Source organism: Luteococcus sp. Sow4_B9, assembly GCF_052116585.1.
Taxonomy (GTDB): Bacteria; Actinomycetota; Actinomycetes; order Propionibacteriales; family Propionibacteriaceae; genus Luteococcus.
Genome location: NZ_JBQKKT010000005.1, coordinates 57672 through 173014, shown reverse-complemented (window position 1 = coordinate 173014; position 115343 = coordinate 57672). Strand labels below are relative to the sequence as shown.

The 115343-nt window shown below is 68.2% G+C and carries 83 protein-coding genes, 4 pseudogenes and 2 riboswitches (1 of these 89 only partly in view); of the genes and pseudogenes, 42 read left to right on the top strand and 45 right to left on the bottom strand.

What is annotated here, in order from left to right:
• The first annotated feature begins 177 nt into the window (after positions 1 to 177).
• Complete coding sequence (locus ACTQ49_RS05480; protein ID WP_441826839.1) at positions 178 to 741, top strand: DUF4334 domain-containing protein; 564 nt, start codon at positions 178 to 180, stop codon at positions 739 to 741.
• A 272-nt stretch (positions 742 to 1013) separates the two neighbouring features.
• On the opposite strand, the gene ACTQ49_RS05475 is transcribed toward ACTQ49_RS05480, so the two are convergent.
• The 4 genes from ACTQ49_RS05475 to ACTQ49_RS05460 all read right to left on the bottom strand — a co-directional run bounded on the left by ACTQ49_RS05475 (position 1014) and on the right by ACTQ49_RS05460 (position 6462).
• Entirely contained in the window at positions 1014 to 1622 is a 609-nt protein-coding gene (locus tag ACTQ49_RS05475) for a CGNR zinc finger domain-containing protein (protein ID WP_441826838.1), read from the bottom strand.
• A gap of 1080 nt (positions 1623 to 2702) precedes the next feature.
• Positions 2703 to 4643 carry a BCCT family transporter gene (locus ACTQ49_RS05470; protein WP_441826837.1) on the bottom strand — a complete coding sequence of 647 codons (1941 nt, stop codon included), beginning with the start codon at positions 4641 to 4643 and terminating at the stop codon, positions 2703 to 2705.
• 225 nt (positions 4644 to 4868) lie between these two features.
• Positions 4869 to 5366, bottom strand: coding sequence for a cupin domain-containing protein (locus tag ACTQ49_RS05465; RefSeq protein ID WP_441826836.1), 498 nt, complete (start codon positions 5364 to 5366; stop codon positions 4869 to 4871).
• Positions 5367 to 5532: 166 nt separating this feature from the next.
• Positions 5533 to 6462 carry a ribokinase gene (locus ACTQ49_RS05460; protein WP_441826835.1) on the bottom strand — a complete coding sequence of 310 codons (930 nt, stop codon included), beginning with the start codon at positions 6460 to 6462 and terminating at the stop codon, positions 5533 to 5535.
• 42 nt (positions 6463 to 6504) lie between these two features.
• On the opposite strand from ACTQ49_RS05460, the gene ACTQ49_RS05455 reads away from it, so the two are divergent.
• From ACTQ49_RS05455 to ACTQ49_RS05445, 3 genes are all read left to right on the top strand, one after another.
• Positions 6505 to 7128 (top strand): HAD-IA family hydrolase, encoded by a 624-nt coding sequence (locus tag ACTQ49_RS05455; RefSeq protein WP_441826834.1) that lies wholly within the window; start codon positions 6505 to 6507, stop codon positions 7126 to 7128.
• Between the two features lie 164 nt (positions 7129 to 7292).
• The gene (locus tag ACTQ49_RS05450) at positions 7293 to 7916 is read left to right on the top strand and encodes a hypothetical protein (protein WP_441826833.1); all 624 of its coding nucleotides are present in this window, start codon (positions 7293 to 7295) and stop codon (positions 7914 to 7916) included.
• An 83-nt stretch (positions 7917 to 7999) separates the two neighbouring features.
• Positions 8000 to 8893 carry a hypothetical protein gene (locus ACTQ49_RS05445; RefSeq protein ID WP_441826832.1) on the top strand — a complete coding sequence of 298 codons (894 nt, stop codon included), beginning with the start codon at positions 8000 to 8002 and terminating at the stop codon, positions 8891 to 8893.
• A gap of 119 nt (positions 8894 to 9012) precedes the next feature.
• Here the strand turns inward: ACTQ49_RS05445 and ACTQ49_RS05440 are convergent, their stop codons facing one another.
• From ACTQ49_RS05440 to ACTQ49_RS05430, 3 genes are all read right to left on the bottom strand, one after another.
• Positions 9013 to 12222, bottom strand: coding sequence for a DEAD/DEAH box helicase (locus ACTQ49_RS05440; RefSeq protein WP_441826831.1), 3210 nt, complete (start codon positions 12220 to 12222; stop codon positions 9013 to 9015).
• A 248-nt stretch (positions 12223 to 12470) separates the two neighbouring features.
• Positions 12471 to 12815, bottom strand: a complete 345-nt coding sequence (locus tag ACTQ49_RS05435) for a hypothetical protein (RefSeq protein WP_441826830.1) — start codon at positions 12813 to 12815, stop codon at positions 12471 to 12473.
• Complete coding sequence (locus tag ACTQ49_RS05430; protein WP_441826829.1) at positions 12808 to 13896, bottom strand: hypothetical protein; 1089 nt, start codon at positions 13894 to 13896, stop codon at positions 12808 to 12810. Before ACTQ49_RS05430 ends, ACTQ49_RS05435 begins: the two co-directional genes overlap by 8 nt.
• Positions 13897 to 14069: 173 nt before the next feature.
• On the opposite strand from ACTQ49_RS05430, the gene ACTQ49_RS05425 reads away from it, so the two are divergent.
• A complete protein-coding gene (locus ACTQ49_RS05425) occupies positions 14070 to 14567 on the top strand; it encodes a hypothetical protein (RefSeq protein ID WP_441826828.1) in 498 nt (165 codons plus the stop codon).
• Between the two features lie 9 nt (positions 14568 to 14576).
• On the opposite strand, the gene ACTQ49_RS05420 is transcribed toward ACTQ49_RS05425, so the two are convergent.
• Positions 14577 to 15419 (bottom strand): phosphatidylinositol-specific phospholipase C/glycerophosphodiester phosphodiesterase family protein, encoded by an 843-nt coding sequence (locus ACTQ49_RS05420; protein ID WP_441826827.1) that lies wholly within the window; start codon positions 15417 to 15419, stop codon positions 14577 to 14579.
• Positions 15420 to 15617: 198 nt separating this feature from the next.
• Between ACTQ49_RS05420 and ACTQ49_RS05415 the strand changes: the two genes are divergently transcribed.
• Positions 15618 to 16049 carry a helix-turn-helix domain-containing protein gene (locus tag ACTQ49_RS05415; protein WP_441826826.1) on the top strand — a complete coding sequence of 144 codons (432 nt, stop codon included), beginning with the start codon at positions 15618 to 15620 and terminating at the stop codon, positions 16047 to 16049.
• 197 nt (positions 16050 to 16246) lie between these two features.
• Positions 16247 to 17284, top strand: a complete 1038-nt coding sequence (locus ACTQ49_RS05410; RefSeq protein ID WP_441826825.1) for a GNAT family N-acetyltransferase — start codon at positions 16247 to 16249, stop codon at positions 17282 to 17284.
• Positions 17285 to 17288: 4 nt separating this feature from the next.
• Here the strand turns inward: ACTQ49_RS05410 and ACTQ49_RS05405 are convergent, their stop codons facing one another.
• The 3 genes from ACTQ49_RS05405 to ACTQ49_RS05395 are packed head-to-tail and all read right to left on the bottom strand — an operon-like array spanning position 17289 to position 19104.
• Positions 17289 to 17741 (bottom strand): hypothetical protein, encoded by a 453-nt coding sequence (locus ACTQ49_RS05405; RefSeq protein ID WP_441826824.1) that lies wholly within the window; start codon positions 17739 to 17741, stop codon positions 17289 to 17291.
• Between the two features lie 42 nt (positions 17742 to 17783).
• Positions 17784 to 18413 (bottom strand): hypothetical protein, encoded by a 630-nt coding sequence (locus ACTQ49_RS05400; protein WP_441826823.1) that lies wholly within the window; start codon positions 18411 to 18413, stop codon positions 17784 to 17786.
• Positions 18414 to 18444: 31 nt separating this feature from the next.
• Positions 18445 to 19104, bottom strand: a complete 660-nt coding sequence (locus tag ACTQ49_RS05395) for a DUF6308 family protein (protein WP_441826822.1) — start codon at positions 19102 to 19104, stop codon at positions 18445 to 18447.
• 217 nt (positions 19105 to 19321) lie between these two features.
• Here ACTQ49_RS05395 and ACTQ49_RS05390 point away from each other — a divergent pair, with 217 nt between their 5' ends.
• From ACTQ49_RS05390 to ACTQ49_RS05345, 10 genes are all read left to right on the top strand, one after another.
• Positions 19322 to 22180, top strand: a complete 2859-nt coding sequence (locus ACTQ49_RS05390) for a helicase-related protein (protein WP_441826821.1) — start codon at positions 19322 to 19324, stop codon at positions 22178 to 22180.
• A gap of 2 nt (positions 22181 to 22182) precedes the next feature.
• On the top strand, positions 22183 to 27048 hold the full coding sequence (locus ACTQ49_RS05385; RefSeq protein ID WP_441826820.1) for a class I SAM-dependent DNA methyltransferase: 4866 nt from the start codon (positions 22183 to 22185) through the stop codon (positions 27046 to 27048).
• The gene (locus ACTQ49_RS05380; RefSeq protein ID WP_441826819.1) at positions 27045 to 27998 is read left to right on the top strand and encodes a 5'-nucleotidase; all 954 of its coding nucleotides are present in this window, start codon (positions 27045 to 27047) and stop codon (positions 27996 to 27998) included. Before ACTQ49_RS05385 ends, ACTQ49_RS05380 begins: the two co-directional genes overlap by 4 nt.
• A 1-nt stretch (position 27999) precedes the next feature.
• Entirely contained in the window at positions 28000 to 30063 is a 2064-nt protein-coding gene (locus ACTQ49_RS05375; RefSeq protein ID WP_441826818.1) for a DUF262 domain-containing protein, read from the top strand.
• Positions 30064 to 30093: 30 nt separating this feature from the next.
• Positions 30094 to 30738, top strand: coding sequence for a type II toxin-antitoxin system toxin DNA ADP-ribosyl transferase DarT (darT, locus tag ACTQ49_RS05370; protein ID WP_441826817.1), 645 nt, complete (start codon positions 30094 to 30096; stop codon positions 30736 to 30738).
• Between the two features lie 9 nt (positions 30739 to 30747).
• Positions 30748 to 31809 (top strand): type II toxin-antitoxin system antitoxin DNA ADP-ribosyl glycohydrolase DarG, encoded by a 1062-nt coding sequence (gene darG / locus ACTQ49_RS05365; protein WP_441826816.1) that lies wholly within the window; start codon positions 30748 to 30750, stop codon positions 31807 to 31809.
• 13 nt (positions 31810 to 31822) lie between these two features.
• A complete protein-coding gene (locus tag ACTQ49_RS05360) occupies positions 31823 to 38308 on the top strand; it encodes a DEAD/DEAH box helicase (RefSeq protein WP_441826815.1) in 6486 nt (2161 codons plus the stop codon).
• Positions 38305 to 40554 carry a 3'-5' exonuclease gene (locus ACTQ49_RS05355; RefSeq protein WP_441826814.1) on the top strand — a complete coding sequence of 750 codons (2250 nt, stop codon included), beginning with the start codon at positions 38305 to 38307 and terminating at the stop codon, positions 40552 to 40554. Before ACTQ49_RS05360 ends, ACTQ49_RS05355 begins: the two co-directional genes overlap by 4 nt.
• 32 nt (positions 40555 to 40586) lie before the next feature.
• Positions 40587 to 42032 carry a hypothetical protein gene (locus tag ACTQ49_RS05350; RefSeq protein ID WP_441826813.1) on the top strand — a complete coding sequence of 482 codons (1446 nt, stop codon included), beginning with the start codon at positions 40587 to 40589 and terminating at the stop codon, positions 42030 to 42032.
• Between the two features lie 377 nt (positions 42033 to 42409).
• Positions 42410 to 43569, top strand: a protein-coding gene (locus ACTQ49_RS05345; RefSeq protein WP_441826812.1) for an IS3 family transposase whose coding sequence is annotated in 2 segments (ribosomal slippage) — positions 42410 to 42683 and positions 42683 to 43569 — 1161 coding nt in all. Because the reading frame shifts where the segments join, the coding sequence is not laid out codon by codon here.
• 137 nt (positions 43570 to 43706) lie between these two features.
• On the opposite strand, the gene ACTQ49_RS05340 is transcribed toward ACTQ49_RS05345, so the two are convergent.
• The 4 genes from ACTQ49_RS05340 to ACTQ49_RS05325 form a co-directional block, all read right to left on the bottom strand.
• A complete protein-coding gene (locus tag ACTQ49_RS05340; RefSeq protein ID WP_441826811.1) occupies positions 43707 to 44642 on the bottom strand; it encodes a hypothetical protein in 936 nt (311 codons plus the stop codon).
• On the bottom strand, positions 44630 to 45493 hold the full coding sequence (locus ACTQ49_RS05335; protein WP_441826810.1) for a hypothetical protein: 864 nt from the start codon (positions 45491 to 45493) through the stop codon (positions 44630 to 44632). Before ACTQ49_RS05335 ends, ACTQ49_RS05340 begins: the two co-directional genes overlap by 13 nt.
• 1 nt (position 45494) lies before the next feature.
• Positions 45495 to 46400: a hypothetical protein gene (locus tag ACTQ49_RS05330; protein ID WP_441826809.1), complete on the bottom strand. Its 906-nt coding sequence runs from the start codon at positions 46398 to 46400 to the stop codon at positions 45495 to 45497.
• Between the two features lie 94 nt (positions 46401 to 46494).
• A complete protein-coding gene (locus ACTQ49_RS05325; RefSeq protein ID WP_441826808.1) occupies positions 46495 to 47277 on the bottom strand; it encodes an enoyl-CoA hydratase/isomerase family protein in 783 nt (260 codons plus the stop codon).
• Positions 47278 to 47468: 191 nt separating this feature from the next.
• Here ACTQ49_RS05325 and ACTQ49_RS05320 point away from each other — a divergent pair, with 191 nt between their 5' ends.
• Positions 47469 to 48728 carry an Ig-like domain-containing protein gene (locus ACTQ49_RS05320; RefSeq protein ID WP_441826807.1) on the top strand — a complete coding sequence of 420 codons (1260 nt, stop codon included), beginning with the start codon at positions 47469 to 47471 and terminating at the stop codon, positions 48726 to 48728.
• A gap of 375 nt (positions 48729 to 49103) precedes the next feature.
• The gene (locus tag ACTQ49_RS05315) at positions 49104 to 49592 is read left to right on the top strand and encodes an SRPBCC family protein (protein WP_441826806.1); all 489 of its coding nucleotides are present in this window, start codon (positions 49104 to 49106) and stop codon (positions 49590 to 49592) included.
• A 45-nt stretch (positions 49593 to 49637) separates the two neighbouring features.
• Here ACTQ49_RS05315 and ACTQ49_RS05310 read toward each other — a convergent pair whose 3' ends face one another.
• Positions 49638 to 50780: an MFS transporter gene (locus ACTQ49_RS05310; protein WP_441826805.1), complete on the bottom strand. Its 1143-nt coding sequence runs from the start codon at positions 50778 to 50780 to the stop codon at positions 49638 to 49640.
• Positions 50781 to 50887: 107 nt separating this feature from the next.
• Between ACTQ49_RS05310 and ACTQ49_RS05305 the strand changes: the two genes are divergently transcribed.
• Positions 50888 to 51688 carry a protein phosphatase 2C domain-containing protein gene (locus ACTQ49_RS05305; RefSeq protein WP_441826804.1) on the top strand — a complete coding sequence of 267 codons (801 nt, stop codon included), beginning with the start codon at positions 50888 to 50890 and terminating at the stop codon, positions 51686 to 51688.
• Between the two features lie 354 nt (positions 51689 to 52042).
• The gene (locus ACTQ49_RS05300; protein ID WP_441826803.1) at positions 52043 to 52702 is read left to right on the top strand and encodes a DUF2461 domain-containing protein; all 660 of its coding nucleotides are present in this window, start codon (positions 52043 to 52045) and stop codon (positions 52700 to 52702) included.
• Between the two features lie 46 nt (positions 52703 to 52748).
• On the opposite strand, the gene ACTQ49_RS05295 is transcribed toward ACTQ49_RS05300, so the two are convergent.
• From ACTQ49_RS05295 to ACTQ49_RS05265, 7 genes and pseudogenes are all read right to left on the bottom strand, one after another.
• Positions 52749 to 54017: an MFS transporter gene (locus tag ACTQ49_RS05295; RefSeq protein ID WP_441826802.1), complete on the bottom strand. Its 1269-nt coding sequence runs from the start codon at positions 54015 to 54017 to the stop codon at positions 52749 to 52751.
• A 133-nt stretch (positions 54018 to 54150) separates the two neighbouring features.
• Positions 54151 to 54474, bottom strand: a complete 324-nt coding sequence (locus ACTQ49_RS05290) for a DMT family transporter (RefSeq protein WP_441826801.1) — start codon at positions 54472 to 54474, stop codon at positions 54151 to 54153.
• A gap of 62 nt (positions 54475 to 54536) precedes the next feature.
• A complete protein-coding gene (locus ACTQ49_RS05285; protein WP_441826800.1) occupies positions 54537 to 55901 on the bottom strand; it encodes an LssY C-terminal domain-containing protein in 1365 nt (454 codons plus the stop codon).
• 141 nt (positions 55902 to 56042) lie between these two features.
• Positions 56043 to 56813, bottom strand: a pseudogene (locus ACTQ49_RS05280) (glycine betaine ABC transporter substrate-binding protein); the annotation flags it as partial.
• A 159-nt stretch (positions 56814 to 56972) separates the two neighbouring features.
• A pseudogene (locus tag ACTQ49_RS05275) lies at positions 56973 to 57818 on the bottom strand (ABC transporter permease); the annotation flags it as partial.
• Positions 57815 to 59095: a quaternary amine ABC transporter ATP-binding protein gene (locus ACTQ49_RS05270; RefSeq protein ID WP_441826799.1), complete on the bottom strand. Its 1281-nt coding sequence runs from the start codon at positions 59093 to 59095 to the stop codon at positions 57815 to 57817. The gene ACTQ49_RS05270 and the pseudogene ACTQ49_RS05275, both read right to left, overlap by 4 nt.
• A 405-nt stretch (positions 59096 to 59500) precedes the next feature.
• Positions 59501 to 60151 (bottom strand): SDR family oxidoreductase, encoded by a 651-nt coding sequence (locus tag ACTQ49_RS05265; protein WP_441826798.1) that lies wholly within the window; start codon positions 60149 to 60151, stop codon positions 59501 to 59503.
• 133 nt (positions 60152 to 60284) lie between these two features.
• On the opposite strand from ACTQ49_RS05265, the gene ACTQ49_RS05260 reads away from it, so the two are divergent.
• Positions 60285 to 60875, top strand: coding sequence for a LysE/ArgO family amino acid transporter (locus tag ACTQ49_RS05260; protein ID WP_441826797.1), 591 nt, complete (start codon positions 60285 to 60287; stop codon positions 60873 to 60875).
• A gap of 258 nt (positions 60876 to 61133) precedes the next feature.
• Here ACTQ49_RS05260 and ACTQ49_RS05255 read toward each other — a convergent pair whose 3' ends face one another.
• Entirely contained in the window at positions 61134 to 61913 is a 780-nt protein-coding gene (locus ACTQ49_RS05255) for an HAD-IIB family hydrolase (protein ID WP_441826844.1), read from the bottom strand.
• Positions 61914 to 62092: 179 nt separating this feature from the next.
• Positions 62093 to 62971: a DUF559 domain-containing protein gene (locus ACTQ49_RS05250; protein WP_441826796.1), complete on the bottom strand. Its 879-nt coding sequence runs from the start codon at positions 62969 to 62971 to the stop codon at positions 62093 to 62095.
• Between the two features lie 288 nt (positions 62972 to 63259).
• Between ACTQ49_RS05250 and ACTQ49_RS05245 the strand changes: the two genes are divergently transcribed.
• Entirely contained in the window at positions 63260 to 63667 is a 408-nt protein-coding gene (locus ACTQ49_RS05245) for a VOC family protein (protein WP_441826795.1), read from the top strand.
• 97 nt (positions 63668 to 63764) lie between these two features.
• On the opposite strand, the gene ACTQ49_RS05240 is transcribed toward ACTQ49_RS05245, so the two are convergent.
• Complete coding sequence (locus ACTQ49_RS05240; protein WP_441826794.1) at positions 63765 to 63986, bottom strand: hypothetical protein; 222 nt, start codon at positions 63984 to 63986, stop codon at positions 63765 to 63767.
• Between the two features lie 51 nt (positions 63987 to 64037).
• Positions 64038 to 64979, bottom strand: coding sequence for a glycosyltransferase (locus ACTQ49_RS05235; protein ID WP_441826793.1), 942 nt, complete (start codon positions 64977 to 64979; stop codon positions 64038 to 64040).
• 75 nt (positions 64980 to 65054) lie between these two features.
• Between ACTQ49_RS05235 and ACTQ49_RS05230 the strand changes: the two genes are divergently transcribed.
• The gene (locus tag ACTQ49_RS05230; protein WP_441826792.1) at positions 65055 to 65471 is read left to right on the top strand and encodes a rhodanese-like domain-containing protein; all 417 of its coding nucleotides are present in this window, start codon (positions 65055 to 65057) and stop codon (positions 65469 to 65471) included.
• 212 nt (positions 65472 to 65683) lie between these two features.
• On the opposite strand, the gene ACTQ49_RS05225 is transcribed toward ACTQ49_RS05230, so the two are convergent.
• A complete protein-coding gene (locus tag ACTQ49_RS05225) occupies positions 65684 to 66532 on the bottom strand; it encodes an undecaprenyl-diphosphate phosphatase (RefSeq protein WP_441826791.1) in 849 nt (282 codons plus the stop codon).
• Between the two features lie 455 nt (positions 66533 to 66987).
• The gene (locus tag ACTQ49_RS05220; protein ID WP_441826790.1) at positions 66988 to 67557 is read right to left on the bottom strand and encodes a histidine phosphatase family protein; all 570 of its coding nucleotides are present in this window, start codon (positions 67555 to 67557) and stop codon (positions 66988 to 66990) included.
• 149 nt (positions 67558 to 67706) lie between these two features.
• Between ACTQ49_RS05220 and ACTQ49_RS05215 the strand changes: the two are divergent.
• From ACTQ49_RS05215 to ACTQ49_RS05190, 6 genes and pseudogenes are all read left to right on the top strand, one after another.
• Positions 67707 to 68681: pseudogene (locus ACTQ49_RS05215) on the top strand (cobalamin biosynthesis protein); the annotation flags it as partial.
• Positions 68682 to 69169: 488 nt separating this feature from the next.
• A complete protein-coding gene (locus tag ACTQ49_RS05210; RefSeq protein ID WP_441826789.1) occupies positions 69170 to 70861 on the top strand; it encodes a cobyric acid synthase in 1692 nt (563 codons plus the stop codon).
• Between the two features lies 1 nt (position 70862).
• Entirely contained in the window at positions 70863 to 71468 is a 606-nt protein-coding gene (gene cobO / locus ACTQ49_RS05205; protein ID WP_441826788.1) for a cob(I)yrinic acid a,c-diamide adenosyltransferase, read from the top strand.
• Between the two features lie 85 nt (positions 71469 to 71553).
• Positions 71554 to 71672: riboswitch (cobalamin riboswitch) on the top strand.
• Between the two features lie 40 nt (positions 71673 to 71712).
• On the top strand, positions 71713 to 75519 hold the full coding sequence (cobN, locus tag ACTQ49_RS05200) for a cobaltochelatase subunit CobN (protein WP_441826787.1): 3807 nt from the start codon (positions 71713 to 71715) through the stop codon (positions 75517 to 75519).
• The gene (cobF, locus tag ACTQ49_RS05195; RefSeq protein WP_441826786.1) at positions 75516 to 76289 is read left to right on the top strand and encodes a precorrin-6A synthase (deacetylating); all 774 of its coding nucleotides are present in this window, start codon (positions 75516 to 75518) and stop codon (positions 76287 to 76289) included. The genes cobN and cobF overlap by 4 nt, the downstream gene beginning before the upstream one ends.
• The gene (locus ACTQ49_RS05190) at positions 76286 to 77050 is read left to right on the top strand and encodes a cobalt-precorrin-6A reductase (RefSeq protein WP_441826785.1); all 765 of its coding nucleotides are present in this window, start codon (positions 76286 to 76288) and stop codon (positions 77048 to 77050) included. The genes cobF and ACTQ49_RS05190 overlap by 4 nt, the downstream gene beginning before the upstream one ends.
• 37 nt (positions 77051 to 77087) lie before the next feature.
• Here ACTQ49_RS05190 and ACTQ49_RS05185 read toward each other — a convergent pair whose 3' ends face one another.
• From ACTQ49_RS05185 to ACTQ49_RS05175, 3 genes and pseudogenes are all read right to left on the bottom strand, one after another.
• The gene (locus tag ACTQ49_RS05185; RefSeq protein WP_441826784.1) at positions 77088 to 77690 is read right to left on the bottom strand and encodes a precorrin-2 dehydrogenase/sirohydrochlorin ferrochelatase family protein; all 603 of its coding nucleotides are present in this window, start codon (positions 77688 to 77690) and stop codon (positions 77088 to 77090) included.
• 146 nt (positions 77691 to 77836) lie between these two features.
• The gene (locus ACTQ49_RS05180; RefSeq protein ID WP_441826783.1) at positions 77837 to 78748 is read right to left on the bottom strand and encodes a vWA domain-containing protein; all 912 of its coding nucleotides are present in this window, start codon (positions 78746 to 78748) and stop codon (positions 77837 to 77839) included.
• A 305-nt stretch (positions 78749 to 79053) separates the two neighbouring features.
• Positions 79054 to 80031: pseudogene (locus ACTQ49_RS05175) on the bottom strand (ATP-binding protein); the annotation flags it as partial.
• A 47-nt stretch (positions 80032 to 80078) separates the two neighbouring features.
• A riboswitch (cobalamin riboswitch) is annotated at positions 80079 to 80223 on the bottom strand.
• 82 nt (positions 80224 to 80305) lie between these two features.
• On the opposite strand from ACTQ49_RS05175, the gene cbiE reads away from it, so the two are divergent.
• Complete coding sequence (gene cbiE, locus ACTQ49_RS05170) at positions 80306 to 81565, top strand: precorrin-6y C5,15-methyltransferase (decarboxylating) subunit CbiE (protein ID WP_441826782.1); 1260 nt, start codon at positions 80306 to 80308, stop codon at positions 81563 to 81565.
• Between the two features lie 63 nt (positions 81566 to 81628).
• Here cbiE and cobM read toward each other — a convergent pair whose 3' ends face one another.
• Genes cobM through ACTQ49_RS05150 form a run of 4 tightly spaced genes read right to left on the bottom strand, consistent with a single transcriptional unit; the run spans position 81629 to position 85486 of the window.
• The gene (gene cobM, locus ACTQ49_RS05165; RefSeq protein WP_441826781.1) at positions 81629 to 82381 is read right to left on the bottom strand and encodes a precorrin-4 C(11)-methyltransferase; all 753 of its coding nucleotides are present in this window, start codon (positions 82379 to 82381) and stop codon (positions 81629 to 81631) included.
• A complete protein-coding gene (locus tag ACTQ49_RS05160) occupies positions 82378 to 83985 on the bottom strand; it encodes a precorrin-2 C(20)-methyltransferase (RefSeq protein WP_441826780.1) in 1608 nt (535 codons plus the stop codon). The genes cobM and ACTQ49_RS05160 overlap by 4 nt, the downstream gene beginning before the upstream one ends.
• Positions 83985 to 84674, bottom strand: a complete 690-nt coding sequence (locus tag ACTQ49_RS05155) for a precorrin-8X methylmutase (RefSeq protein WP_441826843.1) — start codon at positions 84672 to 84674, stop codon at positions 83985 to 83987. Before ACTQ49_RS05155 ends, ACTQ49_RS05160 begins: the two co-directional genes overlap by 1 nt.
• Positions 84675 to 84700: 26 nt before the next feature.
• The gene (locus tag ACTQ49_RS05150) at positions 84701 to 85486 is read right to left on the bottom strand and encodes a nitrite reductase (protein WP_441826842.1); all 786 of its coding nucleotides are present in this window, start codon (positions 85484 to 85486) and stop codon (positions 84701 to 84703) included.
• A gap of 659 nt (positions 85487 to 86145) precedes the next feature.
• On the opposite strand from ACTQ49_RS05150, the gene ACTQ49_RS05145 reads away from it, so the two are divergent.
• The 7 genes from ACTQ49_RS05145 (at position 86146) to ACTQ49_RS05115 (ending at position 94186) form a co-directional block, all read left to right on the top strand.
• A complete protein-coding gene (locus ACTQ49_RS05145) occupies positions 86146 to 88806 on the top strand; it encodes a cobyrinate a,c-diamide synthase (RefSeq protein ID WP_441826779.1) in 2661 nt (886 codons plus the stop codon).
• Positions 88803 to 89870 (top strand): nicotinate-nucleotide--dimethylbenzimidazole phosphoribosyltransferase, encoded by a 1068-nt coding sequence (gene cobT, locus ACTQ49_RS05140; RefSeq protein WP_441826778.1) that lies wholly within the window; start codon positions 88803 to 88805, stop codon positions 89868 to 89870. Before ACTQ49_RS05145 ends, cobT begins: the two co-directional genes overlap by 4 nt.
• On the top strand, positions 89867 to 90451 hold the full coding sequence (gene cobU / locus ACTQ49_RS05135) for a bifunctional adenosylcobinamide kinase/adenosylcobinamide-phosphate guanylyltransferase (protein WP_441826777.1): 585 nt from the start codon (positions 89867 to 89869) through the stop codon (positions 90449 to 90451). The genes cobT and cobU overlap by 4 nt, the downstream gene beginning before the upstream one ends.
• Entirely contained in the window at positions 90448 to 91275 is an 828-nt protein-coding gene (locus ACTQ49_RS05130; protein WP_441826776.1) for an adenosylcobinamide-GDP ribazoletransferase, read from the top strand. The genes cobU and ACTQ49_RS05130 overlap by 4 nt, the downstream gene beginning before the upstream one ends.
• Before the next feature lie 124 nt (positions 91276 to 91399).
• Entirely contained in the window at positions 91400 to 92476 is a 1077-nt protein-coding gene (locus ACTQ49_RS05125; RefSeq protein ID WP_441826775.1) for a hypothetical protein, read from the top strand.
• A 141-nt stretch (positions 92477 to 92617) separates the two neighbouring features.
• Positions 92618 to 93739, top strand: coding sequence for a phosphoserine transaminase (gene serC / locus ACTQ49_RS05120; protein WP_441826774.1), 1122 nt, complete (start codon positions 92618 to 92620; stop codon positions 93737 to 93739).
• 291 nt (positions 93740 to 94030) lie between these two features.
• Positions 94031 to 94186, top strand: coding sequence for a hypothetical protein (locus ACTQ49_RS05115; RefSeq protein WP_441826773.1), 156 nt, complete (start codon positions 94031 to 94033; stop codon positions 94184 to 94186).
• Positions 94187 to 94384: 198 nt separating this feature from the next.
• On the opposite strand, the gene hrpB is transcribed toward ACTQ49_RS05115, so the two are convergent.
• Positions 94385 to 97003 carry an ATP-dependent helicase HrpB gene (hrpB, locus tag ACTQ49_RS05110; protein ID WP_441826772.1) on the bottom strand — a complete coding sequence of 873 codons (2619 nt, stop codon included), beginning with the start codon at positions 97001 to 97003 and terminating at the stop codon, positions 94385 to 94387.
• Positions 97004 to 97332: 329 nt separating this feature from the next.
• On the opposite strand from hrpB, the gene ACTQ49_RS05105 reads away from it, so the two are divergent.
• The 3 genes from ACTQ49_RS05105 to ACTQ49_RS05095 all read left to right on the top strand — a co-directional run bounded on the left by ACTQ49_RS05105 (position 97333) and on the right by ACTQ49_RS05095 (position 100420).
• Positions 97333 to 98022: a DinB family protein gene (locus tag ACTQ49_RS05105; protein WP_441826771.1), complete on the top strand. Its 690-nt coding sequence runs from the start codon at positions 97333 to 97335 to the stop codon at positions 98020 to 98022.
• Positions 98023 to 98097: 75 nt separating this feature from the next.
• A complete protein-coding gene (locus tag ACTQ49_RS05100) occupies positions 98098 to 98922 on the top strand; it encodes an HAD-IIB family hydrolase (protein WP_441826770.1) in 825 nt (274 codons plus the stop codon).
• 82 nt (positions 98923 to 99004) lie between these two features.
• Complete coding sequence (locus tag ACTQ49_RS05095; protein ID WP_441826769.1) at positions 99005 to 100420, top strand: HAMP domain-containing sensor histidine kinase; 1416 nt, start codon at positions 99005 to 99007, stop codon at positions 100418 to 100420.
• On the opposite strand, the gene ACTQ49_RS05090 is transcribed toward ACTQ49_RS05095, so the two are convergent.
• Positions 100399 to 101070 carry a response regulator transcription factor gene (locus ACTQ49_RS05090; RefSeq protein ID WP_441826768.1) on the bottom strand — a complete coding sequence of 224 codons (672 nt, stop codon included), beginning with the start codon at positions 101068 to 101070 and terminating at the stop codon, positions 100399 to 100401. The genes ACTQ49_RS05095 and ACTQ49_RS05090 overlap by 22 nt on opposite strands.
• Positions 101071 to 101198: 128 nt before the next feature.
• Positions 101199 to 103049: a trypsin-like peptidase domain-containing protein gene (locus ACTQ49_RS05085; RefSeq protein ID WP_441826767.1), complete on the bottom strand. Its 1851-nt coding sequence runs from the start codon at positions 103047 to 103049 to the stop codon at positions 101199 to 101201.
• Between the two features lie 119 nt (positions 103050 to 103168).
• Here ACTQ49_RS05085 and ACTQ49_RS05080 point away from each other — a divergent pair, with 119 nt between their 5' ends.
• Entirely contained in the window at positions 103169 to 104089 is a 921-nt protein-coding gene (locus ACTQ49_RS05080) for a phosphatase PAP2 family protein (protein WP_441826766.1), read from the top strand.
• 410 nt (positions 104090 to 104499) lie between these two features.
• Here the strand turns inward: ACTQ49_RS05080 and ACTQ49_RS05075 are convergent, their stop codons facing one another.
• From ACTQ49_RS05075 to ACTQ49_RS05050, 6 genes are all read right to left on the bottom strand, one after another.
• Positions 104500 to 105525 carry a nitronate monooxygenase gene (locus ACTQ49_RS05075; RefSeq protein ID WP_441826765.1) on the bottom strand — a complete coding sequence of 342 codons (1026 nt, stop codon included), beginning with the start codon at positions 105523 to 105525 and terminating at the stop codon, positions 104500 to 104502.
• Positions 105526 to 105808: 283 nt separating this feature from the next.
• Entirely contained in the window at positions 105809 to 107722 is a 1914-nt protein-coding gene (locus ACTQ49_RS05070) for a BCCT family transporter (RefSeq protein ID WP_441826764.1), read from the bottom strand.
• 324 nt (positions 107723 to 108046) lie between these two features.
• Positions 108047 to 112018, bottom strand: coding sequence for a VaFE repeat-containing surface-anchored protein (locus ACTQ49_RS05065; protein ID WP_441826763.1), 3972 nt, complete (start codon positions 112016 to 112018; stop codon positions 108047 to 108049).
• Positions 112019 to 113054: 1036 nt separating this feature from the next.
• A complete protein-coding gene (locus tag ACTQ49_RS05060; protein ID WP_441826762.1) occupies positions 113055 to 114113 on the bottom strand; it encodes a hypothetical protein in 1059 nt (352 codons plus the stop codon).
• A gap of 207 nt (positions 114114 to 114320) precedes the next feature.
• Positions 114321 to 114977 (bottom strand): LutC/YkgG family protein, encoded by a 657-nt coding sequence (locus ACTQ49_RS05055; protein WP_441826761.1) that lies wholly within the window; start codon positions 114975 to 114977, stop codon positions 114321 to 114323.
• Positions 114974 to 115343, bottom strand: partial view of a LutB/LldF family L-lactate oxidation iron-sulfur protein gene (locus ACTQ49_RS05050; protein WP_441826760.1) — the 3' portion only. 1412 nt of this gene lie beyond the right edge of the window; 370 of the gene's 1782 nt are visible here — the last part of the coding sequence; the start codon falls outside the window, past its right edge; the stop codon is at positions 114974 to 114976. The genes ACTQ49_RS05055 and ACTQ49_RS05050 overlap by 4 nt, the downstream gene beginning before the upstream one ends.

Here is a 115343-nt window from a genome sequence, read left to right as displayed (position 1 = left end):
ATTAGTTCATCGTGTCGCCGGATGCAAATCGAGCCAAGGGCCCGCCTCCTGTGGGACACTCCACGAGCGCCTAAATCCCTTGTGACTACGCATTTTCGTCGTCGGCGGCCATGACATGCATCGTGATGCCCTGACGGCGATCTCGCGCCCAGCAGCCAGCTGAGTAGCGTCACAGCCATGAACAGTCACGAGGCACGTTGGCCTGCACACCTTGCCGAGGGCGCTGACCGTACGAAACTTCTTGCCCTCTTCGAGTCGGCTCGCCCGGCGCGAGTGGAGGAGTTGAGCGGAACCTGGCGGGGGTTGGGTGTTCCCTCCGGACATCCACTGGACGGACTCCTCGAGCTCGCCGGGTGGTACGGCAAGCGGTTCGACTGTCAGGAGGAGGTCCATCCTCTTCTGTTCGCCGATCGCCGTGGCGTGTTCTGCGTCTCTCCCTCGGCTGTGCCATGGTCACTGATGCCAGCGCTGGTTACGCCCCTTCGCCGACGATCCGTGCGAACGGTGGTGCGCCACATGGTTGAGCGGGGACTGCTCCGGTGCGCGTCCACCCGTCGGCCTGGGGCACGGCTGCGCATGATGGACTTCCGTGGCACGGTCGGGGCGGCCATGGTCTACGACGCCCTTCCCATCGAGGATCATTTCCGCTGGATTGAGCCGTGCGTTCTTCTGGGGTTGATGGACGCCCGCGGGTTCGAGCCCTTCTTCTTCATGCTGAAACGAGAGAGCCCAGCTCAGTGACGAGAGAGCCCGGCTCAGTGATCCGTCTGTGGGGACGCACCCCTGGAGTCAGCCGGCGAGGTCCAGCGGTGATGGCTGCCCAGACCCCGCGACTGCCCCTGACTCGCCGGGCTCCCTTGAGCCAGGATGCCGCCTGACAGCGGACGCCGCTTCGCTCAGATCGGCTCTGACAGAACTTTCAACATCAAGACACCCGTTGTGGGGCCTGAGGGATTCCCCAGGAGGGCCGTGGAGCCGTTCCGACGCATGGCCACGGCCTCCAGGCGGCATGATCAGCGCTGTTCAAGCGCTTTGCGTCGGGAGTAGTAGGCGCGCGACCGGTTGCGGTCGCCGCACTCCTTGGCGACACACCAGCGTCGGTTGCGACGGGGAGAGAAGTCCAGGAAGACGCGTCCACACCGCTCGTCCTCGCACTGGTAGAGATGATCGAGATCGTCGCGTTGGGTGAAGGCGACGACTCCGCGCACGATCCGATGCCTCAGGACCTCAATGGAGAGGTCCTCATCCACCCATCCCCACCGCCAGTCAGAGAAATTGAGGATTGCTCCGGACAGCGCCTCCCGATAGAGCCTGGAAATCATTCTCGCGGAATACTCGCCGTTGCCGAAGAGCAGGTGGTAGAAGGATTCCCTCACCTGGACAATTCGAAGCCTTTCGACGTCGGCAACTTCCGGCCTTTCCCGCGCAAACACCAAGAATTGCTGCGCCTCGTCGGGCGCCACCAGGCCAGCACCCTGCGCCCACTGGACTGCATCTTCGAAGCTCGTGAGCGCGTCGATGGAGGCCCCGGGATCCAAACGCCACTGCAGGGTGTTGATCAGATCCAGCACCGGATCTCCCGACACCCGGCTGTACTCCGTCGTTCTGGCGACTTCACTCATGTTGGCATTTTCTCATATGTGAGCGATGCCGTTCATCATGGTCACAGGATCAGTTGCATGGCAGTTCTGGGTCGCACGGGGATGGCTGTCCAGTTGCCATCGCCCACCCGGATGAGCATGGTGTCGTCGGTGATTCTCATGGGTTATCGACGCGCAGTGGGTGGGACGGTCAAGCCACAGTGCGACGCCCACCGGAGCGCTCGGCAGCTCTCGGCGCACCGCTACAGCCCAACCGAGAATGGCTCGGGCCCCAACCATGCCCGGACATGCAGGACCCCAAGGGCGCCATGTCGACTCACATCAGGACTCATGCAGCGGCGGTTCCACCAATTCGGATTGAGCGTTTCCACCGAAATGAATGGGGTGCCGCATAGACCGCGAAGGAGTTCATGCATGAACCCAGGAGAAGTTGGGTCAACGAAGAATTGTGAGCGAAGGGCCACCCAGAAATGAATGCAATGAGTTCTGGATTCCAAGAATTCATGACCGCGAATGCAAAATTGCAATATCATTAGCCATTCTTGCGAATTTCGGAATTCGGAGGAATGTGGATGCCTCGAAGTTGCGAAGCGGCCACCACCAACGTGCGGCACTGACGAGCATCGCCAACGCCCCTGGCGCCATGGCTGCAGCCCCGCCCATCGACCAGGCCCCGGTGGCCCAGCCCATCGAGCCAGCCGATCGGCCCAGCCCGTCGCCCCAGGCGGGAGACGCCACAGAGGTGGACCGACCGTGCCGCGACCATGGCCATCAGGGCTCGTGGGGTGGTGAGGCGCACATGCAAGGCGTCGGGCACCTCACTGTCGAACCAGACCCCCCGCCAGCATTGAGGCAGTGCACGAGCAGCATGAAGACGCCCATGCTGGGATCGTGCCCAGCGGGATCATGGGATCGTGCCCAGCGGGATCATGCGATCGTGTCCAGCGGATCGACGAGGCTGATGATCGCCGCGAACGGACCCGCACCGATGAGGCGCTCCACGAAGCAGGGCCATAGCCACCGTCAACAGTGTCCTTCGACCAACAGTGTCCTTCGACCCGCCTCCCGCGGCAGCCCTGCCCAGCCTCAGAGGCCGAACAGTCACCGGATCGGAGAGTTGCCCGTCACGTCGTCCGAGGTCGGCTCGTCGTCGATGTACTCACCCTTCTCGTAGTCGTATTCCACCGGGTTGCCGTCCTCATCGGTGCGGGCGTACCACTCGGTGACCTCCGGGGCCGTCGAGTCGAAGTCACTGCCCGTCGCACGCTCGTCGGTGGCAGCCGTCGGCTCCACGGCGAGGGCGAAGTTGTCGCCATACTCGTGGACGCCGTGCTTGACCGCCTTCTGGATGGCCTGCTCCTGGTAGTGCTCGCGGATGGCCTGCGGATCATTGCGCAGCAGCTTCACCAGCGCCACGGCCATCAGCACCAGGATCACGGCGAAGGGCAGCGCCGTCACGACGACCAGGTTCTGCAGTCCCGCCAAGGCGTTCTGGCCGCCGAAGAGCAGGATGACCACGGCAATGCCCGCCATGCAAAGCGCAAAGAAGGTGGTGACCAGCTTGTTGGGCGACGGATTGCCACGCTGGGCCAGCTGTGAGTTGACCAGGGAGGCGGAGTCCGACGTCGTGACGAAGAAGACCCCCAGCATCACGATCACCAGTGCGGAGACGATGCCGCCACCGGGCATCTGCTCCACCACCTTGTAGAAGATCTCGGCGGGCAGCGGCAGCGAGGCGGCTGTCCCGTCGGGGGCGATCATGTTGGCCGTGTCGCCGGCAGCCTCTGCCTTGCGCTGCAGCCAGATCGCGGTTCCGCCGAGGATTCCGAAGGCCAGCACGATGATCGACGAAGGGATCAGCAGCACCCCGAGCACGAACTGCTTGATGGTGCGGCCACGGGAGATCTTGGCGGTGAAGACGCCGACGAAGGGCGCCCAGCTCACCCACCAGGCCCAGTAGAAGGTGGTCCAGGAGGAGAGGAAGGCCTCCATCTCCGGCCCCTCGGCCATGTTGGCACTGAGCATGTCGGGCATGTGCCCGAAGTAGTCGACGATGGCCGACGGCACCATGTTCATCAGAAAAGCCGTGGGGCCGACGATGAAGAAGAAGAGCGCCAGGCCCAGAGCCATCAGCATGTTGATGTTGCTCAGCCAGCGAATCCCCTTGGCCACGCCAGACACGGCGGAGGCGATGGTCGCGATGGTCAGCACGCCGATGATTCCCAGCGCCAGGGTGTTGCCCGTCGGGCCGAGGCCACCGACGATCTCGACGCCACGGGCAATCTGGAGCGCACCGATGCCCAGGGTGGCGGCGGTGCCGAAGAGCGTCGCGATGATGGCCAGGGCGTCGATGATGCGAGCGCCGATGCTGTCGGTGCGTCCACTCCACAGCGAGGTCACCACCGAACTCATCAGCGGCACCTTGCCGCGGCGGTAGGAGACGTAGGCGACGGCCAGGCCGACGATGGCGTAGATGGCCCAGGCGTTCAGCCCCCAGTGCAGGGCCGCCTGCGCCATCGCCCCCTTGACCGCGGCCGCCGTGTTCGCGTCGTAGTGGGCGCCGGGCCGCGGACTCAAGTAGTAGGTGAGCGGCTCGTAGGGGCCGAAGAAGATGATGCCGATGCCGATGCCCGCGCCAAAGAGCATGGCCGCCCAGGAGGCTGTTGAATATTCAGGTTCCTCGCCATCGAGACCGAGCGTGATCTTGCCGAACCTGGAGAAGGCGATCACCAGCAGGAAGAGCACCATGCCGATGGCCAGGACGTTGAAGGTCCACCCCAGATTGTGCATCACCCAGCCCAGGGCGGCACTCGAGACGTCGAAGACCTGCTGTGGGGCGGCCAGTCCCCACGCGACGAAGGCGACGATCAGGAAACCCACGACTCCGAGAATTCCCTTGTCAACGCCGTAACGGATCTTCTGGTCCTCAACGGAGACGCCGGGCACCAGCGCGGGGTGGATCTGGTGTGGGTAGTTCACCTCCCGTAAGAAGGTGCGGGTGGCCGAGGCTGGCGATGCTGCTCGTGGGTCAGGGTGGCTCATGGAGGGTTCCTGGATTCCTGGACAACGGTGGCACAGTTCGTCGTCCACCGTAGACCCGGACTGGTGAATTCAGGAGTTCATTTGCCCGCGTCGCGCCCGCGAAGACCCACTTCCCGCCTCGTCCACGCCAAGGCCCGGGCTCCCCGTCGGGGATCCCGGGCCCCAGCAGCGATGGCCTCGCACGCATCAGGAATGCGTGCCGATCATGGCCTTGCTCAGTGGTGGTCATCCTCCGACGTGACGTGGATGGTGCCGGTGGGGCGCTGCTGCGGGCCGTACAGGGAGTACAGCTTCAGCTCCTCCTTGGGGGGAGTTGTTGACGATGTTGTGCCAGGTTCCGGAGGGAACCAGGATCGCGTCGCCGGAGCCGGCCTGCTTCACATAGCTGAAGAGCTTCTCGTCGCCCATCATCACCAGTGCGGTGCCGGACTCGATGCGGAGGAACTGGTCGACGTCGTCGTGCATCTCCAGGCCGACCTCACCACCAACCGGGATGTTCATCAGGGTGAGCTGGAGCTGGTCGCAGCTCCAGGCAGCGGTGCGGAAGTTCTTGTTCTTGAGGGTGAGCTTCTCGACATTGATGACGGCCGGCTTGCAGCCCAGATCGGTGAAAGTGCGGCCGTAGGCGGTCTGGCTGGCGGCTGCGGCTGGCATCAGGTTGGCCGTCCCGAGGGCGACGGCGGAAGCAGCGGAGGCGGTGAGAAGCTGACGTCGATTCAACATACTGACGCCTTGATTCTGTTGTGTGGCGAGGGATCCAACGCCTCCACCAGCTCATGGAAATGGTTTGAGGTATCGGCACGCGTCTCGCACTACGGGCCGTCGGATTCTTCCGGGCGGTTGGGACTCGTAGTCATCCGCGATGGCCCACAAGGTGCTGTGATGAAATTCACTGGGGATTGGCAGTCAATTCCTCGCGCGTCGGGTAGGACGGCTGGGCACCCTGACCGGTGGCGGCGACGGCACCCACCCGGACCGCCAGCCGGATGGATTCCTCCAGACAATCCCCGTCGGCCAGACCTGCGAGCAGGGCGCCGGTGAAGGCGTCACCGCAGCCCGTCGTGTCGACGGCCTCCACCGTGGGCGCGGGAATGCCGGTGGTGGACCAGCCGTCGGGGCCATCCATCAGCAGCGCCGCTCCCCTGGCGCCAAGCGTGACCACGACGTCACCCCGGAATCCCTGCAGCAACTCACTTTCCGGTGAGTGGATGGAGGCCCCCGGAAAAACCTGGGCAAACTCGTGCTCGTTGACCACCAGCACGTCGGTGCACTGCAGGAGCGCCGCCGAGAGCTCGGTGAAGGGCGACGGATTGAGCACCACCGTCGCGCCGGACCGGTGCGCCACTGCGGCGGCGGACTCGACGGTCTCCATCGGAATCTCGAAACAGAGTCCCAGGACGTCGGCGGAACGGATGGCATCAGCATGCTCCGCGAGGCGCTGCGGACTCAGCGTGCCGTTGGCGCCCGGCGAGACGACAATCACGTTCTCCGCCGCGTCATCGATCAGGATCATGGCGGTGCCCGTGGGCGTTGGATCGTCGTGGACATGGGTGACGTCGACGCCGCTGCGGGCCAGGCTCTCCAGAAGGAGGGTGCCGTGATCGTCGTCGCCCACCCTGCCGACGAAGGTGACGTCGGCACCCAGGCGTGCCGCCGCCACGGACTGATTGGCAGACTTGCCGCCCGGCAGGGTTGCCAGCGGACCTCCGGGCACCGTCTCACCCGGGCTGGGAATCCGAGCCGTGTGCACCACCAGGTCCACATTGGCCGAGCCGACCACACAGACCTTGCCCATGCGCACCTCCTTGTTGTCACCCATTGTCCCTGTTCGCCGACACGATGCGCCCCTAGTCTGGATGACATGTTCCGGCACCTCTTCTGGGATATGGGTGGCACGCTCGTCGACACCTACCCGCAACTCGACGCAACCTTTGCCGACGTGGTGCGCCGCCATGGCCACGACGTGGAGATCCCGGACGTAGCGCGTCTCACGCGCCGCTCCACCGGTGAGGCGATCGCAACGCTCAGCACGCGATTTGGCATTGAGCCGACGGAGTTCGAGCAGGCCAATGCCGAGCTCAAGGCCCTGTGGAAGAAGGAACCCGCCCCGCCCGTGCCGGGAGCGCGGGACCTGCTGCGCGACGTGGCTGCTGCCGGCGGGATGAACCTGGTGGTGACGCACCGCGAGCGCGGATCCGCCATGGGCCTGCTGGACGGCCTGGGGCTGACGGTGGACGACCTGATCTCCACCGCCGACGGGCATCCGCGCAAGCCGGACCCGCAGATGTACCGAGTCATGCTGGAGCGGCACGGGCTGGATCCGGCCGAGTGCCTGGGTGTGGGCGACCGCCCCATTGACGCGACCGCCGCCCATGCCGCGGGGATCAACGCCGCAGTGCTCGAATCACCCGAGGCGCCCGTGGACGACGACGCCGAGTACAGCGTGGCCCACCTGGATGAGCTGAGGCCACTGCTGGGGCTGTGATCCGCGAGGGCTCGTGGAATTCACGTGGAATTTGGTTGGCCCGCATTCCCTCAGCAAGCAAGGGATGGCGGCGGATTGGGCGGGGCCGCGGCCGGTTATGACTCTTGGCACATTTGACGACGGCTGGCACATTGACCGCATTGCCCATCCCCCAGGAGCCGGACATGCGCAAACCAGTCAGCCTGATCGTCCTCGGGTGCGTTGTTGCCGCCTGCAGCCCCGACGCCCCCGCGGCGACCACCAGCCCCGACGCGACCCCCAGCGCCGTGGTGACGTCCGATGGGGCGACCCCCGGCGGGAGTGCGAGCACCCCCGGAGCGACCGGTTCTGCAGGTTCCGGGGCGAGCGTGGATCCGAGTCAGGACCCGCTGTATCTGGAGGCGGTGGAGGTGTACCGGGCCTACCACGCGGAGATGGCGAAGTTGGAGTCGCATTCCTACGAACCGGCGACCTTGCCCGCCACGATGGATACCTACATCACTGGGACGATGAAGGAAGCGATTCAGAACTCCATCACCAATTCCCTCAGCGAGGGGCTCGCGCCAGCTCGTGGCTCCTCATCTCGACTCACTGCCATTGCGCCGAATCCCGGGGTCAGCCGGGGAGGCAGTCTCGTTTCCATTCGCGTGTGCGTGGACTCGACGGAAGGAGAAGTGATCGACACTGGGACCGGCAAGGTAGTGGGAAACGGTGGCCTTGCCTATAAGGAGATCTACTTCCAGCGATTCGATGGCAAGCTCAAGGGGTTCACGAGCGACTCAAAGGCCGTTGAAACATGCCCGCTCTGACTCGATTCGTTCTGATCGCCTTGGGGAGCGCAGGCTTGCTGCTCATCAGCCCCACTTCCGCATGGGCCAATTGCAGTGCGGACATGAGTGCGTGTTCGAGTACCGAGACCGGTTTCACCCGTGTCGCCGGAAACTCTGGAGCGCGCGTCACCGCCACCCGCACCACCACCCGGAGGGTCGCCCGGCCCGCGGCCCGACCGGCCACCCGATCCGGCGGCTCCCACGCCAACCGCACCTACCTGGGCCCCACCTCACTGCGCTCAGGCGGGCAGCCTGCCGTGCGCCATTCGTCGGGCGGGCCGGGGCTCCCAGCAGTCCCACCGCCGTCGGCGCGCAATGGCAACCGGCACTACGTCGACACGACGTGCATCGCGTCGGTTGGTACGCCCTGCGCCTTCGAGGACTATGTGGTCACGGCCCCACCAGCCCAGCCGGCCCCGCCGGCCGCCGATCCTGCGGTACCGGCACAGCCTGGCCAGCCTGCAGCGGCCGCGCCGCCGCCAGCCCCGGTGATCGACGTCATCAGCGTCGCCACCACCGCGGCCAGCCAGATCAACCTGCCCCTGCCCGCTCCCCACCTGGGCCCGGAACCCAGCGTCAACGAGTGGAACATGCTCGCGGTCGGGCTCCCCGTGTGGATCTGGACCGATGACACCGACACCATCAACGCGTCGGTCACCGAACAGGGGATCCCGGTCACACTCGTCGCCCATCGTGTCCGGACCACCGTGGACACCGGCGACGGCACCACGCTCACGTGCACCAGTGCCAGTCCCCGCCCCACCGACGCCGACCCGATGGCCGAATCACCCGACTGCGGACACACCTGGCGCAGCCCCGGCAATCCCACCATCACCGCCACCAGCGTCTGGGCAGTCGAGTGGAGCGCCCTGGGCCAAGCGGGCCTGATCACCATGCAGCGCAGCGCCGATCGCACCGTGGAGGTGGGCGAACTGGTCTCAGTCGTCACCCGGTGACCACCATCGGCCAGACACGGCACCACCCCGATCGGTGCCGTCACGGTCCACCCGCGTCCACCTGAGCGGATCGTGCACCGGCTCCGGTGCACAACCCGCACCGTTCGGCGGGCTTCGCCTCAAAACTCCAACAGACCGCGAATGTCGTCGGCGCTCAGGGCAGCACCCACCGCCCCGTCGCCGGAATCCACCACCTGGTTGAACAACTCCCGCTTGCGCTCCTGCAGCGCCAAGACCTTGGCCTCGATGGTGCCCGTCGCCACCAGCCGGTAGACCATCACCGGCTTGTCCTGGCCGATGCGATGAGCACGATCAACCGCCTGCGCCTCCGCGGCCGGATTCCACCACGGGTCGAGCATGAAGACATAGTCGGCCTCGGTCAAGGTCAGGCCGAAACCGCCCGCCTTCAGGGAGATCAGGAAGGCCGGCGCGGTGCCGTCGCGGAACTCGTCGACGCGGGCCTGGCGATTGCGGGTGCGGCCATCCAGATAGACGGTCTCGATCCCCTCGGCATTCAACCGGTCGCGCACCATCCCCAGGAAGCCCGTGAACTGGCTGAAGACCAGCGCCCGGTGACCTCCGGCCACCACATCGGCCATCAGCTCCACCAGCACCTCGATCTTGCTGGACTCGATCGCGGCGTTCTCCTTGTCCACCAACCCGGGCGCCAGACTCAGCTGCCGCAGCCGGGTCAGCGAGCGCAGGATGGTCATGCGGTTCTTCTGCATGTCCCCCACCAGCCCCATCACGCGCTGGCGTTCCCGATTCAACTGCCGGTCGTAGACCCGACGATGCTCCTGGTTCAGCTCCACCGGAACCACCTGCTCCTGGCGCGGCGGCAGCTCCGGGGCGACGAGTTCCTTGGTGCGGCGCATCAGCACCGGCTTCAGACGTCGCAACAACTGTGCCAGCTGCGCGGCGCCCACCTCGCCACCCTCCTCAATGGGCTTGCGGTAGTCGTCGGTGAAGGCCTTGGAATCCGGGAAGACACCCGGTGCGGTGAGTGAGAGCAGCGTCCACAGATCCATCAGGTTGTTCTCCAGCGGCGTGCCGCTGAGCGCAAACCGCGAGCGGGCAGGGATTCGTCGCATCGCCAGATAGGTGCGCGACTGGCGGTTCTTCACGAACTGCGCCTCGTCCAGCAAGACCAGCTGCCAACTGACCTGTTCGAACTCCTCCACATCCAGCCGGGCGACGGCATAGCTGGTGAGCACCACGTCGGCGCCCTCGATGGCCTGCGCCACAGGGATTCCACGCTTGCGGGAGGTCTCGGCCAGGTTCGCCACCCGCAGCGTCGGGGCGAACCGCTCCGCCTGCTCGGCCCACGCCCCCACCACGCTCGACGGCGCCACCACCAGCACCGGCCCGTCGAGCAGCTCACGCTCCTGCAACGAACAGACCAGCGCGAGCGCCTGCAACGTCTTGCCCAGACCCATGTCATCGGCCAAGATTCCGCCCAGCCCGACGCTGCGCAGGAAATCCATCCAGCGCAGGCCCGTCAGCTGGTAACCACGCAGCTCGGCGCGCAGATTGCCGGGCGCGGCGAGCTCGGGAGCGCCGTCGGCTGACAGGAGCCGGGAGGAGATCTGCGTCCACGCCTGGTTCTCGCGGGCCACGACGCCCAGCTCCACCAACTCCTCCCACCAGCCGGCATTCTCCGGGCGCAGGCGCAGGACGGACCCGTCGCTGTCCGGGTCGGTCAGCAGGCGAGCCTCCGAGAGCAGCTCCCGCAACCGGTCAAGCTCCGGGTGATCCAGGGCAAACCACTCACCGGAGTCCAGCACCAAGTGGTCATCGCCGGCGCTCAAGGCGCGCAGCAGATCAGGCAGCGGGATGCGGTTCTCCCCCACCGAGACCTGCACCTCCAGGTCGAACCAGTCCCGGCCCGGATTCTCACCCACCTCCAGACGGATCTCCGGAGCCTCGTCGAGCTCCAGATAGCGGGGCGCATCCTCCCAGACCTCCACGATGACGTCATCGCGATCCCGCAGGGCGTCGAGCCGCTGCCACAACTCCAGCAGGGGCTTGCCCACCAACTCCTTCGTGGCGGGCAACTGCTCCGAGATCTTGCTGGGGGCGCCGAGCAGCTCGTCCACCAGCGGCCGGAAGGCCTGCTCCGCAATGGCGTCGCGGGAGGCGAAACTGCGTCCGGAACTGGCGGTGACGTCCACCGAACTGGCCGCACCGGTGAAGGAATAGCGAAAGCCCAGAGACAGCGTCGCGGCGACCTCCTGCTCGGAAGGCGACTGGCTGAGCTGCACCAACAGCTGCGGCGGCCGGGCCACGGGAAGTTCCAGATCCGGGGCCTGCGCCACCGTGGTCACCCGACGAAGACGGGGCAGGTAGTCCAGCGCGAACTGCCCGACATCCTGCGCGGGGATCTCCACCTGGGTGAGGTGCACCAGCGCCTGACCGTGCTCGTCGAGCGGCTCGGTGAAACCCACCGCGATCCGGTTGCCATTCTCCCCGGGCAGCAGCGCGCCGTGCGGGGGGACGCCCAACATGTTCACCGGGCGCACGGATTCCCCATCGAGCAGCAGGGTGCGCTCCAGACGCAGGCCCTCGTCGTCGGAGGTGAGCCGGGTGCCCAGGGTGAGCTCCGGACCGCGGAAGGTGACGGCCTTGGACTCCTTGGCAGGCACCAGTTCCACACCGGCGTGGACGGCCTCCTGGATCAGGCGCCAGCCGTCGTGGCCCAGCTCGGAGAGCAGCAGGTGGCTCGCGCGGGCGGCGGCGTAACCCCAGCGGGTGCGGCGGGCCTCCGTGGCGGCCCGCTGGATGCGGCCCAGGGCGCGCATGTGGGCGGGGTCGTGCACCGGGCCCCGCGGGATCACCGGTGGGATGTCGATCCGGTCCCAGGTGAGCTGGCCGCGGGCCCAGGTGTTGCGGGCACCCCAGTAGACGGGGCGCAGTTCCACGTCGTGCAGCAGCAGCGTGTACTGGATGCCGAGCGGTGTCCCGCCCTGGTCCTGCTGGGAGGTGCCCAGGATGCGGGTCATCTCCCGCTGCCAGCGCGGGATCTCCAGACGGTCACTGGAGGTGCGCAGGTGCTGCACCAATGCCACGCCGTGCTTGCAGTCCTGGCGGACCGGGCAGGTGCAGGTATTGCTGGCGCGAGTGCCATTCCAGGTCACCAGCACGTAGTAGGGCGAGTGGCCGGTGCCGGTTACCTGGGCGGAGACGGCCTTCTCGCTGGCGATGGTGACCTTGTCCACCCGACCCTGCTTGGCGTAGTCCGACCCACGGAAGAAGGTGGGGGCCCCGAAGCTGGCGACGAGTTGCTCGTCGGTCACTTCCCGAACCCAGGAGGGGTACTGCTGCGCGGCCATGGGATCGACTCTGCGCCCTGCGAGCCCGGGACGCAAACCGGGGGCTCTGTCAGGGGACTCCGCAGGGGACTCCGCAAACCGACCGTACGTTGACGCCCGGAGCGCCTGGCCGAGCCTGCGCCGCCCGCCGGAGCGACATTCGGAGGTCGGTTTGCGGAGTTCGACCCGATTGACCGCGGGGCCGGGTGGTGTTGGCCGGCTCGGTCAGGGCACTGCCGCGGCGAACGGGCCTGTGCAGATCCGCCCGGTCAACGCCCCCAGCGGGGCCCGACGAGAGCCCCTGCCTGGCGCAGGTGCTCCGGCATCGGGCAGCTGCACCGAGCGAGCTCCACCTCTTGCAGGCGGGCCAGGGTCACGGCCCAGTGGCGGGCGCAGTAGTACTCCGGCTGGGCAGCGGGCTGGCCGTCGGGGACGGCGCGGGTGACGAAGTGGGTCGGGGTCTGTGTGCACAGCGAGTCGGTCCACTGACAGTGGTCGCGGTCCCCGTCGCCCCACTCCATCGGGGTCGGCTCGACGGGCTGTCGTTCGGGCTGGTTGGCCTGGCGGGAGCGCTCCAGCAGTGCAGCGCGCCAGCGAGCGGTGCGTTCACCCATGACGGCCTCCGAATTCCTTGTCCAGCATGGCTTCGACGCTCTTCAGCCCGGCGGCGAGTTCCTCGTCGTCCAGCACGACGGCGGCGTCGAGCCAGCGACCCCAGCGGCGCTGGAAGTGGTCCTGCAGCCGGTTCTCGCGTTCGCTGACCTGGGTGGGGCGGATGCCGATGGTGGCCTCCTGACCGTCCTGGTCATAGCCGGCGCTGATGTTCATGGGCCAGTCGCGCTCGTCGGTGCCGCGGGGGATGACCAGACAGACGTCGACGCCGTCGAGCAGGATGGCCCACCAGGACTCGCCGTCGGCCGTGGTGCGGGTCTCCACACCGAAGTGCGCCAGCTCGGAGGTGGGGACGAAGGAGACGGCGTGCACCCAGCTGGGTGTGCTGCCGTCGAAGCCGACGCGCGTCATGGAGCGGAATCTGTCGCCCAGCTCTCCGCGGACGAAACCGACGCTCTCGGCGGTGCCGAATGGCATGGGCAGGTAGCGCAGGCCGGCCTCGGGGGTGAGCGGGCCGGTGGGGTTCTCGCGGACCGGGCCGAGCAGATCGCACAGGAGGGCGGGCTCCTTGCCGATGGCCTCGAACGCCACGACGCGGGTGCGCAGCGGGGTGGGGGCCAGGGCTTCGTCGAGCCAGCCCTGCAGCTCTGGGAGCGTGGTGAAGTCGGTGAGGCAGCGTTCCTGGCTGTCGTGACGGACCAGGTGGTGCTCGGCGCGGAAGAGCTGGGCGGCGACGGTCTCGCCGCCGTAGTCATCGGCGGCGAGCAGGAGGCGCCCCGCGGCGTCGGTGGCCAGGATCCAGTCGAACCAGGCGAGCAGGCTGCTTTCGAGGCCGCCGGTCTGGTGGGAGTAGATGTTGCGGTAGCGGGTGGGTTCGCCGTTGACGCGGCACATGGCGCGGCCGGGGGCGGTGACGGTGAGCTCGTAGCGGGCGGGGCTGCCCCGGGCGTCGAGTCCGTCGGCCGCCCACGTGTCGCTGCCCTGCTGGGCGAAGGAGTCCACGGTGAGGCGCGTCCCGTACGGAGGCAGGTAGCCGGCGGGCAGGGAGACCGGCGGAGCGTTGCCATGCGATTCGGGGACCATGACAGTGGTTATATCGGTCATCATGGGCCAGTTCTGGTCAAGTTGCCAAGACTTCCTGCTGTCGTGTGACTGAAGGGGATGCGACGGAAGTAGCGGGTGGACCTGAACACTTGGTCAACGAGCAGCGCGGCCAGCGGCTGACCTAGTCTGGGCACAGACCCAAAGGAGCGACGATGGCGAAGAAGATCCCGGCCAAGGTTCCCGCAGAGATCGCCGCGTGGCTGGTGGCCGCGGCCATGCCCACCATCAAGGACCCCAAGACCTGGGAGCACGTGGTCCAGAACGAGACCGTGCAGAAATACGTCGCCAAGGCCAAGGAGAAGTTCACCCCCTCCGAGCAGGGGCCCGTGAAGGACCAGGTGGAGCACCAACTGGAACTGGTGGAACAGGCGATGGCCGGCTATGCCGACTTCCCCGAGCTGCAACCGCCGGTTGAGGACTGGCGACGCCGCATGGCGCAACTGCGGATGCGGGCGCCGCTGGTGGACGGACTGGCCGGCAAGCAACGCCCCAAGGAGGTCAAGCGGCTGCTGCGCGACAGCAACCAGCTGATCCTGGACGTGACGAACTTTGGCCTGGGCGGGGAAGAGCCGGCGCGGAGGAGGGTCCGGGTGCCGGGGTTGCGGGGGAAGACGAAGCGCCCCGACTCCAACGGAGACGGGGCGCCCTGATCCGACAAGTCAGGCGGTGAGGAAGGCCTCCAGGCCGGCCAGGTCATCGGTGTTGATGTAGCCGACGCCAGCGGCCGCCAGCTCGGTCCACAAGGCCTCACGGGCGGGGCCGGGCATGTCGTTGGTGGCCCAGAAGCGCACGGTGTAGCCAGCCTCGTGGGCGGTGGTGACGTAGTCGACGAGCTTGGCGCGCTCGGCAGCCGGCATCTCGCCGACGCCCTGCCAGGTGAACAGCTTGGTCCAGTTCTCGCTGACCAGCGGCATCAGATCGGGGCTCATGCCAGAACGCAGATCGGTGCTGCGACCGTCGTAGAAGCCGCGACGCACCGTGGCGTCGGTCATGGTCTGCACCGGGCGATTGCCGGAGATGACGGCGGTGACGGGGCCCTGCTTGACCTTGCCGTGGCTGTAGCGGGTGAAGACCTGCGGGTAGCCAGCCAGCGCTTCCTCGATGGCGGCGTAGGTGCTCTCACCCTCGGTCTTGATGTCGATCAGCAGCTGCAGCGAGCCGTCCCAGCCGGGGTAGACGCTGCGGCCCTTGCCCTTGACGATCTGGCGCAGCGGCTCCAGGTAGAGGCCCTCGAGAGTGCGGGCAGGGTCGAGGTCTTCCTTGTCGTGGGCGATCAGCAGCTCGCCGTCGACCAGCCAGACGTCAGCCTCGACGGAGACGAAGCCGTGGGAGAGGGCGTCGTACAGCGGGCGGGTGTGCTCGTAGTCGTTGTGGGCGTGGGTCTGCGGGACCGGGGTGCCCAGGTCGACGGGGTTCTTGGCGGCGTGAGCCGGGGTAATACCGGTGGCCAGCAGGAGCGCGGCCAGCAGCGAGGTGACCAGCGCGAGGATCTTGCGGGGCATGGGTTCTCCTTGGGGGTGTTTGTTGCCCTGCAAGGAAATCGCGGGCCGGTGACGGGTTGGGGAACGACAGCTGTCGCGCGGGGAAAGTCCTACGCCGCGCCCTTCCCCCGCCAAGACCACGACACAAAGGCGTTTCACTTGTATCTGAAAGCGAGCTATCCTCGAGTCAAGAGGTTGTGAGCCAAAGGAGCAACACCCATGACCACCCTGACCACCGAGCGCATCCACATCAGCAGCAAGACCGTCCACCAGGTCCGGTCCACCCAGCCCAGCAGAGGCACCAGGATCATTCTGCGCACCGCGGATGGCACCGACGTCGAGCTGCCAGACGAGGTGCAGGCGGTCCTCCACCAGACGCTGGCCGCCCTCGCGGAGCGTGGGCGGGTGAGCATCGGCACCACCCCAGAGCAGCTCACCAGCACCGTGGCAGCTGATCTGTTGGGCGTCTCGCGCCCCACGTTGATGAAGTTGGCCCGGGAGGGTGCCATCCCGTCCTTCAAGGTCGGCAGTCACACCCGATTCCACCGTGATGACGTGATCGCTCTCAGGGATTCCCGCGAGCGTGAGCGGATCGCTGCTTTCGAAGCACTCCGGGCCTTCGACGAGGAGCACCCGGAGCTGTCTGACTGATCGGACCAGGCATGCAGGCGCCACCGCCCACTACCGATGTCGCCTGCGTGCTTGTGAAACGGTGTCGCGCCCCGATTGCCGACAGCTCGACGAGTCATTGCTCAAGGCTGGTTGCCCCATGTTCGCCGCTGTTGTCCGGCAGGCTCTCCGCACGATCGCTCTGAAGTCCGCAGCCCGCCAGTCCTACGGCTTGATGAATGACTGAGCACACGCCCGACGGGACGGTGCGCCTCCGCCCCACAACCCTGTCTGACGCTGAACAGGTCAGCTGCTGGGTCTCCAGCGCCGAGGAGCTGTTGCTCTTCGCCGGCCCCAGACTGGCCTTTCCTCTTGAGCCGCAGGCCCTGCTGGACACCGAGTCCGAAGGGTGGCAGGTGCGCTCGCTGTGGGTGTACGGGGAGCTGGTGGGCACCGGCTCCTTCATCCTGCGGGATGACGCGGTGCACCTTGGGCGTCTGCTGGTGGATCCCCGGCGCCGCGGCGAAGGACTTGGGCGAGTCCTGGTCACCGAGCTGCTCGAGCATGCCCGGCTGCACAGCCCAGAACTGGCGAGGTCTCTGCGGGCGACGTTGAACGTCTTCGCCGACAATGCGCCCGCGCGGAGACTGTACGGATCGCTGGGCTTTGCTGTTGTCGAGGAGTCGGTGCAGGCCGGGCGCACGACGCTTGCGATGGAAATGCCGCTCCGGCCGGACATCGAGCACGTGGCGGTGATGGCCCCGCAGGTGCTGGCGCGGCACCCCGAGGTGCAGTGGTTGGTGGAACCGGGCGACGACGACCAAGCGCTCCGGCTGCACCTGCGTGTTCCCGGCAACCCGCGTCGCGTGGCGCTGCTGGAGGTCCTCCCGACGGCATCGGTCTTCTTGGGGCATGTGGCCGGGGCAGGAACTGGGCCGGACTTCGCCGACATGGGCCCCGAGGAAGTGGAGGAGGTCTTCACGGAGTACGTCGACCGACTGTGCGCGGTCCTGTTGGGACCCACCACCGTCAACCACGTGTGGCGCGGCAACCGGCTGCACAACACGCGCGTCACCGGCAGTCGCGAGGGAGCGGGCGACTCCATCTCAGGCGAGTTCTTCGGGCTCCGCCGACGCGTGCTGAGGCGTTTCGAGGTGGACTTCGACGAGACGACGCTGCACTTCCCGGACGACGTCGTGCCGACGACCTGGCGCCCGGGTGATCCGGTGGAGCCTTATCCAGTGGATGCGCCGGACAACTGGTGGAGAACCCCGTGACGGATCAGGGTCGCGCTGCCCGGATCCGCTTGCGGGCCTGGCTTCGGGAGATGTGTCTGGCGTCGAGGCGGGGTTCGAGGAGCTGCTCGATCCGCTGCCACGGGATCACGCGACGAATGGCCGCGCACTGGGTGGCTGGCCGACCCTGACCTCCCGCAGCGTCTGCGGCGGCCTGGACCACAGCCGGATCCTCGCCCAGTGCCTCAGCCAACCACAACAGACCGGGCGCGCACTGGAATCGGTTGTAGCCGAGCCGTGCTGGCGTTCCGCGCGACTGCCGCCCAAAGGCTCTGGGGCCGGACAGCTCATTGAACCAGGCCGATAGGTGCTGGCGCTGGCTGCTCCACCAACGGTCCCCCGGCAAGTGGGCTGCCTCATAGGCATCCGAGATGGGGCAGTGTTCCGGCAAGTCCCGGATGAGGCGCGCAAGCTGCCTCCCGCTCATTTCCCCCGACATGCGCGTGAGGGTAGTGGCTGCAGTCCGGGAGCGGGTTCCTTCTCACTTGATTTCGTCACTCGCGCAAAGCCCCTCGAGCGTTCGCCAAAGAGCCTCGTCCACGAGGGTGGCTTCACTCGATCCCACCCGAGGTGGCTTGATGGGCGGCCGCTCGCCCAGCCGAAGCCTGTCCAGCACAGCGTGCGCCGGGAGCTCTGGGTGGGGCAGGGATTCCAGCGCGTTGAGGACATCGTCCTCTGTTGCCTCAGCCTCCCATGCGGCGAGCACACGGAAGGATTCCAGCACGTCCTCGACGGGGTACCAGCCGCGGATCAGGTGGATGACGACGGGCACCAACGCACTGGTTTCTGCGACGGGAATCTGGCCGGGGAGGCCGTCGCGGACGAGCTCCTGGTAGGCGCAGGCATCGGCATGCAGCGCCTCCAGAAAGTAGGCGTGCTCCTCGGGGTCCAGCAGCGGCTCATCGCTGGCAATGTGCCGGAGAGCGTGGCCGCTGGCGGTGTCGGTCAGCCAGTGGCCCAAGAAGACGAACTCCCGGGGATAGCCGCACGATAAGAGCGGCGTCTCCCAGAAAGGCCGATCCTGATCCCGCTCGAACCGGTGCCACGCCCAGGCAAGGTCCCCTTCGACCTCATCCGGGCGCAGCATGTTGAACCGCAGGGGTTGCTCCATGGGCCCAGCATTGCGGGCGGGTCTGACAGTTTCAGGCTGTGCGTCCCTCCCGGAGGCCGGCCATCCAGAGCACCACGTCCAGATGGCGCAGCATCGGGGTTTCCTCCCCCAGATCCACACCGGGACGCTGGGCTCCCGCGACGGCCTGAGCAAGCGCGTCGAGAGTCTCCTTGTCCCGCATGATTGCCGCGAAGGCCGGCCAGTCCTCATTGGCCTGCATGGTCAGCCCCAGGTACTGACTGACGACCGTGTCCCGCACGGGGAAGAGCTTGGGCCTCTTGCGGGCACAGATCTTGGATGCCGTCACCCACTTGTTGCCTTCGAGCCGCTCCTTCACAAAGGAGTACAGGGCACCCATTGACTCCGCATGAGCTTCAGCGTCCTCATCGCCAAGGTCCCACTGTTCGTCAAGGTTCCGCAGGAAGTCTGCCCCGTCATTGCTCTCGAAGCGACGGATTCCCCGTGGCGAGACACTCACCGACAACGTGGTGATGGCAAGCAGGTCTGCCGGCGTGATCCGGTGCGGGTCATTGCCCTCCAGGGTGGTGAACGTTGCCCCGGCGTAGTTCCCGTCAACGGCGTAGTAGCGCGCCAAGTCTTCCGGCGCGTCGGGTGAGGAGACGGCCCGGCGGGCGCGCACCACTGCGCGCGCGTTCACGGCATCGTTGGGTGTCCACCATTCGCTGTTCATCACTGTGATTCCTGTCTTGCACGGTGTGGGCAGCAGTGCCCACACCTTCCGGGGTGATGGCGGAAGCATCTCGGAACGAACCGAGGGGTGCCCAAGAACACGACCCCAATTAAGGTGCTCATCAGAATCAGGGACCCATCAGGTGGTCCAGCTGGGCGCCCAGGTCCTCCCCCGCTAGCCTGAGCCCAGACCACACAAGGAAAGTGACTGCTCCGCGATGACTGCGACTCTTGCTCCCGGCTCCATCGTCGTCGTCCGCGACGAGGAGTGGCTTGTCACCCAGGTGCGTCAGACCAGCGACGGCCAGCTGATCACGGTCCAGGGTCTCGGCGAGCTGGTCCGCGGAACGTCAGCGACGTTCTACGAGTCGCTGGACACCATCGAGGTGCTCGACCCTCGCGATGCGACCCTCGTCGCCGACGGTTCGCCCCGCTATCAGAACGCGCGCCTGTGGTTGGAGTCCACCATTCGCAAGACGCCGCTGCCGCTGACGGACCAGCGTCTGACGGTCAGCAAGGAAGCTCTCGCGGACCCGCTGGAGTACCAGCACAATGCCGTGCGCAAGGCGCTGAGCCCGGAGGCATTGCGGCCCCGCATTCTGCTGGCCGACGCTGTGGGTCTGGGAAAGACGCTGGAAATCGGCATGATCCTGTCGGAGTTGATCCGCCGGGGCCGGGGCGAACGCATCCTCACCGTGTGTCCCCGCCATGTCCTGGAGCAGATGCAGAACGAGATGTGGAGCCGCTTCGCCATTCCGTTCGTGCGTCTGGACTCGGTGGGCGTGCAGCGGGTGAAGCAGAAGCTGCCGGCCACGCGCAATCCGTTCACCTTCTTCAACCGTGTGATCATCTCCATGGACACGTTGAAGCAGGAGCGTTTTGCCAGCGACCTGCGTCGGCATCGCTGGGATGCGGTGGTAATTGACGAGTCTCACAACGTCACCAATTCCTCCACGCAGAACAATCGGTTGGCGCGCGTTCTGGCCCCCAATACCGATGCCCTGATCCTTGCCTCGGCCACGCCGCACAATGGGCGCAAGGAGTCCTTCGCGGAGCTGGTCCGGCTGCTGGAACCGACGGCTGTCACACCTGACGGCGAATTGATCGACGACGAGGTCAAGCGGCTGGTGGTGCGCCGCCACCGCAACAGTGACGACGTGGCCCGGGTGGTGGGGGCCGACTGGGCGGAGCGCAAGCCCCCGCAGCACATTGCGGTCACGGCATCACCGGCCGAGGATGCCGTCGCCCAGGAGCTGGCCGACGTGTGGCTGCACCCTAAGGACGGCCCGTCGCCCTATTCCGGGCAGGTGAGCACGCTGTTTCCGTGGACTCTGGCCAAGGCCTACCTGTCCTCCCCCGCCGCGCTGCGCGAATCCTTGAAGGAACGCCTGCGCAAGGTGGAGAACGGGGCCACGGACAAGGAACAGACTGAAGCACGGGCGCTGCGTCGTCTGCAGGAACTCAACGACGCCACGTGGCATGAGTCCGGCAAGTTCGACGAGCTGGCGAAGTACCTCAAGTCCATCAAGGTGACGCGCACCGGCACCAATCGGGCCGTCGTGTTTGCCGAGCGCGTCCCCACCTTGCACTACGTGCAGCAGCGGCTGATTGACGAGCAGGGCTTCAGGGAAGAGCAGGTTGCGATCCTGCACGGTGGCCTGTCCGACGTGGAGCAGCAGGAGATCGTCGACAGCTTCAAGCAGACCACCTCTCCGATTCGGGTGCTGGTCACGGGTGACGTCGCCTCCGAGGGCGTGAACCTGCACAAGCAGTGCCATGAGCTGATCCACTACGACATTCCGTGGAGCCTGATCCGCATTGAACAGCGCAATGGCCGTATTGATCGCTACGGCCAGCGGGAGAATCCCCAGATCACGTCGCTGCTCCTGATTCCGTCCGCCGAGGACTTTTCCGGTGACGTGCGTATCCTGCACCGCTTGTTGGAGAAGGAGGACGAAGCGCACGCCGCGCTCGGCGATGCCGCCTCTCTGATGGGTGAGTACTCCGCCGAACGTGAGGAGGAGGCCATCAAGCGGGTCCTCGCAGGCAAGCAGGATCTGGACAGCGTGGTGCGCAGTGTCTCGTCGGTGCAGCAGCCGGAGGTGGATTCCATCACGGCGCTGTTCGCCCAGCTCGCGCAGGCGGCCCCGTCAAGCCCGCCGCAGGCCGAGCCGGACGCGTCCACTCACCTGTACGCCTCCAGCGTCGACTTCCTGCGCGAGGCTCTCGTGGCCGCCTACCAGACGCCCGAGGCGACGGAACCGGCTGGCGGTGTTTCCTGGCAGGAGATGCCCGACGAGGACCTGGTGGCCTTCCAACCACCCAAGGACCTCCAGCAACGCCTCGAAGTCCTCCCCCAGAGCTATCTGGAAGAACGCAAGGTCCGGGATCGGCTGCTCCTGGCCACCAGCAAGCGCAAGGGCAAGGAGCTGTTGGAAGCCGCCCTGAGCGATGCGTCGGACTCGTCATGGCCCGAAGCGCTCTACCTGAGCCCGCAGCACCCGGTGCTGGACTGGGCCGCGGACAAGGCCTTGGCCAATCTGGCTCGCAACCAGGTCTTCGTGGTGCGGGGCGACGTGACCAGCCCCACCTTGCTGCTGGTGGGCACCCTGACCAATCGGCACGGGCAGACCGTGGCCGCATCGTGGGTGAATGTCACCTTCCCCAATCCGGTCAATCCGGCGTTCGCCATGGCCGAGGTGGTGGAATCTCCGGCGGATCTCTTCCGGACTGTGGGTTTTGCCAGCACCATGGTGAACCCCGGTGCCTGCGCCAACGTCGAGCAGTTGCAGCCACTGGTGCGGCACGGCGTTGACCAGGCCGAAAGCCAGATGAACCTGCAGATGGAGGCCGCTGAGCAGGAGGCTCGGGCCCGGATCCATGCGTGGAGCGAACGCACGTCGCAGTGGCAGCAGCAGGCCAATGAGCTGGCCCAGCGTCTGGACTTGAAGGAGCGTCGCCTGTCGGTGCTCCAGGAGGAGGAGTTGATCCGGGACATGGCCCCCACGCAGCGCCTGGTGCGCCCGTTGCTGTTGGTGCTTCCGCAGGATCATGCCGTCAGTGAGGGGAGCCGGTAGTCATGCCGATCAGCGATGCCTTTGTGGTGGGCGAGGACTTCCTCAGCGAGCACTACTTCAACAGCGACGCCAACAACGAGTCCTTCCGCAAGCTGGTGTTGGAGCGCCGCAAGGAGTGGGAGCAGGCCAAGCAGGATGGTCTGGAGACCTCCCGCAGCCGTTTCACCGCGGCCCGGGGCGAGCTGGCGGTGCAGATTGCCGCGCTCTACACCGATGCCGATGACCAGGGGAACGTTCGCCCGGCACAGAGTGTCCCGGCCGTGACGGAGGTGTACGAGCGGCTGCTTGCCGTCCTCGGCTACCGCGGCGCCGGGTTGACCACCCACGTCGAGGGCCCGGTGACGTGGTTCAACACGCCCGGCGTGACCGAAGCTGCACCCCTGGCGGTGGTCATGGCCATGCCTGCCGCGACGGTGGATGATGTCTTCGCCAAGGCCGATGAGCACCCCCTGCACCTGACCGAGCCGTGGCAGGTGGACGAGCGCACGACGGAGACCCTGGCTACCAGGGCGATCTCCCGGATCTTCCTGGCCGATGATGCGCCCAGCTTCGTGCTGTTGCTGGCCGGCCGCTTCGCGCTGGTCACCGAGCAGGCCCGCTGGGCCGAGGGCCGCTACCTGGCGGTGGACCTGCAGGCGGTGTGCGACCGCAATGACGGCAAGCAGGCCGGCGAGATCGAGCGGATGCTGACCTGTCTTGAGGCCAACTCTCTGGCGCCCGACGCGGACGGCCAGGTCTGGTGGACCGGCACCCTTGAGGACTCCGTGAAGCACACCGTCGGTGTGAGCAAGGACCTGCGTGAGGGGGTGCGGCGCAGCATCGAGATCATCGCCAACGAGGTGGTGGCTCGGCGCCGTGCCCAGGGCTTGCCGCCGCTGCCGGCCAGCCAGGCCCAGCCGCTGGCGCGCCAGTCGCTCCGCTTCCTGTACCGGATCCTCTTCCTGCTCTACGCCGAGGCCTCCCCCGAGCTGGGGGTGCTGCCCACTGGCGCCCCGGAGTACGACGCTGGTTACAGCCTGGATCGTCTGCGCGAGCTGACGCTCACCACCTTGTCCTCGCAGAAGTCCAAGCAGGGCACGCATTTCTACGACTCGCTCGAGGTCCTCTTCCGCCTCGTGGACCAGGGCCACACCACCACCCCGACGGCCGAGCCCACCGTGACGGCGGCCGAGCCCGTCGAGGCCCCCGACGACCAGACCCTCACCTTCCACCCCCTGCGCGCTGATCTCTTCCTTCCGCAGTCCATTGCCCTGATCTCGGAGACGAAGCTGGGCAACGAGGCCCTGCAGCAGGTGCTGCAGAAGTTGCTGCTGAGCGCGGAGACCAGGGGCAGGGACCGCGGCTTCATCAGCTATGTGGATCTGGGCATCAACCAGTTGGGCGCCGTCTACGAGGGCCTGATGAGTTACACGGGTTTCTTCGCCGAAACCGACCTCTATGAGGTGGCGCGCGACGGAAATCCGGAGAAGGGGTCGTGGGTGGTTCCGGTGGAGCGGGCCCAGGGCATCGACGCCAAGGACTTCGTGAAGCGGAAGGATGTGGCCACTGGCGAGGAGCAGCCGGTGATCCACAAGCAGGGCCAGTTCGTCTACCGACTGTCGGGGCGTGCGAGGCAGCAGTCTGCGTCGTATTACACGCCCGAGGTGCTCACGAAGTTCACGGTGGGTCAGGCTCTGGAGGAGCTGTTGGACCAGGACGGCGTCACTACGCCCGCCGAGGACATTCTGGGCATGAGCATCTGCGAGCCGGCGCTGGGTTCGGGGGCCTTTGCCATTGAGGCGACGCGGCAGTTGGCGGAGCAGTACCTGAAGCGACGTCAGGACGAGTTGGGTGAGCGCATTGCCCCGGAGGACTATCCCCGCGAGCTGCAGCGGGTGAAGGCCTATATTGCGCTGCACAATGTCCACGGCGTGGACTTGAATGCGACGGCGGTGGAGTTCGCGGAGATCACGCTGTGGCTGGACACCATGGCCGAAGGCTTGCAGGCGCCGTGGTTCGGCCTGCACCTGCGCCGCGGCAATTCGCTGATCGGCGCCCGACGCGAGCTGTACTCCGCCGATGATGTGAAGACCAAGGCCTGGCTGGGCAAGCAGGGAAAGTCCCTGCCGCTGACGGACCTGGCCGAGCGCATTACCACCGACGCCACCGGCCCGACGGCCGCCTACGGCAAGATCCACCACTTCCTGCTGCCCGCCGAGGGCTGGGGTGCGACGGCGGACTCCAAGGAGGCGAAGGCGCTGGCCCCGGAGCGGGTCGTCGCGGTGAAGGACTGGCGCAAGAAGCTGAAGACCAAGCCGACCCCCGCCCAGATCAAGACCCTGCAGGCCATCGCCGTCCAGGTGGAAGAGCTGTGGACGATGGCTCTGCGCCGCCTGACCGTTGCGGAGCAGCAGTCCCGCCGCGACATCCCCGTCTGGGGCATGGACCGCGGTTCCCTGAGCTCGTCGAAGGGGATCGAGGGCACAATCCCCAAGCCGGTCCAAAGCACGATCCCTGAGCCTGTCGAAGGGTCGCCCGCGCACCCCACCGCGACCCCCGAGCACCCCACCCCGATCCCCGAGCCTGTCGAGGGGCACGTCTCCCGTGAGCAGATCGAGGAATCCCTCGCCGACCCGAACGGCGCCTTCCAGCGCCTCAAGCGCATCATGGATGCTTGGTGCGCCCTATGGTTCTGGCCACTGACCGGTGACGAGATCACCCCGCCCACGTTGGCCGGGTGGCTCAGTGCCTGCCAGATGATCCTGGGCGCCGCGGTCACCGAGAAGTCCAGCAGGAAGCACTTCCAGGATGATCAGGTGCTCAGCCCCGCCGACGAGTGGGCGCACTTGGCCGAGCAGGAACGTTTTGTACTGGCCGGCGCCAATGCGAAGTCTGTTGAGGCAGCACTGGAGCTGCACCCGTGGCTGCGGGTCTGTCAGCGAATCGCCGATGAGCAGGGCTTCTTCCACTGGCCGTTGCACTTCGCCCCGGTCTTCGGTCGCGGCGGCTTCGACCTGCAGGTGGGAAACCCGCCGTGGGTACGCCCCGACAGTGACGTGGACGCCCTTCTGGCCGAGGGTGACCCGTGGTGGCAGCTCAGTGACAAGCCGCCGGAGACTGCCAAGAAGGCTCGGAAAGAGGCAACACTCGCCATCGAGGGCATGCCCGGCCTCGTCGCCTCCAGCGATAGCGAAACCGTTGCCCTCCGCGCATATGTCGGTGCTCGAACGAACTATCCAGAGTTGGACGGTCTACGTCCAGATCTGTACCGCTGCTTCATGGCCGCAACATGGGCACACAACAGCCCGCACGGAATGATTGGGTTGCTGCATCCGGACAGCCACTTTACAGAAGAGAAGGCAGGCACCCTCAGGACTGCAACGTACAGCCGATTGCGACGCCATTGGCAGTTCGGCAATGACTTGAAGCTCTTCGACGACATTGACAACCACGTGGCCTATGGCACCAACGTCTATGGCGGTAACAGACGGGAGCCCTGCTTCCTGCAGGCGAGCAATCTCTACCATCCCGACACCGTCACCGGATCCCGACGTCACAATGGGGAAGGCGAAGCACCAGGCTTCAAGTTCGAGGGCCATTGGGACCAACGCCCTCACAAGGAGCGTATCGAAGAGGTCACCGACAAAGTCCTGTCCGGCTGGCGAGACATCCTCGACCCTGGCCTCAGGGACCCTCGTCGGACCCGCATGTTGTACACGGTCAACCGAGAAGTTGCCGAAGCACTGCAGCAGCTATCCAATGGACCTCGATTGGCGACTCTCGGACTCGCGTTCTCCGCAGGATGGAACGAGACCACCGACCGACAAAAGGGTTACTTCACCCAGCAGTGGGGCGAGCCAGCCTCGTGGGATGAAGTGATTCTCCAGGGCCCACATCTCTTCGTCGGAACCCCGATGTACAAGACCCCCCGCGCCTCCATGAAGTCCAACAAGGACTGGGCCGAGACCGACTTCGAGACCTTGGCCCCGGACGCGATCCCTGTCACGGCCTACAAGCCAGCCGGCGACCCCGCCAAGTACGACCGCGACTACACCCACTGGCCCAGCCCCGAGCCCGACGGCGCCCCCATCCCCGCCCGCAGCCAGTACCGCCTCGCATGGCGGAAGATGGCCGCCAACACGGGTGAGAGGACACTCATTTCAGCGATCATCCCGCCCAGCGCAGCACATATCGACGGCGTGGTAACAGCCTCCGCGTCTACTCTGAAAGATCTCGTGCGTGCGAGTGCTGCGTGCTCGTCCCTGTTGGCCGACTTCAACGTTCGGGCAGCACCAATGGCTAACTTGCGCACGTCCGTGTTGGAGCGGATGCCGCTGATCGGCGGACCCCTACTTGCAGCGACCCTCCTTCGGTGCCTTCGCCTCAACTGTATGACCCATGCATACGCTGACCTGTGGCGCGAGGTCTATGACCCGGCCTTCGCCACCGATTCGTGGACATCGTCGGAGCATGTCTTCTGTGAGCTGGGTGCCGTCGGCCCCGAGTGGACACCCGACACTGCACTGCGTCGGGCGGCTGACCGTCGTCAGGCCTTGGTGGAGATCGATGCCCTGGTGGCGCTGATGCTGGGCGTCACGGCCGACCAGCTCTGTACGGTCTACCGCACCCAGTTCGCGGTGCTCTACGGCTATGACCATGACAAGTACACCTTCGACGCGAATGGCCGCATCGTCCCCAACCCGGTGCTGGTGACCTGGCGCAAGAAGGGCGACCGGACCACCGAGGAAGAGCGCACCCACACCAATGAGGCCGGCAACACCTACGTCTACGAGTTGCCCTTCCAGCCCTACGACCGAGAGCATGACATGCGCGTCGCCTACACCGAGTTTGAACGCCGCCTGGTCGGAATGTCAGGAGAGTCACGGTGAGCACCCCCGATCTCACTCAGGCGCTGGTTGTTGGCGTTGCCTCCAGCGCACTGTTCGACTTGACGGAGTCGGACGCCATCTTCATGGCCCGCGGCAGTGAGGCGTACGAGCAGTATCAACAGGACCACCTGCAGAACCCGCTCCAACCCGGTCCAGCCTTTCCCTTCGTCAAGCGGCTCTTGAGTCTCAATGACCTGCACGACGGTCTCGTCGAAGTCATCGTCATGTCACGCAACAGCCCCACATCTGGACTACGTGTCATGGAGTCCATTGCCCATCATGAGCTCCCCATCTCCCGGGCCATCTTCAGGCGCGGCACTGGGTCGGAGGACTTCATGGAAGCCTTCAACATGTCTCTCTTCCTGTCGGCAAATGGCGACGACGTGCGCAGAGCGGTGGAAAGCGGTCAGCCTGCAGGTCAAGTACTGAAGAGCAGCCCGCGCTTGGAGACGGATGGGAACCAGCTCCGCATCGCCTTCGACTTCGATGGTGTCCTGTCGAGCGACGAATCGGAACGTATCTACGCCGAACAAGGGATCGATGCGTACCAACAGAGCGAAGCCGACCAGGCAGATCTGCCATTGCCAGCCGGCCCGATGCAACGCTTCTTGGCTGCCATCAACAAGATCCAGCGACTCGAGGATGAGCTCGTGGACAAAGACTCCACTTACCAGCGCCGAGTGAGAGTCAGCTTGGTTACGGCGCGGAATGCCCCAGCCCACAAGCGCGCTATCCAGAGCATCAAGAGCTGGGGTCTCCAAGTGGACGATGCGTTCTTCTTGGGTGGCATCCCCAAGACGAAGGTTCTCAACGTGCTGCGTCCGCACATCTTCTTCGACGACCAGCGACGACATCTCACCGATGCCGACCTCGAAGCACCGGCCGTGCACATCCCCTTCGGAATTAGGAACGTCACCACCGATACCTCAGCCCCAGATCAGGAGCAGTGACATGCAAGGTTCACTCCAACCGCTCGTCGGCATGTTCAGCGGGGACGACACGTGCCTGGTGATCCCCGTCTACCAGCGCAACTATGACTGGCGGCGAGCCAACTGCGAGCGTCTGTTCCAGGATTTGGTGGAGACAGTCAAGAACGGCAAGGCGAGCCACTTCTTCGGCTCGATTGTCTACAAGGTGGAGGGAGGTGTCGGAGAGTCCACGATCATCGATGGCCAGCAACGCCTGACCACCGTCAACCTGCTCTTCCTTGCGCTCCACAAGGCGCTGACCAGCGGGTTGGTGCCGCCGGATGACCGGCTCACCAAGCGTATTGAGGACGGTTACCTACGGTCCGAGTACTCCTCGACCGGCTACAAGCTGAAGCTAAAGCCGGTCAAGGCGGACGCCTCGGCCTACACCAAGCTGTTCAATGAGCACCAGGAGAAGGATGATTCCTCCACGGTGACGGCAAACTACCGCTACTTCCTGGATCGGATCACTCAACTTGAAGTATCTCCGCAAGAGCTCTTCGACGCGATCCGCAAACTCCAGGTGATGCGGCTTCAGCTCGACGACGCGGATGACGCCCAGCTCATCTTCGAAAGCCTCAACTCCACCGGCCTCGACCTGTCGAAGGCAGACATGGTGCGCAACTGGGTACTGATGGGCCACGACCCGAAGACCCAAAAGCGGCTGTACGAGGAGTACTGGAACCGCATCGAAGAGGACGTCGACTACGACACCTCGGAATTCCTGCGCCAATTCCTCACCACCCGCTTGGGCCGCACCCCACGCATCGATGATCTCTACGACGAGTTCAAGGACTGGGTGAAGGCCGATGGCCGCCCGATGGAGCAGGTTCTGACGGAACTCCGCACCTTCGCACGGCACTACCGGCAGCTGCGCACTGCCAGCACAGGGCAGCCCGACCTTGATCGGCTGCTGTCCCGGTATAACCTGATTGATCGCAGCGTGACGCATCCCTTCCTGATGCTGATGATGGAGGGGGCCCGCCGTGGCGACCTCACCATGGGTGAGCTCTTCTCCACCATCCAGGTGACCGACACCTACCTGACGCGACGGTGGGCCCAGGGACTTCCGACGAACACCCTGAACAAGACCTTTGCCCTGCTGCACCGTGAAGCGAACAAGCTGGTGGGCAAGGGAGCCACTTGGCCCGAAGCCGTCGCCTACCACTTGCTGCACCGGACCGGTTCGGCCGCCTTCCCCACCGACGAGGAGTTCCTGGAAGCGCTGCAGACCCGCGACTTCTACCGGATCGCACCTCAGCAGCGGAACTACTTCTGGGAGTCCCTGGAGAATGGCCACTCCAAGGACGTGCTGCTCATCGCCGAACCGCTCGCTCGTGGCGACATCAGCATCGAGCACGTCATGCCGCAGAAGCTGACCGCGGACTGGCGCACGGAGCTCGGCCCGGAGCACGAACGCATCCACGCCACCTGGCTGAACCGTCTGGGCAACCTCACCGTCACCGGGTACAACTCGTCCTACTCAAACTCGTCCTTCGCGACCAAACGAGACCGGCCCAACGGTTTCAAGGACACGCCATATCGCCTGAACAACCAGCTTCGGGACCAGACGCAGTGGACCGAAGCCGAGATCGAGTGCCGTGGCGAGGACTTGGCACAACGAGCCTTGGCCTTGTGGCCCCTCCCGGAGTGCACCTTCGTGCCCCCGAAGCCGCCCGAGGACATTGAGGCCTTGAGTGATGAGGGTGACTTCACCGGGCGGTCCATCCTGTCGTGGGAACTGCACGGAACCGAACACCCGGTGACCACGTGGAAGGAGATGCTGATCGGGGTCCTGCAGACCGTCGCGCAGCTCGACTCCGCCGGGCTGCATCGAATCGCACCCCACACCACGGATCTCCGCCTACGTCCGGATCCCGATGACCAGAACCCAGGCTGGCGCACCGTCTCCGGAGATGTGCAAGTGTGGTCCTCCAGCTCCACCTCGTGGAAGATGACCCTGCTGCGTCGGGTGTTCACCGCCCTCCACCTCGACCCCGAGGAACTGCTCTTCCACATGAAGCCGGAGGCCGACTCCGATGAGTGACCGTCCGCCACGCCGGAACAGGAGACACGCATGACTCGCCCCGTACCCACACCGGTGTACCACTTCACGCGAATTGAGCACCTGCCCACCATCGTCCGTGACGGGCTGCTTCCAGATAACGCGGCACAGGCGAAGGTCCTGCGGCACGAGATCGGGAACAAAGACATCAAGGCTGCCCGCCGCCGAAAAGCAGTGCCCTGCGGGAACAAGGGGTTCGTCGCCGATTACGTGCCCTTCTACTTCGCTCCTCGCAGCCCGATGATGTACAGCATCGCGAGCGGCAACGTGGAAGGCGTCGATCCCGACACGACCAATCTTGTCTATCTGTGCTCCACAACCCAAAGACTGCAGGCCTCAGGGCACTCGGTTGTGTACACCAATCAGAATGCACGGGCACAGTTCGCGGAGATGACAACAGACGACGGAGCACTCGAGACAGACGACTTTGTTGACTGGCGGCTGATGCGGGCCAAGATGTGGAAGGATGACCCTGACAAGGACCCAAACCGCAAGAACCGACGGCAGGCCGAGTGCCTCGTCCAACCTCACGTAGAGTGGGACCTCATCGAAGAGGTCGTTACCAAGACCAGGGGCGCCCACGACCGGACCAAGGCGATCCTCGAGGCCGCTGGGGTGGAGACCCCAATTTTTGTCAGACCCACTTGGTACTTCTGAGGAGTGATCATGACGTTCTCGTACGGGAGTGGCAACCTCCTCACCCAACCTGCCGATGCGTTGGTCAACACCGTCAACACGCAGGGCGTGATGGGCAAGGGCATCGCCCTACAGTTCAAGAAGGCCTGGCCGGAGATGTACCGAGCCTACGCCGCAGCTTGCAAGCGCGGTGAAGTGCAGCCCGGCATGATGCACGTCTGGCCCACCAACGTGATGACCGGGCCCCGCTTCATCATCAACTTTCCCACCAAGCGCCATTGGCGCGCGCCGTCGCGAATGGAAGATGTAGAAGCGGGCCTAGACGATCTTGCCCGGGTGATCCAGCGCGAAGGCATCACTTCCATCGCGATCCCTCCGCTGGGCTGCGGTAATGGCGGTCTGCAGTGGTCCGAGGTGGAACCGCGCATCCGCGCCGCGCTGGCGGGAGTGTCCCAGCACACCGACATCCTGCTGTTCGCCCCGAACGGAGCGCCGGCTGCACACGAGCAACCCGTCGGTGGCGATGCTCCCAAGCTGACGCCCGCCCGCGCTGCACTGCTCGCTCTGATGCGAACGTACCAAGAACTCACTTTGGAACCCCCCAAGCTAATCGAGATCCAGAAGCTGGCCTACTTCCTCCAGAATGCGGGCGAACGGCTCCGGTTGAAGTTCGCCCCGCATCTCTACGGTCCGTATGCTGATGACCTGCGTAAGACACTGCGGGACATGGAAGGGCACTACATCGTTGGTTTCGGCGACGGTTCCTCTCCGGTGATAGCGGCGGAATCCATCCGCGTACGCCCCGAGACATTGCCTCGCCTCGACAATGTCCTGGAGGAGAGCCCTGCGACCAAGTCACACCTCCGCGCCACCATGGCGGCGGTGGAAGGCTTCGAGAGCCTCTACGGCCTGGAGCTGCTCTCATCTGTCCACTGGGTGATGGCTCATGACGATGCAGCTGCCCGGGATCCAGGGAAAGCCTTACGAGACATTCGCGAGTGGAGCAACCGCAAGGCCAACCTCTTCACACCCGAGCACGTGGAAACGGCGTGGAGGGCGGTCCATGACAGGCAGCTCCTTGGCGCCAACTGACCCTGGGAGAACCGTGAGCGAACTCCTTCCCACCCGGCAGGCCGACGTCCTGCAGACTGCTCTGCTGGACTACTTGACCACCACCTTCGCACTCGCGGACACCGATGCCCGCAGCGCATTGGCGGACTTCCTGCAGCACCAGAGCGACGGCATCTTCAAGGGCCCCTACATCAGGACCCGTCTGCCCTTCGCTCCGGCGGCCGAAGGGTGGGAGCAGTCGCTGGATGCCATCCCGGCGGGATTCACACCTTACGGGCATCAAGCCGCCGCCTGGGCACGGCTGTCCAGCCGCGGCAAGCGCCCCGACCCCACCCTGGTCACCACCGGAACCGGCTCCGGCAAGACCGAATGCTTCCTGATCCCGGTGCTCGACCATGTGCTGAGGGCGAAGCGGAACCCCTCGACAAGCTCGGGGATCGTGGGTGCAGGCTCGGGGATCGAAGGTACAGGCTCGGGGATCGCGGGTGGAAGCTCATCCCTTCGACAAGCTCAGGGAACAGATGGGATGGCTCAGGGATCGTCTGGGGGGACGAAGGCGCTCATCCTGTACCCGATGAATGCGCTGGCCAATGACCAGGCCCAGCGCCTCACCAGGCTCCTCACGGACAAGCCAGCTGACGGCTCGGCCAATCCCTATGCCGGGATCACCGCCGCCCTGTACACCGGGGAGGAGGGCCCCAAGCGCACCAGGGTGAGCGCCGACGGTCTGATCACCAGCCGCGAGATCATCCGCAGCCAGGCGCCGGACATCATCCTCACCAACTACAAGATGCTGGACCACCTGCTGCTGCGCTCCGACGACGCCGAATTGTGGCGCCAGAGCGCCAACACCCTGCAGTACGTCATCCTCGACGAGTTCCACACCTACGACGGCGCCCAGGGCACCGACGTGGCCATGCTGCTCCGCCGCCTCGGCCTCACACTCAAGAGCCACTGGACGCCCGGCCAGCACTCGCCCGAAGACGAGGCCCGCCCGCTGGGCATCATCACACCCGTCGGCACCTCCGCCACCCTGGGCGACGGCAGCGACTCGTCGGACATGGTCAGCTTCGCCAGCGAGATCTTCGGCGAGACCTTCGACGAATCCTGCGTCATCACCGAATCCCGTATCGCCCTGGACCAGTGGCTCACCGACGCCACGGTTCCTGACGGCTGCACTCCGGCGGCCCTGTCCGCCAGCCTCATCGACGACGTGGTCGCGAACCTCGGCGACAGCCTCGACGGAGACGTGATCTGCCGCGGCCTGCTCAGCGCCCTGTTCCGCACCGAGGACGGATCCCCCAGCCCCACGGACCAGCTCGAGACGTCCGACCTGCTGCGCCACGCCAAGGCCCTGCCGATCCTCGGCCAGCTCATCGAGGCCACCCGCACCGCCCAGGACCTCGACGACCTCGTCGAGCAACTGGTGCCCATCGACGCCCGCACCGCATCACCAGAGACGGCAACGGCCTTCATCAGCCTGCTCATTGCCGCCCTCAGCCACCTGCGCGCGACACTGGGCCGCAACGTCGCCAGCGTCGAAACCCACCTGTGGGTACGCGAACTGACCCGCATCGACCGCGTCGCCTCCAGTGCCGTCACCTACCAGTGGAGCGACGACGGCGCCCTCATCCCGCTGTCCACCGACGAAGCCACCGAAGGATCGGACAAGATCGCCTTCCCCGCCATCTACTGCCGCCACTGCGGCCGCTCCGGCTGGGGCGTCGAACTGGCAACCGTCGGCACCGAGCTGTCCGCCAATGACCGCAACATCCGCACCAACCACGCCGCCCACACCGGGCAGTTCCGCGCCCTGATCAGCGCCCCCACCGAGGCCGCCCGCGCCATCGACGAACCCATCGACAGCCTGCGCTGGCTCAACCTCAACGAACGTCGCATCACGGCAGAACTCCCCGACCGGGACGACCCCGACTATCGCCACGGCCGTCTGGTGCCCGTCCTGATGCTCACCGGCAGCGACGCCGGCGACGAGTCCCGCAAGGACACCTGCCCCAGCTGCCAGCAGCGCGACGGCATCCGCTTCCTGGGCTCGGCCGTCGCCACCCTGCTCTCGGTCAGCCTGTCCACCCTCTTCGGCTCCGGAGAGCTGGACCCAGCTGAGAAGAAGGCGCTGGTCTTCACCGACAGCGTCCAGGACGCCGCCCACCGCGCCGGCTTCGTCGCCGCCCGCTCGCACACCCTCACCATGCGCTCGGTGATGCGCGACGGCTTCACCGACGAGGCCGAGGAGAAGAACCTCGACGAGCTGGCCGACGCCGTCCTGCGCCGAGCCGGGGACGATCCCTTCCGCCGCTACCGGCTCCTGCCCAGCGAGTTCGTCAATGACCCCAAGATGGCGCCCTTCTGGGAGGCCCAGCGTCAGTCACTGGTTCCCCGCGATGTGCGGGACAAGGTCAAGCGTCGCCTGCTCTTTGACCTGACCCTGGAGTTCGGACTCAATTCCCGCGTCGGCCGCACCCTGGAACAGACCGGCTCGCTCAGCGTCCACGTCAATGCCGGCTCGGCGGCGATGATGGCCACCACCGCCCGCACCGTCCTGCGCAACGACAACCAGCAGACCCTCGATGATCCACTGGCCGACCTGGACGATGCCGTCCTCACCCAGTGGGTACGGGGCGTCGTGGAACACATGCGCACCCAGGGATCGATCGAGCACCAATGGTTCGACAACTACATCCGCAAGGACGGCCAGCGGTGGGCCATCTGGGGCGGGCGCCCGCGCAACCAGGGCATGCCAGCCTTCCCCAAGGGCCGCTCGGCCCCGGCCTTCCCGCGCATCGGCGGCTCCCGACCCCACGGCGACCCCCTGCTGGACTCCGTCTCCGACAGCCAGAGCTGGTACGCCCGGTGGACCGGACGCTGCCTCGGCATTCCGGCACAGCACGGGGCACGGTTGGTCCGAGCCCTGCTCGACCGGCTGGGCCGAGACCTGGTGCTGCGCACCACGCCCACCGAGGGCGGCGCCATCGTCTACGGCATCCTCCCGTCGCGCGTGCTGGTGAGTCCCACCACCGACGAGGACCTGCGCGCCGGACGCCACCAGCTGCGCTGCGACGTCTGCCACGGCCAGTTCACCGGCTCCGTCGAGAGCGTGGAACAACTCACCGGAGCCCCCTGCCTGTTCGCCCGCTGCGCCGGCAGGCTGAGTCCGTCCGCCATGGACGCGAAGAACTTCTACCGCACCCTGTACGCCAGCAGCGACATGCGGCGCATCGTCGCGCACGAGCACACGTCCCTGCTCGATGCCAAGACCCGGCTGGAGTACGAGAACGGGTTCAAGGCCAGTCAGGCAGACCCCCACAGCCCCAACACCCTGGTGGCCACGCCGACGCTGGAGATGGGCATCGACATCGGTGACCTGTCCGCCGTCTTCCTGGCCTCCCTCCCCCGCACCGTCGCGTCCTATCTGCAGCGCATCGGGCGCGCCGGACGCCAGACCGGCAATGCACTGAACCTCGCCTATGTGACGGGCCGCGGCGAGTTCCTGCCTCGGCTCGGTGATCCCACGTCCCTGATCAACGGGGCCGTGCGGCCCCCGTCGATCTATCTGAGCGCCGAGGAGATCCTGCAGCGTCAGTACCTGGCGCACCTGGTGGACCGCTTCGCCCGGGACCACGACGACGTGCACCATCCGCGCACCGCGCGTGCCGCCCTGGAAAGTGCCGCGCCCGGCACCTTCCTGGGTGAGCTCATTGACCTGGCCGAGGCCAATGCCGTCGAGCTGTGGACCTCCTTCGTCGAAGCCTTCGGCGACACCCTGCGCCCGGAAGCCAAGGAACATCTGCGGCAATGGGTGACGCCGGCCGACGGCCCGCACACCAGCCCATTGGCCGTGGCGGTGCACCACGCGTCGGACCGCTGGAGTGCCCACAAGGAGCTGTTGGAGCACCGAGCCATCGGCATCCAGGAATCCCTGCCTGCGTTGATCCAGGCCGCCAGCGTGGCCGCCGCCAGCGAGGATGACCAACGCTCCCTTCGCACCGCCGAAGCGGCGCTGCGGCTGACTCGCGCACGCATCAAGCAGCTCACCGGCGAGTACTGGATCTCCGTGCTGGAGGAGTTCGGGCTGCTCCCCAACTACACCCTGCTGGGAGATGCCGCGACCCTGGAGGTGGCGGTCACCTGGTTCGATCCCGAGTCCGGCAAGTACCAGTCCGAGGACAGCGACATCCAGCGCCCCACCGCACAGGCGCTGCGCGAGTTCGCGCCCGGCGCCACCTTCTACGCCCGTGGCTGGGAAATAGCCATCGACGCCGTGGACCTGGGCACCGAGGCCGACGGGATCCGGCCCTGGGCCTTCTGCCCCGCATGCGGTCATGCGCAGGACCTCGCCGAAACCGGACGCGAGCATGCCGCCACCGCCTGCCCCCGCTGCCGAGCCGAAGGCATGCGCGATGCCGGACAACGCCTCGACGTCGTGGAACTCACCCGCGCCTCAGCCGCCATCCGACGCGACGAGGCACGCATCGACGACCGCACCGATGAACGCAAGCGCACCCGCTTCAGCATCGTCACCGCGGCAGACCTGGACCCCACCGCCATCCAGAGCGCCTGGTACGTCGACGGCTACGACTTCGGCGCCCAGTACCTGAACCGGCTCACCATTCGCTGGTTGAACATGGGCCGGCGCACCACCACGGCTGCGGCACGTGAGATTGCCGGGGATCCGGTGCCCACCTCGCTCTTCCGGGTCTGTGAAGGTTGCGGGCACATCGACAATTCCACCGGCTCCAACTCGATGGACGAGCACCGGCCGTGGTGCCGTTTCCGCAAGGACATCGACGAACATGTCCGCCCCATCGCCCTGTCCCGAACCCTCACCACCCAGGGCGTTGTCATCCCCTTGCCCTGGACGGTGACGACGGGCGACTCCTTCGCGCTGCCCAGTCTGCAGGCAGCACTGCTGTTGGGGCTCCGGGACCAGTTCGGCGGGTCCCCGGACCACATCGGCGTCGCCGTCATGCCCTCGCCAAACCCTGACGGGAACAACATTCCGTCCCTGCTGCTGCACGACACCGTGCCAGGTGGCACCGGATACCTGGCAGAGCTGGGCTCGGCAGAGAACCTGTGGGACCTGCTGCTGCGTGCCTACCGCACCGTGCGGGACTGTGAATGCCAGCACGAGCGTCGCCTTGCCTGCCACCGCTGCCTGTTGCCCTTGGCCTCGCCACAGGATGTGGACCGGGTCTCCCGCAGCAGTGCGGCTCGACACCTGCGCGCCATCCTGCTTGCTGGGCAGGAATCCGACGAAGAGCCCGGTGACACGATGGGGTGGCAGACGACCGCCCAGCAGACCGTGGCACCGAGCCACGAATCCCACTTGGAACTGCGCTTCCGGGAAGCCTTCGTGGCGATGGCACGACATATCGGCGCCACCGTGACCGAGAGCCCCGGCCGCTGGGGCAACACGATCCACCTGCGCCTGGGCCATGCGGAATGGAAGCTGGAACCCCAGCTGGAGATCGGCAACTGCCGTCCCGACTTCGTCCTGACCAGCAAGCTCCCCGTCCCGAAGATCGCCATCTTCACCGACGGCTACGCCTTCCACGCCACCCCCCTGCACAACCGGATTGCCGACGATGCTGCCAAGCGTGAACTGCTGCGGCTGGCCGACATCGAGGTGCTGGCCGTCACGTCCAGGGATCTTGATGCCCAGGAGAACGCGAGCAGCCGACCTGTCCCAGAGTGGGCACAGAAGGCGCGACTGCCAGGGCTGACGCAGATGTACGGGTTCAGCCAGTCCATCCCCGACGCCGTGCTCGGCGGCCCCCTGGCCATCCTCGCTGCGTGGATCCAGGCGCCGGATCCCGACGCGTGGCGTCGCTTTGCCCGCGCCGTTCCCATGCTGGTGCCGATCTCCGCCCAGTTGGGGGTGCCCGAACGAGCCTCACTGGCCGAAATTGCGCCCGCCTTGCTGCAGTCCCCGGATCAGGTCACCGGCGACGGCAGCTCCAACTCATGGTGGTGGAGGCAGGGCCCGGTGGGCTTCCTGGCCCGTCGCAAGCCAGACACCCAGCCGATGCTCGTCGACGTCGCCCTGGTTCTCGACGACTCCCAGCAGGCCTTGACCAACGATGACTTCCGAGGCTCGTGGGAGCGCTGGTTGGAGCTGAGCAATGCGCTGATCTTCCGGCCTCTGGACGTGACAACCTCCATCGTGGCCACCAGCCAGGCAGGGCCACGGCCCGAAGCCCAGGCCGCTCCGCGTCGTATCGACCTCAGCGACCGCTGGCACGACGTTCTGGAGATCCACTTCGCGCCACGGATCGAACAGCTTGCCGAGGAGTTGTCCCAGTTGGGTGTTGCGGCACCGGACTGGGTGGGCGAGGAAGTGGGACAGTACGGCATCCCGGTGGACTTTGCCTGGCCCGACCGAAAGATCGTCGTCATGTCCGACGCTTCTGAAGAGGACATTCGGGACCTCGAATCCGAGGGCTGGCGCCTGGTTGAAGCCTCCGCCACCGCCATCGTCGCAGCACTGGAGGAGACCACCGCATGAGCAACCTGATCATGACCAAGCAGGGCAACCGACTGGACGGCTCCATCAAGCAGAAGGCATTCACCTTCCTGGAGAAGCTCACCACCGATGACACGGCTCCCGGCCTGCACATCGAGCCCATCAACAATTCCGCCGATCCGCGCGTGCGAACCGGACGAGTGGACCAGCAGTACCGGGCCGTGCTCTTCAAACTGACCAGCGGCAACGACACCACCTATGTCTTCCATGGCATCTGGAACCACGACGAAGCCATTGCCGTGGCGCAGAAGACCGTGCTGTCCCTCAATCCCATCAACGGGATGCCCGAGATCCGCGACGTCGAGGTGGAACGCGCTGAGGCCGGTCTTCCCCCCATCGTTGATCCCGCCTCGGCAATGGCCCACGATCCTGCGGCCCCCGCCAGTGACAGGGAGGTAGCGGCTGACACCCCAGAGACCGCCCCATTCCGGATCCACGCCACCGCGCAGGAGCTGGTGGGGGTGCTTGGACTGCCGAAGCGCCTTGCCGACCAAGCCGTCGACGCAAAGTCCGAGGAGGCACTCCTGGCCCTGCAGTGCGACGGGCCCGAGTGGCAACAGCTCGCCCTGGTGGGGCTGGCATCCGGCATGAGTGTCACAGAAATCCTGGAAGACCTCGGATCCCCCGTGGCTGCTGCCACGCCTTCCACTGCTGTGTCGGACGAGGCACTGTTGGAGCGTCTGACCCATCCGTCGGCTCGGATGGAGTTTGCGCCCATCGACGGCATGGAGGAGCTGCGACGGGTCATCGAGAGCGGCGACTTCGGGGCTTGGCGGGTCTTCCTGCACCCCGAGCAGAGCAAGTGGGCCACCAAGCGCAACAATGGGTCCTTCCGGCTGTCTGGTGGTGCTGGCACGGGCAAGACCGTCGTCGTCCTGCACCGGGCCAAGATGCTGGTGGACCAGTCCCCCCGGGCGCGCGTCGTGGTGACGACGTACACCGTCAATCTGGCCAACGCACTGTCCCGTGACCTGCGACGTCTGGACCCGTCAATCCATCAGGCCCAAGCACTGGGTGAAGCAGGCGCCTACATTGGCGGTATCGACGCCATTGCCCGGCAGGTACTTCGTGGAGCCGGGGCTGCGCTGGCGTCGGCCGTGGCCGCCGTGCTGGGGATCAGCCGCGGCGAGCTCGGACAGCCGACGCCCAATGACGGATGGCGCCAGGCCATCCGCGAGTCCGGCGCAGACCTCCCCGTTGCTCTGAAGTCCGCCAGGTTCTTCGAGGCGGAGTATGCGTTGGTGGTCCTGCCCAACCGCATCACCAATCTGGAGAGCTATCTGCGAGTCCGCCGCCCAGGCCGCGGAGTACGGCTCAACCGTGCCGAGCGCACTCAGGTGTGGCGCGTGGTGGAGGCCTACCGTCGCAATTCCTACATGGCGGGAACCCTCGACTTCCAGGAAGTGGCGACCATCGCCGCCGTACACCTGGAGACCGTCGCGGCCAATAGTGGCGGCCGCGTTGCGGATCACGTCCTGGTGGACGAGGGTCAGGACATGACGCCGGCGCACTGGCAGCTGCTGCGTGCATTGGTGGCCGAGGGGCCCGACGACCTATTCATTGCCGAGGACAGCCACCAGCGGATCTACGGCAACAAGATCACTCTGAAGCACTTCGGCATCTCCGTGCAGGGACGGTCCAGACGGCTCACCCTCAACTACCGCACGACTGCGCAGAATCTGCACTACGCGGTGTCCATCCTCGACGGTGGTGAGTACCAGGACCTTGAATCCGAGGCCGAGAGCACGGCCGGATACCGGTCTGCCCGTACCGGCCCTCGTCCCGTGCTGCGTGGCCTTGCGTCGCTGCCGGATGAGCTCGACTTCGCTGCCGAAACCATCCGACGGTGGATCAAGGACCTCGACGGCGCGCAGTTGGAGACCATCGCCGTGCTGGTGCGTGACAGCCGACAGCGAGATCTGGTGGTTGCGGGCCTCGCGGAACGAGGAGTCAGCGCCCGCGCGGTGGACCGGGACCAGCCCAAGGCAGGTGCCCCGGTTGTCATGACCATGCACCGGGCCAAGGGCAGCGAATTCACCCGGGTCCTGTTGTTCGGAGTGTCAAAGGGATCCATCCCGATCAATCTCCGCGACTTCGACTACTCGCCCGACGAGCTGCAGGACGCGCTACTCAGGGAACGGTCACTGCTGTATGTGGCGGCTTCTCGGGCGCGCGACGAGCTGGTGGTCACTTGGAGTGGCGAGGCGAGCGAGTTGACGCCGCAGTAGAAATGTCAGTGGCGGGTCCTAGTTTTCTTGCCATGGAAGAGAATCTGGACGTCACGCGCATCGCCACTCGCCGCGAATGGTTGGTTCATCGGACTCATCAGATGTCACCGGGACAGGTCTTCGGATGCTGGCTGGTCGGCATCAGTGTCCTGTTCACAGCAGGTCTGGCAACCCACGCCTTTGCACTGGCTGGCCTACAGTTTCATCGCGAAGTGAACGGGCTACCACTGGAAGCCATCGTTCTCCCGTGGTGCGTCTTCGGAGCGGCGGCGACGCTCACCATCCTGCCCATGTGCTTGGTGGGCATCAGGATGTTGGACCAGGCAACGTGTGGCCTGCGATTTCGTGTCATGCGGCTACGTCGCGCCATTCAGTTGAGCATTCGGCGGGGGCGGCATCGGGGCGAAAGCATTGACCTGGACGGACTTGGGCTTCTGGCGATGCTCCTGGTGATGCTCATCATTGGGTGCTTCGTGACAACCTCGTTGGTACTGGATCTGTCCCGGCAGTCGCCGCTGCTCGGCATGATCGGCATCGCAGCCGCCCTCTTGTTCTTGGGCATGCTGATCACGGGCCTGATTCCTCAACTCTTGGGGCCGACTGACATGGGACGCGCTCTGGGCGTGATCCCGGCTGCGCGCGATCTGCCACTCCCCTCTCGAGCGCGCTGCGCCGTCTGTGACGAGGGACTTCAGGATCGCCGCCTCCATCGCCGCATGTGGCGCTCACTTCAGCCACGGGTCGAGCGGGTTCTGTCAAGGATGGGCCGCCACTCCAGCTGGATCTCCTACTTGCTGGACCACCGAGGGATGGCTGGGCTGTTCCTGACTGCGCTGGTGCTCATCGCCCTGATTGGAACGTCGAATTCCTCTGCACTGGATGCCTTGATCACCCTGTCTTCCTTTGTTGCTTTGGCTCTACTGGCCGTTTCCCTGCCCCCTGGCCCCAGCCTCTTCGATGCATACTTCGCTCCTCCCAGCTGGAAGAGGGTGCTCGGCATGATCCTCAGCATGGCGGGAGCAGCACTCATGCTGTACAACGTTCGCTGTATCCGTCGCCTGCTGACCATCGTCCAGCGTGAGGGAGCCCAGGCCTCCATCACTGTGGAGCCCGACCAAGCAGTCCTCTTCATCATCACGCTCGAACTGCTTGCCCTCTACTGCCTCGTCAATTGGTGTCTCACCCTGTTCGGATATTCCCTCCGATGGCGCAATTCGACCGCTGTGCGCAGCTTCCTGCTGCCCCTCCTAGGATTCGCCCTCGGAGCCATCTCGGCCAACTGGGCATGGATGGCCGCCGTATCCCTACTCGCGTGGATGGCAGCCACGTCCAAGTCATATCGTGACAAGTGGCACGCTTCTCCCACTGTCACGCAGGAGTCGAGTGCGGGCTGTGCCACCCAAGAAGGTGCCTCCCGTGCCGATGAGCTCTCCGACGTTAATCCGACTGGCCCGGCGCGTTCACGGTCCTGGAGTTGACGGACCTCCCAAAGGTCCGATGACAGATGCCGGCTCGGGAGCCTGACCACAAATGAGATCCACGCCACTTTATTGTTCTGGAGCGCGCGAGGCACCGCCTGAGCGCATGCGAGGCAACATCAGTCGGTCTCGCATTCACAAGATCCATCCAGTGCACGTGCCATCGTGCACTGGGGACAGACCCCTGCGTCCAGTTCGGACCGACCAGAACCGCCCCCTGATGACGGTCCGCCATGAACGGGATGGTCGATGCCCCACGTTCCCTTTCGGTCTGCTTGCCAAGCCCGGCCGTCCACCGAGTACAGGAGGGGACTGCCCCGGGTTTGGTTGACACTGACATCTCAGGTCCGTGAGGGCCTGGTGAAAGGATGCATGTCATGCCCAAGCCCCATCCCCAGGAGTTCCGCGACGACGTGATCGCGGTGGCCCGCAAGGGCGAGGCGCCGATCGGCCAGATCGCGAAGGGCTTCGGGATCAGTGAGTCCTGCCTGCGCAACTGGCTTGCCAAGGCCGACCGTGCCGATGCCCCGGCCGGCGACAGCCGGTCGGCTGCCGAGTTGCGGGAGGCGAAGAAACGCATTCGGCTGCTGGAGCAGGAGAACGAGGTCCTGCGCCGCGCCGCGGCCTACTTGTCTCGTGACATCAACCCAAAATGATGTTCCCCTTGGTCACCGACTTGGCCCAGGCCAAGGGGACACAGATGCGGGTGCCGGTGGCGGTCTCGTGCCGGGTGCTGGGCTTCTCCCGGCAGGCCTATTACCAGTGGCTCGCCGAGCCGATTTCCCAGCGTGACTGGGACGATGCGCACCTGATCAACGCCGCGATCGACCTCCACGACGAAGACCCCGGCCTGGGATACCGCCTGATCGCCGATGACCTACCCGAAAAGGGCATCACTGCTGGGGAGAACCGGGTCCATCGACTCTGCAAGCTGCAACGGATCCGCTCGTTCCACTCGATCAAGAACGGCTCGTGGAAGAAGCCTGGTCCTCCGGTCCATGAGGACCTGGTGCAACACCACTTCACCGCCGACGAACCGGACGTGTTGTGGTTGACCGACATCACCGAGCACCACACCAGCGAGGGAAAGCTGTACCTGTGCGCGGTCAAGGATGTCTTCTCCAACCGGATCGTCGGGTACAGCATCGCTGCACGCATGAAGGCCAGCCTGGCGGTCAATGCCCTGCGGATGGCGGTGCAGCGGCGCGGTGACGTGGCCGGGTGCGTGGTGCACTCCGACCGGGGCAGCCAGTTCCGGTCGAAGAAATTCCTGCGCGAACTCGACGCCCACCACCTGACGGGGTCGATGGGCAGGGTTGCCGCGAGCGACCACAACGCCGCCATGGAAAGCTTCTTCGCCTTGCTGCAGAAGAACGTCCTCAACCGTCACCCTTGGCCGAGCCGGGCCGAGCTGCGGCTGGCGATCATCACCTGGATCGAACGTTCCTACCACCGCCGCAGACGTCAACGACGCCTCGGCAAACTCACCCCAGTAGAGTTCGAAACAGTCCACCAGACGACCACCCAGGCCGCCTGACCTACCCCCTAGAAACCGTCAAGCAAACCCGGGGCAGTCCCCTCTGCGTTGTGGTGTGCATGCGTCGAATATCCCACGCCACGGGTGCGTTCAGGCCCAAGATTCACTCTCCGTGAATCCCCGGGAGCGCCTGACCCTCAGAAGTTCCAGTCCACGCTGTGCATCCCGGGCAATGGATCACGCAGCACCACCTGCATGTCCCGCTTGGGGCGCATCCGCTGGCTGACCTCCTCATCGGAGCCGTCGCCGTCCTCGGTGAGGTTGGCCAGGTCGAAGTAGTAGGTGAAGTGCTTGGGCGTCTGGGCAAAGTGCGCCTCCAGAGCCCAGTGGCGCATCCCATCACGGACCATGCGCGTGAAGCCGTAGCTGTCCTGCGGTGTGGTGAAGGTCCAGTCCATCGTGTACGCAAAGGTGTGCAGCTGGCCGCGCACCAGCGGCCATGGCAGCCGGATGTCGGCGCAGAGCAGGACGTCGTCATCGCCCAGTTTCACCACGTCGCGCAAGACGCAGCCCGTGTCAGCGCTGATCAGCGGCGGTTCCTCCTCGACGAATCGCTGGCGCAGCGCGATCGGCACGGACTGCACCCCGTCGCGGGCGGCGCGAACCACCTGCAGCGTGTGTTCGGTCTGCCGCCGACGATCCTCGGAGATCCACAATGTGTCCTGGACGAAGACATTGTCCAAGCTCTCGCGGGCATCCAGTCCCAGCACGTCGAGCGCCCGCTGCAGCTGCTGCACCACCGGCGCCGACCGCACGTCGTCCCACCGGGACACCGCATCCGACGGCACCAGCGAGCTCAACTGCCCCACACCCAGGCCCAGGATCACCTCCAGCGCGGCCACCGCCCGCAGGTCCTTCTTCTCGGTGGGCAGGGCCCTGCCAGAACGCCAGTAGTCCAGCGTCGCCAGGTCAATCCAGACACCCTTCTTGTCCAGCTGCCTCTGCAGGCCGGCAAGGCTCTCCCGGGATTCCTTGATGGCGCGGGAGAGCACGGCGGCAAAGGCGCGCCCGTCGCCGTCCTGCCCGCCGCCCGAGACGGAGGACGCGCCACGCCGACCAGTCAGAAGCTCCACTCCATGTCATACAGGCCGATCGGGGCCTCCAACGTCGTGTACTGCATGTGCTGACCCACCTCCAGCGGCAGCGGGGAGGCGTCCAGGCCGTAGCCGTCGCGGTGTCCCAGCGTCGCCGACGTCGGGGCGTCGCCCTCGAAGGTGACGTCGAAGGAGAAGATGTCCACCGGCCCCGGCAGCGCCAGGCGAATGCCCGGAATCGGCTCCACGCCAGTGATGAGGAAGGTCATCTGGCTGGTCTGCAGACGGCCGGCCTTGGTGTTGCTGGTGCGACGCGTGGTGGCCTGCACCATGTCACACAGCTCCCCCACGGGCACCGGCGCCGTCACGCGCTCCCGCCCCGTGCCATTGATGGCCTCCACGCTGGCACCCCGGGGCACCAGGAGCAGCAGCGACGGCTCGTGCCGGAAGGATCCCAATGGCCGGGTGACCAGGTGGACGGTGCGCTCCAGCACCATCCGGTCGGCGCTGAGGCGGCTGGAATCGTGCGCCATCTCCGCAACGAACTGCTGCTCGGTCAGGGATCGCACCTCCGCCATCCGAGCCCAGGCAGGCGTGTTCCGTGGCAGGCCCACCAGCGGCTGCCACTCCCGCTCCCCCTCGCCGGCCGACGGGTCGACCATGTCCAGGGAGATGCTGGGCAGCATCTGCTCCAGGGCCCGCAGCACGCGTAGGTCACGCTCGGGCGACGGCGTCTCCCGCCCGTCCACCCAGTTCTGCAGGGTCTGCGGCGACGTGCGAATGCCACGCACCAGGAGCTGCGCGCTCAACTGCTCGGTGCCCATCCCCGAGGCGTCGAGGGCCTTCGCGAATCGCGTGGCGAACGTGGGGCCGGCAAGGTTGTGGGGCATGTCACTTCTTCCATTCGATGGAGTGCAGGCCGGGCAGGGGGCCCCGCAGCACCCGCTGGACCTGCTTGGCGGAGCGGATCCGCTGCGTCATCTCGGTACCCGTGGGCGTGCCCAGGCGGGTGAAGTTCTCCACTTCGTAGTTGTACTCGACGTAACCGGGAGCGTCGCCGGCGAAGTCGATCGTCGCGGCCCAGTAGCGCAGGCCGGGCCGCACCAGGCGGGTGATGCCGTCACTGTCACGGTCGCGGGCGAAGGTCCAGTCCATCCGGTAGCTGAACATGTGCAGCTGCCCCTTGCGCAGGGGGCGAGGCAGGCGCAGCTCGGCGCAGAGCAGACCCTCGTCGTCGAGCATGGCGACGTCATGCAGCTCACACCCGGAGATTCCGCTGATCCGCGGCGGCTCGTCCTCGGTGAAGATCTGGCGCAGCGCGACCGGGATGTTGTGCACCCCGTCGCGGGTGGCACGGACCAGCTGGGTGGTGACCTCCGCCTGCCGGTGGAAGTCGGTGGAGATGCTGACCGAGTCCTGCAGGAAGATGTGCTCCAGACTGTCCAACGACGGGAGCCCCATGACGGCATAGGCCTCTTCCAGCTGCCGGTCGATCGGCGCGCTGCGCACGGGATCCCAGCGCGAGACGGCGTCGCTGGGCAGCCGCGACAGGAGCTGCCCGGCGCCCAGGTCGAGGATCTCCTCCAGCACCGTGACGCCCTTCAGGTCGCGATTGCCGGTGGGGATGGCCTGACCATTGCGCCAGTAGTCCAGGGTCGCAATGTCACGGTGGACGCCCTTGCGGGCCAGCTGCTCCTGGAGCTGCTTGAGGCTGAGCCGGGAATCGCGAATGGCACGCGACAGCACGGCGGCGAAGTCGCGCCGGCCGCTCATCTCGTCCATCGGGTTCCCATCCACGCCCGCCAGTATGCCGGACGATAGATTCCACCCAAGTCGGTGAAGGAGCTCCTCAACCAGCCCTCAGATCGGGATCCCGAACCACCCGAAGACGTCATCGGCCACGCATCTGGGCAGGCCGCTTCTCCATGAACGCCGTCACCGCCTCGGCAGCATCAGCCGAAGCCGCACACACGCTGATGTTCTCCACCTCCATGGCCAGGGCCTCACCCAGCTCCATCCCCAGCCGCCCGAAATTCCGGCGCATCCCCGCAAAGGAGAGAGTGGGCCCAGAAGCCAACCGGGACACGATTTCCCCGGCCGATTCCTTCAGCAGCTCGTCACCCACCACGAAGTCCACCAACCCCACCTGCTGCGCCTGTTCGGCATCCAGCAGTTCGTTCAACATGCAGAAACGCTTGGCGCGGGAAACCCCCATCCGCGACGCGAAGCCCACCGTCGAACCACCCGCATTGGAAATGCCGAGCCCGGGGAAGGCCGGACGCAGCCGCGCACTGCTACCCGCCACCACCACGTCGGCCAAGGAAACCATGCCGAGCGCACCACCCACACACCAGCCACGCACCTCCGCCACCGACGGCACGGGCAAGCTCCCGAGCTTCTCCAGCGCCGGATTGAAGGCATCGAACAGGCCCGGCATCCGCGTCCCCAACTCCTCGATCCGCTCATGGAAGGGCCGCAGGTCGCCGCCCTGGGAGAAGTGGTCACCCTCCGCACGCAGCCAGACCACGCGAACCCCGTCGGCGTCCGCCACTCGGTCCAGGGCACGCTCCAGATCCTTGCCGAAGCCGACATCCACCCGATTCCCCGATTCGGGCGCGCACAGCACCACCTGCGCAATTCCGGCGTCGATCTCCACCCGCACCTGCTCAGGCACCCTTGCCTCCTGGTCATCGTTGACTGGACCGTCGTGCCTCGATCATCCCTCATCGGCCGTGCCAGCGGGGCAACTTTTCACAGCCCCCTGAAGATTCACCAGTGATGTGCGTCGCGCCCGGAGACCTGACCCTTCAGCTGCCAAGAATTGTCGGGCCCGGGAGACCAGCTCTGGCGCAGGAGGAGGATGTGATGGACAGGAAGACCGCAGCAGCCACACTGGCCGCAGCGCTGCTGGCCACCGGCTGCGCAGCCAGCGGCGAAGGAGCGGGCGAGCCCGCCGGATCGTCGACCACCGGATCCAGCCAGTCTGCTGCCAGCGCGAAGGCCTCGACCAGCCCAGCCGCGGACCCGTCCAGCTCGGCCACCTCCGCATCCACGGACCCGTCGCTGGCCATCAACGTCCAGGACGGAGCCAACGACGTGCCGGTGAGCACGCTGATCACCGTCACCCCGACGGCCGCCACCGTCACCGACGTCACCATCACCACCACGGCCAGCGGCAAGAATGCCGTCACCAAACTCACCGCACAGGCCAACGACAAGGGCATCTGGATCGCCGACAATCGTCTGGACCCCAGCGCCAGCTACACCGTCACCGCCACGGCCACCGGCGACGATGGCAAGGAGGTCACCAAGACCAGCAGCTTCCGCACCGCGGCCCTGAGCCGGCAGCAGGAGGTCTTCCCCACCCTGGCCCCCGTCATCAACGGCCCCTACGGCGTCGCGCAACCCGTCGTCGTGCAGTTCGACCTGCCCGTGCAGAACAAGGCCGAGTTCGAACGCAACATGCACGTCACCTCGGTCCCGGCGCAGGAGGGCTCCTGGGGCTGGCTGGATGACAAGACCGTCCACTGGCGCCCCAAGCAACACTGGAAGCCGGGCAGCACCGTCAAGCTCGACGCCCGACTCAACGGCGTCGACGCCGGCGACGGCAGATACGGCCAGCTGAACCGCGAGCTGGAGCTCAAGATCGGCAAGAACCAGCAGGGCAAGGTGGACATCGCCAAGCACACCATCACCTGGCTGCGCGACGGAAAACCGGTGGGAACCTGGCCCATGACCGCCGGCAAGCCCGGCTTCGTCACCCGCTCCGGCACCAAGGTGGTGATGGAGAAGGCCGAGAACATCACCATGAACTCCGAGACCACCGGCATCGCCCAGGACTCCGCCGAGGGCTACGAGGTGAAGGCGGCCTTCGCGCTGCGCGTCACCAAGTCCGGCGAGTTCATCCACTCGGCGCCGTGGAATGAGGGCAACTTCGGTGTCCGGAATGCCTCGCACGGCTGCGTCGGCATGCGTGACGACGAGATGTACAAGCTCTACACGACGGCCCAGATCGGTGACCCAGTGGTCTTCACCGGATCCGACCGCAAGCTGGAGTTCGGCAACGGCTGGAGCGAGTGGGACATCAGCTGGGAGCAGTGGAAGGCCAAGTCCGCCCTGAGGTAGCGGCTCCTCTCACCTCCCTCCGGGCGGTCCCCCGCCCCCGACTCCGCAAACCGACCTCCCGGTGTGGGCCGGGAGCACTTCGCCCCGCTCTGGCAAGGGGGCGCTGGCGCGGCCCGAAGAGCTGGAGGACGGTTTGCGGAGTTGGCCCCGGCAGAGGGTGGCCGGGGAGCCTGCAGCGGTGGTTCTCCGCGCCGACCGGCTCTTGACACGCGGCGGATCTGCGGCGACAGGTGAACTGCGGTGACAGGTGAACTGCGGTGACAGGGGATCTGGGGTTGGCGTGCGGCGACCGGCTGGCGGTTGGCTCTGCGTGCACGGTGGGGCCCGACCTGCCACACTCGAAACACAGACCGTACATCCGGTGAAAGGAAGACCATGCCCGTCGTCGACACCAAGGCAGATCTGAAGGGCAAGACCCTCACGATCGTGGCCGAATTCCAGGCGCCCATCGAATCGGTCTGGCAGGTCTACGCCGATCCGCGGCTGCTGGAACGGGTGTGGGGCCCCGAGGGAATGCCCGCCACCTTCACCCTGCACGATCTGGCGCCGGGCGGCCGGATGAACTACTTCATGACCGACCCCGAGGGCCAGAAGTACTGCGGCTACTGGGAGGTCATCGAAGTCCACGAGCCGCACCACATCGCGGTGATGGACGGCTTCGCCAACCAGGACTTCACGCCCAACCCGGAGCTCCCGGCCAGCCGCAATGACTTCGACTTCGAGCCCATCGACGGCGGCACCCGCGCCACCTACACCAGCCACTACGCCAGCGCCGACGAACTGCAGGCGGTGCTGGACATGGGCGTGATCGAGGGCGCCACCTCGGCCATCAACCAGATCGACGGGTTGCTGGCCCGCAGCTGACCGACTCGGACGTGGTCGGCCAGGGTTGCGACTGCCCCCGGCGCCTCAGGCGGTGCGCAGCATCCGGCCGGCCACCAGCAACAGGACCAGGGCCACGGCCGCCAGCACGGCGCAGACCACGAAGACCCCGGCCACACCGGCAGCGCCCGCCGACCCCAGCGAGATCACCACACCGCTGAGGACCGAACCCACCCGTCGGGTGTTCATGAACATGCCCGACGCCATCCCCGGCGCGGCGATGATCTCCTGCACCCATGCCAGCCCCAGCCCCTCGATCAGGGCGATGAAGACCGCATTGGGCACCTGCAACAGGAGCAGCATCCACGGGCTGTCCACCACCAGCAGGCCCAGGTAGTAGAGCAGCGCCAGCGCCGAACCAACCACCACCAGGGGGAACTTCGGGCGGTTGATCGCCAGCCGCCCCGAGAGCACCAGCACCGGAATCTCCAGCAGGGCGCACAGGCCCAGGCACAGGCCGGCCCACAGAGGGGCCAAGCCCAGGTGCTCCGTCACGAAGAGCGTGATGACCGCCACCGCCACCGCGTTGGTGGCTCCGGTCAGCACGAAGGAGAGCAGCGCCAGCCCCACCGGCACCTTGCCCACGGCGGCGGTGGCTTCCGCGAGGACCGGCTCGTCGAGGGTTCGGCGACTGCGCGCCCGCATCATGTGGACGGTCAGCCCCAGGTTCACCAGCGCGATGATGGCCACCGCCACCAACAGGGCGCGGCTGCCCAGGGAACCGATCACCAGAGTCGCCACCGGCGGGCCGATGATCCAGGCAAAGGAGAAGACGGCTCGCACCGAGGTCACGTCCTGCAGGCCGGCCCCTTGGTGCTTGAGCTCGGCGAAGAGCATCGAGCCACCGACGCCAGCCGGGGCGCCCAGCAGGAGCAGGGCCACCAGCGCCATCGAGAGGGATGTGGCGAACCACAGGGCGATGGCCAGGGCGATCGTGAACAGGCCCGCGGCCAGCATGGGCAGCAGGTAGTCGCGTCGACGGTCGGCCCAGGCGGGGATCACCAGCTGGGCCACGAATCCGGCGCCCTGGTAGCAGGCGATCACCCACCCGACCTCCGACATCGACGCGTCGTAGAGGGTCACCAGGAGCAGGGTGAGGGCAGGCGCCAGGAAGGCGAACTGCAGCCCCCACAGCAGGGCGGAGCCTGCGAGATCTGGGTGTCGGCGCATGGTCTTCCTCCTGGTGCCGCTGGGCAGGGCAACGGCCTCATTCTCTGGCCGGCCCAACGAGCCAGAATCCTACCACTTGGTAGGTAAATGTCTGCAAGACTCGACCCATGTGCGAACCGCAGGTCTTCACCCGCCCCGCCAGCTGTGATCGGGACAACGAGGATGCCGCCGCCACCGCCCCCGGAATCGGTGTGGTCACCGACGGCGCCGGCCTGCCCAAGAGCATGCGGCAGGGCTGCCACCACGAGGTGAGCTGGTACTCCACCCATCTGGCCCAGACCTACCGCGACCAGCTCGCCCGCCGCGACGACACCATGGCCGGCTCTCTGGCCACCGCCATCCGACGGGTCGCCGAGCTCCACCCCGAATGCGACCTGGCCGCAGGCTCCCCCAGCGCCACCCTCGCCGCCTGGCGCGTCACCGGCTCCGTGCTGGAGACCCTGGTCCTGTGCGACGCGTCGATCCTCGTCGCACTGACCAACGGACAGGTCACCGAACTCACCGACGACCGGTTGGGTGAGCTGGCCACGCGCGCCGCAGCCAGCGCGACCTGCCCCGACGGGATTCGTGCGGCCCAGGCCCAGGTCTTGGAAGAGCAGCGCAACCAATCCGGTGGCTGGTGGTGCTGCCACCACGACCCATCCGCGGCGGCCGAGGCAAGGGTGGAGAACTTCCCGCTGGGCTCGGTCCGCGGGGTGATCGGCGCCAGCGACGGGGCCACCCGTTTCCACCAGTCGCTGGGCGGCAGTCTCACCAGGCTGACGGAGACGGTCCTGCGCGGGGATGCCGAACGAATCCACCAGCAGGTGCGCGAGTGGGAAACCAAGCGCGCGTCCGCCCTGCAGAACCGGGCGCGCAAGGTGCACGACGACTTCACCCTGGCCTGGCAGCTCTTCGACCGGGCCTGAACCCACCAGGCAGCTGATCGATCCCCCCTCGCCTCGGTCTGTCCTGCCTCGATCCGCCACGGCCTCGATCAGCCCCTGCCGCGATCAGCCCCTGCCTCGATCCACCATGAGCTCCAGCTGGCGATACCTCGACCGGGCGCTGGCAGGAGCACCGGCACTGCGGGATGAACTCCGCAGACCGACCCCGGGTTCGTCCGGCGCGATGGACACCCCACCCGGCCCGGCTCAGAGGCCGGCATCGCCCGGTCGAATTGCGGAGTCCGATCGGCGGACCCCCGACTACGGGCAGCCAAGCCGTGCAGACCAGAGCCTCGTGACCGCCGCCCCAACGCCAGTGCGCCCTAGTGTTGGGGCATGGCCTTCACCGGAATCCCACTCGAGGCGGTCGACTTCTACCGCCAGCTCGAGGTGAACAACAACCGCGAGTGGTGGCTGGCCCACAAGGACGACTATGACCGCCTGGTCCGCACCCCGATGCTGGCCCTGGCCGAGCAGGTGGGCCCGGCCTTCGGCGAGACGAAGGTCTTCCGCCCCTACCGCCAGGTGCGATTCAGCAATGACAAGACGCCCTACAAGGCGCACCAGGGCCTCTACGCGCACAGCCACACGCACGCGGGCTGGTATTTCCAGGTGGACTCCACGGGCTTCCATCTGGCCGGCGGCAACTACTTCATGGACGGCCCGCAGCTGGCCCGCTACCGCGAGGCAGTGCAGAACGACGCCACGGGCGTGCAGCTGCAGGAGATCACGGCCGAGCTGGAGTCAGCGGGATACCTGATCGACGGGGACCGGCTGGCCACCCGCCCCCGCGGCGTCGCACCGGATGCCCCGCGGCTGGAGCTGCTGCGCCACAAGACCATCTCGGCCCGCCTGGATCTGGGGCAACCAGCCTGGATGGCCACCGCGGAAGCCGCCGAATACCTCAACGACGGCTGGGACGAGCTGCGCGACCTGATGGCCTGGCTCACGCAGTACGTTGGCAACTCGGACGTCTCAGGGCCCCGGGCGCGCTGAGCGGCGCGCGCCTGGACAACCCCTCACCCGGCGGCCGAGCCACCCCTCAACCCCGACGAACGGACCTCACCAGCGGCAGGTGCGCCCGCATCCCCGCCGACGCCACCACCGCCAACACTGCGGCCATCAGCAGCGGCCAGAATCCCCGCACCAGCACCGACGCCAACTGACCGGCCGTGGCCGCGCCAGCGCTCACCCCCAAGGTGATGCTGGTGGACAAGACCGTCATCATCGTCGCCATCCGATGCCGCGGCGCGATCGCCTCCATCCAGGTGAAGGAGGTGACCAGGATCACCCCGGCGCCCAGCCCCAGCACGAACCCGCACGCTGCGGCGAGCCAGGCCGCAGGAAGCGTCATCATCGCCAGCGCCCCGGCCGCCACGAACAGCCCGCCCAGCAGCACGCGGGACGGAAGGCCGAAGCTCTGCGGAAAACGAGCAGCCAACAGGCTGGCCACTCCACTGCCGATGCCCACGAATCCATAGACCAGACCCGTCACACCGGGCGTGCCGCGCGAGTCGAAGACCGCCGTCAGCGCCGTCTGCGTTGCACCGAACAGCGTCCCCACCGCAAGACAGCCCAGCATCGGCCACAGCACGGGCAACAAACCCACCGAGGGGCCGCCAGCGACAACGGTCGGCTGCCCCGCAGGCGTCGGGTCATCGGCCCAGTTGGCGCGGTCCAGCGCCAGGTACAGCAGGAACAGGCCCTGCAGAACCAGTGTCAGGGCAAGGATCGCGCCCACCGCCGGCAGGGGCCCCAGCAACGTCACCAGGGCACCCGCGAGCACCGGTCCCACGACGAAACCCGTCTCGTCCACGGCCCCCTCGTAGCCCAACGCCCGTTGCACCAGATGCGGCGCGCGCAGCCGAACCGCCAGCCGAGACCAGTGGCTCCGGGCCACCGGCCCCACCTGCGGATTTGCCGCACCCACGAGTCCAGCGCAGAGCAGCAGCGCTGCCAGCGGCGCCGACTGCACCATCAGCCCCAGGAAGATCGCCTGCCCCACCAGGGAGACCAGGGTCGCCCCGGCGAGCGCGGGCAACGGCCCCAACCTGTCCACCAGGCGGCCCACGACGGGCCCGCCGATCGCACTGCCCAGCCCCACGGCCGCCACCGCCAGACCACCGGCAGCCAGGCCATAGCCACTCTGGCTGAGCACCAACAGATATCCGAGCTGCACCATCGAGCTGGGCATGCGGCCCACGAAGGCCGTGACGAGGAAGGGCCAACCAGCTGCGTCGGGCAGCGACGGTTCGGGGCCGCGGGGCGGCATGTCACGTGGGGCGAGGGGCCCGGGGGACGGGGGTGTCATGACTCTCCTGAATACGTCGAGCCGACGCGGCCCGGCCTCACTCGCGTCGAAGAAATTCCCTTTACGTCAAGACTACGACGAAGAACCCCGGCAGCCGAACACCAAGCCAACCGAGTACCGAGCCAGCGAGACCTCAGGCCGGCTGGCTGACCAACTTCAATCCCGCCACGCACCCGACGATCCCCAGCACCAGCAGGATCTTCACCAGGCTGACCGACTCGGCGCCCGTCGCCATCGAATAGGCCACCGTGGCCGTCGCGCCAATCCCCACCCACACCGCATAGGCCGTACCGACGGGAATCTCGCGCATCCCGAAGGCCAGCCCGACCATCGAGATGGTCATCGCGACCAGGAAGACCACGATCGGCCACGGGCGGTGCAGGCCGTCGATCCGGTCCAGGGCCGTCGCCCAGACGGCCTCGAACAGGCCCGAGAGAATGAGGATGATCCACGCCATGCGGCCCATCGTCGCACGACGCGCCAACGGACCCGCGCCAAACGACTCGCCCCGCGCCACCGTCAGTCCGAGGTGACCCGGGCATGGCGCCACTGGCCATCCGGGATGGTGACCTGCGGCTCACTGCGGCCACGCGACACCCAGGTGCGCACCGGTGTGGCGCTGACGGCCAGCACGGTGAGCACCGACAGACCCGCAGCGAACAGATTGCCCAGACCCGTCGACATGTCCGACGACACGGCGGCCAACTGCAGGAGCGCATCGATCGTCGCCACCGACATCAAGGCCACCCACGCCAGACGTTTGCGGGCAATGACGAACCACCACAGGACCACCGCGACGGCTGCTGCCAGGGCGCTCACCCGGATGTCCAATGTGCTGCCCAGCACCCGCTCCGCCGCGCCACGGAAGGCCACGAACCCCCACGCGGCCATGGCCACCAGTGCACGCAGAGCCACCAGCAGCCCACCGATCACCAGCGGCGCCGGCGGGATCCCGTGCTGGGCGAAACCCGGATACGGATAGGCACGGGCGCCGACCTTCTCATGCCCCACCCGCATCAAGGCGCCGGAGACATCCAGGACCGGCATGTCACCGTCGGTGCGCACCCGGTCTCCCCCGCCATTGCGATGGTGGTAGGCCGTGGAGAAGTCCTTGATGACCGTGACCGAGGTCTCCGGATCGGCATAGCGGATCGTGTCGATCAGGTAGTCCCGCTCGATGTCGATGTTCTCGTCGATCTTGTGCGTCACCTGCCAGGTGAACATCGAGAATCCCACCGCCCGGTCATAGGTGGCCGCCGCCAGCCACTGCGCCTTGTGGCCACCCGGCATCACCCAGCCGCGCGGCACCCGCCAGAACCGCACGTGGTGACGCTGGCTCAGGTTGCCGTCCACCTCCTGTTGGTAGGCGAAGTCCTGCAGGCGGCCGAACAGGTACAGTCCCGAGACCGGCGCCGAGGGATAGGAGCGGCGGGTCAACCAGGAACGGATGGTGTTCCATGCGGTGCGTACCGAGAGGTCATCGGCCCTGATCCATCCCGCCGCGCGCATGGCGGCGTGGACGTCGTGCTCATTGCCGTCGAGGGCCAGATTGATCGGATCGCCCAGGACACCGTCAGCGGTGCGAGTGCGGCCAATGAAGTAGTCGGGCAGGTAGAGCAGCGTCATCAGCTGGTGCACCCGCGGCAGGGCCAGATAGGCCGTCACCGCCCAGAAGAGAAGCAGATGCAACAGGCGAACCCGATGGCCGGAGAAACCGCTGGTCAGAAGGATCGCCGCCAGCCAGAAGGCCAGTGCCAGAGCCGCCAGCGCGAACCCGGCCGAGACCAGCTCGAAGAGCTTGAAGGAACCGCGCGCGGACACCTTGCCCGGCGGATGCCGGTACTCCGGCGGCGCCGAGGGCACCGGGTAGCGCTGCGGGCTCATGCCTCCATCCTGCCGCAGATGTATGGGGGCTCCGGGCCCCGACTCCGCAAAACGACCACCAGATCCAATGCCCCGTGCCGGCCTCCGCGGGAATGCGGGGGCCGGCGCGGAACGTGAGGTCGGTTTGCGGAGTCGGCCGTGTCAGCCCTCCACCGGTGGCAGCACATCGGGGTTGCGCTCGAGCCACGCCTCGATGGCCTCCTCCTCCTGACCCTCACCGAACTCGTTGACCACGGTGTTCTCCAGATCCCCGTACTGGTCATCGCTCAGCTTTGCCTTGGACAGGAACTCGGCGGCGTCCGGGAACTCCTCGGAGAAGCCCTTCGCGCCCAGGATGTTCATGCCCTCACCGCTACCGAAGGCCTTCTTGGGATCCTTGAGCTCCTTCACGGGGAACTTGCTGGTGGCCCAGTATGGCTTCCACAAGGTGACGACGATGTCGTCCTTCTTCTTGATCGCATTCTGCAGTTCGGCGAGCATCGCCGTGGTCGACGAGGTCACCAGCTCGTAGTCCTGCAGGCCGTACTCGGGGATCACCTTGGTCTGCGTGGTGTTGGTGAGGCCCGCGCCGGGCTCGATGCCAACGATCCGGCCACCGTACTGACCCTGCTTGCCCTTGAGGTCCTCGATCGAGTCAAGGGAGCTGTACTCGGGCACGGCCAACATGTTCATCGCGCTGGCATTGAAGGTGCCCAGCTGCTCCAGATCCTTGCGGTACTTGTCCATGTACTGCTTGTGAGTGACATCCGACCAGGCCGATGGGTTCAGGTCAATGTCGCCACGGGCCAGACCCGCATACAGCGGCGCAGGCTCGCTGAGCACCTGGTACTCCACCTCATAGCCCATCGCCTCCAGACGATTGCCCCACAGATATGCCGTGCTGCGGATGTCAGTCCAGGCAGGGATGTTTCCGATCACGATCTTGCCCTTGCTGCCGCCGCCGATCTTGCCGGGATCGACGATGGAGAAGGCAGCGACCACGGCGAGCGCCAGCGCCGCAATTCCCGCCATCAGCGCATGGCGCCGGCGGGGAGCCATGCCGCTGCGACGCAGGCGCGCCATCAGCGATCCCGCGTACTCGCTCGGGCGGCCCAGCGCGTCGGTCAGTCGGTCCAGGTAGATGGCCAGGAAGACCACCGCCAGACCGGCCTCCACCCCCTGAGCCGTGTTCAGCGACGCGATGGCGGCCGTGACGTCCTTGCCCAGACCATCGGCGCCGACCATGCCTGCGATGACGGCCATGGACAGGGCCAACATGATCACCTGGTTGACGCCCGCCATGATCGTGGGCACCGCCAGCGGCAGCTGGATGCCGCGCAGGATCTGCCACGGGGTGGCGCCGAAGGAGTGCCCGGCCTCGACGGTCTCCGAATCGACACTACGGATGCCCAGCTCCGTCATGCGCACACCGGGCGGCAGCGCGAAGATCAACGTGGACAGCACTCCGGGCACCACACCGATGCCGAAGAAGGTGATCGCGGGGATCAGGTAGACGAAGGCCGGCATGGTCTGCATCAGGTCCAGCACCGGCTTCACGATGGCACTGACCCGGTCACTGCGAGCGGCGGCGATGCCCAGCGGAACGGCGATCACCACCGCGAACAAGGTGGCCATCAAGACCAGGGCGAGGGTCTGCATCGCGTGCGTCCACAGGCCCATCGACCAGATCACACCGAAGGCGAGCAGGGTCCCCGCAGCCAGTCGCCAGCTGCGGACCACCCAGGCCAGCAGCGCGAACAGCACGATCATCACCGGTTCCGGCACCGCCACCAGCAGGTCGGTGACGCCACCGACCACCCACGACACGAAGGCCGTGATCCCGTCGAAGAAGGCACTCCAGTTGGCGGTCATCCAGTCGATGCCGCGCTCCACCACCCGACCGACGGGCAGCTTGGGAATCTCGATCTCGTGAATCATGCCTGCTCACCCTCCTTGCGCGGGGCGACGGCCGTGGCACCGGAGCCGGGACGAGCGTCGCCGGTGGTGGTGATGGCCTGGATCTCGGTGGTGGTCTCGTTCTGCGTCTCACCGACGGCGGTGAGCAGCGTGACGCGGGGAATGACCCCCAGGAATCGCTGCTGCTCGTCCACCACGATCAGCGGCGAGAGGTGCTTGGCGGAATGCTCGAAGAGCTCGGCGATGGGGGTGTCGTGGGGCACCACCGGCATCTCGTGCTGGCTGGACCACGGCAGCTGCGTCCTCGCCAGCCGCACGGCCCGGGCAACGTCGTCCTCCCACAGCACGCCCACCGGTGTGCGGTCGCGACGCAGGACGACCAACCAGGAGTTGGCGGTCTCGCGCAGCAACTTGTGAGCCGCCTTGGGTCCCTGTTCCGCGCCCAGGACGGCTGGCGGGTGTTCGGCGATGTGCGCCGCCTTCAGCACCTTGGTGCGGTCCACGTCCTGGATGAAGGTGGAGACGTAGTCATTGGCAGGGTTGTTGAGGATCTGCTCGGCGGTGCCGATCTGCTCGACCCGGCCGTCACGCATCATGGCGATCCGGTCTCCGATGCGCATCGCCTCGTTGAGGTCGTGCGTGATGAACAGGATGGTCTTGTCCAGCTTCTGCTGCAGCTCGACCAGCTGATCCTGCATGTCGCGTCGGATCAGCGGGTCGAGCGCGCTGAAGGCCTCGTCCATCAGCAGGATGTCGGTGCCGGCAGCCAGCGCCCGCGCCAGCCCGACGCGCTGCTGCATGCCGCCGGACAGCTCACCGGGGTATGAACCGCCCCAGCCGCCGAGCCCCACGAGTTCGAGCGCCCGTTCGGCCTTGGCTTCACGATCGGCCTTGTTGATCCCCTGGATCTTCAAACCGTAGGCAGCATTCTCGCCAACTGTGCGATGGGGCAGCAGGGCGAAGTGCTGGAAGACCATGGAGACCTTCTCGCGACGCACGCGCCGCAGGCCCGCGTCGGAGAGCTTTCCCAGGTTCTCGCCGTAGATCTCGAGGTCACCCGCCGTGGCCTCCCACAGACCGTTCACCATCCGGATGAGCGTCGACTTGCCCGACCCCGACAAGCCCATGACGACGAATATCTCGCCGGGCTCCACGGTGAAGTTGGCGTCGATCACCGCCGCGGTGAGACCGTCCTTGCGGAGGTCATCCTTGGTTGCGCCAGCTTTCAGCGCCTCGACGCCCCGCTGGGCGCGTTTTCCGAACACCTTGTAAAGACCATCGGCCACGATTGCCGGCACGATTCTCCCTCAGATTGGCCCGGAGCCCGCCAATCATCGGAAGACACCATCACAGTCAGCACCCCGCATCGCCGGACCCACACAGAACGACATGACCGTAACAACGCGTTCAGGGAGGGCAAAATTCACCAAGTTCGCGCGCGATAGCAGGAACAAACTTCAGCTTCCAGCGCTGGAGGTGACCATTTCCCAAGAATCCGGTCTCGATGTGACAACAATATTTCCCCAGTTCTTGACTGCCGCTGGCCTGACCCTGTGGAAGGAAGGAGCGGCGAGGGTCGCCGAGGCCGCCCGCCGAGGGCCGGCATGACCGGATCTCCCAGCCCCCAGCCACCAGCCGGCCTGTGCGGCAGCACCGGCACGGATCCGACGCCCCAGGCCACCAGGCCTTGCGACGCAGATGCTTCAGGCGCGGGCCGCCACCTCGTCCACAGGCGTCTCGCCGTCGTTGAACTGGATGATGCGGTGACGGCTGGTCGCCGGGTGATTCACGACGGCCGCGATCATCCGAGCCACGTTGCCGCGCGAGACCTGGCCCGACTCGCTCGCCTGGTCATCCACGCGCCCCGTCGGCTCGTCGTGGGTGAGGGCGCTGGGGCGCAGGATGGTCCAGTCCAGCTGGCTGGCCTGCAAGTACTCGTCGGCAGCCGCCTTCGCGTCGGCGTAGGCATAGAAGGAGTTCTCGGGGCTGACCCCGTGGTCTGCGCCGGCACCGAAGTAGGACACCATCACGAACCGGCCGACGCCGGCGGCGAGCGCGGCTTCCATGCTCCGGATGGCCGCATCGCGATCCACCGCATAAGTGCGACGAGGATTGCCGCCCCCCGCACCGGCCGACCAGACCACCACGTCGGCCCCGCGGAAGAGCTCCGCCAAGGCGTCCGCCTCAAGCTCCTCCACATCGGCGACCACTGGGGTGGCGCCAGTGGCGGCAATGTCGTCGGCCTGCTCGGCGGCGCGGACGAGGCCCTCCACCTCATGTCCCGCCTCCGCCAGCAGGGGAAGCGTTTGCAGCGCCACCTTGCCGTGGGCACCGATGATGATCACCTTGGACATGGGGTCTCCTGTCATGACGAGTCGACGCCGCGCTCAGCGGTGCCGCCAGCGTACGCGACGACACCAAGCATGACTGCTGGATCCCAGCGGTGGTTCATTTGCCCGACACCAGCGCCGACCCTAGGTTCATCCCATGCTCTCCACCTGGCTTGCGGGCCTGCTCACCGGCCTGTCCCTCATCATCGTGATCGGGGTGCAGAACGCCCTGGTCCTACGGCAGGGGCTGCGCCGGGAACACGTGGGCCTGGTGGTGGCGATCTGTGCAATCAGCGATCTGCTGCTGATCGCAGCGGGGACCGCCGGGATGGGTGCCGTCGCGGCCGCGCACCCGGCGGCGCTTCGCGTGCTGAGCTGGGTGGGTGCGGCCTATCTGGTGTGGAGTGCGATCGGGTCCTTTCGGGCGGCGGCTCGGCCCGGGAAACTGGAGGCCGAGGAGCCTCGGAGTCGCCGGTCCGTGCTGGGGACGGTTCTGGCCGTCACCTGGCTCAACCCGCACGTCTATCTGGACACGGTTGTGATGCTGGGGTCGATCGCCGCGAGTCACGGCGCCCTCAAGTGGACCTTCGCCGCTGGGGCCATGACCGGATCAGTATTGTGGTTCGGTTCTCTCGGTTTCGGAGCCCACGCGCTCTCGGGGCCCTTGGGACGCCCCAGCGTCTGGCGGACCGTTGATGTGCTGACCGGGCTCGTGATGCTCGCGGTTGCAGTCAGCCTGGTGCTCTGACCACCGCACCGCCGCACCGCCGCACCGCCGCACCGCCGCACCGCCGCACCGCCGCACCGGGAGCGAACTCCGCAAGTCACCCCGCGGTCAGGTGTCCCAGATTCTGGTCAGGCGGGGATCCGCCGCGGGACGGCCAACCCGGGGCCGAATTGCGGAGCCGCCCCTTCAGAAGGTCACCAACAACGACAGTGGCCGCCCGCTCACGCGGACGGCCACTGCACGCAATGGTGGATCAGGATGGTGAACCAGGATGCTGGATCAGGCCTGCTTGAGGTCCTCGATCAGCTCACGCACGTAGACCAAGGTCTCCTCCGGCCCCTCGACCGCATGGCAGGCAATGCCCATTTCGTAGACCGGGTAGTCATTGCCACCGGGCTGCAGGCGATCACCCACGAAGAGCATGTTCTCCTTCTTGATGCCGGTCTGCTCCTCCAGAGCCCGCATGCCAAAGGCCTTGTCGATGCCCTTCATGGTGATGTCGATCGAGGTCGAACCACCGGAGCGGACCTCCAGCTGCGGCACGTCGGCGGCCACCGCGTCACGCAGTGCGGCGCGCTTGGTCATCTCCGGGTCCCAGGCGTGCTTGTCTGCGACGGCCGCCTGCTGGCCCAGCGCGGAGAACGTGATCTGCGAACCGCGATCCTCAATGCGGGCACCCTTGCACACCTCATCGCTCTCCCACAGGCCAAGCTCCTTGGCGCGCCTCTCCAGCGACTCGATGGCGGCCGTCTTGTCGGCCTCCTCCAGCTCGTGGGCATAGACCTCAACCCACTCGCCGTTCTCGTGCCGCAGGTAACGCGTGCCGCAGGTGGGCATCAGGTGGAGCTTCGACAGGTCAGCACCATGGGGCAGGTTCTCGAGCACCTGCGACTGGAACTGCTGGTAGCGGCCGCCGGAGATGATGCACACGGGGCGAACGGCCAACAGGTCAGCGAGGGTCTGCGCCATGTCCGGCTGGACGGGCGACTTCGACGCGGCGAGCGTGTCATCCAGGTCGAAGGCGACGATCTGCACATCGTCAGGCACGGGAATGGTCAGTTCGGTCAAGGCTCTCCCCCGAAGAGTCAACATGCATGGCGGCACGGACGTGTGCCACTGGTCACCTTAGCCACGACCATCCTGAGCAGGCACTGAAAGACCTTGTGTAGCAGTGATCGCGAGCCCTTCCCGAGCCAGCTCTTCAGCCGGTGTTCAAGGAGAACGCTGCGGAGCCAGATTCATCCGTTCAACCGGGCGGCCATGGCCAGCGCATCCCTGATCCAGGCCACCAACTGCACCGGATCGGCCAGCTGGGTCCAACTGAACCGAACCACCAGCCAGCCCTCTGCCATCAACAGCAGCGCCTTCTCATGGTCATCGTGGAAGACCTCCCGCTGGGAGTGCGACTCGAAACCGTCGAACTCGATGACCAGCCGAAGCTTCTCGAAGACGATGTCAGCCGGCCAGGTCCGCCCCTGGATGGTGAAGACGTGGTTCCCCTTCCAGCCGGCGATGCCCGCATCCCGCAGCGCGACGTGGATCTTGCGTTCGGCCACGGACCAGGGCTTCTCACGGCTGTGCTCGACGACGAAACGGCGGGCAGCCACGCCGGCCCGTCCACGGAACTGGGCCATCATCTCCACCAGCCCCGACGGGGTGACTCGATTGGCTCGCAGCGCCTCGTCTGTGGCCTCACCATCATCCCCGCGCGCCAGCCACAACGCGGTCCAGGCTGGCGAGGTGTGGCGCACGCCGTCACCCTCCACCACCTGGTCCGGATCCACCCGGCTGCGGCGGAAGACGAAACCAGCACGCGGCTTGGGGCGGCGAGAGGTGAGGACCTCCACCCTGTCCACCCTTGCGCCCGCCCAGTAGCCGAGCTGAGCCGCCGCCCTACCTGTCACGACGGCATCCGGATCCCACAGGGTGATCGCCGCCAGCCGAGTTGCGGGGTCCTCCGCTATTCCTGCCGCAGCCAGCACTCCTGGCAGGACGGGCACCAGCTCACCCCGCTTCACCAGCCAGTCAAAGGCATGCCGCAGGTGCGGGTGGTCCCGGCGGCGGATCACACCCCCGGCCTCGACGACCAGGCTTCTCAGTTCGGCTGCAGCAGTCACACCTGCACTGTGTCCATCCGGCCCGCCAAACGTTCACGCCATCCACAGAAGACCCGCCCGAGCCCGCCTGTGGACAAGTCGAGGTGCGCCGTGAACACCACTGGTCGTGCACCGGCTCCGCAGATCGCCCGCAGGATCAGCGTCCAAGCACACCGCCGCGCAAGCCTCTGCCGGGCGCCATCGATCCCGCGGCTGATCTGCGGAGTCCGGCCGGCGCACCCGCGGGGGCTGCCGTCTCGCCACGAGGATGCGGACGCCCACGTGACGAGCACGGGCTAGCTTGGTGCCATGGAGAACCACGAGCAGACCTTCACACCCGCCCTGTCGGCGATCACCCTGCTGGTCGACGACCTTGCGGCGAGCCGCGAGTTCTACTCCCGCGTCTTCGCGCAGGAGCCGCTGTGGACCGACGAGAAGTCGACCGGATTCAGCCTCGGCAGCCTGGTTCTCAACCTCTTGGTGAACAGCGAGGGCCCACGCCTGGTGACGCCCGCCAATCCCGGCGAGCCCAATGCGGGCCCGAGGATCCAGCTGGCCATCTGGGTGGATGACATCGACACGGTGGTGGAGGTGCTGCAGCGCCGTGACGTCACCTTCGACACGATGCCCGAGGACAAGCCCTGGGGAATGCGCGTGGCCACGTTCCGCGACCTCGACGGACACAGCTGGGAAATCGCGCAAGACCTGGGCGCCTGAGAGTCCCGACGCACCATCTGACGAGCCAAGGCTGGCAGCCTGCAGCCGGCCGGGAGGTCAACCAGACCAACGCCCCGGTCTCAACGAATCACCGGTCTCAACGAATCAACCGTTCCAGCCGGTCAATGGCCCTTTCGCGGCCATGTTCGGCGCTCACCACCCCGGCCACCCGGGCGACGTGGGGGCGCAACAGGTGGGCCTCGTCCAGGGCCCGCGCCACGTCCCAGGCCCTCAAACGGCGGGCATCCAACGGCCGCGTCCCCAGATGGGCCTGGTGCAGCTGATCGGCCCAGAAGGGCTGGTCGACGGTGATCGGCACCCCAACGGTTGGCACACCGGCCCGCACCGCCGCGTGGCTCGTGCCGGCGCCTCAGTGGTGCACCGCCGCGGAGACGTGTTGGAAGAGCCAGTCATGGGGAGTGTGGCCCACCACGTGGACAGTCGACGGCAGGCCCCGGGGCACGTCGCCCGACCAACCCGGTGCGAGCAGCGCCCGTCGCCCATCGAGGCCGTCGATGATCGCGCGGACCATGCCGTCCGGCACGCTCATGCTGCCGAATCCCACGTAGACGGGTGAATCGCCAGCGGCCAGGAAGTCGGCCAGCGCCGGATCGGGCTGGAAGTCGTCGTGCGCCGGCAGTCGCCAGTCGCCGGTGACGCAGACCTCCGGCCCCCAGTCAGGGGGCGGCGGCGCCAACGTCGGTGACCAGGCGCACAGCTGCTGGTAACGCCGCCAGAGCAGCACACGAGGCTCCAACCCCAATGACCGGCGCGAGTCGTTCACCACGTGGCGAACCACCCGCCAGCTGGCCTGACTGCCCAACCGGAACAGTGGAGCGTGGAGTCGCAGCGGGATCCGGGGCGGCAGCATCGACGACTTCTGGTGCCGGCTGGGTTCGAAGGGCTGGAAGAAGGTGGCCACCGCGGGAACTCCCAGCCGTTCCGCCGCGTTGAAGCCAGCCGGCAGGGAAAGTCCGCTGGTCAGGACCACGTCGGCAGCACCCGCCGCTTCCAGGAAGTCCAGGGTCCAGCGGTGCAGGTGCTCGGCCAGCAGGTGGCGGACCGGTCCGATCCCGGCCACCGCTGCATCCCCGCGACGGACGAACTCGCCCATCTCGTCGGATCCCGTGAGACGACTGCGGATGTCCCCGGACAACGGCACGAAGTCGATCCCATGAGGAGCGGCCACCGGGGCCGTCCCCGCATCCGCAGCCAACACGAATTCGTGTCCCCGCTCGCGCAGCGCCGTTCCGAGCGCGACCATCGGACGCACGTCGCCCTCCGTGCCATAGCTGATCGCCGCAACTCGCATGGAGCCATCCTTGCACCCGCTCCCGGCTACTGTCGGGAGCACCAGGTTCTGTTTCCACGACGACAGGTGACGACGATGCCACGCACCCCCGGAAGCCCCCTTGCCCTCAGCGCCCGCGCACTCGTGGAGCGCGCCGAGGCCACCATCGAAACCCTGGACGCCCAGCAGGTCCAGGACATGCTCGACGACCCGCAGGTGCTCCTGGTGGACATCCGCGACGTTCGTGAGCTGGAACGCGACGGGATGATCCCCGGAGCCAGGCACGCCCCGCGCGGCATGCTCGAGTTCTGGATCTGCCCCGAGAGCCCCTACTACAAGCCGGATCTGGACGACGGCCGCAAGCTGGTTCTCTACTGCGGTTCGGGGTGGCGCTCGGCACTCAGCGCCGCGACGCTGCGTGAGATGGGCCGCGACGACGTGGCGCATCTGGGCGGCGGCTTCTCTGGCTGGAAGAAGGCCGGTCTGCCGGTGGTGGACAAGCCCCAGAAGTAGCAAGCGCCGGAAGTAGTCAGTGCCGCCGGCCGTGGCAGCGACCGCCGAACGCCCGGTTCCGAGGGTCCGGAGACAATCGCCTGGGATCCAATGGCGGTTGGGATCCAATGGCCGCTGCGCCGATCCCCGGGGGCACGGCAACGACCGGCTGGAATGCAGCGAGCCGCGCCCGATGGGCGCGGCTCGTGGCGATTCTGCGATGGTGACCCGGGTCAGTTGGCGGTGATGACGCCGCCGAAGAGCATGCCGAAGATGGCCAGACCTACCACGATGCGGTAGATCACGAAGGCCGTGAAGCTGTTGCTGGCAACGTACTTCAGCAGCCACGCGATCGACGCGTAGGCGACGAAGAAGCTCACCACGGTGCCGATCAGGGTGACGCCCCAGCCGACGGTGGCGGCCACGGCCCCACCCTCGGTGACGGCCTGATAGACACCGGCGGCGACCAGCGCCGGGATGCCCAGGTAGAAGGAGAGCTTGGTGGCGGCGACGCGGTCGAGGCCGCTGAACAGGCCGCCCGTGATGGTGGCGCCGGAGCGCGAGACGCCGGGGACCAGGGACAGGCACTGGACGAGGCCCAGGATGGCGCCGTCCTTCCAGGTGATGGTCTCCAGTCCGCGCTTCTGTTCCTGCGGAAGCTTGGCGGAGTAGCGGTCGGCGGCAAACATGAAGAAGGACCAGACGATCAGGCCCGTGGCCACCACCCACATGCTGCGCAGGGCACCGGTGATGAGGCTCTCACCGAGCAGGGCGACACCGGCGGTGATGACGGTGCCGACGACCACGGCCCAGCCCATGTTGTAGTCCGCGTCGCGGGCGTCCTTGTTGCCGAGGCCCTTGAGGAAGGCCGTGGCGATCCGGATGATGTCCTCGCGGAAGTACAGGATGGCGGCCAGGATGGCGCCGATCTGGATGATGGCGGTGTAGGCGGTGACGCCCGGATCATCGATCCTCATGCCCATCAGCTTCTCGGTGATGGTGAGGTGGCCCGTGCTGGAGACCGGCAAGTACTCGGTCACACCCTCGACGATGCCGAGGATGATCGATTGCCACCAAGTCATGTTGCACTCCTTCTCCAGCGCAATACGGCTCTCGGATCTGCGCCAGCGTCAGGCTATGAGCGTGCCTCGGCGACCCCCGAATCCCTCTCAGTCACCGCACAGCGGCAACTCCGGGGGCTCACAGCCTGCGCTCCGCAGATCGACCACGGGTTGCTCCGGCCCACTTGGCCCCACGCGGGGCGCAGCTTCTGGGCACATGACCGCGTGGCGATTTGCGGAGTCCGTCCATGGCGCAGCCGCTAGGGTGATCCCCGCTGGCCCATGCGCCAGTGCGTCGCTGCCAGCGAAGCCGGTGTGATCCCGGCACTGTCCCGCAACGGTGATGCCCGGCCGAGCCTCGCAAGGCTGGCTGGGACGAGTCCGGTCGCCTGGCTGCCGCGCCCACGACTGCCCTCGGCGCAAGGGAGATGGTCCTTCGCCGACCCATTCGCGAAGGACGAGTGATGACAGACCAGTCAGCCCGGCTGCCAGCTGCGGCGGATGACCTGACCGTTGCCGATGGCGCCCCAAGCCACGTCCCGGTGGCCCCGGCCGTCCAGGACCGCGAGCAGGATCTGCAGCGCATCCCCGTGCCCAACGAGCACGGCACGATCCATTCCCTCTTGCCGCAGCAACTCCAGAAGCTCGAGACAGCGACCGTGCACCATCCGGACCGACTCCCCGCCACCCCAGCGAACCTCCGAGATGTCGGCACCGTGCGGCACGGGCTCCGGCCTGAGCTCGGCGGTCAGCTTCCCCTCAAGGGAACCAAGGGCCTGTTCGCGGAGCAGCGACGTGGTCTGGACAGGGCTGCTCAGCGCTTGGCCGATCACCTCGGCGGTCTGCCGGGCGCGCACTTGGTCGCTGCTGAGGACCAGGCTTCCGCGCGGCACGAGTCCCGCCACCGTCTGGGCGGCGGTCCGGGCCTGGTCCTGCCCCAAGAGCGTCAGCGGCACGTCCATGGTTTGCCCCTGGAGACGTCCCTCCAGGTTCCACGTGCTCTGCCCGTGCCGCACCAGCACCAGGTCCACTTTCCTTGGCTGCATGCCCCAAGGCTAGGGGGACCGGCGCGGGGCCGGTGTGCTTCCGATCACCCTGCAACCCCGATTCACCCTGCCGCCACGATCCACCCGGCAACCACGATGCGGCTGGGGTGCGGGGGCGCGGCCCCACTCGGGGCGACTGGGGGTGTGCAATGAGTTGGCCCCGCGCGGCCGGCCTGCTGCTGGGCACTCTGGCAGACCGGATGATCCCCGACCCACAGCGGAACCATCCGGTTGCTGTCTTCGGGAGCTGGGCTCAGCGTGTTGAGGCGCTCACCTGGCGGCGAGGTGGGCCACGTGAAGAAGGTGTGCGTGGTCTGGTGCACGTGGGGCTGTGCCTGGCACCGCTGGTGGTGCTGGGATCCGCGGCGGAATCGGCCGGGCGGCGTCATCCTGCCGCGCAACTGGCCCTGACGGCGCTGGCGACGTGGGCGGTGACGGGCGGCGAGTCCCTGGCCCGGGAGGGCGAGTTCATCGCCGACCGGTTGGCAGAGGGTGACCTCGATGCGGCCCGGGGGCGTCTGGGACACCTGTGCGGGCGTCTGGCCGATGAGCTGGACGAGCCGGAGCTGGCCCGGGCGGCACTGGAGTCGGTGGCGGAGAACAGCGCGGACGCGGTGATGGCCCCGCTCTTCTGGGGTGCCGTGGCGGGCGTGCCGGGACTACTGGTTCACCGCGGCATCAACACGCTCGATGCGATGGTCGGACACCGCAATGACCGCTACCGGCACTTCGGCACGGCGGCGGCCCGGCTGGACGACGTGGCCTGCTGGCTGCCCGCTCGCCTCACCGGCCTGGTGACCTGCGCCCTCGCCGGGGACCGCCGCGCCGATGCGTGGCGAGTGATGCGCCGGGACGCCCGCAACCACCCCAGCCCCAATGGCGGGTGGTGTGAGTCGGCCTTTGCCGGGGCGCTCGGCGTGCAGCTCGGTGGCCGCAATGTCTATCCGGGCGGTCGGGTGGAGCATCGCGGCCTGCTGGGCGCAGGTCCTCGACCGCGGGCGGAAGAGTTGCGTGCCGCAGCCGCGATGGCCCGCCGGGTGCAGGTGGTGGCGGCCGCCGTGGCCGCAGGTGCCGTTTGCGCCGGCGCCCTTGCCGCGCGCGGCGTCCGGGGCGCTGGGCGGCTGCAGGCTGCGGCTGCTGTGCTGGCCAGAAGAGCGAAACAGCCTGGTATGGCGACACAGGCAGGCATGGCGACACAGGGCGGCAGGACGACCCAAGGCGGCAGGAAGAGACAGGGCGGAATCCCCGAGCCGGGCGCCCCAGCGCGTGTCTCTGGCCGAGCCGGGGTCCGGTCCAGCGGAGCCCGATCCGGTGGAGGGCGGGGTGTCCGAGTGGGAGCCACCTCAGTCCTCAGGCCAGCTGCTGGGGCGACAGCCAGCACACGGACGCAGATCCGGGGCACAACCAGCACGGCGAGGACGAGCACGGCGACCAGCCCCGACAGGGCCGGCACCCCGGCCCAGTTCCCGAGCGCAGTCCGTCCAGCGACAGCGCCGCGCGAACCTGCCTTCTGGCCGACCACGGGCGCGACTCCGCAAACCCCCCTCAGGTTGAAGCGCCACGCGACCCGCCCCGCGGAGGCCCGGGGCCAACGGACGATCCTGCGGGTGATTTGCGGAGGTGGGCGCTGATGGCCGGGATCCTGGTGGCCGGCACCTCCTCCGATGCCGGCAAGTCGTTGGTGACGGTGGGGCTGTGCCGCGCCCTGCGCCGCCGGGGGATCGACGTGGCCCCTTTCAAGGCGCAGAACATGAGCAACAACTCCATGGTGGTGTCCGACGGGGAGATCGGCCGGGCCCAGTACCTGCAGGCGATTGCTGCCGGGGTGGAACCAACGACGGCGATGAACCCGGTGCTCATCAAGCCGGGTACGGATCGCCGGGCCCACGTGGTCTTGCGTGGCCAACCCGACGGGATCCTGGAGGCGGGCCAGTACGCCACGGGCCGGCGCCATCTGGCCGCCGCCGCCTTCGACGCCTTCCGCGAGCTGCAGGCCCAGCACGAGCTGGTGGTCTGTGAGGGGGCGGGATCGCCGGCGGAGATCAACCTGCGCGGTGGCGACTACGTGAACATGGGTCTGGCCAGGCAGTTCGATCTTCCCGTGGTGCTCGTGGGTGACATTGACCGTGGCGGTGTGCTGGCCAGTATCTACGGCACCTGGGCCCTGCTGGAGGATGACGACCGGCGGCTGTTGAAGGGCTATGTGATCAACAAGTTCCGCGGCGATCCGGAGGTGCTGGTCCCGGGCCTGACGGAGATCAGTCGCCGCACGGGCCTGAAGAATCTGGGGGTTCTGCACTGGCTCGACGGGGTCTGGCTGGACGGCGAGGACGCCCTGTCCATCGGCGCCTGGCGACGCAGCTCGGCGAGTCAGGCCAGCCGCAGCCTGGACGTGGCGGTGGTCCGCCTGCCCCGGGTGAGCAATGCCACCGACGTGGACGCGCTGGCTGCCGAGCCGGGGGTCCACGTGACGGTCACCACCGACCCGGGCCGCTGCGCCCGGGCTGATCTGCTCGTGATCCCCGGCACCCGCGCCACGCTTGATGATCTGGCGTGGCTGCGGGACCGGGGGATCGACCGGGTGGTGACGGCCCGGCACGTCCTGGGCCGCCCCACGCTGGGGATCTGCGGCGGCTACCAGATGCTGGGCCGGGTGATCGTGGACGGGGTGGAGGCCCCGCCAAGCCCGGTCAACACGCCGGGCCCGGACACGCCTGGCCCGGACGCGTCAGGCCCGGTCAGCGGAAGCTTCGGTGGTTCGGGCCCCGTCCGGCCCATCCCTGAACCGGTCGATGGGCTGGGCATCCTGCCGCTGCGCATCGACTTCCACCCTGACAAGGTGCTCGCCCGCCCGACGGGCCACTGGCAGGGCCACCGCACCACCGGCTACGAGATCCACCACGGCCGCCCCACCCAGCTCGAACGCCCCGACGAGCTCTTCCTGGACGGCATGCGGGTGGGCTCCACGTGGGGCACGCACTGGCACGGTGCGCTCGAACACGACGCTTTCCGCCGGGCCTGGCTCACTCGGATCGCCGCCGACACCGGGCATCCCTGGCGTCCCGATCCGGAGGCACCGGGATACTCGGAGCGGCGGGAGCGGATGATCGACACGCTGGCCGATGCGATCGAGGAACAGACCGACGTGGATGGCCTGCTGTCGCTGGCCCGTTCCGGCGGCGGTTCGCCCACCCAGACACCGCCCGGCGATCACCAGATCGGCCAGCCCGGTCAGGGCAAGACCCACGACCTCCAGGCCCGCAAGCCCGAGAACCACAGCCCCGACAAAGCCAAGGAGTGTTGACATGCAGGGAACCCCACCGGTCAAGAATGAGCAGCTCACCACCCGCCAGCTGCGCCACCAACCCCGGCTGATCGTGAACACCGGCGACGGCAAGGGCAAGTCCACGGCCGCCTTCGGCATGGCGCTGCGTGGCTGGAACCAGGGGTGGAGCATCGGTGTCTACCAGTTCGTGAAGTCGCCCAACTGGCGCACCGGCGAGAAGGCCGCGTTCGCTGCCCTCAACGACGTCCACGAGCAGACCGGCCAGGGCGGACCCGTCGAGTGGCACGCGATGGGCGCCGGCTGGACCTGGCTGCGTTCCACCAGCGAGGTCGACCACGTCGCCATGGCCAAGGCCGGTTGGGAGCGCATCTGCGAACAGTTCTCCGCCGAGACCCACCGGCTCTACGTCCTGGACGAGTTCAGCTATGTGCTGGCCAATGGCTGGTTGGACGTCGACGAGGTGCTCGAGACCCTGCGCAACCGGCCCGGCACCCAGCATGTCGTGATGACGGGGCGACGGATGCCGCAGCAGGTGATCGACGCCGCAGACCTGGTGACCGAGATGACGAAGGTGAAGCACCCCTTCGACACCGGCGCGAAGGGGCAGGCCGGCATCGAGTGGTGACTTTCCACGCGGGGCCGCCCAGCGTCAGGGATCCCGGGATCGGGCGCCCCGCACGGGGTGGCATCGCACGCCCCGCTGCCCCGCTAGGCTGGCCGCAGCCCATGGTGCAGGAACCCGGTGTGATTCCGGGGCGGTTCCGCCACTGTGACCTCCCGCCCGATGAGGGCAGGCAAGCCAGACACTGGCCGTGGGTGGTCCCTGACCCATGATCCGGAGCGAGAACTCCGGGGGAGGAGGCGCAGAGATGCGCATCGCCCTGCTGTCCACGTCCGACACCGACCTGCTCTCGGCCCGCGCCAGTGGCGCCGATTTTGCCTGGGGCAATCCCACCCGGTTGGGCGACGATGACCTCGCCACTCTGGCTGCCGAATGTGACCTGGTGGTGGTACGCATCTTGGGCGGCCCGCAGGACCTCTCGCCCGCGCTGCGCGCCCTGGTTGCCGACGGGCGACCCGTCGTGGTGCTGGGTGGTGAGCAGCAGCCCAGCGCGGAGCTGATGGAGCTCTCGACGGTGCCGATCGGCGTCGCGGCCGAGGCGCACCGCTACCTGGCCGAGGGCGGCCCGCGCAATCTGCGCCAGCTGCACGCCTTCTTGGGCGACACGGTGCTGCTCACTGGCGAGGGTTTCGAGGCGCCGCAGGAGATCCCCGCTTGGGGGTGGGCGTCGCGGGAGGCCGTCGAGGCTCCGGGCGGGCAGGCCGCGGGCCGGAAGGCCACCGTCGGCATCCTCTACTACCGGGCGCACGAGGCCAGCGGGAACACTGCCTTCGCGCACGCCCTGGCCGACGCGGTGGATGCCACGGGACAGGCGATCGGCCTGCCGATCTACGCGGGCTCGCTGCGCTCTGCCCCCGACGAGTTGTACGCCGCGCTCGGGGAGCTGGACGCGCTGGTGGTCACGGTGCTCGCCGCGGGCGGCAGCACCCCGGCCACCGCGCAGGCGGGCGGCGACGACGAGGCCTGGGATGTGGCGCGGATGGCCGCGCTGGACATTCCCGTGATCCAGGGGCTCTGTCTGACCAGCTCGCGCGCCGATTGGCTGGCCAATGATGACGGCGTCACCCCGCTGGATGCCGCCACCCAGATCGCGATCCCGGAATTCGACGGCCGGATCATCGCCGGCCCGTTCAGCTTCAAGGAGTTCGACGACGAGGGGCTGCCCCACTACGTCGCCGACGAGGAGCGGTGCACTCGTCTGGCGCGGCTGGCCGTGCACCACGCGCGGCTGCGCCACCTGCCCAACAAGGACAAGAAGATCGCGCTGATGCTCAGCGCCTACCCCACCAAGCATGCGCGTATCGGCAATGCGGTGGGCCTGGACACCCCGGTTTCGGCAGTGTGGCTGCTACGGCGGTTGCGCGACGAGGGCTATGACCTGGGCGGGGAGAACGAGGTCACCCGGATCATCGACGGGGTCGGGCTCGGCACCGCCAGCGACGAGCTGGCCCGCGGCACCGCCAGCGACGAACTGGCCCGCGACACCGCCAGCGACGAACTGGCCCGCGACACCGCCAGCGACGAACTGGCCCGCGACACCGCCTGCGGTGATGCCCTGATCCACGCCCTGATCGCCGCCGGTGGCCAGGACGAGGAGTGGCTGACCAGCGCACAGCTCTCCGACGCGCACGTCCGCATCACGCCCGAGCAGTACCGCGAGTGGACCGCCGACCTGCCCGTCGAGCTGCGCGAGCAGATGACCGAGGCCTGGGGAGAAGGCCCCGGCAGTCTGTTCGTCAATGACGACGGGGAGCTGGTGCTGGCCACGCTGCAGGCCGGCAATGTGGTGCTGATGATCCAGCCGCCGCGTGGCTTCGGGGAGAATCCCGTCGCGATCTACCACGACCCGGACATGGCGCCCAGCCACCACTACATTGGCGCCTACCGCTGGATCGAGCACGGCTTCGGCGCTGACGCCGTGGTGCACCTGGGCAAGCACGGATCGATGGAATGGCTGCCCGGCAAGAATGCGGCCCTCTCGAATGCCTGCGGGCCGGATGCGGCGATCGGTTCGCTGCCGCTGATCTATCCCTTCCTGGTCAACGATCCGGGCGAGGGGGCGCAGGCCAAGCGACGTGCCCATGCGGTGATCGTCGACCATCTGGTGCCGCCCATGGCGCGGGCCGAGAGCTATGGCGACATCGCTCGGCTGGAGCAGTTGCTGGACGAGCACGCCAACATCGCGGCGATGGACCCGGCCAAGCTGCCCGCCATCCGCGGCGAGATCTGGAGCCTGATGCGCGCCGCGGAGATGCACCGCGACCTGGGTCTCGACGAGCGTCCACAGGACGAGGAGTTCGACGATTTCCTGCTGCACGTGGACGGCTGGCTGTGCGAGATCAAGGACGCCCAGATCCGCGACGGACTGCACACGCTGGGGCAGGCGCCGACGGGCGAGGCTCGGGTGAACCTGGTGCTGGCGATCCTGCGGGCGAGCCAGGTGTGGGGCGGTGCGTCGGCGGCGGTGCCGGGGCTGCGACGTGCGCTGGGGCTGGCCGACGACGCCGACGCGGTGCGCACCGACGAGGTGGAGGCGCAGGCCCGCGCCCTGGTGCAGGCGATGGAGGATGCGGGCTGGGATCCGGCGGCGGTCGACGAGGTGGTGACCTCGACAGGCGCTGCCAGCGGGGAAGAGGGCCAGACCGACGACAAGGCCCTGACAAGCTCGGCCGACGACTCCGCCAACGGTCCTGGTGCCGACCGAGAGGACGTCGCCCAGGTCCTCCGCTTCGCCGCCGAGCAGGTGGTGCCCCGGCTGGCTCGCACCACCGACGAGCTGACCGCCGTCGTGCACGCTTTGGAGGGCGGCTTCATTGCCGCGGGCCCCTCGGGCTCGCCGCTGCGCGGGCTGGTGAACGTGCTGCCCACCGGCCGCAATTTCTACACCGTGGATCCGCGGGCCATCCCGTCGCGGCTGGCCTGGGAGACGGGCCAGGCGATGGCCGATTCGCTGCTGCAGCGCTATCTGGACGAGACGGGCGAGTATCCCGCGTCGGTGGGGCTGAGCGTGTGGGGGACGTCCGCAATGCGGACCAGTGGCGACGACATCGCCGAAGTCCTTGCCCTGCTGGGTGTCCGACCGGAATGGGATGAGGCCTCGCGTCGTGTGGCACGCCTCCAGGTGGTGCCGTTGGAGGAGCTGGGCCGCCCCCGGATCGACGTGACGGTACGCATCTCCGGCTTCTTCCGCGACGCCTTCCCGCACGTGGTGGCGATGCTGGACGACGCCGTCGCACTGGTCGCAGGGCTGGACGAGCCCGCCGAGCAGAACTTCGTCGCCGCCCATGCCCGGGCCGATCTGGCCGAGCACGGCGACGAGCGCCGTAGCCGCACCCGCATCTTCGGCTCCAAGCCCGGCAGCTATGGCGCGGGGATCCTGCAAGTGGTGGAGAGCGGCAACTGGCGCAGCGACGACGACCTGGCGCAGGTGTACACCGCGTGGGGCGGTTTTGCCTACGGCCGCGGGCTGGACGGCGTCCCGGCCGGTGACGACATGCGCACGAACTACCGTCGCATCAAGGTGGCCGCCAAGAATGTGGACAATGTCGAGGGCGACATCATCGACTCCGATGACTACTACCAGTACCACGGCGGCATGGTGGCCACGGTGCGGGCGCTGACCGGCAACGACCCGAAGGCCTATGTGGGTGACTCCACCACGCCGGACCGGGTGCGCACCCGCACGCTGGGCGAGGAGACGGCCCGCGTCTTCCGCGCCCGCGTCGTCAACCCCCGGTGGATCTCCGCGATGCAGCGGCACGGCTACAAGGGGGCCTTCGAGCTGGCCGCGACGGTGGACTACCTGTTCGGCTTCGACGCCACCGCAGGCGTGGTGCACGACTGGATGTACGAGAAGATCGCCACCGAGTACGTGCTGGACCAGACCAACCAGGACTTCATGCGGCAGTCCAATCCGTGGGCGCTGCGGGGGATCGTCGAGCGGCTGCACGAGGCCGCTGAGCGCGGGTTGTGGGAGGAGCCGGATCCCGAGCTGCTGCAGCAGATGCAACAGGTCTATCTGGACATCGAGGGTGACCTGGAGGAGGAGCAGTGAGGATCCGCGTGCTGGGCGTCGGGATGGGGCCGCAGCACGTGACAGCCGAGGTGGCCCGGGCCCTGCGCGAGGCCGACTACCTGGTGGCCTTCGACAAGACGCGTTCCGCGGGCGCCCGCGTTGGGGACGGCAGCGACGAGATCCTGGCCGTGCGGCAGCGGATCGCCGACGCCCATGACACGGAGCTGGTCACCGTCCCTGACCCGGAGCGTGACCGCACCCCTGCCGACTACCAGGGGGCGGTGGCCGCCTGGCACCGGGCCCGCTTGGACGCGCTGGAGGCGGTGCTGCGCGAACGGTCGACGGGTCTGCCCGACGGTGGCTGCGTCGGCTTCCTGGCCTGGGGCGATCCGGCCTTCTACGACTCGACGGTGCGCATCGTGGAGCAGGTGGCCGAGCGGCTGGGGGCCACCTGGGACGTGCTGCCGGGGATCAGCGCCCCGCAGCTGCTGGCGGCCAGACACCGGATCAGCCTGCATGCCGTCGGGCAACCGGTGCACATCACCACCGTTCGCCGACTGCCGGAGGCCATCGCCGCTGGCCAGCGCAATGTCGTGGCCATGTTGGGCGAGGTGCGGTGGGGGGATCCGCCCCTTGACGAGCTGGGCGACTGGCAGGTCTGGTGGGGTGCCAATCTGGGCACGGATTCCGAGCAGCTGGTGCACGGGACGGTGCGCGACGTGAGCGACCACATCGGCTGGAGCCGAGAGCGCGCCCGGCAGCAGGCCGGCTGGGTGATGGACCTGTGCCTGCTGCGGGGGCCGCAATGACAACGCTGCGAGTGCTGTTGCTGGGCGGCACGAGTGAGGGTCGGGCACTGGCCGCGGCGCTGGTGGGGCCCGGATCCGACGGCATCGAGGTGACCTCGTCGCTGGCCGGCCGGGTGGCGCAGCCGCGACTGCCGCTGGGCGCGGTGCGGATTGGCGGATTCGGCGGGGTCGACGGACTGCGCCTGGCCTTGGCGGACCACGACGTGCTGGTGGATGCCACCCACCCCTTCGCCCAGGGGATGAGCCGCAATGCGGCCGCCGCCTGCGCCAACCCCTTGCCCGATGGGCGACGAATCCCCTTGCTGCGGCTGGAACGGCCGGCCTGGCCGGTGGAGGAGGGCTGGCACACGGTGGCCACGCACGAGGAGGCGGCCGCGCTGGCCGCTGACCTGGGGAGTCGGCCCTTCCTGACGGTGGGACGCCAGGAGATGGCGCGTTTCGTGCCAGCCCTGGGCCAGCTGGACGTGCTGGCCCGCGTGGTGCAGATGCCGGAACTGGAGATCCCGTCGCGCTGGCAGGTGGTGACCAGTCGTGGCCCCTACACCTTGGACGGGGAACTGGCGCTGATGCGGGATCACCGCAGCGACGTGTTGGTCACCAAGAACTCCGGGGGCACTTTCACCTGGCCCAAGATGCAGGCAGCCCGCGGGCTGGGCGTGCCGTGCGTGGTGGTCGACCGGCCCGATCCCGCCGACGGGGTGGAGACGGTGCACGACGTGACCGAGGCCCTCGACTGGGTACTGGCGCACCGACGGGGCTGACGGGGCACGGGGCTGACGGGGCGCCGGGCGCGGGAGGTCAGCGGGGCCTACGGCTGCGGGCTGGCCGGGTCTGGACTTCCCTGGTCTGGGCTTCCCCGGCCTGCTCTTCCCCGGCTTGCGCCTCCCCGGCTTGCGCTTCCCGGGTCTGCGCTTCCCGCAGCAGCCCGGCCACCATGTCGCGCACCCGCATGGAACCGCGCGGGTCGCGGTTGCCGAGCACCCCGACGGTGAACTCCCCCACCCGCTGCGTGGCCGGGGTCCAGGCGGTGCCGCTGGGCGCGTGGTCGGCGCGGACGCAGAAGATGTGGGCCCGCTCGCAGGCGGCGCTGATCGCGTCATTGACCGCGACGTCCTGGGTGGCCACCAGCACATACCAGGCGCCCTCCACGTCGTCGGGCGTCACGGCGCGCTCGTGCAGAACCAGGGCGTCGGCGCTGGCGAGCTCCCGGATCGCGTCCGTGATCTGCGGTGCGACCACCTCCACCTGGGCTCCGGCGGCAAGTAGCGCCGGCAGCCTGCGGGCAGCGACGCGTCCAGCCCCCACCACCAGCACCCGCCTGCCCCGCAGGTCGAGCCCCGCCATGTAGACCGGGGATCCCGCGTCATCTCCCTGGCCGGGCGCTGTGGGTGCGTCGTTCATGGCTGGTCCTCCTGCTGGGTGAGTCTCCACCCTGCCCTACCCGCCGCCCTGGGCACGACAGTTCCGAATGCCGACGTGCGCTGGCAGCTTGCTGGCACGCATGCCTGACGACCCGCCACCTCCTGGGCCCGGATCCCGCGCGCACGCTAGTTCTGCACCATGTCACGTTGGGTGACGCGCCGCACCGTGCTGGTCAGGGCATCGGCGGTCACGTCGGCGACGGACAGGTGCTCGGCGTGCAGGTGCTCGGCGAGCTGTCTGGCCAATCCCATCCGCAGCGGCCCCTGTTCCCCGTCGACGACGACCGTCGAAACGCCCATGCCGGCCACGAAGTCCGCGGCCCGACGGGAGCGCGCAACGGCATCCTTCCCGGCGGTGGCGCGACCATCGGTGACCACCACGAGCAGCGGCCGCAGGTGCGGATCGCGCAGCTGCTCGCGGCGCAGCACGTCGGCGGCCATCAGGAGCCCCTCGGCCAACGGCGTCCGGCCCCCGGCGGGCACCTCGTCCAACCGGGTGGCGGCGATGTCCACGGAATTGGTCGGCGGCAGCACCAGTTCGGCCTCGCTGCCTCGGAAGCTGATCAGCCCCACCTTGTCACGGCGACGATAAGCATCCAGCAGCAGGCCCAGGATGGCCGTCTTCACCTGCACCATGCGTTTGCGGGCGGCCATCGAGCCGGAGGCGTCGACGCAGAAGAGCACCAGATTGGCCTCGCGCCCCTCGCGCACAGCCAGCCGGATGTCCTCGGGGCGCAGGTCCAGCGAGGTCCCCTCGAGGGACGCACTGCCCTGTGACCCGTCCACCTGCAAAGCCGCCCGACGCCGCGGCTGCTCCCCCGCGGCGGCACGCAGCGTCTCCACCAGGTGCAACGAGCCGGTCGAATCGCCCTGCGGGCGGCGAGCACCAATCCGTCGACCACTGCTGGTGATGGCGCGGCTCCGCTTGCCAGCCGCGCCCTGGCCCACCCCGCGGACCGTGAGCAGCCTGGGCCGGGCCGGGGGTGTCGCGGCCTGCACGACGGTCTCCCGGGCGGCCGAGGACAGCGGGGGCACCACGGGCAGGTCCTGCTCGGGCGCTTCCAGCGACTGGTGGGAGTCATCGACGGGCGGCTGCGAAGGCTCCGTGGGGTCCGGCTCCGAGCCTTCCGCCGAATCCCCGGTTGCAGGGGCCGACGGGTCCCGCGACTCGTCGGGGTCAGGAGACTCGTCAGGTGGTGGGGGCGGCGTCAGCTCCTCGTCGCCGCCGTCGCTTTTGGGTCGCGTTCGCCCTCCCGGTCCTCGGGCCGCTCCGGCTCGTCGGGCAGCTCCTCGTCGGGCAGCTCCTCGTCGCCCAGCAGCTGGTCCAGCAGGTCCTCGTCCAGGCCGGGGGCGTCGAAGGGATTGCGACGGCGGCGGTGCGGCAGCGCCAGCAACGCGGCCTGACGGATGTCGGCCCGTGTCACACGCTCACGCCCCTGCCAGGCGGCGTGGGCAACGGCGGCGCGGGCGGTCACGATGTCAGCGCGCAGACCGTCAACCTCCAGTGCGGCACAGATCTCCGCGATCTTGAGCAGGGCGGCATCCCCCAGCCGAACCTGCGGCAACAGCTCCATCGCACGGGCAATCCGCTCCCCCAGGGCCTCGTCGGCGGCGCGATGCCGGGCACGGAAGGCGGCCGGGTCGGCGTCGAAGGCCATCCGCCGACGCACCACCTCGGCACGCAACTGCCAGTCCTTGGGGGCGGCCACCTCGACGGTCAGGCCAAAACGGTCGAGCAGCTGCGGGCGCAGCTCGCCCTCCTCGGGATTCATGGTGCCGATCAACACGAAGCGCGCCGCGTGCTCCACGGAGACGCCGTCGCGTTCCACCGTCGCACGTCCCATGGCGGCGGCATCCAGCAGCAGGTCCACCAGATGGTCGTGCAGCAGGTTCACCTCGTCGACATAGAGGATGCCGCGGTGGGCGCGGGCCAAGAGACCGGGCTCGAACTCCACACTGCCCTGCGACAAGGCACTTTCCAGGTGAATGGAGCCCAGCACGCGGTCTTCCGTGGCTCCGACGGGCAGCTCCACGAGCCGGACGGGACGGCTGGTGACGGCGCCGGTGAAGGGCGCGTCGGGCGAGGTGGCCTCGGGATCGGCCGGATCGGTGGAGAAACGGTCCCCCTCGTGGACGTCGATGGGCGGCAGCACGGCGGCCAGGGCCCGGACGGCCGTTGACTTGGCGGTGCCCTTCTGGCCGCGGACCAGAACGCCACCGATCTGCGGCGAGATGGTGCTCAGCACCAGGGCAAGACCCATCGGGTCGAGGTCATCGGGATCGCAGCCGACGATGGCCGTGAAGGGAAAATGCTGTGGCATGGAGGCTCCCGCTCGCGTGTGCCGGACAAGGACGGCGCGGACACATGTACCGCGCACGGCAAGAGGCCGGTCTTCGGACTGACGACCACAGGGATCGATCACCGCAGCGGGCCTGTGCCGGACTTCCACCGGCTTCCCAGATTCTCCCCTTCCCGACGAGCGGTTCGGGGCACCTCGTGCCTCGGGCCACTCTAGCGCGTGGCGAGTCTGGCCGTGGCCCACCCAGACGACACCGGGCCAGAAACTGTCACCGCCGGGCGATAGCGTTCCTGCCATGAACGCGGAGACTCACCCCATCACGGTGCTCGGTATCGGCGCCGACGGCTGGGACGCCTTGACACCGGCTCATCGCGAGCTGGTGCTGGGCGCCGATGTGGTGCTGGGCGGGTCGAGGCACCTGGCGATGCTGCCGGCGGCCGATGCCCGCGCCACGCAGCGACGCGAACCGTGGCCGACGCCGCTGCGGGAGAGTTTGCCGGGCCTGCTGGAATCGCTGCCCGCCGGGGCGGAGGTGGTGGTGCTGGCCAGTGGCGATCCGATGGTCAGCGGCATCGGGTCAACGCTGGTGGAGCTGCTGGGCAACCGCCGCGTGCGGATCATCCCCGCCGTCTCGTCGGTGGCGCTGGCCCGGGCCCGAATGGGCTGGGCTGCCGAAAGCTGCGCGGTGGTCAGCGTCGTCGGCCGGCCCGTTGAACTCGCGTTGCGGGAGCTCGCCCCCGGGCGACGGGTCCTGGTGCTCAGCTCCGACGAGACCACCCCCGAACGACTCGCGGCACTGCTCACCGCCTGCGGCCACGGCTCCTCCACCCTGACGGTGCTGGGCAACCTGGGAGCGGCCGACGAGTCGCGGCGCAGCGGCACCGCCGAGACCTGGGACGGTCCGTCGCCGCGGCTGAACATCGTCGCGCTGGAGGTGGCCGGGCCCACCGTGACTGGTTGGGCGGCCGGGCTGCCCGACGAGGCCTACGAGCACGACGGCCAGATCACCAAACGCGACATCCGGGTCAGCGCCCTGGCCCGACTGCAACCGATGCCGGGCGAACACCTGTGGGATGTGGGCGCCGGCTCGGGCTCCGTGGGCATCGAGTGGATGCGCAGCCACCCGACCTGTCGAACCACCGCCGTGGAGGGCAATCAGGAACGAGCCGCCCGGGCCATCCGCAATGCCCATGCCCTCGGCGTTCCCGGGCTCCAGATGGTCACGGGCCGGGCCCCCGACGCGCTGGCCGGACTGGACTCCCCCGATGCCATCTTCATCGGCGGCGGCGCCACGCGGCCGGGCGTACTGGACGCCTGCCTCGACGCACTACGCCCCGGCGGGCGGATCGTCGTGCACGGCGTCACCCTGGAGACCGAGGTGCTGCTGGCCGGCGCCTTGCGGGAACACGGCGGCGAACTGACCCGACTTTCGGTGGAGACCGCCGACGCGATCGGCACCTTCACCGGCTGGAAACCGGCCCGCACCATCACCCAGTGGTTCTGGCGCAAGACCCCGGGGCGGCAGGTCTCGGACACCGATGGGGACCAGCAGTAGGCCCCCCAGCACCCGATCAACCGAGAACCCGATCAACCCAGCACCCGACGCTCCCAGCACCCGTCAACCCAGGGCCCGACGCTCCCGGTGCGCGTCGTAGAGGAAGCTCTCGCCACCCGGCGTCGGGTCCAGCGCTCGCCCGACGAGGATGATCGCCGCCTGCTTCAGCTCGGCGGCCTCCACCTGACTGGCGATCGTCGCGACCGTGCCGCGCAGCACCAATTCCTCCGGCTGGCTCGCGCGGTAGACCACCACGACGGGACAGTCGGCGCCCACCTGCGGCTCGATCTCGGCCATCAGCTCCCGGGTTCGGGTGATCGCCAGGTGCAGGGCCAGGGTGGCGCCCGTCGCGGCGAAGGCCTGCAGGCTCTCGGCCTCCGGCATCTGCGTCGACCGCTTCTGGGTGCGCGTGATCACCACCGACTGCGCCAGCAACGGCACCGTCAACTCTCGCCCGACGATGGCCGCGGCGGCGGCATAGGCCGGAACCCCCGGGGTCACATCCCACGGGATACCCGCGGCATCCAGTCGACGAGTCTGCTCCGACAAGGCCGAATAGACGCTGAGGTCGCCCGACGCGAGCCGGACCACCTCCTTGCCCCCGGCATGCGCCGCACTCAGGTGGGCGAGGATCTCGTCGAGGGTCAGGTGCTGGGTGTCCACCAGCTCCGCCTGCGGCCCGACGTGGGACAGCACCTCAGGGTCCAGATAGGTGCCCGGGTAGAGCACCACGTCGGCCGCCGCGAGCAGGCGAGTCGCGCGGACGGTGAGCAGGTCGGCAGCACCCGGGCCCGCGCCCACGAAATGGACGGTCATGCGGATTCACCCTCCCGCGTCGGGGCGTCCACGAAACGGGGCGTCCAGACCCCCGCGGGGCTGACGCGCGTCGAAGAGGCCCCGATGATCACCAGGCACTTCATGTCGATGCTCTCGGGATCCAGATCACCCAGCGTCGTGACCGTCAGCGACTCCTCCGCCCGGCCAACATCGCGCCCGACGACCACCACGGTCTGCGGCGGCCGGTGCTGCAGCAGCACCTGCCGGGCCTCGCCGAACTGTTCGGTGCGGGCGCGTGAGCGCGGGTTGTAGAGCGCCAGCACCAGATCGGCCCGGGCAATGTGGCGCAGGCGGTTCTCCACCACGGCCCACGGCTTCAGCCGGTCGGAGAGGCTCATCACGGCGAAGTCGGCTCCAATCGGGGCACCCGCCCGGGCCGCGACGGCCTGCACCGCACTCACCCCAGGCAGGACGCGGATCGGCACGTCGCGGAAGGCTTCGTCCTCCGCGGCCTCGAAGACCGCCGCCGCCATGCCGAAGATCCCCGCGTCGCCACCGGAGACCACCGCCACCTTCTCACCGGCCTTCGCCAGCTCGAGCGCGTGCCGGGCGCGGTCAACCTCCACCGTGTTGCCCGACGTGTGCCGGGTCAGCCCGGGACGCTGGGGAACCCGGTTCACATAGGGGCCGTAGCCGATGAGGTGCTGCACATCGGCCAAGGCCTGCGAGACCTCGGGCGTGATCCACCGGTCGGGGCCGGGTCCCAGGCCCACCACCAGCAGTTCTGCCGGTTCCACGTGAAACCGGGCCGCACCCTGCCCGGCCGTCTGGTCATGGGATGCCGCACCGCGCTGCACCACAGCCGCACCCGATGCCACCGCGGGCTCCACTCCCGCAGCCGCCACCTCGCGCGACCGTCGACCATTGCGAGAATCCCCACTGACCACGATCAGGCTGAAATAGGGAACGCTGCTTTCGTCCACCTCCGCGACGGGCAGCCACCGCTCCTGCGGCATCGACGCCCGCTCCACATACAGCGCGTGCTCCAACCGGCCAGCCGATTCCAACGCCCGACGCACCGCCGGGAAAGTCCTTCCCAGCTTCATGATCACGGCGCCATCGGTGTCGGCCAGCCGCATCGCCAGCTCGGCCTCCGGCAGGGTGCCCGGCAGGATCGTCAGCACATCGGTCTGGCGAACCAGCGGATCCGCGACGGTGGCCGTCGCCGCCAGGAAGGCCGGCACCCCCGGCACCACCTGGGTCTCGAAGCGCTCCGAGAGCCTGTCGTGCATGTACATGTAGCTGCCGTAGAGCATCGGGTCGCCCTCGCTGAGCAGCACCACGTCACGGCCCGCTTCCAGATGGGCGGCCAGGCGCTCGGCGGAGGCCTCGTAGAATTCGGCCATCACCCCCGCATAGCCCCCGGGATGAGTGGTGGAACCCGTGGTCACGGGGTATTCCAGCACCTCCTCGGTGGCACCGGCCGGGATCAGGTCGGCGACGATCCGTCGCGCATTGGAATCCTTCTCACGCGCACAGTGGTAGGCCACCACATCGGCGGCCCGAATCAGCCGAGCGGCCTTGAGGGTCACCAGCTCGGGATCGCCGGGACCAACCCCCACCCCGAAGAAGCGCCCCGCCATCACTCCTTCTCCTGCGCGATCGCGTTCAGCGCCGACGAGGTCATCGCCGAGCCGCCGCGACGCCCGTGCACGGTGACGAAGGGGATGTCGATCCCGTGGTCCTCATGGAAGGACTCCAGGGCCCGCTTGGACTCCGCGGCCCCGATGAAGCCCACCGGGCAGCCGACGATCGCCGCCGGCCGCGGAGCCCCGTCCACCAGCATCTCCAGCAGGTGGAAGAGCGCGGTGGGGGCATTGCCGATCGCCACCAGGGCCCCGTCCAGCACGGGCTCCCACAGACTGACGGCCGCAGCAGTGCGCGTCGTGCCAAAATCCTTGGCCAGTTGGGGAACCCGCGGATCATTCAGCAGGCAGAGCACCTGGTTGTGCTGCGGCAGCCGGGAGCGGGTGACTCCGGTGGCCACCATCGTCGCGTCGCACAGGATGGGCGCGCCGGCCTGCAGCGCACCGCGGGCGGCGGACATCAGCCGCGGGTGGACCACCAGATCGTCCACCAGGTCCACCTGGCCGCTGCCGTGGATCATCCGCACTGCCAGCTTCTCTGCCTCGGCAGGAATCCGGGACAGGTCGGCCTCGCGTCGGATCGTCGCAAAGGAGTCGACGTAGATCTCGCCGCCGGTGTGGATGTAGTCATAGCGCGGGGTGGGCCGGCGGGCCTCGAAGTCCGCGGGGATCCCCGTTCCGCTCATCCCCGTTCCGCTCAACTCTGTCCCGCTCATGCCTGACTCCTCCAGCTCTCACACAACAGCAGTCCGTACCAGGGGGTGATCCGCACCCGCTGGTATCCCTCCACCAGGTCCAGCACCTGCGTCGCCCCGATGCCCGCCTCACCGATCTCGACATGGCGCCAGCCCGGGCCGTCGCCGAAGGGCAGCGGGCCGCTTGCCTCCGGAAGACGGGGATCGGCCTCGACGGTGGGCACCAGCGGCGCGTCCAGTTCGTCGACATGCCACGCGGCGGTTGGCTGGTTGCCACGCCGCTCGACGAACAGCTCGGCCAGACCCAGCAGGATTTCCGCAGCATCGGCCAGAGGCAGCACCTCGCCCCAGCCGCTGCCGATCCGCAGCTGCACCGTCTGCTCATCCAGGGCCACGACGCCCAGGTCGCAGGCATGGGAGAGCACGTCGCCGCGGCCGTCATCGACGACGAACAGGAACTTGCCCGGCAGGGTGGCCAGCCGGTCACTGGCGCGAATCCCCTCGTCCAGGGCCAGCGCCAGCGGTTCCAGGTTGGCGCGGCCACCGTCGACGCCGGTCAGCGGGCTGGCCATCACATTGCGCACCAGGTCATGCCCGGGAGCGGGCAGCAGACCCGAGGCCTCCAGCGCGGTCAGGGCTTCCGGCGTGACTCGGCCGGTGCCGTCATCGGGAAAGGCGCGCAGCTGGAGGTTGGCGCGATTGGTGGGGTGGATCCGGCCGTCGCCGTACTGGCTGGCCGCTCGCGCCACGGCCCTCAGGGCATCGACGGGCAGGTTTCCTGCCACCAGACGGATCCGGACCAGCAGGCCATCGTCGGCTGGCCAGGGGCGCAGGATGCCGGGGCAGCGGTCCGGGCGGGTGCGCTCGACGGGAGACGGGGCGTCTTCCGGAGCACGAGGTACAGCCGGTGCATCGGCTTGACCGCGCGGGACTGGTCCAACGGGCGGAACTGGTTCAACTGGGGAAACTGGGGTCATGGCTACTCCTACGAGATGACGCGTCTCGTGTTCAGGACGACCAGTGACCACGAGTTCCTGACTCCCGTCCCCCGCTGCTCGGGACGGTCACAGTGGCGCGACCGTGCCGGCTCGTCCGGCTTCCTCGCAGTTCGCTGGTGACAAGGGTGGAATTGTCTGCGCCGACCCACGGGGCCGGGCACCCACATCATGGCACAGCGGCGATCCTCCACCGACGGCACCGTCAGTGCAGGGGACACGGCACCGTCAGTGCAGGGGACACGAGACCGCTAGGGTGTTGCTGCTGGCCCCGGCCAGCACACGTGTGCCAGCGAAGTCGGTGAGAGTCCGACGCTGTCCCGCAACGGTGATGCCTCCTTCGGCCCGGTCCCATCGGCCGGCCGACGAGGGGATGAGTCCGGTCGCCTGCCCCCGTGTCCTGAACCTGCTCCCGGCCGAGGGGCGGACGGGCAACCGTCGCCACGGGCCACCGACGAAAGGCCACCATGGCGACAGTGCCCCGCCTCCTCCTGGCGGCTGCGTCGTCGAGTTCCGGCAAGACCACCATCGCCCTGGGGCTGATGGCTGCGCTGCGGGAAGGCGGGCTGCAGGTGGCCCCCTTCAAGACGGGCCCCGACTACATCGATCCCGGCTACCACACGCTGGCCGCGGGACGGCCCGGCCGCAATCTGGATGCCCACCTGTGCGGGCCGGACCTGCTGGCGCCGCTTTTCCTGCACGGCTGCCAAACCCCTGCCCCGGCTGACATCGCCATCATCGAAGGGGCGATGGGCCTGTTCGACGGGAGCCTGGGCAGGCCGCCCGTGGGGCGCGCCGGATTCGGATCCAGCGCACACGTGGCCAAGGTGCTGAGGGCCCCCGTGCTGCTGGTGGTGGATGCCGCCAAGAGCTCCACCACGGTGGCCGCCGTGGTGCACGGGCTGGCCAGTTTTGATCCCGACGTGACCGTGGCGGGAGTGCTGCTGAACAAGGTGGGTAGCGCCCGCAATGTGGCGGAGTGCACCCGGGCCGTGGAGCAGCTGGGCATCCCCGTGGTGGGGGCAGTTCCGCGGTCTGCCGAGCTGGTCACCCCGTCGCGCCACCTGGGGCTGGTGCCCGCCGCCGAACGCAGCCAGGCCCGCGACATGGTCGACTCCGCCGCCGCCCTGGTGGCCGAGCACGTGGATCTGCCCGCGGTGCTGGCCCTGGCCCGCGGCTCGGAGGACCTCGCCGCCGAACCCTGGGACCCTCGCGCGGCCGTCACTCCGCAAACCGACCGCCCGTTGATCGCGGTCGCCGCCGGACGTGCGTTCACGTTCAGCTACCCGGAGACCACCGAACTGCTGGCCGCAGCTGGCGGGCGAATTGCGGAGTTCGATCCGCTCACCGATCCTGCCCTGCCCGCCGGAACCAGCGGGCTCTACCTGGGTGGCGGTTTCCCCGAGGTTCACGCGCAGGACCTGGCCGCCAATGAACCGCTGCGGCAGCAGATCCGTGCGCTGGTGGCTGCCGGGCTGCCGACGGTGGCCGAATGCGCGGGGCTGCTCTACCTGTGCCGCTCCTTGGACGGCAAGCCGATGGTGGGCTCCCTCCCGTTGGATGCCGCGATGACCCCGCGGCTCACCCTGGGCTACCGGCACCTGACCTCCGCAGCGGACTCGCTGCTGACCCGACGCGGCGAACACGTGCCCAGTCACGAATTCCACCGCACCAACATGGCGCTGGACGCCCTGCCCGACGGGCTGGACATCGCCTGGGAGGTGGACGGCCGCGCCGAGGGAGTCAGCACCCCAACCCTGCATGCCAGCTACCAGCACCTGCACTGGGCCGGCTTCCCGCAGGCCGCGCAACGCTTCGTGCGGGCCGCCGCGCAGTTCGCTGGCGCGACTGCTCCGGGGGCCGATGGCCAGCCCACGGCCGCGAGTCCGCCCATGCCCGACGAAGGCCGGCCAACCCCCGAGGCCCGATCCGCCCTGGGTGATTCCGCACAGGGTGATTGCGCACTGGGTGATTCCGCACTGGGTGATTCCGCACTGGGTGACTCCGCACTGGGTGACCCCGCACCCACGGCATCGCCACCACCTGCGGACCTCACCCACCACGGTGACCAGGACCTGGCCCCCGGACTGGTGGACCTGGCGGTCAATGTGCACGCCACCGAACCGCCCCGCTGGCTGGCCGACGAGCTGGCCGCCGGCGCCAACCGTTGGGCGCCGTATCCCGACGCGACGGCAGCCCGGGCCGCCCTGGCCGCCCGGCACGGCGTCGACGAGTCGATGGTGCTGCCCACCAGCGGCGCGGCCGAGGCCTTCACCCTGGTTGCCCGCGCCCTGGGGTGCCGGCATGCCCTGGTGGTGCACCCGCAGTTCACCGAGCCGGAGCAGGCGCTGCGGTTGGCTGGCCACCTGCCCCGCCGGCTGCTGCTGGGCCCCGACGACGGTTTCGCCCTGGACCCGACGGCCGTGGACCCCGCGGGGGACCTGGTCGTGGTGGGCAATCCGACCAATCCCACCAGCGCCCTGCACTCGGCCCGGGCACTGCGCTCGCTGGCCCGCCCCGGGCGCGTGCTGCTGGTGGACGAGGCCTTCATGGACGCCATTCCCGGCGAACCGGAGAGCGTGATCGGCCCTCGGATGGACCACATCCTGGTGACCCGATCACTCACCAAGACCTGGAGCCTGGCCGGCATCCGCGCCGGTTACGTGGTGGGCGACCCGCGGCTGGTTGCCCGGCTGGCCAGCGCTCAGACACCGTGGTCGGTCAGCACCCCTGCCCTGGACGCGATGATCGCCTGCAGCAGCGCCCGCGCCCGTGCGGAGTCCGACGAGATCGCCCGCGCCCTGGACGCCGACCGTGCCGCCCTGACCACCGCGCTGGCCGAGGTCGGCCTGCCCGTTGCCTGCCCCCCGCGGGCGCCCTTCGTGCTGGTGGACCTGTCACCGCTCGGCCCGCTGGCCCACGAGCTGGGCTGGGCCCGCGCCCGGATGGCCGAGCTCGGCTTCGCGGTGCGGCGCGGCGAGACCTTCCCGGGGCTCGGCCCGTCGTGGATCCGGCTGGCGGTGCGCGACGCCCAGACCAGTCGTCGCGCCGCCCGGGCCCTCGCAAGCCTCGCCCACCCCCAGACCAGCCAGACGCATTCCCCCACCCAGATTGGAGACCAGCCGTGAGCCTGCTCACCGACACCATCGCTGCCATCACCCCCGTCGACCGAGCAGCCCGCGCCCAAGCGGAGGAAAGGCAGACGCAACTCACCAAGCCGGCCGGCGCGCTGGGCCACCTGGAGGTACTGGGCAACCAGCTCGCGGCCATCACCGGCCAGTGCCCGCCGCCGGTGCCCGAACCGGGCCTGGTCTGCGTCTTCGCCGGTGACCACGGCATCCAGGAGCGCGGCGTCTCCCCCTGGCCGCAGGAGGTCACCGTGCAGATGGCCGCCAACATCGCCCAGGGTGGGGCGGGCGTGAACGTGCTGGCCCGCGCCGCCGGGGCCACCGTGGCGGTCACCGACGTCGGCATGCTGTCACCCGTCGAGGGATGCCGCGATGAGCGGATCGCCGCCGGAACCCGGGACTTCCTCACCGGAACGGCCATGACCCGCGAACAGGCCGAGGCCGCGATCGAGGTGGGCATCCGCACCGCCCAGCGGGCCGCCGACGAGGGCTTCCGGATCCTCGTGCCCGGCGAGGTCGGCATCGGCAACACCACGCCCGCCGCCGCCCTGGTCTGTGCCTTCACCGGCGCCGACCCCAGCGAGGTGACCGGACGCGGCGCCGGCGCGAATGACGAGATGCTGGCGCACAAGGCTGCCGTGGTGCACGCCGCGCTGGTCCGGCACCAACTCCTGGGCGGCAGGGGAACCGACGATCCGGTGGGCGCGCTGGCAGCGGTGGGCGGCTTCGAGCACGCCGCCATCACCGGCTTGCTGCTGGGGGCCGCCGCACGGCGCCTGCCCGTGGTGCTCGACGGTGTGATCGCCTGCTCCGCGGCCCTGGCGGCCGTCGCCCTGGCCCCCGACGTGTGCGGCTACCTGATGTCTGGCCATGCCGGGGCCGAACCGGCCATCCTGTGCGCCACCCACTCGCTGGGGCTGCACCCACTGCTCGATCTGGGACTCCGCCTGGGTGAGGGCAGCGGCGGCGCGCTGGCCCTGCCGATCGTCTGCAGCGCCGCCCGGGTGCTGCGCGAGATGGCCACCTTCAGCGACGCCGGGGTCACCGAGGAGCACGTCGAATGAGCCGGACCCTGGTGCTGGGCGGGGCCCGTTCCGGAAAGTCCACCCACGCGGAGGAGATCGTCGCTGGGGCAGCCGCGGTGGACTACGTCGCCACCAGCCAGAATCGTCCGGACGACGCGGAATGGGTGGAACGGATCGCGCTGCACCGGGCGCGCCGGCCGTCGAGCTGGCGAACGCTGGAGACCACCGATCTGGTGCAGGTGCTGGCCGGCGACGACCCCGCCGTGGTGCTGGTCGACTGTCTGGGCGTGTGGCTGACCCGGATGATGGACGACTGCGGGGTTTGGGAGGAGAATCCCGCCCCCGCCGCCGACGGCAGCACGCCCCGTGATCGGCTCCAGGCCCGCGTGGACGGCTTCGTCGCCGCCCTGGAATCGACCCCGCGTACCGTCGTGATGGTGAGCAATGAGGTGGGACAGGGCGTGGTGCCGGCGCACTGGTCGGGGCGCTTCTTCCGAGACCAGCTGGGCATCCTGAACACCCGGGTGGCCGCCGCCAGCGAGCGGGTGGTCTTCTGCGTCGCGGGGATCCCCATGACGCTGAAGGACCAGACCACGGACCCGTCGAGGCCAGCCCGGTGAAGCCGCTGACAGCCCTGCGCGATGCCCTGGGGATGTTCACGCTCCTCCCGGTGCCGCCCACCCTGGAGCTCGACGAATCGGTCTGCCGCCGGATCATGCTGGCCTTCCCGTGGGCCGGGCTGGTGTGTGGGCTGGCGGCCGGGGCCACGGCCGCACTCGTGGTGGCCTGCGGCGCCGGCGACGGGCTGGCGGCCATGGCCGGCCTGGCGGCGTTGACCGGGATCACGGGCGCGATGCACATCGACGGGGTGGCCGACACCGCCGACGGGCTGGCCTCCCGCAAGGGCCCCGAAGACGCACTGGCGCTGATGAAGAAGTCCGACATCGGGCCGATGGGCGTGGCCACCGCCGTGCTCGTGCTGCTGCTGCAGGCGGCCGCCCTGGCCTCCGCCTCGCTGGGCGGATGGTCACTGGTGGCGGCCTTGGTCTGCCTGCCGATGGTCGGCCGGATCGCCGCCGTGCTAGCCACGGTCCGCGGCACGCCGGGCGCGCGTCCGGGAGGCTTCGGTGCGCTGTTCACGGGCATCACCTCTCGCGGGGCGGCAGCCCTGGACGTGCTGGCGGTGCTGACGGTGACGGCACTGGCGGGCTGGCTCGTCGGCTGGCTGACCGGGGCCGCCGCACCTGACCTGCCCTCCGCAATCCCGGCCGCCCTGGCCTTCACCGCGGCGGCAGGCATCTCCTGGCTGGTGGCGGCCCGCTGGCAGCGCCACCTGCTGCGGCGTCTGGGCGGCCTCACCGGAGACACCTTCGGCTCCCTGATCGAGGTCTGCCAGACCACCTTCGTCGTCGGGCTGGCACTGCTCCTGGGCCTGCTGGGCTGATCGCCGGCGGCACCGGCGGGCCACCCTCCCCGGGGGGCACCGGGACCACCCACTAGGCTGGGGCCAAGTGGTGTGGACCCCACCCGAACTCCCACACCAGCATCCCGCGGAGGAGTGAGTTTCCTTGTCAGAGCAGACAGCATCTGCGCCGGGGAAAGTCGCGGTCATCCTCCCCCTGCGGGTCACGGTCGCCCCCGTTCAGCGGCTTGCCCTGATCCCCTTCGACCGGCACGCCGACCATGTCTACGAAGGCCTCGAACCGCAGTACATCGACCGTGGTGACGAATGTGGCTGGCGGGTGCTGGCCTACCGCCACGACGGGCACGTCGACATCTACGACGACGCCACCCTCACCCTGGACCCCACCGAGCGCAGCTCCGCCACCGGCAAGGGTGTCCGACGCCACGTCACCACCTTGCTGGACGATGCCCGTATCGACCGCGACGACGAGGGCCGCGCCCACATCAGCGTCGCCTTCACCGACCTCTACGGGCGACGGATCCGGGTGGCGATCGACGAGTCCACCACCCGACGCAGCACACCCACCGGGCTGCTGGCGCCCGTCGGGTCCGGCGCCGCACGGCCCGGCTTCTTCCCCCTCTTCCTGCTGCATGACCTGGACTTCGTGCGCCGCTTCCACTCGGACCTCCGCGTGACCATCGATGACCGCGCCATCGCCGTGGAGTCCTTCCCCGCACCCCTGCCGCTGCAGGGCCAACGGCGCACCTTCGTGAAGCTGGCGCAACAGGTGGACATCATCCAGGTCTTCCCCACTGACGAACACCGGCTGCGCACCGTCACCGTCACGGACGGGGTGCACCAGCGGGGCGAGGTGGCCTACCACTTCGACGGGGCGGCCCTGTCGCGCATCGTCGTGCGACAGACGGAGATCCAGTTCCACCCGCCGCTCGACCTCGGCCGGGCGGGCAAGGGGCGCGTCGAGATGATCTCGCGGCCCGGGATGGGCGTCGTCGGCGGCAACTACCGGGTGAAGTCGTCACGCGGGACGGCCCGATTCACCCTGCAGATCGACAAGGTGCGGACGCCCAGGCAGCCCTTCCCCTCCTACCGGATCTTCGTCAATGACCGCACCATCTTCGGCCGCTGGCCCAAGCGCTACCGGTTTGCTGCCCGCTATGACCTACGGGCCGGCACCGTCGACGGCCGGTGGAGCAACCGTCGCGAGCCAGAAGGGCGATGAGCCCGACATCCCAGCACGGGCGATGGGCCCGTCCTCACAACACGGGCGATGAGCCCGACATCCCGACCAGCGGCTTCGGCTGCACGTGTGGGCCCAACGCGAGAGACTGGCCCCGCACCGCCAAGACCCGAAAGGTTCACCGTGACCGAGCTCACCATCCCCGCAGACCTGCTTCCCGCCGACGGACACTTCGGCGCCGGGCCGTCCAAGGTTCGCCCCGAACAGGTCGCCGCCCTCGCCGGCCGGGGCGCGGGGTTGTTGGGGGGATCGCACCGCCAGCCGCCCGTGAAACAGCTCGTCGCCTCCGTGCAGGAAGGACTCGCAGAACTCTTCCAGCTGCCCGAGGGCTACCAGGTGGTGCTGGGCAATGGGGGTGCGACGGCCTTCTGGGATGTCGCCACCTTCGGGCTGGTGCGCGAGCGCGCGCAGCACCTGATCCTGGGCGAGTTCAGCCGCAAGTTCGCCAAGGAGACCACCCGCGCGCCCTTCCTGGCCGAGTCCGAGATCGTCGAGGTGCCCGCCGGTCAGGGCGTCGTCGCTCACGCCACGGCGGGGGTGGACGTCTATGCCTGGCCACACAACGAGACCTCCACGGGCGTGATGCTTCCGGTGCAGCGCGTCGAGGGGGCCGACGAGGACGCCCTGGTGGTGATCGATGCCACCTCCGGCGCCGCGGGCCTTCCCGTCGACCTGGCCCTGTGCGATGTCTACTACTTCAGCCCCCAGAAGGGCTTCGCCAGCGAGGGCGGCCTGTGGTTCGCCATCATGTCGCCCCGGGCCCTGGAGCGTGCCCGCGAGGTGGCCGCGACCGACCGGTGGATCCCCGACTTCCTCAGCCTGACCACCGCCATCGACAATTCGGCGAAGAACCAGACGTACAACACCCCGTCGATCGCCACCCTGATCCTGATGGACGAACAGATCCGCTGGATCAACGAGCAGGGCGGGTTGCGCTGGGCATCGGCCCGCACCGCCGACTCCTCCCAGCGCCTCTACCAGTGGGCCGAGCAGACGTCGTGGGCCACCCCCTTCGTGGCCGACCCGGCCTTCCGTTCCCAAGTGGTGGGCACGGTGGACCTGGCCGATGAGGTGGACGCCGCGGCCGTGGTGAAGACCCTGGCGGCGAACGGCGTGCTCGACGTCTTCCCCTACCGGGCGCTCAAGCGCAACCAGATCCGGGTTGGCATGTTCCCGGCCGTGGACCCCGATGACGTCACCCGTCTGACCCGCTGCGTCGAGTACGTGGTGGAACGGTTGGGCTGACCGGGCCCCTGCCGCACCGCTGGCCTCCCCACTTCCGGGGGACCGACTCCGCAAACCGACCCGGGGTTGGTGGGCCGGCCACGGCTCTTCACGGCGCGCGCCCAGGCGGCGGTGATCGCCGGGTCGGTTTGCGGAGTTCGGGACGGGTGCCGGAAGCTCCCAGCCGGTTCCGAGGCAGGACACAGCCCTGACACAGCCAGCACTTCTTCCATGGACTCATCGCCACAGCGGCACCCGGCGGGCAGCGACCACCGCCCGCCCGGTTCCGCACCATCCACGGAGGAGATCACCATGGAACACACCAGCCACAGCCCCGCCGGCCGCGAGCAGCAGCTGGCCATTCTCACCCCCACCGCCATCGCCTGGCTGCTGCGCAACCGCCAGATTGACGGCCGCACCGTGCAGGTGGGTGAGCACGGACCGGAGATCCGCCTGGTGCTGGCCTGATGCCAGTCCGGCCGCGAGCGTGGGGCCAGTCCGGCCGCGAGCCTCGTCAGAGGCTTGGCGCACGCCAACTCCGCAGATCGACCTCCCGATGGAGACGCCCCTCGCTCACCTCGCGTGGCGTCATGGGTGGGGACGGATCCCGGGGTCGATCTGCGGAGTTCGCGCTGGGCGACCTCCAGATGGCTGCGCCGGCCCAGGTCAGCGGCCCGATCGCGAGGTGCCCCGCCGAGGCGGTGCGGTCAGCGGATCCTCGGGCCACGGGTGCTTGGAGTAGCGCCCCCGGTTCTCGGCGCGCACCGAGGGGTAGGCGTTGGCCCAGAAGGAGGCCAGGTCATCGGTGACGGCGAGCGGCCGTTGGGCAGGGCTCAACAGGTGCATCAGCACCGGCACCCGGCCGTCAACGATGCGCGGGGTGTCGAGCAGTCCGAAGCACTCCTGCAGTTTCACCGCCAGCACCACCCGTTCGCTGGGATCATCCGGGTAGGCCAATCGGATCCGGGATCCGGTTGGCACCTCCAACCGCTCGGGCACCAGTTCTTCCAGTCGCCCCGCCTGGGGCCACGGCAACAGCCGGCGCAAGGCACTGGTGAGGTCGAGCCGGGCGGCCGAAGCTCCGCGGGCCAGTTGGTCCAACTCCGGTCCGAGCCACTCATCCACCCTGTCCAGCAGTGACTCCTCGTCCATCGCGGGCCAGGGATCTCCCAGCTCGCGGTGCAAGAGCGCCAGCCGTCGCCGCAGCAGGACGGCCGATTCCGGCCACGCCAACAGTCCAGGCCCCTGCACCCCCAGTCCCCGGCTGCGGAGCGCCTCGGTGACCGCTTGCCGCCCCAGCTCCGACGTGGGCGGAACCGCCGTGGCCGCCAGCTCGATTGCGCCCAGCAGGTCGAGGCTGCGGGCAGAGACCTTCCCCTGGGTCCAACTGGCCCGAACCGTCTGTCTCCGCAGCCCCCTCGCGGCCCACTCGGCGATCTCCTGGCTGATCGGGACCGCCGCACGCACCACGGCACCCGTGCCATCACCGGTGTCGCGCCGACCCATCTCCGCGACGGCCAGCCACTCCTGGCCCGACAGCCGCGAGCCCCGTTCCAGCGCCACCCCGGTTCCCGAGGCCAGCAGGTAACTGGTGCTGTCCGCCCCGCCACGTCGGCGCGCCACCCGGTCGGGGTGGGCCAGCGCGACGATGGCGCCCAGCACCTCTGCCTCACCGATCGGGGGCGATGTGGTGCGGGCCGCGTAGTGGTCGCCGGTGGCGGAATCCTGAGCAGCATCGATCTGGTTTGCCACCCGTTCCAGGCGATCCGCCTCATGGCGCCACCGGCTGGCGGCCGGGCCCGATCCGCGCCGCACCTGCCGGAGCAGCTCGGCCAGGTCGCCACCGGGAGCGCGCTCGTCACCTGCCAACAGGGCCACCGCTTCGGCGGCCCGTCGCGCCCCGACCACGGGAGTGGCGTCCAACAAGGCCCGGGCCAGCCGAGGATCGGCCGGCACCCGGGACATCTGCCGGCCCCGAGCCGTCGGGCGACCGTCGTCGTCCACGGCCCCCAGGGCGCGCAGCCCGTCCAGGGCCAGTGCCAGGGAGGCGGCCGGCGGGGCGTCCGGCAGCGCCATCCCCTCGCCGCCCGGCGCGCCCCAGCAGGCCAGGTCCAGGGCTGCCTGGGTGAGGTCTGCGGTGGCGATCTCCGGGGTGGTGAAGGGACGCATCCGTGGCCAGTCGCTCTCCGGGAAGCACCGGATCGCGAGGCCGGGCCCCAGCCGCGCGGCGCGGCCGGCACGTTGCTCAGCGGAGGCGCGCGCCTCGCTGACGGTCACCAGGCCGCTCATGCCCCGCCCGACGTCGAAGCGTGGCTCCCGGGACAGCCCCGAGTCGACGACGATCCGCACCCCGGGCACGGTCAGCGACGACTCCGCCACCGACGTCGCGACGATCGCCCGCCGCCCGGGGCCGTCAGCCAAGGCCTGATCCTGCTGCCGTGCGTCGAGGGAACCGTGCAGCGCTCGGGCGTCGATCCCCTTGTTCCGCAGACGTTCGGCCACCTGCTCGGTCTCCCACGCGCCGGGGACGAAGACCAGCGCACTGCCCTCGGAGGTTTCGTCGAGGGCGGCGGCGGTGACCGCGGCCATGTGATCCAGGAAGGCGAAGGTGACGCCACGATTGCCGAGCCGTTGCACCCCTGGCGGGGCGGGCTTCCAGCGGACCTCCAGGGGAAACAGGTCGGCGGCGACGGACACCACCGGGGCTGGTTCGTCAGCGGTGCCCAACAACCCGGCCCAACGGGCGGCGTCGAGGGTGGCCGACATCACGACCACCGCAAGGTCGGGCCGTAGTTCCCGCAGCTCGCGAACCATGGCGAAGGCCAGATCGGAATCCAGGGATCGTTCGTGTACCTCGTCGAGCACCACTGCCGCGACGCCGTCCAGTGCCGGATCGTTCAGCAGCCGCCGGACCAGGACACCGGTGGTGACGAACTCCACCCGGGTGTGGGTGTTGCCACGGCTCTCGCCACGCACGCTGAAGCCGACCTCCTCACCCAGGCGAGTGCCACTCAGATGTGCCAGCCGACGGGCTGCCGCGCGGGCCGCGATCCTGCGCGGCTGGGTCACCACCACTCGGCCTGCAGCAGTGGCTGCTCCGGACTGGTTGGCCACCAGTTCGTTGGCCACCAGTTCGTTGGCCACCAAGGGCGGGACGAGGGTGGTCTTGCCCGTGCCCGGTGGGGCCTGCACCACCACGACCCCACCGCTCAGCGCTGCCTGGAGATCTCCGCAGGCCGCCAGCACGGGCAGCCCGGCGCCGATGGTGTCGAGGGAGAAGAGCATGCGGTCCAGTTTGTCAGCCTGCGCGATGTGCTCGGCTGCCCGCAGGGCGGAAGCGCCCGCCAGCCGAACGACAGCCGCCAGCCGAACTCCGCAGATCAACCAGCAGATCGTCGTTCACCGGGGACACCCCGCCCAGTGGGCTCGGGTGATTCGCAGACCGAGGTCGATTTGCGGAGTCGGACCCGGAGGACACGGACAGGCGCATCCGTCGGCTGCGGTAGGCGATCGATCCAGCGGCGGACGGGCGCACGATCCGCTGGCCGGACGACCCGGGCGACGGATCCCAAGCCCCCATTGGGTTGCCGCCCCGGGGCCGATAGCGTGGAGACATGAGCGAAGCCACTTCCCACCCCGCATCGCCACAACCACTCGACACCCCAGAATTGCCGGAGACCCCAGCGCCATCGGGCAACGCACAGCCGCTGGAAACCAAGGCCCTCCTTCTGCGCTACCTGCAGTCCGAGCGCGATGCCGTGCTGTGGAAGGTGGAGGGCCTGGACGAATCGGCGCTGCGCACGCCCCGCACGCCCACCGGCACCAACCTGCTGGGGCTGGTGAAGCACCTGGCTGCGGTGGAGTACGGCTACTTCCAGATGTCCTTCGGCCGCCCGACACCAGACCTGCCGCACCTGCGGATGGATGCCGACCGCCTGCTCGACTTCTACGCCACCCCGGACGAGACCCCCGAGCAGATCATCGCGGACTATCGCGATGCCATCGCCGCCGCGAATCGGACCATCGCGGAGCTGGATCTGGACGCTGAGGCCCACGTCCCGTGGTGGCCGGAACCTACCACGCTGGAGCGGCTCCTGGTGCACGTTGCCGTCGAGACCGCTCGCCACGCAGGCCATGCCGACATCATTCGTGAGCTGACTGACGGACGGGTGGGCCTGAACCCCGCAAACCCGAACATGTCCGCCGACGACGCCCCGTGGGATGGGCACCTGACCTTCCTGCGCACCTTGGCCAAGCAGGCCGAAGTGGGCGGGCTGGGAACCACCCCCGACCCCACCGGCTGACCTGCCCCACCGACTGACCTGCCCCACAGGCTGGGCCGTCTCCGCCCGAGCCGCCCTCCACCGCGAAGGATCGCCATGACCATCAAGCTCGCCGTCTTCGACCTGGACCACACCCTGCTGATCACGGGGCAGCGCATCACGCCTGAAGCCGCGGCGGGGGTGAAGGCCCTGGTGGACGACGGACTGCCGGTGGCCCTGGCCAGCGCTCGGCTCGACGAGTCGATGGCCGTGGTGAACGAGGCGATCGGCATTCCCCTGCCCCGGATCAGCTACAACGGTGCCCTGACCCGGTTGGCCGACGGCAGCCCGATCCGCGAGGTCGGCTTCACGATCACGCCGGAGCTGGCGGAGGCGCTGGCACAGGTGACCCGCATCGACCAGCACGGCCAGGGCACCATCCACCTGTATGCCTCGGATGGTCGGTGGCTGGCCCACGGGGCTGCGGCGGGCATCGACCGTGAGGAGCGCGACACCTGGTGCCGCGTGGCCGGGCGCTCGAACCAGGTCAGCGCCGAGCAGCTCGTCGGGCTGGAGTGCCGCAAGATCCTGTGTGAGGGCCCCGACGCCCACGTCGCCGCCCTGGAGCAGGCCGTGGCCGGCATCGACGGGTTGAACCTGACGCATTCGGGGATGGGTTTGCACGACATCTGGCCCGCCACGTCCGGAAAGGCCAATGCCCTGGCGGCCTTGTGTACCCACGTAGGGCTGAACCCCGACGAGGTGCTGGCCGTCGGCGATTCGGCCACCGACGTTCCCATGCTGGCCTGGGCTGGCACCAGCATTGGGGTGCAGCCCTGTGCGCCGGGCGTCACGGAGGTGGCCACCCATCTGGTGGAGGGTGCGGGGAGCCCGGCCCTGTTCGCCCTGGTGCGGGAGCTGGCTGGCCTGCCCCAGCGCTGATCCGGGACCCGACGACGGCCGCCCGAAAGGTGCCCAACGACGGCCGCCCGAAATTGTCAGTGCCGTGGTGCACGATGGAGTCATGCCGAACCTCTCGGAATCGTGGGCCCGCCTGGGCATCCGCAAACAGCTGACGGGCGTCGCCGTGACGGTCGTGGCCATTCCGATGACCCTCGGCATCCTGCTCCTGGCCAACCTGCTCACCAATGCGCTGGCCAATGCGCAGATCGAGACGTCGCACGAGGTACTGCACCGCACGGTCACACACGTTCGGGAGAAGGGTCCGACGGACCTGCCGGGCGAGCTGCAGCTGGACGACGGTTACCGCGCGCAGGTGCTGGACGCGGGGGGTCGCCTGGTGTGGACCTCGTCGGGCCGTTACCTGCAACCATTCACCGAGCAGGTCCCGGAACCCGGCCAGACGGTGCAGGAGGGGGCGGTCAAGTGGTGGGGGCCCGGGGACAAGAACGAGCACCGCGATCTGGTGCTTTCGCAGGGACTCACCTGGAAGGGGCACGACTATGTGGTGACCGTGGCCACCTCTCAGGAGGACGAGCACAGCGCGGTGACCCTGACCGTGGGGCTGCTGATGGCGTGCATGCCGCTGGTGCTGCTGACCGCTGGGCTCACCTCATGGTGGGTGGCCGGCCGGGCGCTACGCCCCGTGGACGTGATCAACTCCCGCGCCGCCCAGATCACCTCCCGCACCCTCGACGAACGAGTCCCGGTCCCGCCGTCCGAGGACGAACTGCAGGACCTGGCGATCACGATGAACCAGATGCTGGGCCGACTGGAGGCCGCGCAGCAGGCACAGCGGCGCTTCATCTCAGACGCAAGCCATGAGCTGCGCTCCCCCATGGCGAGCCTGTCCGGGGCGCTGGAGATCGCATGTGCCGAGGACGACATCGAGACCTGGCGGGAACTGTCCCCGCTGATGCAGACGGAGGCCGATCGGCTGAACCTGCTGGTGCACGACCTGCTGGAACTCTCCCGAGCCGACGATGCCGGCGTCCAGCTGAGCCGCAGGGAACTGGATCTGGATGACGTGGCAAGTGCCGAGGCATCCCGTCTGCGCTCCGCCAGCGAGCTGGACGTGGTCGCCCACATCCGAGCGGCCCGTGTGCTGGGCGACGGGGCGAAGCTGAGCCAGGTGCTGCGCAATCTGTGCGACAACGCCGCCCGACATGCCCGCACGACGGTGCGGATCACCGTCGAACCGACCAGTGACGGCGGTGCGTTGGCACGAGTGGAGGACGACGGGAATGGCATCGCCCCGGAGGATCGCGACAGGGTCTTCGAACGTTTCGTCCGGTTGCAGGAGTCACGCTCCCGCGATGACGGCGGATCCGGGATTGGCCTGGCCATCGTCCAGCAGATCATCCAGGGACACGACGGGACCATCACCGTCGGGGAGTCCCCCTTGGGCGGGGCGCTCTTCGAGGTCCGGCTACCTGACCCGAGCGGGGCGAGTCTGGGTCATTCCATCGCCAGCCGGTAGCCGACTCCTCGCACGGTCTGGATGGTGTTCTCGCCGAAGGGGGCATCGATCTTCTTGCGCAGGTAGCCCACGTAGACCTCCACCACATTGGGGTCGCCGTCGTGCTCGCTGCCCCACACCCCGTCGAGGATCTGGGCCTTGGTGACCACTGCGCCGCGCTGCTGCATCAGGTAGGCCAGCAGGTTGAACTCCCGCGGGGTGAGGTCAATGGACACGTCGCCGCGCTTGACCAGGTGCGTCGCCGGGTCCAGGACGAGACCCTTGGCGGTCAGCTGTGCGGGACGCTCGGTGGCGCCGCGCCGGGCCAGTGCCCGGAGCCTGGCATTCAGCACGACGAAGCTGAACGGCTTGGTGAGGTAGTCGTCGGCGCCCAGGTCAAAGGCATCGGCCTGGTCCCACTCGCCGTCCTTGGCGGTGAGCATCAGCACCGGCGTCCACACCTGTTCGGCGCGCATCTGCTTGAGGATGTCGTAGCCGTTCATGAGCGGCAGCATGATGTCCAGGATCACCACGTCGTACTCACCGTGGACGGCCTTGAGACAACCCTCCTTGCCGTCACGAGCCAGATCCACCACGTGGCCCTCGCTGGCCAGACCCCGTCGGGTCACCTCCGCCAGCGAGCGGTCGTCCTCCACCAGCAGCAACCTCATCAGTGCCCTCCTCCGGGTGCGACGGAGCGTCGTACTCCACTGCGGATGTGGTTCAGCATAGGCCCGCGGCCCCGTCTGCGGGGTGAGTCGGCGCCGTCGAGGACGGATCGGTCAATTCACCGATCGGGTCAGTTGACCGGGCTCTCGCCCAGCTCGACGGTTCCCCGGCGCTCCTGACCTGCCGCGTCGGTCCACCCGATCTCCACGCTGTCGCCGGGCTCGTGTTCTGCCAGCTTGTCGCTCAGCGAGGCATGCGTCGTGACATCCATCCCGTCGATGCTGGTGATCCGGTCGCCCCGCTGGAGCCCCACCCGCGCCGCCGGACCGTCCTGCACCACGGAGGAGACCACCATGCTGCGGCCCTCCAGCGTCTGCACCGAGACGCCCAGATAGGCGCGGGGACCCACTCGAGTGGTGCCCTCTTCCTTGCCCTGCTGGATTTCCTCGATGATCTTGCGAGCCCGCTCGATGGGCACGGCATAGCTGGCCACGGTGACGCTCTGCGTCCGGATACCCGACGACGCAGTCTGCCCGGCGGTGGTCATGCCCACCACTTCACCCTCGGCATCGAACATCGGACCTCCGGAATCCCCGGGCTGGGCAGCCGCGGAGGTCTTGATCACGTCGGACAGTTCCTCCTGTCCGCTGGCAGCATTCTCATTGGCCACGGTGATGCTGCTGTTCAGCTCCCGCACCCGCCCCGCGGCGCCACTCAAATAGCCCTGACCATTGGCATTGCCGACGGCGGTGACCTCGTCGCCAACGGCCAGTTGGTCGTCGTCGAAGGTGACCGTCTCCAGGTCCTTGGCGCCCTCAAGCTTCAGCAGGGCCACATCGTTGACGGGATCATGTCCGATCACGTCGGCGGTGTAGCCGCGCCCCGTCGTGGCCAACTGCACGTCAACCCGGGTGCTCGACTGGACCACGTGGTAGTTGGTGAGGACATAGCCGTCCTGGCTGACCACCATGCCGGTGCCGGCGCCGCGGCCGGTGTTGGAGGCGGCTCGGATCAGCACCACGCCACGGCTCTGGTCCTTGCTGGCGCGGGTCGGTTCGGCGCCGGGCTCGCTGTCCTGGCTGTCCGACTCGTCGGCGGTGCCCCACGGATCCCGCGGGCTTCCTTCCGCAGGGAGGGATCCGTCGTCCTGACCGGTCGGGTCCTGGGTGCTTCCGTCGGCGCCGCCCGCTTGTTCCGTCTGGGCCGGCTGAGCTGCGGACGGCGACGGGTTCCCGGACCGCACCACGTCCATGCCGCCCACCATCACGGCGCCCGCGACCACGCCCGTCGCCAGCACTGCCAGCATCGTGCCGCCTCGACGACGCTTCGGGGCAGGGGCGCTGCCCTGGACATACCAGGTGCCGGGCATTCCGTCGGGGCCGGGGACCGTCTGGGGTGCCGGCCACCCGTCCGGCTGGGGGTTGGCTCCGGATTGGGTCTGACTGCCCGATGCGCTGTGGTTGCCCGGTGGCACCGAACCGCCCCAGCCGGGTTCTGCAGACAGTTCCCACGGGGTCTGGGGGAGCTCCTGCTCGCGCCACGGATTCGGCGGCACCTGCCCCGCGACCGGAATCTGGCTGCCCCCAGCGTCAGGGGTCGGGACCTCGCCAGCACCGACGCCCGGGACCTGTGCCTGAGCCTGGGCAGGCTGCCCTGTGCTGGGGGCCTCGGTCAGGGCCGCCTGCCACGGCTGCCCCGACGGCGGCGCCCACGTGGGATCCACCGAAGTCGTCTCGACGCCCGGGGCAGCGGCCGAGTGTGGGGCGGCCGATGCCCCGGTCACGGCGCCCCCCGCAGCGAGGTCCTCGACGGGGATCACCTGGGTGTCCTGCAGGGGCACCACCTGGGTGTCCTCCATGGGGATGACCTGGGTGTGTTCGGTCTGAGCCTGCGTCGAGGGCTCCTCTGGTTGCGGACGCGACCAGAACCAGTCGTCGTTCGGCTGGTTGGTCGGCTGCTGCCCGTGGCCCTGGTGCGTCATGTCGTCCAGTCAACGTCAGAGATCTGCGAAAACCCACGGATCGGGCTGTGAGGAAGCTGTGAACCTGCTCGCGCTCCGTCTCCGGGCCAGGTCTTCGTCCGACTGTCAGAATGGAGAGCATGTCCACTCAGTACTCGGCCTGGCGATGGCTGCGACCTCTCCTCCTCTGTGGAGCGTCAGCGGCCGCAGTGCTGGGCGTCTGGTACGTCTTCGTCCTGACGCGTCGCGGACAGGTGCTGGACACCCTGGCCTACATCGGCGCGGAGTTCGGCAGCGACCGGGTGACACCCACCTTCGAGCAGATCCTGGAGGTGGTCTCGGTCTCCGCGATCGCCCTGGTGATGGTCGCCGTCGGGCTGACCGCGCTGCTCAGACGTCGATGGTTCCTGGCCCTGGAGGCCACGGCAGTGGTGGCGGGCGCGAACCTCGCCACCCAGGTGTTGAAGTACAAGGTCCTGTACCGGCCCCCATTGGTGAACTACCAGGGCCTGACCAGCAACACCTATCCCAGTGGTCACACGACGGCGGCCGCCTCAGCCATGGTCGCGGCACTGCTCGTCGCCCCCCGCGGGCTGAGCTCGGTCATCGCCGTTGTGGGCTCGGGGGTGATGGTGGTCTTCGGCTATGGGACGCTGGCCGCCCGCTGGCACCGCCCGTCCGACGTGGTGGGCGCCTATCTGGTCTGCTTCACCCTGGCTTTCGGAGCGATCTTCCTGGCGGCCCTGCGTCAAGCAGTGATGGCCCGACGCCAGCCCCTTCCGCCCGAGCGTCCGGTGCCGTCGCGTCTGGTGCCGGGTTTGATGGTGGCGGCCGGCGCGGTGGCCCTGGGGGTGGCTGCGGCCTGTGGATGGCTGTCCCGCTCCACGACGGCGGATTTCAGCGACCCGTACCAGCTGGAGTCGACAGTGGCCCAGCACACCCACCTGATCGTCGCCTACCTGGGCGCGGCCGCCGGGGTGTGCGGCGTCGCCGTGGCGGGCATGGGTGTGCTGTTGCGACTGGTTCAGCTGCACGAGCTCCGCTCCGGCCGACCGTCGTGAGCCCCTTCCTCCCCTGATTTCGCACCCGCGCTCTCTGGCAGCTCACCTTCCCCCTGCCGCCCGTCGCGTCCTCGACGTCGCGTGGGATTGGTCACCCCGCGACGGGTACAGCACACGCGAGAACACCAAACCCACGCGAGGGCCATCAGGACACCCCAAACCCACGCGAGCCCACCTCTGGAACACCAGCCACCCCTGCTGCGGTACCCGCCCCAAGCTGTGCCCCCTTCACCCCGCGTGGGATAGGTCACCCCGCGTGGGATTGAGCCCCCATCTCCCACCCCGCGTGGGATTGGTCACCCCGCGACGGGTACAACACACGCGAGAACACCAAACCCACGCGAGGGCCACCAGGGCACCCTGAACCCACGCGCCAACCAGCCCCACCAGCCAGCCCTCAGGCCGCTCGCTCAGGGCAGCAGCGACGCGAAGACCTCCGCGGCCGGCAGATCCTGAGCCGCCGACCAGCCCGCTCCGGCCCAGCCGGAGATCTGCGACGAGTCACCCCGGGCCGCAGCAGCAGCCCGCAGCGGCTTGGTGACCTGGTCCACCTGCGGGTACACCGGTGGAGCGAAGGACTCGTGGCGCTCCATGAAGCCATTCACCAATCCTCGTGCCGGCCGCCCGCTGAAGGCCCGGGTCACCCGCGTCCCGTGGGCCGTCGCCAGCAAGTCCCGGTGGGCCGCACTCGTTCCGGCCTCGGGGCAGCGCAGGAAGGCCGTCCCGGCCTGCACGGCCACCGCGCCGGCGGCCAGCAGTCGCTGCACGTCACCGCGGGTGGCCACTCCACCGGCGGCCACCATCGGCAGCCCCAGCGGCGCCAGTTCTGGCAGCAACGCCAAGGCGTCGCGATGGTTGGGCTCCTTGTCGACGGTGTGGGTGCCGCGATGTCCACCGGCGTCGAATCCCTGCACCACCAGCGCATCAGCCCCGACGTCCTGCGCCGCGCGCGCCTCGTCGAGGTCGGTGACGGTCACCAACACTCGGCTTCCCACCTGGTGCAGCCGCTTGACGTCGTCGACGCGGGGGCAGCCGAAGGTGAAGCTGACCATCTTGACGGGATGCACCTCCACCAACAGGTGCAACTTCTCGGCGTAGTGGTCGTCGTCATTCCAGCGCGGCTGCCCGGCCTCCTGCCCCAGACGGTCGGCGTAGTCGAGCACCCGCTCGGCGTCGCGCTGACGGTCGCTGGGAGCGGGAACGAAGAGGTTCACGCCAAAGGGGGTGTTCGCCACCCCCCGCTCGGTGAGGAGATCCGACAGCCTGGTCAGATTCTGTTCCAGCTGGGCCGCGGTGAGGTAGCCGCCGGGCAGGAATCCGCTGCCGCCCGCCGCACAGACCGCAGCCACCAGCTCCGGCGAGGTGGGGCCGCCGGCCATCGGCGCCGCCAACAGCGGCAGCCCCAGGGGAAGCGGTCGTGGTGCGTGCTCGGTCATGGCGGCTCCTCCATCACTGGCCAATTCCTCACTGGCCCACTTGTCACGGGCCCACTTGTCACGGGCCTACTTGTCACTGGCCCACAGGTGCGGTCCGCCCGGGGCGTCGTCGTCGCGGGCAACACGTCGATCCTCGCAGGTGGCCCGGGCCGACGCCACCCCCTGCCAAACCCTCCAGACCCCCTCCCCAGACAGGACGACGGGCCGCCCACCTCGTCTGAGGTGGACGGCCCGTCGTGGGATGTCCCCGTCCCGTGCTGTCGGGCACGAGGCAGCGACGAGGTCAGACGCGCGGGTCTGCCGTCTCGTCGGTGATCTTCTCGATGGTGGAGGTGTCCACCAGCGAACCCGCGCCCTCACCGGGTGCGGTGGGGTCGACGACGAGGTGGAAGTTGTCGCCGTGGGCGGTGACGCCCTCGACGATCGCCTGCTCCACCGCGGCCTTGGCGTACCGACCACGCACGATCATCGGGTCATTGGCCAGGTCCTTCACCAGCGCGATGGCCATGCCGATCATGATCAGCATGAAGGGCAGGCCGGCGACGATGATGATCTGCTGCAGTCCGCCCAGGGCGTCCTCACCGCCGGTGACCAGCATGATCGCTGCAACGGCACCGGTGGCGACGCCCCAGAAGATCACGGTGGGGCGGCGGGGCTCGATGGTGCCGTTCTCGCTCAGGGTGCCCATCACGATCGAGGCGGCATCGGCACCGGAGACGAAGAAGATGCCCACCAGGATCATCACCAGCACCGAGGTGATGGTGGCCAGCGGCATGGTGTCGAGCAGGGCGAACAGGGTTGCCTCCTCGCCACCGGCCTCGCTGAGCTTGGCACCCAGCTGCTCGGCCTTGATCGCGGCACCACCGAAGATGGAGAACCAGACCAGGCTCACCGCGCTGGGCACCAGCAGCACGCCGGAGACGAACTGGCGGATGGTGCGGCCGCGCGAGATTCGGGCGATGAACATGCCGACGAAGGGAGTCCAGCTGACCCACCAGGCCCAGTAGAAGATGGTCCAGCCGGCCAGCCAGGACGAGGTCTCCTGACCGGCAACACCGGTGCGGGCGCTCATCATCATCAGGTCCTGCAGGTAGGTGCCCAGCGTGGACGGGATCAGGTTCAGGATGAACACGGTCGGGCCGAGCACGAAGACGAACAGGGCCAGCACCAGGGCCAGCACCATGTTGATGTTCGACAGGTACTGGATGCCCCGGCCGACACCGGAGACGGCCGACAGGATGAAGCAGATGGTCAGCACCGTGATCAGCACCACCAGGAAACGGTTGCCCGCCTCGTCGAGCCAGCCGACGATCCTGGCGCCCTCGGCGATCTGCAGCGCGCCCAGGCCCAGCGAGGTGGCCGAGCCGAACAGCGTGGCGAAGATGGCGAAGATGTCGATGACCTTGCCGCCGGGGCCGTAGGTCTGGCGCTTGCCCAGCAGGGGCTCGAAGACCGCGCTGATGGTGAGCGGGCGACCCTTGCGGAAGACGCCATAGGCGATGGCGACGCCGACGATCGCGTAGATGGCCCACGGGTGCAGGCCCCAGTGGAAGAGGGTGGTGGCCATGGCCTTCTTCACGTCCGCGTCGGTGGTGCCGGGCGGCGGGGTGACGAAGTGGGCCAGCGGCTCGGCGGCGCCGTAGAACATGAGGCCAATGCCCATGCCGGCGCTGAACATCATGGCGATCCACGACGCGGTGGTGAACTCGGGTTCCTCACCGTCACGGCCCAGTGGGATGCGGCCGTACGGGCTGGCGGCCAACCACAGGACGAAGAAGACGAAACCTGTGGCGGCCAGGGCGAAGAGCCATCCGGTGTTGCCGACGACCCATTCGAGGCCCTTGCCGGACGCGGTGTTCAGCTGGGTGGGGGCGAGTGCGCCCCAGATGACGAAGGCGATCGACAGCAGTGCCGTGGTGCCGAAGACCACCTTGTCGAGGCTGCCGGGGCGCTCATTCTTGAGCGCTTCCGCCGACGGCTCGAGTGCGGGGTGGGATGCCTCGAGGACCCTGCCCTGGCCGGTCATCCGGGCGATGCCACCGTGGGCATCCAGCAGGTCTCGGGGGCCGCTCGCGGAGAGCGGGCTTCCGGTGCGGGTCTTGTTGCTGACTGGGCGGGCAGCGGACCCTGAATGCTTGCGCTCACGCCGGGGCCGGCCCGGCGGATTCTTGTCTTCTGGTCGCTCTTGCTCGGCCATGTGATGTGCCTCCTGGGATTGACGAACCATTCGACGCTACCCCATGCAGGGCACTTCCTCCGAGTGCCGAAATCCATCACTCCTCGTCCACGCACGGGGGCGAGGGTGTCCGATCTGCCTTCTACATGGCCTTTCGCGGGGGTCCACATCCCGAGATTTTTCTTCACAAGCGGAACTCCCAGCGCGTGTCGAGCTCGCGGGCCGGGGGGCGGTGCGCTGGTGCCGGTGCTGGTGCCGACGCCAAGGGGCCGGGCCCGGCGGGAGAGTTCTCCCACCGGGCCCGGCCCGTCATTCCTTGGGGTTGTGGAGCCTGGGCTCCACAGGTCACTGCTGCTTGCGCCCGCGGATCATGGCGATCGCGCCGGTGACCACCAGACCAAGTCCGGCCAGCAGGCCGCCCGCGGTCATCTCATTGCCGGTGTTGGGCAGCATCTTCTGGATCGGGCTGCTGGGCTGCTGCTCGTCCTCGGTCTGCGGCATCGGCAGGTCGGTCACCTGCTCCTGGTCGTCGAACTCGGGCACCGGCACGGTGGTCGGCTCCTGCTCGTCGTCGGTCTGCGGAAGCGGCATGTCGACAGGCGTCTCGTCCACCGGGGTGCGTTCGGCGGGAACCGTGGGCTCCTGCGACGGGGCCGGGGTCTCCTCCGCGTCCTCGACCGTGACGGTCTGCGGCTCGGAGTTGATGTCCTCGTGGGTGGCGACGGTCTGGTCATCCTCGGTGCCGATCAGGCCGTCGGGGCCCTCCAGCACGACCTTCTCGAAGACCACCAGGGTCTTGCCGGCATAGGTGGACGGGATGGTGAAGTCCAGGCTGACCTGGCCATCCGCGGCCTCCGGGACGAAGGTGGTGCTGTTGGTGATGCCGGTCTCCTTGGCGGTGCCGTCGGCCAGCTTCTCCATGACCTTGCCGGTCAGCGTGTACTTCGTTCCGGGCTTGAGACCGGTGTAGTCCACCAGGTCGGTGATGACACCGCCGTTGTCGTCGATGACCTTGTCCTTGTCCGACTTGTCGGCGGCCGTGGTGCCCAGGCTGGGCGTGGCCTCCGGGGTCGGCTCAGGCGTCACCTCGGGAGTGGGCTCCGGCGTCACGACGGGCGTGGGCTTGGGCGTGGCCTCCGGGGTCGGCTCAGGCGTCACCTCGGGAGTGGGCTCCGGCGTCACGACGGGCGTGGGCTCGGGCGTGGCCTCCGGGGTCGGCTCAGGCGTCACCTCAGGAGTCGGCTCCGGCGTCACGACGGGCGTCGGCTCCGGCGTCGGCTCCGGCGTCGGGGCCTCCTCGACGGTCACGGTCTGACCCGCGTCATTGATGTCCTCATGGGTGGCGACGGTCTCGTCGTCATCCGTGTGGATCGCGCCGTCCTCACCGGGCAGGGTCACCTGCTCGAAGACCACCAAGGTCTTGCCGGCGAAGCTGCCGGGCACGGTGAAGTCGAGCGAGATCTGGCCGTCGGCCTTCTCGGCAATGAAGGTGGTCCAAGCGGTGATGCCGGTCTCCTTCGAGCTGCCGTCCGCCAGCTTCTCCATGACCTTGCCATTGAGCGTGTACTTCGTTCCGGGCTTGAGACCGGAGTAGTCCACCAGGTCGGAGATCACACCGCCGTCGGCGTCGATGACCTTGTCCTTGTCCGACTTGTCGGCCGCGGTGGTGCCCAGGCTGGGCGTGGCCTCCGGGGTCGGCTCGGGCGTCACGACGGGCGTGGGCTCGGGCGTCGGCTCGGGCGTCGGCTCGGGCGTGGGCTCGGGCGTGACCTCAGGAGTCGGCTCGGGCGTCACGACGGGAGTGGGCTCGGGCGTGACCTCAGGAGTCGGCTCAGGCGTCACCTCAGGAGTCGGCTCCGGCGTCACCTCCGGCGTCGGCTCGGGGGTCGGGGCCTCCTCGACGACCACGGTCTGCGGGGTCGAGTTGATGTCCTCGTGCGAGATGACGGGCACGATACCGGCGCTGGCGCTGCCGGCGGTCACGTACTCGAAGGCCACCAGGGTCTTGCCGGCGAACTCGGCGGGAACCTGGAAGTCGAGCTCCACCTCACCGTCGGCCGCGGTGGGCGTGAAGGTGGTGGTGTTGGTGATGCCGGTGTCGATGGCATTGCCGTTGGCGTCGCGCTCCATCAGCTTGCCGGTCAGGGTGTACTCGACACCGGGCTGCAGGCCCTTGTAGACCACCAGGTCGGTGATGGTGCCGCCAGCGGCGGTCAGCGTCTGGTCGGAATCGGCAGCGTCGCTGGCAAAGGTGCCGATCTCGGCCGGGACGGGCTCCGGAGTCGGCTCGGGCGTCACCTCAGGGGTCGGCTCGGGCGTCACCTCAGGAGTCGGCTCGGGCGTCACCTCAGGAGTCGGCTCAGGCGTCACCTCAGGAGTCGGCTCCGGCGTGACCTCAGGCGTCGGGGCCGGCGGCGTGGGCTCCTCGGTCGGAGTCGGAGTGGGCGTCGGGGTCTCCGACGGCACCGGGGTCTCCTCGACGGTGACGGTCTGCGGGACGGAGTTGATGTCCTCGTGCGAGATGACGGGCACGATGCCGCTGCTCTCGGTGCCGGCGGTCACGTACTCGAAGACCACCAGGGTCTTGCCGGCGAACTCGGCCGGAACCTGGAAGTCCAGGGTCACGGCGCCGTCAGCGGCAGTGGGCGTGAACGTGCGGGTGTTGGTGATGCCAGTGTCGATGGCATTGCCGTTGGCATCGCGCTCCATGACCTTGCCGGTCAGGGTGTACTCGACGCCCGGCTTGAGCCCCTTGTAGACCACCAGGTCGCTGATGGTGCCACCGGTGGCGGCGATCACCTGGTCCTGGTCGGCGGCATCGGTCGCGGTGGTGCCGATCTCGACGGGGACGCTCTCCTCGACGGTCACGGTCTGCGGGAGGGAGTTGATGTCCTCGTGGGTGGCGACGGTCTCGTCGTCGGAGGTGTTGATGGTGGCGTCCGGACCGGGCAGCGTGACCTTCTCGAAGACGACGAGCGTCTTGCCGGCGAACTCAGCGGGGATGGTGAAGTCCAGGGTGACCTGACCGTCGGCCGCGGTGGGCGTGAAGGTGGTGCTGTTGGTGATGCCGGTCTCGACGGCGGTGCCATCGGCCAGCTTCTCCATGACCTTGCCGGTCAGGGTGTACTCGGTGCTGGGCTGCAGACCCTTGTAGTCCACCAGGTCGGTGACGACGCCGCCCTCAGGAGCGATCACCTTGTCCTGGTCCGACTTGTCGGCAGCGATGGTGCCGATCTCGGGCACGACGACCTCGCGCTGCTGGACCGTGACGGTCTGGGCGGCGTCGTTGATGTCGGTGTGCTCGGCGACGTCGTGGAAGCCACCGCCCAGGTCGTCCATGTTGAGGTCTTCGAAGATGACCAGGGTCTTGCCAGCGAACTCGGCCGGGATCTGGAAGTCGATGCTGACCTCACCCGCGGAGCTGGTGGGCGTGAAGGTGATGGTGTTGGTGATGCCGGTCTCGATGGCCTCGCCATTGGCACCCTTCTCCATGACCTTGCCGATCAGGGTGTACTCGTGACCCGGGACCAGACCCTTGTAGTCGACGACGTCGGTGATGACACCACCGTCGGCGGAGATGATCTTGTCCTGGTCCGACTTGTCGGAGGCGGTGGTGCCGATCTCGGCAGTCTCCTCCGGTGCGGCCGGCACGAAGCTGGCGGCCAGGAGGTTCTGCACGTAGGGGTTCTGGCTGGTGGGGGTGTACAGGTCCAGCGTCATGTTCGGCGGCGCGGTGCGCAGGGTCACGGAGCTGTCCATGCCGATGAGGGCACGGTAGGCCTGGACCTCGTTGTAGTCGGCGTACTGCGGCGCGATGTCAGTACCGTCGGTGAAGTACCAGATGGCTTCCTGGGTCACATTGCGCATCTGCGCGTCAGTCAGGCCGAACTGGGTCTGGATTCCGGCGGCGTCGTAGCCGTAGCCGTTGTAGATGGTGCGAAGGACAGCTGCGCGCAGCGCTTCGGCGCCCAGGATCTCGCCTTCGGCCGCGGCGGCGAAGCTGGTGGCCGTTCCGATCTCCTTGATGAAGGCGCTGCCACCATCGCTGGTGCGCAGTGGCTGGTCGCGATCGAAGTTGAAGCAGTAGACGACCTCGCCGTTGGCCGGATCGTTGACGCTCGGCGGCGTCATGCTCACGTACAGCGAGGCGTTGTCGACGAAGTTGCCGTAGGCATCCTGCCCCTCGAAGCCGTTGGCCCAGCCGTAGTATGTGTCGCCGTAGTCGGCGAAGGCGGGAGTGGCACTCACCGCAGCGAAAGAGATGGACAGACCGGCCGCAAGGGCGATGGCGGTCGTCTTCCCCGTGAACTTCTTCATGTCAATTCCCCCAAGGAATCTCAGTGAGCACCCCCCGGCGCTCTACATGAAGAACAATATGATGTCATTCATATCCAACGCCCCATTCCCGGCTTTCACTCAGACTGCCTTCAGGGACAACCGTCCAGAACTTGAACAAATTGAAATGGGGGAATTGGCCAGACAGCCTGGAAATCACACCTGCGCAGGAAATGCCAGCGCATCGACGAGGCAAACGCACACCGTGAGAGAGCCGATGACCACCACGGCCGCGAGCCCCGCCCCACGGGCGCACCCCGATCGTCGCAACCGGGACCGGGCCGAGACAACGGCGAGCAAGGCGACATGATCCGCGCACGGACACCCCCGCCACGGAGGTGACAGCGGCGTGGATGACAGCGGCGCGCATGACAGCGGCGGGGGCGACAGCGGCGCGGGTCACGCTGACCGCGAAGGGACTGAGCCCCACCGGATGGGAAACGATCGGTCCACATCCACCCGGAAATGCACCGCGGGCTCGGAAAATCCCGAGAAGGATCTCCGAGCCCGCGCCTGTATTCCAACCCGGCCAGATCCCCCGATCATGGCCAGGTCATTCATTGTGCTGCCGTGGGACTTCCCCCGAAATCCTTGGCAACCGATGCACCAATTTCCCCCGAAATCGGTGACATCAATTCCCCGCCACTTCCCTCCCCCGAGGAATGTGACGAGTTACGGGATTCCCCCGAATCCCTGACGAATCAGCCACTCCCCCGAGGGCCTTTCGTCACCATTGACTTTGCCCCCTGGCGCCCTGTGAAGGAAAGTTAACGGTGAACGAAAGGGTCCCTCCTCAGACTCAGAACAGTTTTCCCCCGCCTGATGTCACGCAATCACGTGACACGGCCCAGGGCCCCGCCGAGCCCTACACAGGGACCCGCACACCCCCGCCTGGCCCCCGCATGTCAATGGACAGGGAAAAGCAGCGGGGCCAGCCCCCAGAGGGAGCCGGCCCCAGCGTCGTGCACGACGGCCACGTCCTGCGTTCGGGCCACCGGACCCGACGGCCAGACCTCGATCAGCCAGCCGCGCGACGCGGCGGGATGACCGGGGCCACCCGTCGGCGGTCGCGCACCATCAGACCAGCGGCAACGCCACCGATACCCAGCAGCAGGGTGCTGACGCCCACCGCAGGACCGGAGCCGGCCATCAGGAGCTCCTCCTCCAACTGGTTGGCCGTGCGACTGAAGGCCGGGGTGGAGGGCGTGCGACCGACCACCTCGGCCGGCACCTCTTGCAGTTCACGCAGCGCGCTCATCGGCGCCTGGACGAAAGGGACCTTCACGATGATCTGCAGCGCCGGGTTCTCCACGGCGCCGGGCACCAGCGAAGCCAGGGCGGACTGGGCCGCGGCCGCGGGGATCACGAGCGGCTTGAAGCCGCCACCCTGCGTGCCCAGCACGCTGACCAGCTTGGGCTGCTTGGCCATCGCCTGACGGCGGGCGGCGGCCTCACGGGCCAGGCGCGCCTGCTCGGCAGCGGTGGGCGGCAGGATTCCCTGCTTGCCGACGGCTGCCTGCTTGGCGCGCGCGGCCTGACCCGACTGCACCTTGCTCTGCGCGGGACGAGCGGGCCTGTTGACGATCGCGGGGCGCACGGCCGGCCTGGCCGGCGTGGCCACCGTGTTCTTGACCGTCGGCATCTTCACGGTGGGAGCCGTCACCGTGCGCGTGGTCCTCGTCGTGGTCTTCGGGGCCGTGTAGCGGGTGGTCGTCGGGGCCTTCACTGTCGTCGTGGTGGGCGCCTTCACCGTCGTCGGCGCCTTCACCGTCGTCGTGCTGTTGGTGTAGGTGCGCGGGGTCGTCGTGACGGACTTCGTGGTGGTCCGGGTGGTGGTGGACGTGCCGGAGGCAACCGGCGCCAGGGCCGTGGGTGCCTTCTTGATGGTGACCACCTTGGTGGCCGGCTTCACCGTGGTCGTCGTGGAGGTGTAGCTGGTGCTCACCGACGTGCCGCCGCTGGTGGTGGCGGTTGTGGTGGTTCCGCTGCCGTCCGAGGCCACGGGCGCAGCCCAGGCGATGGTTCCCAGACAGGTCAGCGATGCGGCCAGGCTCGCGCTGATCGCGGCCGTGGACATGCGAAATCGTGTGTGTGCCATGGTGGTGCCCCCCGTCGTCAGGCGCTCGACGTCACGCCCGTTCGGACACCAATCTATTTCGACCGACATGGAATCCTGGGCGGATGCCCCATTGGCTCAGCCGAGCATCAGCCACTTCAGCATCCGTCCAGCAAAGGTGGGTGGGGCCACCGTCGAGCCGACCGCCCCACCCACCATCGCAGCTTGTCAGCCCGCCAGTACCACGTGGAGCGTGCGCGGCCCGTGCACTCCCTCCACGCGGCTCAACTCGATGTCGCTGGTGGCCGAGGGGCCACTGATCCAGGTGATCGGCTGCCCCTGTCGGATGGATTCCTGCAGGCGCCCCACGGCCTGGGGAATGTCGGAGACCACCTGCCCCACGCGCACCACGCAGATGTGCGCATCCGGCACCAGGCTCAGGGCGCGACGTCCCTGGTCTGGCCCGTGGTCCAGCATGATGGTGCCGCTCTCGGCTGCGCCCACCACGGCGGCCGTCACGACGGCACCAATGGCGTTGAGTCGGTCATTGCCCAGCGGCGGGTCGTCCCGAACCACCTCGACGCCGGCTGCCGCCACCGCCTCACACCAGGCCTGGGGAAGCCCGGCCGGCACCACGGCATCCGCCGCGCCGAGGCTCTGGAGCCCCGCGACGACGGCCGCGGCGATCTCCTCGTCGGAGCCCCCCACGCGCACCACCGTCGCCTTGTAGTCCTCCACCCGCTCCACGAAGCGCTCCACCACGTCGGGCATGGCGGTGGGTTGCTCGTAGGCCCAGGCCACCGGCACGTCCTCCACCGGGTTGGTGGCCTGCACGTCGGCCAGCGCGGTGCGCACCCGGCCCAGGATCTCCTCGCGCGCGTTCACTTCTGCTCCCCCTTGGCCTGGTTGCGGTCGTTGGCCTTCTGTTCTCGTTCGCGTTCCTTCCACCAGGCCCGGAAGCTCTGCTCCGGCACCATCGGCACGTCGCGCGCATTGGTCCACTTGCTCAACGGCCAGGGCAGCGGCCCGAAGTGGTCGAAGGCCTTGCCCAGCACCTTGCCGCCCAGGGTGTTCTCGGCCCCCAGCGCGGCGCTCCACCGACGGCTGTCGGAGAACATCCAGGTGGCCGACTTCATGATCGCCGGCTCGGCGTGGACGTTGAGGCCCTTGGTGCTGATCTTCGGGTCGGCCGCCTTGGCCTCCACGGCCTTGTTGCGCTCGTGCACCAGCAGCTGCATCAACGGGATCTTC

What these genes read in the sequence shown, in the direction of transcription:
- ACTQ49_RS05480 (WP_441826839.1), top strand. Translation starts at nt 178, where the DNA reads ATGAACAGTCACGAGGCACGTTGGCCTGCACACCTTGCCGAGGGCGCT.
- ACTQ49_RS05475 (WP_441826838.1), bottom strand. Translation starts at nt 1,622, where the DNA reads ATGAGTGAAGTCGCCAGAACGACGGAGTACAGCCGGGTGTCGGGAGAT.
- ACTQ49_RS05470 (WP_441826837.1), bottom strand. Translation starts at nt 4,643, where the DNA reads ATGAGCCACCCTGACCCACGAGCAGCATCGCCAGCCTCGGCCACCCGC.
- ACTQ49_RS05465 (WP_441826836.1), bottom strand. Translation starts at nt 5,366, where the DNA reads ATGTTGAATCGACGTCAGCTTCTCACCGCCTCCGCTGCTTCCGCCGTC.
- ACTQ49_RS05460 (WP_441826835.1), bottom strand. Translation starts at nt 6,462, where the DNA reads ATGGGTGACAACAAGGAGGTGCGCATGGGCAAGGTCTGTGTGGTCGGC.
- ACTQ49_RS05455 (WP_441826834.1), top strand. Translation starts at nt 6,505, where the DNA reads ATGTTCCGGCACCTCTTCTGGGATATGGGTGGCACGCTCGTCGACACC.
- ACTQ49_RS05450 (WP_441826833.1), top strand. Translation starts at nt 7,293, where the DNA reads ATGCGCAAACCAGTCAGCCTGATCGTCCTCGGGTGCGTTGTTGCCGCC.
- ACTQ49_RS05445 (WP_441826832.1), top strand. Translation starts at nt 8,000, where the DNA reads ATGAGTGCGTGTTCGAGTACCGAGACCGGTTTCACCCGTGTCGCCGGA.
- ACTQ49_RS05440 (WP_441826831.1), bottom strand. Translation starts at nt 12,222, where the DNA reads ATGGCCGCGCAGCAGTACCCCTCCTGGGTTCGGGAAGTGACCGACGAG.
- ACTQ49_RS05435 (WP_441826830.1), bottom strand. Translation starts at nt 12,815, where the DNA reads ATGGGTGAACGCACCGCTCGCTGGCGCGCTGCACTGCTGGAGCGCTCC.
- ACTQ49_RS05430 (WP_441826829.1), bottom strand. Translation starts at nt 13,896, where the DNA reads ATGGTCCCCGAATCGCATGGCAACGCTCCGCCGGTCTCCCTGCCCGCC.
- ACTQ49_RS05425 (WP_441826828.1), top strand. Translation starts at nt 14,070, where the DNA reads ATGGCGAAGAAGATCCCGGCCAAGGTTCCCGCAGAGATCGCCGCGTGG.
- ACTQ49_RS05420 (WP_441826827.1), bottom strand. Translation starts at nt 15,419, where the DNA reads ATGCCCCGCAAGATCCTCGCGCTGGTCACCTCGCTGCTGGCCGCGCTC.
- ACTQ49_RS05415 (WP_441826826.1), top strand. Translation starts at nt 15,618, where the DNA reads ATGACCACCCTGACCACCGAGCGCATCCACATCAGCAGCAAGACCGTC.
- ACTQ49_RS05410 (WP_441826825.1), top strand. Translation starts at nt 16,247, where the DNA reads ATGACTGAGCACACGCCCGACGGGACGGTGCGCCTCCGCCCCACAACC.
- ACTQ49_RS05405 (WP_441826824.1), bottom strand. Translation starts at nt 17,741, where the DNA reads ATGTCGGGGGAAATGAGCGGGAGGCAGCTTGCGCGCCTCATCCGGGAC.
- ACTQ49_RS05400 (WP_441826823.1), bottom strand. Translation starts at nt 18,413, where the DNA reads ATGGAGCAACCCCTGCGGTTCAACATGCTGCGCCCGGATGAGGTCGAA.
- ACTQ49_RS05395 (WP_441826822.1), bottom strand. Translation starts at nt 19,104, where the DNA reads ATGAACAGCGAATGGTGGACACCCAACGATGCCGTGAACGCGCGCGCA.
- ACTQ49_RS05390 (WP_441826821.1), top strand. Translation starts at nt 19,322, where the DNA reads ATGACTGCGACTCTTGCTCCCGGCTCCATCGTCGTCGTCCGCGACGAG.
- ACTQ49_RS05385 (WP_441826820.1), top strand. Translation starts at nt 22,183, where the DNA reads ATGCCGATCAGCGATGCCTTTGTGGTGGGCGAGGACTTCCTCAGCGAG.
- ACTQ49_RS05375 (WP_441826818.1), top strand. Translation starts at nt 28,000, where the DNA reads ATGCAAGGTTCACTCCAACCGCTCGTCGGCATGTTCAGCGGGGACGAC.
- darT (WP_441826817.1), top strand. Translation starts at nt 30,094, where the DNA reads ATGACTCGCCCCGTACCCACACCGGTGTACCACTTCACGCGAATTGAG.
- darG (WP_441826816.1), top strand. Translation starts at nt 30,748, where the DNA reads ATGACGTTCTCGTACGGGAGTGGCAACCTCCTCACCCAACCTGCCGAT.
- ACTQ49_RS05355 (WP_441826814.1), top strand. Translation starts at nt 38,305, where the DNA reads ATGAGCAACCTGATCATGACCAAGCAGGGCAACCGACTGGACGGCTCC.
- ACTQ49_RS05350 (WP_441826813.1), top strand. Translation starts at nt 40,587, where the DNA reads ATGGAAGAGAATCTGGACGTCACGCGCATCGCCACTCGCCGCGAATGG.
- ACTQ49_RS05335 (WP_441826810.1), bottom strand. Translation starts at nt 45,493, where the DNA reads ATGCCCCACAACCTTGCCGGCCCCACGTTCGCCACGCGATTCGCGAAG.
- ACTQ49_RS05320 (WP_441826807.1), top strand. Translation starts at nt 47,469, where the DNA reads ATGGACAGGAAGACCGCAGCAGCCACACTGGCCGCAGCGCTGCTGGCC.
- ACTQ49_RS05315 (WP_441826806.1), top strand. Translation starts at nt 49,104, where the DNA reads ATGCCCGTCGTCGACACCAAGGCAGATCTGAAGGGCAAGACCCTCACG.
- ACTQ49_RS05310 (WP_441826805.1), bottom strand. Translation starts at nt 50,780, where the DNA reads ATGCGCCGACACCCAGATCTCGCAGGCTCCGCCCTGCTGTGGGGGCTG.
- ACTQ49_RS05305 (WP_441826804.1), top strand. Translation starts at nt 50,888, where the DNA reads ATGTGCGAACCGCAGGTCTTCACCCGCCCCGCCAGCTGTGATCGGGAC.
- ACTQ49_RS05300 (WP_441826803.1), top strand. Translation starts at nt 52,043, where the DNA reads ATGGCCTTCACCGGAATCCCACTCGAGGCGGTCGACTTCTACCGCCAG.
- ACTQ49_RS05295 (WP_441826802.1), bottom strand. Translation starts at nt 54,017, where the DNA reads ATGACACCCCCGTCCCCCGGGCCCCTCGCCCCACGTGACATGCCGCCC.
- ACTQ49_RS05290 (WP_441826801.1), bottom strand. Translation starts at nt 54,474, where the DNA reads ATGGCGTGGATCATCCTCATTCTCTCGGGCCTGTTCGAGGCCGTCTGG.
- ACTQ49_RS05285 (WP_441826800.1), bottom strand. Translation starts at nt 55,901, where the DNA reads ATGAGCCCGCAGCGCTACCCGGTGCCCTCGGCGCCGCCGGAGTACCGG.
- ACTQ49_RS05265 (WP_441826798.1), bottom strand. Translation starts at nt 60,151, where the DNA reads ATGTCCAAGGTGATCATCATCGGTGCCCACGGCAAGGTGGCGCTGCAA.
- ACTQ49_RS05260 (WP_441826797.1), top strand. Translation starts at nt 60,285, where the DNA reads ATGCTCTCCACCTGGCTTGCGGGCCTGCTCACCGGCCTGTCCCTCATC.
- ACTQ49_RS05245 (WP_441826795.1), top strand. Translation starts at nt 63,260, where the DNA reads ATGGAGAACCACGAGCAGACCTTCACACCCGCCCTGTCGGCGATCACC.
- ACTQ49_RS05235 (WP_441826793.1), bottom strand. Translation starts at nt 64,979, where the DNA reads ATGCGAGTTGCGGCGATCAGCTATGGCACGGAGGGCGACGTGCGTCCG.
- ACTQ49_RS05230 (WP_441826792.1), top strand. Translation starts at nt 65,055, where the DNA reads ATGCCACGCACCCCCGGAAGCCCCCTTGCCCTCAGCGCCCGCGCACTC.
- ACTQ49_RS05225 (WP_441826791.1), bottom strand. Translation starts at nt 66,532, where the DNA reads ATGACTTGGTGGCAATCGATCATCCTCGGCATCGTCGAGGGTGTGACC.
- ACTQ49_RS05220 (WP_441826790.1), bottom strand. Translation starts at nt 67,557, where the DNA reads ATGCAGCCAAGGAAAGTGGACCTGGTGCTGGTGCGGCACGGGCAGAGC.
- cobO (WP_441826788.1), top strand. Translation starts at nt 70,863, where the DNA reads ATGCAGGGAACCCCACCGGTCAAGAATGAGCAGCTCACCACCCGCCAG.
- cobN (WP_441826787.1), top strand. Translation starts at nt 71,713, where the DNA reads ATGCGCATCGCCCTGCTGTCCACGTCCGACACCGACCTGCTCTCGGCC.
- ACTQ49_RS05190 (WP_441826785.1), top strand. Translation starts at nt 76,286, where the DNA reads ATGACAACGCTGCGAGTGCTGTTGCTGGGCGGCACGAGTGAGGGTCGG.
- ACTQ49_RS05185 (WP_441826784.1), bottom strand. Translation starts at nt 77,690, where the DNA reads ATGAACGACGCACCCACAGCGCCCGGCCAGGGAGATGACGCGGGATCC.
- cbiE (WP_441826782.1), top strand. Translation starts at nt 80,306, where the DNA reads ATGAACGCGGAGACTCACCCCATCACGGTGCTCGGTATCGGCGCCGAC.
- cobM (WP_441826781.1), bottom strand. Translation starts at nt 82,381, where the DNA reads ATGACCGTCCATTTCGTGGGCGCGGGCCCGGGTGCTGCCGACCTGCTC.
- ACTQ49_RS05160 (WP_441826780.1), bottom strand. Translation starts at nt 83,985, where the DNA reads ATGGCGGGGCGCTTCTTCGGGGTGGGGGTTGGTCCCGGCGATCCCGAG.
- ACTQ49_RS05155 (WP_441826843.1), bottom strand. Translation starts at nt 84,674, where the DNA reads ATGAGCGGAACGGGGATCCCCGCGGACTTCGAGGCCCGCCGGCCCACC.
- ACTQ49_RS05145 (WP_441826779.1), top strand. Translation starts at nt 86,146, where the DNA reads ATGGCGACAGTGCCCCGCCTCCTCCTGGCGGCTGCGTCGTCGAGTTCC.
- cobU (WP_441826777.1), top strand. Translation starts at nt 89,867, where the DNA reads ATGAGCCGGACCCTGGTGCTGGGCGGGGCCCGTTCCGGAAAGTCCACC.
- ACTQ49_RS05115 (WP_441826773.1), top strand. Translation starts at nt 94,031, where the DNA reads ATGGAACACACCAGCCACAGCCCCGCCGGCCGCGAGCAGCAGCTGGCC.
- hrpB (WP_441826772.1), bottom strand. Translation starts at nt 97,003, where the DNA reads ATGCTCTTCTCCCTCGACACCATCGGCGCCGGGCTGCCCGTGCTGGCG.
- ACTQ49_RS05105 (WP_441826771.1), top strand. Translation starts at nt 97,333, where the DNA reads ATGAGCGAAGCCACTTCCCACCCCGCATCGCCACAACCACTCGACACC.
- ACTQ49_RS05100 (WP_441826770.1), top strand. Translation starts at nt 98,098, where the DNA reads ATGACCATCAAGCTCGCCGTCTTCGACCTGGACCACACCCTGCTGATC.
- ACTQ49_RS05095 (WP_441826769.1), top strand. Translation starts at nt 99,005, where the DNA reads ATGCCGAACCTCTCGGAATCGTGGGCCCGCCTGGGCATCCGCAAACAG.
- ACTQ49_RS05090 (WP_441826768.1), bottom strand. Translation starts at nt 101,070, where the DNA reads ATGAGGTTGCTGCTGGTGGAGGACGACCGCTCGCTGGCGGAGGTGACC.
- ACTQ49_RS05085 (WP_441826767.1), bottom strand. Translation starts at nt 103,049, where the DNA reads ATGACGCACCAGGGCCACGGGCAGCAGCCGACCAACCAGCCGAACGAC.
- ACTQ49_RS05080 (WP_441826766.1), top strand. Translation starts at nt 103,169, where the DNA reads ATGTCCACTCAGTACTCGGCCTGGCGATGGCTGCGACCTCTCCTCCTC.
- ACTQ49_RS05075 (WP_441826765.1), bottom strand. Translation starts at nt 105,525, where the DNA reads ATGACCGAGCACGCACCACGACCGCTTCCCCTGGGGCTGCCGCTGTTG.
- ACTQ49_RS05070 (WP_441826764.1), bottom strand. Translation starts at nt 107,722, where the DNA reads ATGGCCGAGCAAGAGCGACCAGAAGACAAGAATCCGCCGGGCCGGCCC.
- ACTQ49_RS05065 (WP_441826763.1), bottom strand. Translation starts at nt 112,018, where the DNA reads ATGAAGAAGTTCACGGGGAAGACGACCGCCATCGCCCTTGCGGCCGGT.
- ACTQ49_RS05060 (WP_441826762.1), bottom strand. Translation starts at nt 114,113, where the DNA reads ATGTCCACGGCCGCGATCAGCGCGAGCCTGGCCGCATCGCTGACCTGT.